The sequence below is a fragment of the Roseofilum capinflatum BLCC-M114 genome (assembly GCF_030068505.1).
Classification (GTDB): domain Bacteria; phylum Cyanobacteriota; class Cyanobacteriia; order Cyanobacteriales; family Desertifilaceae; genus Roseofilum; species Roseofilum capinflatum.
This window is the reverse complement of record NZ_JAQOSO010000003.1, coordinates 1-86634: the sequence shown is the minus strand read 5'-3', so window position 1 is coordinate 86634 and position 86634 is coordinate 1. Positions and strand designations below refer to the sequence as shown.

Below are 86634 nucleotides of genomic sequence, written 5' to 3'. Positions count from 1 at the left end.
ATCCCTCTCCCACGGGAGAGGGACTTTTTCTCCCCTTCTCCCGTGGGAGAAGGGGCTGGGGGATGAGGGCACAAGTTTCTGGGTTTCCCTCTCCCTATATCCCTCTCCCACGGGAGAGGGACTTTTTCTCCCCTTCTCCCGTGGGAGAAGGGGTTGGGGGATGAGGGCGACAGATTTCTGGGGTTTCCCCATTCCCCCATTCCCCTAGTTTTCTTGGTCTTTTTTGCCGAGGCGGTTGAGGTTTTCTAGGTATTTTTCATAGGCTCTTTTGACGACTTCTTCTGGGTCGTCTTCTGCTTCTTCGGCATCATCGAGGCCCATTTGGCTGAGGTCGTTTTCGATGTTTTCTTCGACGTTGGGATGGGTTTTGCACCAGGCTTTGATTTTGGTGGCTAGGGTTTCGATGCTGTCCGTGGGTTGGAGGTCTAAGCCTTGAATTTGGTTTAAAAATTCGGGTTCGTAGTAGTCGAATAGGTCGGTGAAGGCTTTGACAATGGCTTCGGGGGTGGCGTGTTCGGGGATGGACATGGTGCGTAAGGCCTCTTCTATCTGTTGGGTGGTTAGGGTGAGGGGGTGGGTTTCGCCGATGAGGGTGAACCCTGACCAGGATTCCGGTTTGGGAAACCGGATTTTGGTGTTGAGCATAGCATGACGGAGGGCGGCGGCGCGGTTTTTGCCGTTGGCTAGGTTTTGGTAAAATTCCGTCATTAGGACTTTGGCGGCGGGTGCGCCGATGTTCCAGAGGGAGACGACGAGACTGGGAACTCCGGCGAGAATGAAACAGCGCGATAGGCCGATAATGCCATCGCCGGTAATTTTACCTTTGCCGGTGCTACAGGCACTGAGGACAACAATCTCGGCGTTGAGTTTGTGGTCGAGAATTTCGGCGGCATTGAGAGCGCCATCACTGTCGGCATCGGGAGCTAGGACAATGGTTCCGGGAATGTCGCCGAGGTTGGTGTCTTCGGGTTGGTATTCGTCGAGGAGTCCGTGGGCGAAGATATGGACGATGCGGGTTTGCAGCATTTGGTTAATGACTGCGACTTTGGTGGCGCTGTCGCCCATGATGGGCAGGGTGTCGAGAATCGTGGCAATGGTTTGGGCGGCTTCCTGCATATACTCGTAGGAGCGCAGTTTGTAGGGGTCTTGTTGGAATTTGGGGTGCAGGGTGGGTTCGGCGACGACGAGGGCTTTTTTCTGGGTTCGGTGCAGGCGCTGCTGTTGGGCGTGGGTGGTCTCTAGGACTTGGATAGAGGGAGCGGTGAGGGGGGTATGGTCTTCGATCAGATAGCGCCCTTGGGGGTTCTGTAAGGCCGCGAAGGGAACCAAATAGAGGGCATAGTGGGGAATGAAGATGATGCGGTCTTCGGGGTCGGTGGGCAGGCGATCGGTAATGGGGGCGATGAGGATATTGTAGAGGTATTGCAGCCAGGGAAAGTGACCGTTGCGGGGTTTTTCTTCCGGGTTGAGTTTGAGGAGTTGGTTGTCGTTGTCTTTTTCGGTGATGCCGATGGAGACTCGCGCCCGGAGAATTAGGGTTTCTAGGTTTTTGAGGTCGGATTCAGCGATGGGGGAGCGGCGAAACTCGATGTTGCCGGTGGGTTGGATCACCCAGATATAGAGTTCTTCAAAAACAATGGAGTATTCGACGAGGGTGGCGTTTTGGGTTTGGGCAACTTGGCGAATTTGAGGGGCGCTGATGTAAGGGTTGCTCTCTTCGGGGAAGCGCTGTCTGAGCAGGTTGATAAAGGCACGGGTGCGCCCCCGTTCGGAGATTTCTAGTGCTTCTATGGGTTTATCTTGGGCAATGAGGACTTGTTGCAGAAGTCGATAAGAGTTTCGTTGGGTTTCAAAGATGGAGATTTGATGACTGTCTTGTAAATCAGATCGCAAAGTCTCACAAACTTCTACTGCTTTTCGTAGAGTTTTTTCTGCCAAATCTACGAGCTGTGGAATTTGCCGGAGACTATCACCAAGATTATTTAGAGATTTCCATTCTCCCTGGCGATCGCCGATTTCCCTGGCTATCGTTAAATGCTGCTGGTGGAAGTCGATCGCTCTTTGGTATTGCCCTAATAAATAGTAGGCATTGCCCAGACTTCCCAGGGAATTAGCCTCTCCCTGGCGATTTCCTATTTCCCTGGCTATCTTTAAAAGCTGCTCGTAGAAGGTGATCGCTCTTTGGTATTGTCCTAATGAATCGTAGGCATTGCCCAGACTTCCCAGGGAATTAGCCTCTCCCTGGCGATTTCCTATTTCCCTTTCTATGGTTAAAGACTTCTCTTGGAAGTCGATCGCTTTTTGGTATTGCCCTAATGATTGGTAGGCAAGGCCCAGATTTCCCAGGGAAGCTGCCTCTCCCTGGCGATATCCTATTTCCCTAGCTATGGTTAAAGACTTCTCTTGGAAGGCGATCGCTCTTTGGTATTGCCCTAATGATTGGTAGGCAAGGCCCAGATTTCCCAGGGAATTAGCCTCTCCCTGGCGATTTCCTATTTCCCTTTCTATGGTTAAAGACTTCTCTTGGAAGTCGATCGCTTTTTGGTATTGCCCTAATGATTGGTAGGCAAGGCCCAGATTTCCCAGGGAAGCTGCCTCTCCCTGGCGATATCCTATTTCCCTAGCTATGGTTAAAGACTTCTCTTGGAAGGCGATCGCTCTTTGGTATTGCCCTAATGATTGGTAGGCAAGGCCCAGATTTCCCAGGGAATTTGCCTCTCCCCGGCGATTTCCCATTTCCCGATAGAGAGCCAGCGCCTGTTCCCAGGAGGCAGTAGCTCCGCGAAACTGGCTTTTGTAGTATTGTTCTATCCCTTGTTTGAGTAGATCGTCTGCATCCATAGGTCAATTAACAATGAACAATTAACAATTTTCATGTCGGCAATAGCCGAAACAATGGTTCTGGGTGGGTGGCGGCTAAGGATTAAAAGGGTTATACAGTGCCAAACCCATAATTCTGTGGAAATCTGCTATGTTACGAGTGACCAGCGTGTAGCCTTGTACAAAAGCACAAGCGGCGATCGCAGCATCGGGTAGTTTCAAGCGGTAACTTTGCCGAATCTGAGCAGCGCTGTCTAAAATCGTCTCCGTCAGAGTTACTGAGGAAAGCCTTCTCAAAAATGCTCTGATCTGATTGGCTTCCCTTGGGGTTAAAGCTGGATAACAGAGTAATTCAATCCAACTTAAAGGGCAATAGTAACCTTCATGATTACCCGCTAAAATATTGGCAAACAAGGGCTGAACCACTGCATCTCCATTGAAATAATAGATAAAAATATTCGTATCGAGTAAATATCTAGTCATCCCACTCTTGCCTGAGTTGCTTTTGGAAGACTAGAGGATCAACCCGTTGCGGGAGAAACCCAAACCCATCTAACGATAACTCATGATTCTCACCCTTTGAGTCGCTTAAGGCTTGAGCCAAAAGAGCAGCAGCCTCAGAGGAGTTACGCAACCTTTGAAGTGATAATTCACTCTCAGCCGTTACAGATGCTCCATTCGTCTCGCCATGAGAACTGGTGGTTTCTGCTTGAATGGAATTGAGGAGTGCTTGGACTAGATGCCAGCGATCGCTTATCGGTAATGCTAGGATGCGATCGCGTAGTTCTGGTAATGTCATCTCTGGCGTGCCACATCAACTATTTTTAGGATAGCGCGATCGAGTAATTCTGGTGATGTCATATCAATTAACAATTAAAAATTTTCAGTAAAGGCGATAGCCGAAACAATGGTTCTGGGTGGGTGGCGTGGGTCATCTTTTTGTACAATAGGGGTCAACGTGACAATCCCTAAAGTTCTATGGTAGCAGTTTCTCTCCAATCCCCCTCGATTAAGGGAATAATGCGATGACTCTTAAAGAACAACTTCTCCAAACCCTGGAAACATTACCGGATGAATTGCTTGAAAAAACCCTGAAATTCGTCCAAACCCTTCAGTATCCCATTCACAAAACGCCAGGAATTTGTGGCGGTGCGGCGAGAATTCGCGATACTCGAATTCCCGTCTGGACGATCGTTGCCTACCAACAGCAAGGTACACCAGATTCAGAGTTAATGTACAACTACCCAGGACTAACACTTGAAGATATCCAAGCTGCACTCAACTATTACGAACTCAACCGAGAAGAAATTGATCGTGCTATTGCTGATTGTGAGTAAATGCTAAAGTTCTATTCTAATGAAAATTTCCCACTGGCAATGGTCGATCTGATGCGAGGGATGAGTTATGATGTGTTGACCTCTTACGAAGCTGGACAAGCCAATCGAAAAATTCCAGACAATGTGGTATTGGAGTATGCGACCTGTGCCGGTCGAATCGTTATTACTGAAAATCGTCAAGACTTTCTCAACCTCCACTCTACAACCTCAAACCATGCAGGGATCATTATTTGCAAAGCCGATCGAGACTATACGGGAAAAGTGCAAGCGCTCCATGATTTTTTCGCTCAAGATACACACCCAATGGCCAATCGTCTTCTTCGGGTGATGAAACAGAATAGGAAAGGGAATCAACAGACATTTATTGTTCGGGAATATTCAAAACTCCAGAATTGATTTTGTCTGGCAAGTAAGCGATCGCGTATTCCCACCGGATCGAAACGCTGCTCAACCTCCTGCCGGATCGCATCGGCTTGTCGTTGACGTTCTGCCAGATAGGTATCAACCTCATCCTGATGTCTAAGGTAGTAACCGATCACCAGATAGATATCCGGAAGTTGTAATGATGGATACTGTTCTCTGATTTCCTCTGGCGTACATCCCTCCAGAAAAGCCGTCACAACCGTATCGAGAGTTACACGGGTTTGGGCAACTCGGATAACGCCTTGGCGATCGGTAACTAATGGGACGTTTTCAACGGTTATTGTCATTTCTTGCGTGAAACATCAACTATTTTTAGGGTAGCGCGATCGCCCGATTTTTTACTCTGTATTCTGGCGATCATCTGTTTCTGCAACCATCCCCAAAATCTGACGATACAATGCTGGAGAGATTCTAAACTGCGATCGGGCAATCAAATCATCCATTAAAGGCTTTACCGAACTGAGCAAATTTTTCTGCTTGGCTTCTACTAACATACCCAGTAATCCCGTAATTCTCAGCCCTAACCGATGGGCTTCTGCTCTACCAGAGCGCTCATCAATCAAGAGCAAATCTGCTTTCAATTCTAACGCAAGCGCGATTGCCTCAGATTCCCCCGGATCTAACCTTACCTCTTCCTGAAGGCGGACAACTTCCTCATTATTGGTAACTTGCCTCACCTCTAACCAGGGAACTGTTTTCACTTCAACCGCTCCAGGAACGGGTGGCTCGATCGCGACCAGTTCGCGATATACTGCTTCGGGAATGATGAGGCGATCGTAGAGTTCCGGTAAAAGGTGCAGATGAGAAATTGCTGCCAAGCTCGTAATGACGGATGTATCACTGATGATAATCACAATCGCCCTAATTCTCGCAAGTTCTGGATATCCAACTCAAAATCCTCCACATCATAAGAGTAAAGGGGAATACTGCGCTCCTGCAAAAGTTGGCGAAACTGCTGTGGAGACATCCGCGCTAACTGACTGGCATACCCTAAAGTTAAATTTCCGGCTTGGAAGAAATGTACAGCAATCTCGCGACAAAATTCATCTGGGGTAAGGTGTGAGGCTTGGAGGATGTCATCTGAAATCAGAAGGCTCATAGATTTAGCGCGATATAATTAACAATTAACAATTAACAATTTTCATGTCGGCGATAGCCGAAACAATAATCATTGATTCGCTAAAAGAGAGGCAATGGTTTGACTATCTTCTTCTAGATCTTCAGTTGTATAAGGTAGATAAGCTTTTTCTCGTTTCAGAAATTCATAAGCTTGCCAACGAGAACCCAAATTAAGGATTGAACGGACTTGAGCAGCTCCGATACGACCCTGGCGATACTCATCAGCTACAATGAGTTCTAACATTCGGCGGGAAGCATCCACGGGTTGGAATTGATTCGCAATATCACTAGGGAGTTCAATGGTAATCTGCATGATTTTAAAACGGCTGTTTGCCCCTACAATGTAATAATGAACAATTAATAATGAACAATGGGTTTGGATTAGCGATCGCGCCCGATCTCTTAGTCTGTATTATAGCGATCGCATGGCTGAGGGGAAAGAAACCGGGTTTCTACAGGGATATGGAATAGCCAAGCAGAGTTGCCAGAAACCCGGTTTCTGGGAGCTGCACACTTCACTCTGGTTTCCCTAATTTTAGCCAACTAAACACTTCTTCTGCGGTCAGTTGCCAATCCATATCCGCGAGCATTGGCAGTTGGCGCTCTCCCCGACAAACCACTATCCCTTGTCCGGGAGTTAACACCAAAATAGAGCGATCTTGCGGATCGACTAACCAACCCAATTGGCTGCCATGCTGAAGACAATGGAGTAGATTATCGATAACCCGATTGCTACTTTGGTCAGGAGAAAGGATTTCAATCGACCAATCTGGCGCTTGCATAACGTTATCTTCCGGTTCTCCCTCTGCATTCAGCGCCACCTTATCCCAAGCAAGAACCACAACATCGGGGACAATGGAACGCCCGCCAAAAGTACAACGCAGTTCTGGCAGAGTCAGGTACTTGTCCGTGGCTCTATCAATCGCTGCTAACAGTCGCTTTTGCAGCAGAGAATGGCGAAATTTAGGCATAGGTTTCTGGATAGCCCCACCGTCGATATATTCCCAAGCGGGTGAACCTTCGAGATTGGGTTGTTCGAGGAATTGTTCTAGGGTTAGTTGTCGAGTGAGGACATCCGTCATTTTAATTAACAATTGATCTGGGTGCTGGCTTGGGTTTCGGGTGGGTGGGGGCGGTTAACGTTCAAAATGATAATAGGGGGACGCTATACAACTTAAAGTTCTCATCTTTGCTTAACACTGTTAACCCTTCGACAAGTGCCTGTGCAATGAGTAAGCGATCGAATGGGTCTTTGTGATGTAAGGGTAAGCTATACAATCCACACTAACAACTTGCTCTGTATCCGGTTGTGAAAGCAACGCCCTAATATCGGCTGGCAACTTTTCGGGTTGGCTATCCCACCAAATCAACGCATGGGTATGCCGTATTTTACTGGTCAATGGCACAATAATGGTATGGGGACTGGCTTTATTGGCTCGATCCATTTGCACCACGACAGCAGGTCGAACTCCTGCTTGTTCCGTACCCACAACTGGATTAAGATCGCACACCACCACATCTCCTCGCAGAATATTCACCACTGAATTTCCCCACGAGCTAAACGCTCTTCATAATCTTGTAAATTAGACAAATAATCGGAAAACCCTGATTCTGCTAAAACAGACTCTTCATCGCGATCGCCATTAGCACCCGTGGTTTCTGCTTGAATGGAATTGAGGAGTGCTTGGACTAGATACCAGCGATCGCCTATCGGTAATGCTAGGATGCGATCGCGTAATTCGGGTAATGTCATCTCTGGCGTGCCACATCAACTATTTTTAGGATAGCGCGATCGGTGAGGGGGAAGAAACCGGATTTCTAGTTACCGGTGGGGGCGGGTTTCTGGCGATCTCGCCTATCTACAACCCCAATATTGTAGATAAAGCTACGTCTAAGTCTGCTAAGTAGCGATCGCCATTGAATTTCCCCACGCGCTCAACGCTCTTCATAGTCTTGTAAATTAGACAAGTAATCCGAAAACCCTGATTCTGCTAAAACAGACTCTTCATTCTCTTATAAAAAGGCTGTAGTTTTACAGCCTTTTGTGTTCATTTATTCAGGATTTTGGTGTAATCGGCGTTGGTTTGATGACATCAAAGCTCGATTAATCGGAAAACCAGGAACAGGCATCACTTGATATTTTCGTTCCTCTTCCAATTGTTTGAGTTCCGTGTAATCAACCCAGTGGATACAGTCTACGGGACAGGTATCGATCGCCTCTTGAATCAGCTCTTCGGGATCTCCGTCTTGCCGAATCACCCGCGATCGCCCATACTCGTCTTCAATATAAAACGTATTCCGGGCCACATGGGCGCAATGTTTGCACCCAATACAAGTTACCTCATCCACATAAACCCCTTTCTGGCGCAGAACTCCCCCCAATTCGGGTTCAAATCCTGTCCATTCCGGTTCATCCCGCCATGCACCGCCTAATTCAGGCTCTAATCCATTGCGTTCTAAATCCTGATCTTCGGTTGAAAGGGGATAAAAATCATCCATTATGCACTCCAACGTTGCAGCACTAAGCGAATCGAACCATCTTCATTTTTTTGCTGTTCTGCCACTTGAAACCCTTGTTTGGCTGTCTCTTGCACCACCGTATGATAGGCGTAGCGCTGAGTAATTTTATTAATAAACCCTTGTACGGACAGATTCTGTTGCCAGAATTGCATATCCGAGACTAATTCATAGTGTTGGCCATTCCAGCTAAAGCCAATATCGTACCCATTCTCTTGTTCAATCACCACCTCAGCATCGTGGGTTTGGCCTTGATATCCACGAACAGGGCTAGGGCCGGGTTTCCAATCCATCTCTAACTCGCTTAAAGCGGTTTTTAGAGCCTCTAAATTGCGAATTTGAGTTTTAATTTGACTAAAGTGTGACATGGCAGGTTGTTTGGTGTAAAAATACAAAATACAGTGGGCAAAATCGTTACCATTGGCTAAATGTAGCCTGATTAGTAGTAACGTTCTCTTCCTGTTGCACTTGGGCAAAATACTCAGCAGTTGGTTCAACTTTCAGGACATGACCGAGTTGAGCTTCAATGGCTGCGGTCACTTCCGCACAAGACGATCCAACAATGCCAGTAACTTTTTCCATTACCCGACCATCCGGGTAAATCACGAACTCTAGGGTTTCCATGTGAGTCTGTCCCTGATAAACAAAGCCTATGATTCTTCCTTAAAGGTATGAACTGGGCTTTTAGTTGCATCATAACGACGCAAATCGTAACAAAAATTATGACACACCTGAAGTGTGTTCTCAATTATTTGTCAGTGTGACGCAAGTTTCTCAAATCGTCAAGAATCCTGAGCTATAAGGATCTTAGGGTTTACTGATGGAGATATAAATCGTTATCATTTGTAATTATTTCTCATGAGGGCGATGAGGGAAGGAATCACGCGCAATGGTTGATAATGGAGGATTAGTCGGGTTAGAACAATTAGTGTAACGATGATGAACAAGCAAAATATTGGGGTGATGCCTGTTGGTGTTTTGGGCTTTGGCGGTTTGGGACAAGCAGCCGCTAAGGTTTTGGCTCCCAAAGGGGAAATGCGATTAACGGCAGTGGCTGACCATAAGGGCTATGCGTACAACCCAGAAGGGTTAGATGGGGAGGCTTGCGCTCAGGTGTATCGAGAGTCCCATACGGTGGGATATGTCGAGCCATGGGGAACCCTGAGCGAGAATAGCATTGCTGACCTCATCCAACAGGCTTCTGGTGTAGAGGGCTATTTTCTGGCGCTTCCCAATCTCCCCAATACGTTTATGGCGGATGTGGCTCGCCAGTTTATTGCCTCCGGTTGGCAAGGGGTGCTGGTGGATGCGCTCAAACGCACCAGTGCTGTGGAACAACTGCTAGAGCTGCAAGATGAGCTGCAAAAGGCTGGAATTACCTATATGACGGGATGCGGGGCAACTCCTGGCTTGCTGACGGCGGCTGCGGCTTTGGCTGCCCAAAGTTATGCTGAAGTTCACTCGTGTAAAATTACGTTTGGGGTGGGTATTGCCAATTGGGAGGCTTATCGGGCCACTATTCGCGAAGATATTGCCCATATGCCTGGCTATGATGTGGAGAAAGCCAGAGCGATGACGGATGCGGAGGTGGAGGCACTCCTAGATAAGACGAACGGCATTCTGGCCCTAGAAAACATGGAACATGCTGATGATATTATGCTGGAATTAGCGGGAATCTGCGATCGCTCCTGCGTCTCTGTTGGCGGTGTTGTCGATACCCGCAACCCCAAAAAACCCCTCAGCACCAATGTGCAACTCACCGGACGCACCTTTGAAGGCAAACTCTCCACCCATACCTTCACTCTAGGGGATGAAACCAGCATGGCTGCCAACGTTTGCGGGCCCGCCTTTGGTTATCTCAAAGCCGGAATTTCCTTGCACCGTCGCGGTATCCACGGACTCTTTACTGCGGCTGAAGTGATGCCCCAATTTGTCCGCTAGAGGAGGATTTGTCTTCATATCAAGTCCGGGTAATCATCAAAGTACCGGGTAAGGTGGGCAGGGTCTGTTTGTCGAATTTGAATGATGTCGCTCCCTCCTCCTGCCCACCCTACGATGATTTGTCATTGCGTTTCCGCTTCGCGGACATGAAAGCGAAGCTTGCGTGAAACGTGAAGCGCGAATGCTTCCCTGCGGTCGCAATGACAACTGTTTAATCGGACTTGATATTAATTCCCAATGGGAGGAGCTAGGGGTTGGCGGGGTGTTCCTCCTCCTCCCAGGGTTTCAGGGGTATTATTCTCCACGATGGATAAAGCTCGAAAGAGTTGATTGATATCCTCATAAAAGGGCCCAGAATTTTTACCAAAGGAATAACCATAAACAGACTTAAATTCGGTTTCGGCTCTGTTTTCGATGGCGATCGCATAATTATCCCAAGCCGTATCATCAACGATATACCCGCCATAGTCCTGTAGGGCGTGAAATAGCTTTTTTCCCGGCAGGGTTTGCAGCCCTAAATCCTCTTCATTCATCTCTGGAGGAATGGCTAAGAGAGCGCCCATCACTAACTTGGGATTGGAGCCACCATATCTAATAGAAGAATCATCATTGTAGGCATAAGCATCAGAACGAACAGCCGGCCATCGATATCCCGGAGGTTCACGATAGAGATATTGATGGGCATAGACCAATAATTTTAGAACATGGGGAATGGGAGGCGCAGAAGGCAACAACTCCCCTGAGCGAATCGCCCCCCCAATACTCGATAATCCAGAACCCCCTTGACCTCCCGTAATTCCCATGCCATAGATACTTTCTTCTCTGGGGGTGGGATAGCCAAAAACGGGCCCACCTGGTTCGCAGCGAGTTAAAGGATTGAGTTGAATTAAGGTTTCTCCATCGGGAGCGAGGAAAGCAGCCGCATTATTGGGCGTTTCGTTTTCTGTGGCATCGGGAACAATTAAGTCTGCTGGCACATGAATCGTACCCAGTTGTCTGCCCCCCAACTCACATCGCCCCACCCCCCAATGTTGAGGAAAATACCACGGCACTTGAGGATCGCTCTGTTGGGTAACAATGTAATAGTTAATTTCAGGAGAAACCCATTGAGCTTGGCCCAAACCTGCTGGAGTGTATTGGGCATCGGAACCAATGGGCATGTTCCAGATACTCTCGCTCGAAAACGGTTGATGATGCTTATCGCGGAGTTGGGGAACAGAGGAGGAAGAGGTGTTGCAAGCGATGATTAGGGTAAAAATGAGGATCGATATCCAGAGCGATCGCGTTCTGTACATTGTTCTAGGGGGTCGAACTCGATTTGATCGTCAATTTATTCTACCCTCTCCTTTGTGACCAAATACTTGATTGATATAATCAAAACAAAAATTAATATAGTAATAAATAAAACTAACAATTCCTAGAAACTTAAATCCATCTTCAATTATGATTTTCGTACCATCTTTTACCCAAGCCTCTGGAAAATAAGATGTTGCTTGGTCGCATACAACGGATAATAAAAAACACGAAATAGCGATAATCAACAATAAAAAACGAGTCTTAAGAATTATTTTTCTGTTTTTCCAAGCATACCATAGCCCGAACATTAGATAAATTGCCACAACTCTCTTTTCGCTTGTATATAAATAGTTATATAAATAGCCAGGGAAGACCTCTTCATGAAGTAAGAAAAAATCATCGAAGAGGAGTAAGCAGTTGATGGCTCCAGAACCCAAGAGAAAAGACGACATCATCGCAGTCGAATGCTTGCGAGTAATCGCAAAAGTAAAGAAGCAAATTGAAGTTGAAGCACACCACATCAAGATCCCTATATTGGAAATTATCCCGATATAAAATGGAGCTTCTAAGATTGCTGACGGGTCTCGGGTTAGATAACCCGGATGAATCCAATTTTGCCACTTAAGAATTAATAGAGTTAACAGAACCATGACAAAGACAAAAATTATTGTTTTTCTCTTGGCAATGTTAGAGATAAAGCTATGGAGCTTGGGATCTGACTCTTTCTGTGAATACATTAGGGCACCTCTATTTATTCAAATTCCTGAAGGCGATCAGAACCTATCCTCGCCGTTTAAACGGCAATGAATAGAGATGCCCATTATTAGAATCATCATTTTTTAATCTTCTCTTAATGTATCATTAAACTTGGTTGCTCAGAAAAATCTTTATTTTTTGTTACATACAGCGCTTTGCGCTGTATCTGCGATCGCCCCTGGTACTGGTAATTTTTAGCGATTTAAATAAACTTTTTTTATTTCCGTAATTCCCAATTGAACAAAGTAATAAAACCAGCTCACAATACCCAATATTTTAAACCCATCCTCTAGCAATAAATTGTTCCCATTATCCAACCAGTAATCGGGGATAGGTAGAACTTCCTTATCAAAAAGAATAGATAGACCAAAGAAGATCAAGGCAAAAATAAATGAAATAGGGTCTGTAGATAAAATAACTTGGCGAAATACAGATAAATATCCTAGGATGATCAATAAATAGATAAATACAATACTTTCTTCTGGAATTTTCAGATATTGGGGAAACCCAATAGAATGAAGAACAAATAAATCATCAAATAAGAGTAAAGCAGTCAGTGCGCCTGAAGCCAGAAAAAACAACTGCAACCTCTTTTTTTCTTTCAGTTCGATCAGAAGAGCAAAACAGAACCAGCAGACAGTAGTTGCAGCGCACCAGAAGAGAATACCAATATTAGATAATGCTCCTGTATAAAATGGGTTATTTCCTACAGCAATTGGATCGAGGGTCAGATAATAAATTGGCACTCTATCTTGAATTTTAATCAAAATCAGAATTGCCAAAATGGGAAGGTATAAAAAAACTAAGACTCCTAGAGTTTTCTTGAGGTTAGAAAAAATCATAATTGGGGTTAAATACGGTAGTTATCTTAAGCTTGAGGGAAATGTTTGAATATCCAGCGTTTCATAAATCCTAGAGAAAGACGTTGAAAATACTCTGTGCCTAGACTGGGAGGGTATAAGAATAAAGATTGCAATAATTTATTTAGGGCAGGTTGGATGTCCTGGCGATTATGACTACATTGAATATAGCGTTGAGCGCAGTATTGAAAAAAAAGTGCAAGACTTTGTTTTTTCCGATGTTGGTACTGAAAAGGCGCTGCATTATAGGCTTTTTCTATGGTATAAATACCAGCTTTTTCCATTTTAGGGATATTGGATGAACTAGAGGTAGTGGACTGACGGTAAAAAATTTGGTGCTTAGGTACGACTATAAAGGGGAATTGAGCGGCTAACCGAATATAATAGTCCCAATCTTCTGAAGGGGTGCAGTTGGGATCGAATTCTCCGACTGAATCAATTGCCTGACGGGTGACTAAAGGATTAGAACCATGAAGGAGAAAATTAGAGGTTAAGAGTTGAGGATAAACATTTCCTGAAAAGTAAACCGGTTTACCCGGTAATTGTCGATCTTCTTGAGTGTCTATAAAATCAATTGTCCAACTATAAGCTACTCCGGCTTCTGGGTGTTCTTGCAATGCTTGAAGCTGGAGTTCTAGCTTGTCAGTCGTCCAGCGATCGTCTGCATCAATAAAGGCAATATACTCTCCTGTAGCGTTGGATATTCCTCGGTTCCGGGCCATAGCAACTCCAGCATTATCGTAGGATAGTACCCGAATCCTTGGATCTTGACAAGTCTCAATGGCTTGAAGGGTGTTATCGGTGGAGCCGTCATTGATAATAATGATTTCAATATCAGAAAAGGTTTGATTTAAGACCGATTTCAGGGTGGAAGCGATCGTTCTCTCTGCATTATAGGTTGGAATAATAATTGAAATTTTAGGCATAAGCCAATAGAGCTAAGATTGCTATTATATTTGTTAATTTCCTGTAAAGTCATCTACTTTTGTAAATATTTGGTTCAGCTTGAGTGTATCTGAACTTGGTAATGGAGGACTTAATAATGACGTGATGTTAGCGGATAAATGCTCGACGTTTCCTGTTCCAAATAGCACTAAGTCAATTCCAGGTTGATGGCGGGAAAAGCGATACGCTGCATCAGTAATGTTTTTAGCACCTTGTTCATGAAAAAGAAAACCTAGAGGGTTGTCTCGATCTAGATCTTCTAGCTCAGAATATCCCATGTTTTTTAATCGGAGTATGGCTTGTTTAAGATTTTCTTGATTGCTTAAGGCACGACGAACTGCAAACATTGCCAGTACCCCAATTTTTTTGTCAATCGCTTGAGGTAAAACTTGGTGTCGTGCAGATTGATTGAGGATATTGAATCCTAACATAATGGTATCCCAACAATTGTCTTGAACCGCACGCTGTAACATTTGATGACTAGGATCGTCAATAAAGGCTTCGGTAATGCCAATAAACCGGATTTTACCCGCATCACGCATCTTGAATAAAACGGGTACAAGCTCGGTCAAGATATAGTTATATTGATCGGGTTTTACACCATGAAGATTATAAATATCAATATAGTCAGAACGAAGATTATACAGACTACGATCAATACCTTTCACCAGCTCTTTGCTCGTGATTAGGCGACCTTTATCGATGAGAGTTTTTTTGGTTGATAGGATGACTTGTTCGCGCTCGATGGGTTGAATGGCTTTACCAATGATATGCTCTGTGTTGTAGGCTTCAGCAGTGTCGAAGAAATTAATGCCAAAATCGAGTGCTGTACGCACTAATTCTACGGATTCTTTTTTAGTTTTACCGGTTTTTTGACCCATTTGGCTATATCCACCACTGCCTAAACCCATAACGCTGACTTTCAGTCCAGTTCGACCCAAGGTGGTATATTCCATGGTGGTTTGGTCGATCTGGGTCAGGAGTTCTGGACTGCGCTGGGGGGGTTGACTGGTGTCAGTGAAGTCGGCGATCGCCTCTAGATATCGCTTAATGTATCTTTTTATCATTACACTCTATTTCTCTTTCTCACAGCCTGACTCAATTTCTGCTTTTTTACCTAAGAGTCTGAGTTCGCTATTTGTATAGGATTACTCTTAATGCCATCTGTTTTAATGGTCTGTAAATCTTGCAGCATTTTAGCTCTGGCGCTTTGTGTTGCTGCTTTCAATTGCGATCGCTCCACCTTCAATACCCGCACTCGGCGATCGGGGTGACGCTGTAGGTAATAATATAAATTATTTTCCAACTCAAATATTGCTCGATCAATTTGTTCTTCAACAATGGATTCAGCCATCAATAGATGCTCCTTGCATTTATCTTGACACTCCATCAGTTGAAGATGAAAATGCCCTTTTCCTGAAAGAAAACAATCAAATCGAAGAGCCTCATACTCAAAAGTACAAAATATAACAGCTACACTAACTCCCGCTTTGAGACTTTTCCAATAGACTTGTAATCCACTATTTTCCGTGATAGAGAAGTGAACAATATCTCGTCTTGTTTCTTCTCTATCCAACTGGTGGTATTGATACTGCTTTCTCAGACTGCGAGCCTGAAAATAGGATGCAATATGGGTTACTAGATGACGAATTAGAGGCATATTAAACTTCTAGTTTTTGATTGAAACTCAAGGAGTTGACTTGAAGAGCTATTGAATTCCAAGTCACTCCTTTCTCTCGATCCCGTAGCAAGCTTAAGTTGAATAGAGGTTTTGCCCTGGGTTTCTAGGGAGCTGTAACGCCCTCCAATCCATGATAGGCTTCAATAAGCCTAACAGCATAACTCTCTTCAAGCCATAGAGGAAGTAACCCGCTAACTTCTTGGGTCTGGGAATAACCAAAAAGCGATGATCTCGCACAAATTTCTCAGTATGTTTGGGAAAAACTGCATCATCTGCAAGATTCCATTTTTCACGACAATGCTCCACACTAATCTTGCACCAGCTATCGCTCCAGCGAATAAAGAAAAAGGGTAAATCAGACCATGCAAATTCAGAAGGAGAGGGAGCAACGTATGAAACCACAGCACTCGGTTCCAAATAAATCAGATGACCCGCATTGGCAACTTCCATACAGAGGTCATCCTCTTCACACATATTCATGAATTGTTCATCTAAGGGGCCAAAACTATCGAAAACTTCACGGCGAGTTAACATGCAATGAAATTCCAGGAGTTCCGTTGCCCCTGGTTTAATCTGAGACTCAAATTCTGCCAGTGGGCGAGTCATGAAAGGACGCTTTTGGATCATCGAGCGTTTACCATTTTTTTCCCTTAGTTCAATGGTTCCACCGGCTATATGAATGGTCTTAAAATCATCTCCGATCAAGGTGAGGGGGCCAACCAGCCAAGCACCCGTATTTTCAGCCGTATTAACTAAGTTTTCTAACCAGCCTGGCTTAACTAAGACATCATTATCAATAAAGACGAGATACTTGGTTTTAACTTCAGCCAATCCCAAGTTACGCGCTTGATTAGGAGCTAAAAAATGGTCAGTCCTGATCAGCTTAAATTGCTTCTCTCGTGCTTGCTGTTCAAGATAGGTTTTGTAGGGAGAAGGTGAGTTGCCATCTACATAAACCAAATTAAAGGGGAAATGAGTATTTTGATAAATGCTTTCCAGAGATTTTTGAGTGTAACTAAAACGCTCTCTAGGAACAACAACAATAGTAACTTGGGGGTTAGACATCGCTTTTCCTCAATATATTAGACAGTTCACACTCATTTATTAATCCTAAAGATAGCATATTTTTTTGCTATTTCTACAATCTTTACAAAATCTTTGCAAAGACCAGGCGTATTGAAATCCAATTGACAAAAGATGACATGAGTATATGCAGAATAAGAACGCTGACTGCGACCGACAGAATTCCATAGGGAGTTACTGTCCAAAGCACTACAGCAAATACTAGGGTGTAAAGTAGGTCGAGTTGCAACGAAATATGAGTTTTATCCACAGTATTCATTAAAGACGCAGAGGCCCATTTATAGGCTCTAGGAATAACTGAAAGACAAATAATCATTAAAATAGGAATAGCTTCCGACCACTTAGAGCCAAAGATAATGGGAACATAGAAAGGAGCAAGTATGGTTTGTAGCAATACTAACGGAATTAGAATTTTGGCCACTTTCTTCAGGCTATCAAAATATTCTTGTTTCAGGAGTTGGAGTTGATCTCGAACGGCACACAAATGAGGAAATAAAGCTGACATTAGGGCATTCACTACATTCATGGTAATTCCTGATCCAGCATTAAAAGCGAAGAAATAAATCCCTAGAGCATCTAATCCTAAAATTTTCCCCACAATTAAGTAATCCAAATTATTTTTGACTCTGATCAAGAGATCAATTCCGAGCATATTACGCCCATAGTTAATTACAGTTTTCCATTTGGCAAATGTAATAGATTTTCGAGGTCTCCAAGGGTGATTTTTCCAAGTGATTAGAATCCAGATGGGAGTGGATAAGACCAGGGATAAAACGATCGCCCACACGCCAAAGCCGAATAAGGCAAGGGTAATGGTCACTATATTACTAATTAGCGATTGTCCTGCGTAACAAAAAGCACGAATTTTTAATCGATTTTCGCGATCGATCAACGCCCCTTGAACCATGAAGAAAGGAAATAATAAATACATGGAAGATAGGGCACAAAGGGGTAAGACCAACTCTGGACTGCCGTAGAGATGGGCAATTGGAAAAGCCAGACCACATTGTAAGAGGGTTATTGAAATACAGAGTATCCAGTTAATCCAGTATGAAGTATTACAGATATCTTCAAGATCTGCTTCGTCAGCTTGAATAATTTTTGCCCCTAATCCATTTCGGAGGGTCAGTACATTAGCAAACTCAAAAACGGTATAAACGATCGCCATTAACCCATAGTCTTCTTGACTAAACATTCGTGCCAAAGTCACGGTTGTCCCTAAGCGGAAAATACGGTTAGCCAGTTCTGCCAGTCCCAACCATCCAGCATTGCGTAGAAACCGATTGGAGAGCAACTTTTTCCAGCGATCGAGGTTTAAGAGTTTTCCTACCATTCGTTTGTATAATTGAATTGACTCAGTTAATTATTTCAGAACAAAGATCTGCCGACGTAAGCTATAAACCCATTGTAAAAACGTTTGATATCGATCGGGGCCAAGGGATCGCATCAAAACGATCGCCAAACTCAAACGCCAATATTCCTTAGTCCAGATTAACTGGGGATAGTAAGTTATGGCAATTTCACGAAACTTAGCTGCTGTCTGATAATCTTTTTCTGCACTTTGTAAAGGCTTCCAAGCCAAGCACAAGTAAGCGCGACCATAACTCTTATTCTTCATATCTTGCACTTCCAGAGGAGCTGAATCAAACGCTTTTTCAATGACAATTTTATAACTCTCTTCCATGGCACTCCAATTCCGAGAAGCACTATTGGCATGTTGCCGATAGTAAACTAAAGGTTCAGGAACAACCGAAAATTGGTAGTGAGAGGCAATACGAAGCCACATATCCCAATCTTCCACAAATGACTTTAAATTTCTATCAAACAGGCCACAAGTTTCAAAACATTCTCGGCGCACCATCGCCACACTCCCGCACCCAACAATATTCTCTTCAATTAAAGTTTGCCAAACCTTCCCTTGTGCCTCACTTTTAAACACTCGCCCTGTTTTTTTTCCTTGAGCATCAATCAGCAGCACCCAAGTATAAACCAGTCCAACGTTAGGATTTTGTTCTAAACTCTGGAGCTGTTTTTCTAATTTAGTTTTTTCCCAGAGATCGTCAGCATCTAGAAAGGCAATGTATTCCCCCTGAGCGTGGGCAATTCCTGTATTTCTTGCTCCAGCTAAACCTTGATTTTCTTGGGAAACTAACTTAACCCTAGGATCTCTGACTTCAGCGACCCATTGAGGGGTATCATCGGAACTGCCATCATTGACGACAATGACTTCAAAATCTTGCCAAGTTTGTTGCAGAAGGTTTTCCAGGGTTTCGGGAAGATAAGCCATGGCATTATAAGCGGGAATAACTACCGAAATTTTAGGCATAATTTTCCTCCTGAGTTTGCGTGCCCCAATCCCAACCCGCTACAGCTAAGACGGTAAACCAGTAGAAGAAATAGGTGGTATGAGTCCAGATATTTTCAGTAATCATTCCTACGGATAAGCCAGCGAGGAGGGCGAGTAGAGTGAATGCTAAATCTTGTTGTTCGCTTTTGGGAGGTGCTGTGCGGATGAGCTGAAGTAAGCGGATAGCTTGAGCGCCAATAAAGGCGATAAAACTGGTAAATCCAATGATTCCGCCTTCGACTAGGGCGCGAACATAGTCATTGTGGGGTTCTAAGCCGTTGGTGCTGACATATTTTCCCATGCCGAGTCCAAAACCGAGCCAGGGATGATTTTGCCATTGGGTGAGTAAATAATGCCATTGAGAGAGTCGCCAGTTGAAGCTGTTACCATCGCCTTGGGAGAGGAGGATGGCTTTCCAAATGTCCATATTGGGGTTTAAGAGCGGGGTTTCGGCAATGGAACTTAAGCGTTCTTGGCCAAATTCGGTGCTGGCGAATAGTCCGAGAACTAGGGTTAGGAGTGCGATCGCCCCCAACACATTGACAGCATTCATCCGTGGCACGAGAATGCAGAATAGAAAAACTGTCAGCATCATCAAACCAAATAGCGCTTTAGTGGCCACAAAGAACATCACCACAGCCCCCAGTACCCACAACCAACGAGTCCGAAACTGAGCATGGCGTTGTTTCCAGTAGGATAAACCAATAAACAGATAGAGAAAGCTGGTAAAGGTATTCGGATGCCCCAGACTGCCGTTAATTCGCGTTCCCGTTTCAAAGGCTCCCCCCCCTTGATAGAGAAACCGCTCTGGGAGGGCGGAAGGGATCGCCAGTTGCAGGGAGGCTAAAGCCAAGGGAATAACAAGTCCCCAAAAGAGCAGCGTCATGATCTGCTGAGGAGGTACTCGTCCTTTGAGTTGCATGACTAACAGATAAACCATCAGCCAGGCAAACAGGCGTATCCATTCCCGTAAGGCGGAGGATAGATAAGAGCCATCTAAGCCTAATCCTCCAAGGGGCAGCAAGATGACCCAGAGGGCTTGGAAGCCTAACCAGAGGGCGAGAAACCACCATAACCCATCCGTTTTAACCGGTTGATGGGTGAGCAGTTGCACCAGGACATAGAGGAGGGTAAGGAGAATGATTCCCAGACCAAAGGCAGCCGGGAGACTGAAGTCGGAAAAGATATCTAGAGAAGTTCGGATAATGAGTAAGCCAATGACGGTGGTTTCAAAGTAGGTGAAGAAACAGAGGACACTCATGCCGGCAATGAAAGCCATGGCTAAGAGTTTTGGCTTGAGTCCAACCAGCAAACCGGCGATTAAACCCATAAACAGGGTCGCGAGAGATAGGAGTCCCAGGGAAGTAATTTTACTTACTTTCAAATCAGCCACGATCGCCTCCTTGACCTTTCTTGGCCGGTTGTACTTGCCCTGAGCGCAGCCGAAGGGAGGATTTCACTGCGGGCAATTTTCCCTGCACGGGATACCGATAATAGGCTCTTGTATAAGCCGTCATGCCATTGACAGCGACTCCCATCACCTTTACGCCGTTACTTTTCAAGTCGGATACGGCTCGGATAAGGATATCTTTGGGGGTGACATTGGGGCGAGTAATGAGCAACAAACCATTGCTATCGCGACTGAGGGTATGGGCATCGCCAGAACTGCTGATGGGGGGCGTATCGATAATGACCAAATCGTAGGTTTGGGCGGCTTCTGCGAGTAAAGTGTGTAGCCTGGCAGACTCTAGGAGCTTGGAGGGGTGAGGGGTGAGTTCTCCACAAGGTAATAGGTGTAGATTGTCGATTTCTGTGGCTTGTACGGATTGGGATAAGGGGCGATCGCCATTTAAGCATTCTGTCAGACCCGGTTGTGCCTCCCGTTGCCAGATCCGGTGTTGTCGAGGACACCGCAGATCAGCATCGATAATCAGAGTACGGCGACCTAGGAGAGCGGAGACGGCGGCTAAATGGGCGGCGATCGTTGATTTGCCTTCCGAGGCGATCGCGCTGCTAATCACCACCCTTTTCAGGGGGTCTGCACTACGAAACTCCAAAGTTTTCAACAATAAACGATAGGGTTCCACAAACCGGCCATTATCCAGAAAAGCTTCAGGAGGCGTTAACTTCAGCACCGGAGCCGTCAAGTTCGGCAATACACCCAGCAGGGGCAACTTCAGCAACTCTTCAATTTCCCCATCATCATGGAGCGTATTATCAATAATTTCCAACAGCACCACTAAACCTACCGCCAGCATCAGTCCAAATGCTGTGGCTAAAACCAAAATTACCTTGGCGCTCGGTGTTTCGTCTCCACTGCCCTCTTCTGCCAGTTCAATAATCCGAATATTGCCTAACAGTTGGTTTTCTGCTAACCTGGCTTCTTCGAGCTTCCCTTGCAGAAATCTCAATGTTTCCTCTGCCTCTTCTCGTTGGCGCACTAAAGCCATTAGAGGTTGTTGTTTTAGGGGCAACTCATCCAGACGAGCTAATAAATTTTGCCGTTCTCCACGCAAGGCTCTAATTCGGTCTGCCAGTGCCACACTTTGGGACTGAGCGGTAATCAAGTCAGCAATTAAATTCTCACTCAGTTCATCAGAAGTAATCGCTTCACGGGGCAAAGTTTCACCCGGAGGAACCACTTCAGCAAGTTTCTGTTGATAGAGTTCAACCAGAGCCTGGCGCTGGGCAGCTAAAGACTGGACAATCGGATTTTCATCGGTAAAGCGCGATCGCGCAGCAGCTAATTCCCCCTCCACTCCTGCTAATTGGTTTCTAATCTCTTCTATCTCTTGGTCTCCACCCACCCGACTGCCAATATAAGCATTTTTCGGATTATCAATTCCCGTCAGTTGGCGCAGTTGTTCCACTTGAGTAATTCTCTCTTGATACTCAGCAACCAGCGTCCTCTCCTGCGCTTCCAAATCCCCTAAACTTCCTACTAACTGAGCCGTTTGTTCTTCCACATTGACCAAGCCACTCACCCTACGGTAGTCATTTTCGGCTCTTTCAGCCGCTTCTGTAATTTGCCTTTGTCTGGGCACTTCCTGCTCCAGAAATTCTCGTACAGCCTTAGCTTCTAGGCGAATTTCCCTGGCACTTTCATCTACCATGGTTTGGGCAATAGAATTTAGCACTTCTACCGCTAAGGCTTCCGATTCATTCTGATAACTCAGCTCTAGAATATTCGTTGCTGGAATAATCGCTACATTTAAGTATTTACGCACTTGTTTTAATGTCGGAGGGACTCCCAGAGGATCGAGGGTATCCAAGTTCACGCGAGCGATCGCTTGTTGAATCACTCGTTGGGACTTGATTAACTCTGATTGCGTAGCTAACGGACTTGATTCCCCCGCTCGATAGCTCGATACTTCACTCAAACCTCGACTTAACTCCGATATCCCAAGCTGTCGGTCATTGAGAATTAATTGGGCCTTGACTTCATATTTGGGAGCTGTCAGCAGTAGATAAACCACTCCCCCCGCAATGGTCGAAGCCAAGGCCAGGATTGCGACCCAACCTCGCCGATGCCAAACTGAATGTAGAGAGGGTAAAGTGCGTTCCATATCTGTTATTTGGGGTCAATTCTGCGAGGAATTTTCAAGGGATTCCGTTGCCATAACCTTTGTTGAAAGCTCTCAACCATTGGCCGACTAGTGACCACTCTGTTATAGAGCTTCAGTTTTTCATAAGTAATATTTTGCCAATTGTAATGGGTTTTGATGTACGTTTGGGCAATTTTAGCAACGTTCTGGATCTGTTCGGGATGGGATATGGCGTATTCTAATTTCTGGGCACACTCCTGAATGTCTCCTACTGGAAACAAGAGTCCCCGCTCCTCGTTTCCACCCACAAGCTGTTCATGAGCTTCAATATCACTGGCCAGAACAGGAATCCCTTCTTGCATCGCTTCGAGCATCACCAGAGGTAACCCTTCTAGATCCGAGGGCAGCACAAATAAACTCGCCCCCCTTACCAAATCCGCTAATTGTTGTCCCCTCACTTCACCCGTAAACACAATATTGGGATTATGACCCGCCAGTTTCTCTAGATGCTGAGTATATTCTGCGGTATGACACCCTCCGCCTGCAATCACTAATCTCCAGGGGGGATGTTGGAGAGATAAGTATGCTTTAATTAGCAGATCGGGGCGCTTTTCTGGAACCAACCGCCCTAGAAACAGAATATATCTATGGGTATCTAATTTCAGGGAGGTTAGATAGGTACTGTGAGGATCGGATGCTAAATAGGTGGCTGGGGCATTGGGAATATAGGGAGTAATAATCCCATAGGTAGCTTTGAAATAGTCTTGCAGAGCTTGAGAAACCACGGTGATTTCATCAGCGTAGCATACAGCCATCTTTTCTCCGAGATGAATTAATCGGCTAGAGAAGGCTCCCCATTTCGATCGCTGCCAATCTAAACCATGACAAGTGACGATGACTGTAGTTGACCCCATCAGTTTTGGTAACCAACAGAACAAAGCCGGCCCCAGGGCATGGATATGAACTAAATCGTAGGGACGTAAGAACGTGGCGATCGCCCCCAATGCCGAATTAAAGACCGCATCGACTCCCCGAAGAGCGATCGAGGGCAAAGAAATCACATTTACCCCCTTCACTTTCGTCGATGAAAACCAAGGAGCCTCTGTATAGCTTGACCGAGCAAATAAATCTACGCGATGCCCTTCTGACACCATTCTTGGGTAGAGTTCTTGGCAATAATGCTCTATGCCCCCCTGTTTTGCGGGTAGTCCCTTTGCACCGATGACTGCAATCCTCATTATTTAGTCCCTAAACAAACATGATTATGTGCATAAATACTGATTTTTCCTATAGATACATTAACGATCAAATGATAGGTTCGCTTGATTAAGTTGAGTCCAGATTTATCTGAATCATTTCGACAATAAAACATTTTTTCTCAAAAATCAATCGTTTTGTCACACTTTCTTACTTGTTATCCATCGTTGTTTCATTTCTTCATAAACACGATTAACAACAATTTCCGCATCATAGAGTTGTACTGCTTGCACGCACTTTAAGGGAGAATACTGATCTGGATCTTTGAGAATCATTCTTAATGCTTCAGCGATCGCCTCCGGCGATCGAGTAGCAGAAACTTCACCACTTCCAGGAATTAAAATTCTCGGCGTTTCTCCACAAGCCGTACTAACCACAGGAATTCCACAAGAAAGCGCCTCTAAAACCACAATTGGTAATCCTTCATAGACACTGGTTAAAATACATGCAGAACTTAATTGATGGTATTTAACCAACTGTTCTTGAGGTACAGCCCCTAAAAGGGTAATTTTTGTGGACAGATCTAACCGTTTAATTTCAGACTCTAGTTCGGGTCTTAATTCTCCTTCCCCAGCAACCAATAGGTGGATATTAGCTTCTTTAAGTATTCCTACAGTTTGAACAAGTAACAAAGGATCTTTTTGAGGATGAAGACGACCCGCAAACAAGATAAAACGGGTATCTGGCGAAAGATTCATCTTCTCTGCCAGATCTTTTCTCTTTTCCTTTTTTTCTGCAACTTCCAGAGGATAAAAACGCTCCAGATCCACTGGATTTCTTATCCCCTGCACCCTAGACGATAAATCAGGATAGCGTTCTTGGTAAAAATTCGTAGATTCCGTATTACAAGAATAAAGCCGATCCAACCCTTGCATCAACCGATTTTCCAGTACAAAATAGGCCCCAGGGAAATATTGCCACAATAAAGCCTTCTTCCCAGTTGTAGACTTCATTTGTTGTTGAATATCATTATGAATAAATAAAGCTTTCTCCCCCTGCCATTTCCCCGCAACTAACGTTGGCTCAATCCGATGGAAGTGCATAAAATCAGAACTAAAATCCTTTCCCATCAGCGCTTGCGTATATTTTAAGGTCGTGGGAATCCAGCGCCTGACATTATCCTCTTCCAGGGGAATAACCGGCATAAACTGCAACGCTCGTCCAGCAAATTCTCTATCCTGCCATTTCCCCAACGCACCGGCATCTTCTCCTGTCCCCACCAACCGCACTTCAAACTCTGGAGGCGCATATTTAATAAAATTACAGATCACACTTTGAATTCCACCAATACTACTTTTCCAGGGATTAAATTGATAAAAAATAGTTACCGTTAGTTTGTTGTTCATATTCTGATACTCATAGTCCTTCCAAATCATAATAATCCCAATTCGTAGGGTGGGCAATGCCCACCTTACCCACCGATCTTTCCCTGCATCAAAACCTCATCATAAATGTCCGCCATTGTCAAGGTTAAATCAACTGAATTCAACTCTAAACTATCATCTATCTCCAACATTTCCAGCGACCAATTTCCGTCCGTCTTCCGTCGATACACTTCCACCTTCATTTCGGTTTGAGACACCAGAACATATTCCTGCAAACTGGGCAAACTTTGATAATTTAACCGTTTTTCTCGCCGATCTAAACTTTCAGTCGAAGAGGAAAGCACCTCCACAATTAAACAAGGAGAAGTTTTATAATATTTTTCCCGATCTTCAGGCTCGCAAGTCACCATAACATCGGGATAATAAAACAGATCCGCCGTATCGCGAGCAATGGGCATATTCACTTTCATATCAGACATGAAAGTTTTACAACCACTCCCTCGTAAATGAATCAGTAAACGAGTATAGATATTACCAGCAATACGATTATGTTCTTCGCTCCCCCCAGACATGGCGAATATTTGCCCGCCAATATATTCATGACGAATGGGGCTGATTTTTTCCCCTTCAAGATAGTCGAGTACAGAAATAAATGCTGTAGAAAGTTTCATGAGGATACCCTATTTTGCTAGACCTTTTATCATTCTATTGGTAAGGTGGCATTGCCCCCCTACTCGTCCATATCTCACTCGGTCAAAACCTCATCATAAATGTCCGCCATTGTCAAGGTTAAATCAACTGAATTCAACTCTAAACTATCATCTATCTCCAACATTTCCAGCGACCAATTTCCGTCCGTCTTCCGTCGATACACTTCCACCTTCATTTCGGTTTGAGACACCAGAACATATTCCTGCAAACTGGGCAAACTTTGATAATTTAACCGTTTTTCTCGCCGATCTAAACTTTCAGTCGAAGAGGAAAGCACCTCCACAATTAAACAAGGAGAAGTTTTATAATATTTTTCCCGATCTTCAGGCTCGCAAGTCACCATAACATCGGGATAATAAAACAGATCCGCCGTATCGCGAGCAATGGGCATATTCACTTTCATATCAGACATGAAAGTTTTACAACCACTCCCTCGTAAATGAATCAGTAAACGAGTATAGATATTACCAGCAATACGATTATGTTCTTCGCTCCCCCCAGACATGGCGAATATTTGCCCGCCAATATATTCATGACGAATGGGGCTGATTTTTTCCCCTTCAAGATAGTCGAGTACAGAAATAAATGCTGTAGAAAGTTTCATGAGGATACCCTATTTTGCCAAACCTTTTATCATTCTATTGGTAAGGTGGGCAATGCCCACCCTACCTTTTAGGTTAGCATATCGGGATCTAATCCCTATCCAGGATTTGAGTTTACATTACCTTTTGACGCTCTAAATAAAGGGTTTTAATTTCTGTAATTCCCAATTGAAAAAAGTAGTAAAACCAGCTTACAATTCCGAGTATTTTAAATCCATCTTCCAGTAACAAGTTGTTGCCATTATCCAACCAATGATCGGGGACAGGAATAACTTGCCGATCGAACAGAATAGATAAGACAAAAAAGATGAACGCAAAAACAAATGATTTTTTTTCTGTCGATGCAATTAGTCTATAAAAGCTGGTTAAGTACGCGATCAGGATACATGAGTAAATCAAAAAAACTATTTTTTGTGGAATCCCTAGATGGAAGGGGAATCCCAGGGTGTGGAGAATAAATAAGTCATCCAATAACAGCACAGCAGTTACTGCACCTGAAGCTAGAAAAAAAACTTGCAATTTCTGTTTTGCTCTCAATTCAAGTAAAACTGCAAAAGAGAACCAGCAGACCGTGGTTGCAGCGCACCAGAACAGAACTCCAATATTGGATAAAGTTCCTGCATAAAAATACAAGTTTTCATTATATAACTTGAATTGTTCATGACACACAGCAAGGGGATCAAGAGTGAGATAATAGATGGGGACTTGATCTTGAACTTTAATGAACACCAGAATTGCCAAGATGGGCAGATAGAGGACGATAAAGACTCCTAGGGTTTTCTTGAGGTGGGAAATATTCATTGTTTTACCCTTTATGGTTATTTTGAATAGCGATGAAACAGAATAGTAGTGAGGGACTCCGAAATCTTAAAAACCTATGTATAAATCGGCTTAAACTACTCCTACAAATTCTAATTAATTATGAATCAAAATTCTCGTTGGGCCAAAATAATGGTTGCTAAGGCTAACAATGCCATGGTGTAGACTATTCCATATCCTGCATTAATCGTCAGCGTCAACGCATCGGGTAAAGAGTTCATCCCATACACCGCTAAGTTTTTCACATCTAAGCGCGATAGATCGGGGACAATGATAAATAAAACTTGGCTGAGGCGGGAAAACATGGGATTTTCGACTAAGGCATTGAGCTTCACCATATCGGCGCTTAAGTTGCCCATGAAATAAATACCAAAGGTGAGGAACAGAGCCACTAAGGAACGGGTAAAGACTCCTAATAAAATTGCTGCGGCTGTAATTAAGGAGAGCTTCAGAATCAGGAACAGAGCGGAAATTATCAGGGCAGTTAAAGACGGATAGGTGGTTTGATTCAGGCTTAAAATACCTAGGTAAATGCCCATCATTCCCACGACTAAGACGGTTAAAACTGCCGTAACTCCTAAGAATTTACCCACAATCAGTTCAGAGGTATTCAGGGGTTTTGCAATCAGTAAATAGATGGTGCGCTGATCAATTTCTTTATTGATTAATCCCGTGCTGATAAAAACGGTTATGGCTACTCCTAGAATTTCCATTAAGCCTAATCCTACATCCAGGAGGATTTTATCTTCGACTGTAGAGGCAACTTCACGAATCAAGGGAATCATGAAGACTACAACGATCGCGAACAATCCGAGGACATAGAGAATGCGATCGCGGATGGTTTCGGCAAATACATTATTGGCAATTACCCTGAGTCGATCCAAATTCATGAGTTTATCTAAAGGAATTAAGAATCAGCGTCAATCCGATAGTAATCGGAGATTATCTAGACTAAATTTTATCACGAATAGGCTCTCTTCCATGTTCTGGTCTACTAATTCAGAATTTTCAATCACCCATTCATCAATCATAAAGTATGAGTAAATCCAGCAACTGATGAGTAAACCACAAAGTAAAATAATAATATTTTTTTGTAATTGCAATCTGTTTTTCTGTAAGGGGTTGCTCAATAAGTCAGGTACAATCTGTGTTATAGCAACGACTTCAGGATAACTCACCCACAATACTTTTTGTGAAAATCGATTCAGTTTGATACTGACGATTACACAAAAGACAAACCAAACAATGATAGGTTTTAAGTCAATCCAGAAATAGCGCAAGGAATATTGGTTCAGAATCGTCCATAGGGCATAGATTAAACAAAGAAATCCGCATAGGGCTAAGAGTTCTTGTTGTTGATCATTGGGGTTTATAGCCGCGATCGCCCAAAACCCAAAACTGGTCATAAACAGGATTTGCCAGAGGGTAGGAGGTCGGGAAAAGAGAGTGGTAAAGAGTTGGATTAAACCTTTCATAGACCGATCAAGGAAAATTGATCTGAAATTTAATAAATTGAATTAAAATAATGACTAAAATTGCGCTATTACTGATTAAGTGGGCATTAAATATGGTTCGAGAAATGGCTTTTTCGATGAAGGCTTCACTGGCGGCTGTGTTAAACCCTCCTTCTCCATGTTTTTTTTCTACCCAAATTTTGCGAATGGTTCGTAAAATAGCGATTCCTTGTCGTTTGACAAACCAGCCAATCAGAAAGGCACTAATAATGGCGAGTAGCGTCCAGGATAAGCTGGATTGATCCCAGTGGCTAAAGAGGAGTAAATGAATTAAACTTTTGCTAATTCCATGGGGGAGTAGGATTTCTAGATTAAAGAATAAGAACCAACCAATCAGATTAGCAAGTAAATTGAGTGTCGCGGCGTAAAAAATACTAAAACGGCGCTGGAGTTGAAGTTGAGTGTGAAGCAGATAGGATTCAATGGCGATCGCCACCCATAAGAATAACATCTGTAGGGCGATCGCCCGTAGGGGAAGGATAACCACCATCGCCTCCATCACATCATCAAACTTGAACCGGGGGCAATTAACCGAATTAATTGCCCATCACGATCGTCTACCTGCCGTTATTCTAGCTCTTATCGAGTTCCCGGCGGAGTTGTTCGAGTTCATCATCGACGGGTGGAGTCGAGCTACTGGAACTACTCCCTTCAGGAAGAGCGCCTTGATTCGGGGATGCACCGCTTAACTGGGCTTTCATGGCAGCGAGTTCATCATCCACATCGCTTCCTTCTAAAGCCGCAAACTGTTCTTCAACCCCGGTTCCGCCAATTTCATAGGCTGCCTGGCTTCTGGCTTCCATTTGCAGCACTTTTTCTTCCATTCGGTCAAACGCAGCTAGGGAACTGCTGGTTCCCATATTCGAGACCGTATTTTGCAAGTTTTCTTGGGCTTTGGCGGCACTCAGCCGTGCTTTGAGCATATCTTTCTTGGTTTTCGCCTCAGAAATCTTGCTCTCTAGCTGCATTAAGTTTTTCTTCAGGGTATCCACCTGGGCGGTTTGTTGATCTAAAGAAACTTTAATGGTATTGGCATTATCAGCCTGGGCTTTTTTGCGCTGCAAAGCTTCCCGTGCCAGATTCTCGTCGCCCTTCTGTAGAGCCAGTTGGGCCCGTTGTTGCCATTTGTTGGCTTCATTTTGGGCAGTGTTAAATTGTTGCTGGCTTTTCTTTTGGCTGGCGATCGCACTGGCTACCGCTTGCCGGAGTTGTACTAGATCTTCCTGCATATCAATAATAGACTGCTCTAGTATCTTCTCCGGGTCTTCTGCTTTGCTAACGAGATCGTTTACATTAGCTCTCAGAACTCGGCTGATCCGGTCGAATAATCCCATAGTTCTAATTCTGCTTTCCTATCAGGGTCTATATACAAATTATAGTTGAGTGTCAAAGGCAATAGGAAGTGGGGAGTGGGGAATGGGGAGATAGGGGGATGGCCATCTCTACTCCCTACTCATGACTCATTACTCATGACTCACAGTTCATTCAGTCGCGATCGCAGTTCCTCTAACTCCTGGTCGTACTCCGATTGACTTCTGGGGCCTTGGCTTTCCAGTTGAGTTTTAATCGCACTCAGTTCCTCCTCGACTGAACTCTCTTGGGCCGATTCTAAAGCCTGGAACTGATGTTCCACACGATCGCTTCCCCATTGAGCCAGTTCCGCTTGGGCTTCGAGTTGTTGCACCTTATTCTCCATGCGCTCTAAAGCTGCTCCTGTGCCCTTGGGATTCAATTGATGCATGACTTGGTGCAACTGTTCGGAGGTTTTGGCCGCACGGGCGCGGGCAATATAGAGGTCTTTTTTGGCTTTAGCTTCCGCTATTTTGCCCTCTAGGGCGTGTAAATCCTGCTTCAGACGATCCACCACAGCCCCTTGCTGTTGCAAGTGTTCCTGGAACAGTCGAGCCGTTTCTAGGTAAGGTTTGCGGCAGGTGAGAGCTTCTCTGGCTAGAGTTTCATCCCCTTTTTCTAGGGCAAGTTGGGCCCGTTTGTGCCAATCTTCGGCGCTCACTTGGGCTTGATGATATTGTCGCTCTGTACGTTTTTGCACGGCGATCGCCTGAGCCACTGATTGTCGCAGACGCACCAGCTCATCTTGCAACTCTAAGATAGCCGTCTCTAGGAGTTTTTCCGGGTCTTGCCGTTGGGCGATCCAGTCATTAACATGGGCACGGACGGCACGAATTAGGCGATCGACAACACTCATAATCCCATCTCGATTTACTCATAATCATAAATTTTGGCAGAAATTCCCTCAATCTTCAGTTCCTCTACCAACGCTTCGGCCATACCCAAATACTCAAATACGGCCAACTGCACATAAATTCCATCCTCAAAATTGCGTAAATAGGCATCGGGAATCAAGGATTGAATTTTCGCCATCGTCTGACCGTCCTCATAGTTAGCCACCACATAATAAGAGTTCGGATTTCCCGATTCTGGCACAGTGGCTACCGGTTCTGGCATCCATTCCTGCTCTGGAGGCATATCAACAGGAATCGGAATCGACCCCGCAAAGCCCTGGATATAGCTTTGAGGCGGTACAGGTTCAGAAAAAGAAGGAGCCTCTGGGGGCACAATGGGAGCGGCTCCTTGTAACTGGGGCAGTTCCGGAGGGTTAAGGGGGACAGTTTCCGTAGGAACTGTTTTAGGAGTTGGAGGAGGGGGTAAAGGAGCGGCAGCTTCTTCTACTGGGGCACTCTCAGGTGCGGACGGTTGGGGTTGAGTAGAAAAGACCGGTAAGCTCAACACTCGCATATTCAGCCCTGATGGGCGCTCTTCTTCCGCAGGGGTCGGGGGGAGGGGGGTGCGGTCTACCACAGGGGAAGCCATGGGGGAAGGTTGGACGGGTTGCTTCGGTTCCAGAATACTGAGACGCTCTAGAGTTAAGCGATCGAATTCTGAGGTGGGACGGTGGGGAGATTGGGAAACCTCGGAAGGATTCCCTGGAGTTGGGGAGGGTTCGGCAGGGGTGGGAATCGGTTGTTGTGAGGGACTGTTGGGAAGCAAATGGCGAATGAGAGAAGGATTGAGGAAGATGACCCCAAAGGTAATGCACAGGAGAATTAATAGCAGGGTCAAGCCGATACCCAGGGGAGAGAGCCAGGGGTTAAAGGCTGGCTGTGTGAGGGGGGTTTCCTCTTCCTCTTCTTCCTCTGCCAAACTTCTGAGCAGTTCTTCGGAGGATTCTAGGTAATCGTCTGGGGGGCTATCGGGTTCAAATCCGGTGTCGGGTTCGGCTAGATTTTGGTCAGCGAAAGAGGTCGAAAGGGCAGTCTCTAGCTCTGGATCGACGGATTTGGGGCTGGGAGCTGCTGGCGTGGCTGGCGGTGAAGTCGGTTGGGGACGCTCTGGAGGGACAGAAACTAAGTCTAAGGGTTTACCTTGATTTCCCGAAGTGCTTGGCCTTAGAGCATAGCTTTTCAGGGTTGGAGCATATCCCTGTCGATGTCGCCGATAACGGGTTAATTCTTCCTCTAGGCTGACATTGAGACTGGTTAGAGCCGCTTGCAGGGGTAAGGAGATGGCATAGGTCTGATGGGGTTGGGTGGTTGGTTTTGCCGGAAAACGGTTACTCATCGCCAAAGTCTCGCCTCTAGCTATTGGGTGAATCTGCTTATTTGAGGGTTGATTGTATCTTATTTTGATGCGTAATGATAGGGAGACTATTTTATTTTATTCACAAAGATTTAAATTACAGCCCTCTTTATCTTCATTTCTTGTAGCCCTGACTACTTTTTGGCGATCGCTTGTATGAAGAGGTTAAGGGTGTGTTATTCAGTAGTTTTCTCAGGCAGAGGATACAGGTAGCGATCGAGATTAATCAGGGGGCAAACTTGGCCGGTCTCCTTGATCCCCAAGGGGTTTATCCCGGAAATCCTCCCTTATCTGTGAACAGGATGATAGTGAAAACGGGGAATTCATGTCCAAATTTAAAGGAAACATAAAAAAAGTATGAAGCTCTTTTCATTTTCTAGAAAAGATAACTGAAAATAGAAGTGAAGCCTATGCCTGCCTCTGATTGAGGATTCCCCATGAACAACTCGAATTGTCAAACGTCCGCCTGTCGGTATTGCCGCCACTTTACTCCCGAAGGTCGGCGAGGGGGCAACTGCCAACAGCTTGGCGTTCCTGTACGCGGTGGATGGAAAGCTTGTCCCTTAGCTATGCCTGCCTTTGCTCCTTCTTGGGAAGGTTCAGAATTGTGGCAGTATCAACCCTTAACTATGATTGAAGCTGATTCTAAGTCCTTAGAACCGGTTGCCCTCAAAGAGTCACGACCTAACTTGAGTGTGGTCGAAGATGATTTAGATCAAGGCCTAGCCTTAGCTTAGGCATAAAGAAACAACCGATAAGATTAACTCGTTTTTAAGATAAAAAGTTTAAGAAAAACCGAAAACCTTTTTTACACCCCCTAGATCACTCTAGGGGGTGATTTCCCTAGGGGACAGCGCTGTATTGCCCCAATCGGATAAAATAGATTAGATCGATCGCACTATCTTCTGGATCGCGTATCATGTCTCGACCTATTGCCTATCTTGCCCAAGGTAAACTTTATCTTCAAGAGGCTGAGAATCAATTTCGGGAAATAAAGAGTGAATTTGGCCAATCGATTCAACGCCAGCGCTTGCAAGTTCAGCGCCGGAATGCGTGGAAAGATCGGGGAATTCGTTCGATGATGATGTCTCCCCAAGCCATGGCTCAGTTGGAACAACAGGCGGAAGCGGTGATTCCGATTGCCATTAGTAGTCTGTGTAATTCGGGAGAGGGAAAGTTATTTTATGCCCTAGAAGCGGGGGAGATGGGGGCTTTATTTCGGTTCGATCCCAAGGGCGATCGCGAAGATCGGCTCTTTCACAATGCGGATTTCCAGATTAGCCATTTAGATTATACTGCCGACCAGGATTTAATTGCCTGCACCAAAACTTATCCCACCGGGATTACCAATATTGCTACCCTTTCGCCCAACAGTGTGCGCCCCAATGATATTACCGAAGGGGATTCTATTGATTTAGCACCGCGCTGGATACCGAATCAAAAGGCTTTGGTTTATCAATCGGCTGGAGTTAGTCGCAATAGTGAAGGGTTTGTGATCGATCGCGCTCCCTTTTCCATCGAAAAGTTGGATTTTAATCAACAGGAGCTAAGTACCCTCGCAGAAGATCCCAAGTCTGATTTTTTGGGCCCTCAAATCGGTTCTGATGGTCTACTGTATTATATTCGCCGTCCCTATCGTTCGTTTCACCGTTCGTTTAATATCTGGCAGTTTTTGAAGGATATTCTTTTAATTCCTGTGCGTTTGGCCTATGCCATTTTCCAGTTTTTTAACTTCTTTAGCCAGAGTTTTACAGGCAAGCCTTTGATCGCTGCGGGAACGCAACAAAAGGTCGAACCGAAACGGATGCGGATTTGGGGAGATTGGTTAACGTTGGATAACCTCCCCAATGAACATGCCGAAGATGGGGATGCACCGCCTTTGGTTCCCTCCAGTTGGGAGTTGGTGCGCCAAGGAACCCAGGGAGTGCCGGAGGTGCTGGCGACGAGTGTTTTGGCTTATGATTTGGCGGCTGATGGTACAGTGGCTTATAGCAATGGCAGTGGGATTTATCTGTTGTCTCCTGAAGGGGAACGGCAACGGGTGGAGATCGCCCGTCAAATTGAGGATGTGAGGTTTCTGGAGCAACGGGAGCAGCAGGAATGATGAATTTTTGGCATAAGTATGAAGGGGCGATTGCCAAAACGGAGAGTTTGCTCTACGGGAATCTCGATCCGGATTTAGAGGGGTTGGAAACTGAGGATTTAGAACGGGATTTACAGCAGAAAATTGTCCACACCCAGGATCTTGTGTGTGCCTATACTTTGAATCTAGGCGCTTATCAAATTTTAGGCGCTGCGGGGATAACGTTGCTGCAATCCATCCGGCGATCGATTCCGGCTTCAATTCCGATTATTCTCGATGCCCAATATAGCGATTTAGAGACGAGTACCGGGTTCGCTCGGTTGGTGTTTGAAACCTGGCAAATGGATGGCTGTACGGTACTGCCCTATGCAGGTTTAGACCAAGTGGCTCCGTTTTTGATGTATAGCGATCGCCTAGTCTTTGTTCTTTGTTATACCGGCAATCCCTCCGGCTCCGTTCTCCAAGATTATCCCCATAGCAATACTCCTCTCTATCTCCATCTCGTCGAAGCCGCCCAAAGTTGGGGCACACCCGATCAAGTCGCCCTATCCCTAGGGGAAGTGATGCCGGATGTGTTGGCACAAGTTCGTTTAGCGGCTCCAGAACGGTTGATTTTATTGACCGATTATGATAGTATATTCCCGGAAGTTACAGAAATTTTAGATGCGGGTTTGAATGGGAGTGGGGATGGCTTATTGCTGCCGATTCCTCCAGAAAGTTTTGCAGAAGACAACCCCAGAAGGGCGATCGCCGATTTACGCGATCGTATCAATCAAGAACGACAACAAAAACTCGAAGGGAGTCCCACCTGCGAGCTATGGGTTCCTGATGTCTGTTTCTTGGACTCAACCCCCTATCGAGATTTAATCCTGCAACTCTATGATATTGGCTGCATTACCTTTGGCGATCATGTGCAAGCCTCCGGTCAAGTGTTTCCCTACTACATTGACCTGAGAAAAATCATTTCCTTACCGCAAATTTTCCATCAAATTGTCAGCGCTTATGGGGATATTTTGAACACCTTAGAGTTTGACCGCATTGCCGGAATTCCCTACGGAGCCTTACCTACTGCTACCGGATTAGCCTTGCGCCTAGAACATCCGATGATTTATCCCCGTAAAGAAGTAAAAAATTATGGGGCAAAACGGTTAGTCGAAGGTCACTTTGAACCCGGTGAAAAAGTGGTGGTGATTGAGGATATCCTAATTACCGGACGCAGTGCCATGGAAGGAGCGGCGAAACTCCAATCAGTGGGTTTAGAAGTCGAAGATATTGTGGTGTTTATCGATCATGAGCGGGGAGTGAAAGAGAAACTGAAAGAACAGGGTTATTGTGGCCATTCCGTCTTAACCTTATCGGAAATTGCCCAAACCCTGAAAGAAGGGGGACGAATTACAGGGGATCAGTATGAATCCTTGATAAGGGAATAGGGAATAGGGAATGGGGAATGGGGAATGGGGAATTTGGGTTAAAACTCAGAAATAGTAATACACTAGAAAGAAATACCCTCGTAGAAAACCATGCGCGATCCAGAACTTGATGGTTTACTCTCCGATCTCCAGAGCGACTCCGAACCAGTGCGCGAACAAGCGATTCAGGAACTATGGCGGCGCTGGTTTAACCAGAAGGGAATGATGGGGTTCAAGCGACTGCAACAAGCTCAGAGAGTCTTGGAGACGGGTCAATTTGAGAGAGCAGAAGAGATGTTAACGGAAGTCATTCACGCTTGGCCCGATTTTGCGGAGGCTTGGAACCGTCGAGCCGTATTATATTATATGCGCCGAGAGTATTACAAGGCGATCGCCGATTGTGAGGAGGTGATGCGCTTAAATCCGAATCACTTTGGCGCACTCCATGGGTTAGGATTATGTCATGCGGCCCTGGCTCAGTATCGGCAGGCGATCGCGGCGTTTCGTCAAGCTTCGGCTATTGTTCCCCATGCGATCGAGAATCAGCGCCTCATCCTCGAATGTACCGCCCGGTTAAATTAACGTAAAAATGATTACTCTTAATCTCGATCCCATCATTCAACTCACCCCTGAGCAATTTTATCAACTCTGCCAAGAAAACCCAGAAGTTAAACTCGAACGCAGTGCAACGGGAGAACTCCATATCATGCCCCCGACTGGTGGCGAAACGGGCCGTGTAAATACTAAATTGATTGTGCAACTGGCTGTGTGGAATGAACAAACCCAACTCGGTGAAGTGTTCGACTCTTCCACTGGGTTTCATTTACCCAATGGCAGCGATCGCTCCCCAGATGCAGCTTGGATCGCCCAAGAGCGTTGGCACAATCTTACCCCAGAACAACGGGAGAAGTTCCTCCCCCTGTGTCCCGACTTTGCGGTGGAAATTCTCTCTCCGAGCGATCGTTTGGCTAAAACTCAAGCTAAAATGCAGGAATACCTCGATAATGGTTGTCGTCTCGGTTGGTTGATTAATCGCAAACAGCGCCAAGTGGAAATTTACCGTCCCGGAAAACCCCCAGAGGTGTTAGACGCTCCCACCCGTGTATCCGGCGGAGAGGTTTTGCCAGGTTTTTCTCTAGATTTGACTGCCATTTGGTAGGGGGCGATCGCCGATTGTGATATCAAATCTGAATAATGTCAGTTATGATATGTCATTGCGAATGGAGCGAAGCGGAATGAAGCAATCTCAAACATCTCGGTAGGTAAGAATGTAGGTTGGGTTGAGGAACGTTTCGCTTCGCGACATGAACATGTCGGCTTTGCCGAAAACCCAACACCCGTCTGACGAAAGTTGGGTTGAACGAAGTGAAACCCAACCTACAGTTTTAAGCTTGCCAAGCTACTATAACTACTACAATATTTTTTGCAAAGCGACGGTAAAACCCGGAATCACATCTTCTCCTTCTAGGATTGCATTCTCTGGATATTGCGTAATCGAACCATCAGCACGATAAACAAAAGCACGACGGTTGATGCGATCGATTAACCATCCTAATTTCACCCCATTGTCGATATATTCTGCCATCTTTGCTTTTAACTTAGTTAAGCTATCCGTCTTAGAACGAATTTCAATGACAAAATCAGGGACTATATCACAAAATTCGTCTTCTCCAGTATCCCATCCCTCTGGTAAACGTTCTTGGGCAATAAAAGCAGCATCAGGAGAGCATAACGCACCGTTAGCAAGTATAAAACCTGTACTCGAACTAAAAACTTCTCCTAACTCATGAGAGTCTACAAAGGCGAATAAATAAGCACCTGCTTTTAGTTCTCGATTACCCGAAATTTTTCCAGTTGGTGGCATTGTGATTAAAGTTCCATCGGCATTGCGTTCAAATCTCAGTCCGGGATTTTGGGAACTGAGTTGCATTAATTCTGCATCGGTAATGGGTTTAATGGCTAGGGTCATGATAGCGCGATCGCATGGGTTTACTCGTTTCCTCTCATATTAACCGACTCTCTTGATAAGTGGTTGTTGAGTACCTCTGTTACAGGGTGGGGGGATGGGGGGATAGGGAGATAGGGGGTTTCAGGAACAATAATGTAGCAAACATTTAAGAATTTGATTTATGATGACTCTTAACCTCGATCGCATCTTCGACTGGCTTTCATTTACCCAATGGCAGCGATCGCTCCCCAGATGCGGCTTGGCTCACTAAAGAGCGTTGGCATAATCTTACCCCAGAACAACGGGAGAAGTTCCTCCCCCTATGTCCTGACTTTGCGGTGGAAATCCTCTCTCCGAGCGATCGTTTGGCTAAAACCCAAGCTAAAATGCAGGAATACCTCGATAATGGTTGCCGTCTCGGTTGGTTAATTAACCGCAAACAGCGCCAAGTCGAAATTTACCGTCCCGGACAACTTCCAGAGGTGTTAGACGCTCTCCCCCATGTATCCGGCGGAGAGGTTCTGTTGGGTTTCTCCCTAGATTTGACTGCCATTTGGTAAAAGCAATCAGAATTGATAAAGGGGATAGAAATGATCGGTACAGATAAACATCGATGGGATCAGACCTTGGCCGCAGGCAGTTTAGTCGTTCTCTGTGCAGTCGCGATCGCCACTTTGCAACTGCCCAAACTCAATCAGCTCAAGTCAGCTCAAGTACAACGCACAGAAGCCCAATTGCAGGGTGAAGTCGCTCAAGAGGCGATCGAACTCAAATTACTCAACATTCTACCCAACTTTGGCTTTGATAACTTAATTGCGGATTGGGCCTATGTTAAATTTTTAGTCTATTTTGGTGACGATCTCGCTCGCGAACAAACTGGATATGAACTGACTCCAGAATATTTTGAAATTGCCCTCAATGAAGACCCCCGGTTTATTCCTGCTTATTTTGGACTCTCTGCAAGTGTATCATTGTACTTGGGTAAACCAGAAGTCTCCACTGCAATGATGGAAAAAGGATTACATTTACTTTCTCCTCAAGATCCTCCCCGCTCCTATTATATCTGGCGCTACTTGGGAATTGACCAACTCCTCTTTTTAGACAATGCTCAAGCAGCACGAGAATCCTTTACTAAAGCGGCTGAATGGGCCAGTAAATATTCTGATTCAGAGAGTGAGAATGTAGCTACCCTTTCTCGCTCAACCGCAGAGTTTTTAGCTCAAAATCCTGATAGTAAACAAGCTCAGTTTGCCGCTTGGATGTTAGTGTATCAGAATGCTGCTGATGAGCAAACCCGCGATCGGGCGATCGAGGGAATCAGATCCGTAGGTGGGATCGTTCAAATAGCAGAAAATGGTGACATGATTATTGAACCTCCCCCTAATGACTGAACCCTGTCTTAAAATTGCGTTTCTAGAAATTCTTCCAGAGAATAAGCACTAACAGAAGATAAGAGCTTAGGAATAGAAGACTCGCATTCTAAAGACAAACGCCCTTGCAGTTGAGGATATAAAGCCTGTAACTGTAAGGGTCCTAAAGATCCAGTTAAGCAAATTTCTAGGCCTTCAGCTTGATCAATATTGTCTTCAATCAGTAAACCCATAATCACAGTAGAAATAGCAGCATCCGCATCTTCATCACTAACATTGTTCGTTTCCACTAGCAACGTCATGTCATCCTTTTGCCCATGGCTTATCACTGTCTTCAATGCCATAGCTAAATCCGATAATAGAATATCCTCTGGTTGACTCCAGTCCGGAAAAATAATTAAATTTATCTGTCCTAACCTTAAGTTTTGTTTGATTTCAGAGAGTTGATACTTCTCGAATACCTCCACTAATCTAGATTCAATTTCAGAGGAGTATGACCAACTATCTAAAAAGTGAGGCATCCCTTGCATGGCTTGCTGTATCTGATGACCATATTGTTCGCGCAATTGGAAATCTGTACCTAGAGCAACTGCTTTTTCAAAATAAGAAGTTTCATCTTGAGCGATCCATGAACTCATTTCCATTGCTTCTAACAGGGCAGCACCTAATCGAGTATGAGAGTGTTTACCTTCCATCACCACCACAGGTAAATTAGTCAGTAAAGGCTCCACGAGAGAGATTAAATCCGTATAAGGATAAGGAGATAGATAGATATCTGTTTGCTTCAAAAGAGCTTGTAGATCGGTATGACTATTAACATCAGAAACCCAAATCACTCTCTCCTCACTCACATCCTGCTGTTTTAAAGTCATCCGTAAACGCTGTTTCCAAGCTGCTAAAAGCATTTTTGGCACCGGTCTAGTAACAGTTGAATAGAGCAATAAAATAGAGTCAGGGACTTCCTTAAGAATTTTGACCCAAGTCTTTTCGACTTCCGGAGTAATTGCTTGACTCTCTCCTCCATAAATATAGACTACTGAAGAGCCAGTAATACCTAAAGTTTCTCGGTCAAAACTTCGGCTAGGAATGCCCCATGTTTCACAACCAAAATCTATTGCTTGACCAATTTGTGACAAATTAATCGTTGAATCATTTATTTCTTCGGACTCTAGGAGATCTCCTGACAGATAATAATCAATATTTCTTATTTGTGGATTTAAGCCTGAATAGCTCCCTAGAATTTGAATCCGAGCCAACCGGAAATTTGCCAATACACTCAGATAATTCACTTCCTCTGTTGTTGTACCCGCAATCCATAAAATATCTAGGTCTTCTTCACGAATTTTTTGGATTGTATTGGGTAAATCTTCTGGAAGCTGTACGCCTACATCAGCATGACCCGAACAATACCGTTCTAAGCGATCGCCTGTTGCCTGAATCGAATACAAAGCAATTTCAAATCGATCCCGATTCAGATGTTTATAAGCCGGTAGACTTAAAAAAGTATCAGGTTTTAATCCAAAATTGCCTGACAAAATTCCTAAACGGATTTTACTTCTTTCGGGGAGTCTAGGCGCAAATGTGTAGTCTACAGAGTGCCCAGGTAGCATACACCAATATTCCATCAGTTTAGCTCTTTTAATATAAAGATCGTTCAAGTTTGTATCGGTTTGATACAAACAACGAAAATTGCTGAGTTTTTGGAAATAGTAAACAATTTGTTGACTAATCTTTGAAGAGGGGTTACTTTCAATAATCGAAGAGATGTAATTCATCCAACACTCTAGATAGTTTCGATATTGGTTGGCTTCTCCAACCTCTTGATATAATCCCGGAGGCATGAATGAAAACTTGAGATAATCAGGTAGTAACCATTGAGGAATTCGAGACCAATCATACTGAATTGGTAATTGATGAGGGTAAGCATACAGCATACCTACCAATAAGGATTGGATTTCTTTAGATTGGTTTTCAGTATTTGTGGTCATCATAATATTAATTTCCTCTCTTTTTTTATTATCCATAAAAGTTGAGAACAGTATCTTAATTTTCCATGAATTTCTTAATCCTTTAATAATTGTTTTATGGCTTTCTTCTATTTCCGATTCTGAGAAATTCGAGAATGTCTTCATTAGTTCAGGAATTAAAATTGAAAAATCTAATTCAAAAACTATTTTTTGAGTTAAATAATCTACCCAATTATTGCACTCCAGTTGAGCTGGATGTTTGAGAGGAAACATCATAGATTGATAGGGTATTCCATCGAGTAATCCATTGCTCAATTGGGTATTTGTTCCTTCTTGATTAAATCCGAGGTTAGAAACCAAGTTTTTTTCAGGAACAATGGTTAATCCGTTTCTTCGCCAACAGGCAAATTTCCATCGATAAGCCCAAGAATTAATATACCCTTGATAAGTAGCTTCAAAAATCTTTGTCCATTGGGCAACAACTTGAGGTTCTGGAAATAATTCTTGTAACCAATTTTTTTCTCGCAGTCTTGGCCATTCTTCCATTTCAAAATCAAAATGCTGCCAAGCTCTCCTCCAAGTTGCCCAGCCCCAACAATCAATATATCTGGAAAAGTAATAACTTTCTGGAGTGGGTTGATATCCAAAGAAAAAATTAGTCCCCGTAATAACCATGACTTCTTCAGTATTTCGGTAGTGACTTAAAAGTTCTTCGCAAAATCTGAAGAAGGTTATATCAGGAAGACAATCATCTTCAAGAATAATGGCTTCCTCAACGGTTTCAAAAACCCAATCTAAGCCACTAGCCACTCGATGTTTAAGACCAAGATTTTGATCGGCATAGTTTTTGAGAATTTCACAATCCCAGTCTACTGTATCAATAATTTTTCGGGTTTCTTCACATTTTTGAGCTTCTCCTGGCTGATCTAGACGAGGGCCATCAGCAATAACCAATAACTTAGGAGGTTGAACCTGACGAACTACATCAAACAGTCTTTGCGTTAATTTGGCTCGCCTAAATATAATTAAACAGACTGGAGTTGTAGTTTTGTATTCTAACATAGAAGACTGAAATCCATTAACACTTAAACTCACTTTTTTTATAGGGATGAAAGAGCGGGAATAGCCGCACCTCTTAAAGAACGATGTATGGAAAGACCAGGTAAGACATCACCCATCATATGAGTGATGTCTTTCAAAGTTTTTATGTAAGGGCTATAGATAAACTCAAATATTCTTCTTTCTTGCAGGTTAGCTAATTTGAACTGTGGATTCAAAGAGGATATTTCAAACCCTTTTTTGTAGCTTTTAAATCCATGAAAATGAAAAAATATTAGAGGGAGTTCATCAACAAATATGTTATTTCCACTCTTATGAATTTGATAATTATTGGTATTCCAGTGAGAAACATTAGCACCTTTATGGTGTATGACTACCACTCCCGAAAATCGCTCTAACCAATCATCAAGATATTTTTGATCTGCAAATCTTGTAGGTTCTGGTCGGTCATAACACCATTCTATACACCGCTCTCGCCACCATTGCAAACAATTCAGAGCATTTTGATCGGCGCGAAATGATAACCATCCTACATTGTAGATGCCAAATTGCTTGAGTTCTAGGCAATCGGGTGAAAATCGATGTTCTATAATCGCAATGGAGCGATCGCCAATTTCTTGATAAATAGGCTGTAAGTCAGAGTAAAAAAACAAATCTGAATCTAAGTAGGTCAGTAAATCTATTTGCGGATTGTTTCTTAAAACGTATAAGGGTAAACAAGGAGTACAGGTAAAGTAGTATTCAACAATCGTTCGATTTTGTTTAGCTCTGAGTAAATCCGGATCGCTACGTTCTAGTTTATCTAGGGGGATTAAATGCACATTAGGATAGTTGAGTTTTTGAAGGGCATCATAACAAATGCGACTCAGACAAAGTACCCACAATTCAAAGTCACCACAAAATTTTTGTAAGGACTGATAGAGGGCTAATCCTTTGGGTAAATAGTTATGATCGAAGTAGGTGCAAAAATAACGCATAATCAATTAAAAATTAAAACTCATTTGAAAGATTTAACTCCAGCAATCACAGCCTGACTGACCGTGGTAGCTTCTTCATCGGTGAGCTGGCCATACATTGGTAAACTCAGAATTTCACGACTGATCTTTTCGGTCACACTTAGTCCTTTTGGAGAAATGGCTAATTGTTGGTATGCAGGCTGCTGATGAACCGGGACGGGATAATGAATGGCTGTGCCAATTCCCTCTGCTTTCAAAAATTGTTGCAGAGTGTCTCTGGAGTCAGAACGAATAACATACTGATGATAAACTGGATCGACATCTCCTTGAGTTTGGGGAAGAGTCAGAGGTAAATCACTTAAATTTCGATCGTACACTTTAGCCACAAGTTTTCGTTGTTTATTATCCTGGTCAAGGGCAGATAATTTGACTCGCAAAATAGCTGCCTGTATCGGATCTAAACGACTATTCATGCCGGAAGCATCACTAATAAAGCGTTGTTTCCAGCCATATTGTCGTAAGATCAAGAGCTGGTTAGCCAGTTCAGCATCGTCGGTAATGACCGCTCCACCATCCCCTAAAGCCCCTAAATTCTTAGTTGGATAAAAGCTGAAGGCTCCTACTTTTCCCCAAGTTCCTGTTTTCTTATGGTTGAAGATTGCGCCGTGAGATTGGGCGCAATCTTCGATGACTTCTAGTTCGTAGCGACGGGCAATTTCTAAGATGGAGGTCATGTCGGCCGGGTGACCGTATAGATGAACAGGGATAATAGCTTTGACTTGAAGGTGAGGGTGTTTATTGAGTTCAACAAGGGTATCTTCAAGGGAGTTGGGATCGAGGGTAAATGTAACTGGATCGATATCGACTAAAATTGGGGTTGCTCCGGCAAGTTCAATCGCAGTAACGGTAGCAACGGCTGTATGAGAGACAGTAATCACAGCGTCGCCTAATCCAATTCCACAAGCCTTTAATGCCAGGACTAAGGCATCTGTACCACTAGCGACACCAACCGCATAACTGGCTCCCATGTATTGGGCGAATTCTTTTTCAAAAGCGGTTACTTCTTCACCTAAAATGTACCATCCACTTTCTAACACTCGATGAATGGCTTGATCAATGTCTGTTTTTTGAGCCAGATAACCGGCTTTAGGATTGGTTTGAAGGAGCATGAGGTTGGTGGAGATGGTGTGATGGATTAAGCTAGAGATATTGAGATAAGCGATCGCGGTAAAACGCTAGGGTTTGAGTTAAGCCTTCTTCCAAAGAGGTTTTCGGAGTCCATCCTAGACTGGATTTAATCTTACTGTAATCGGTATAGTAGTCACCGATATCAATCCGTTTTCGTTCTGCTGGAAATTCGCGAATTTGAAATTCTCCCCCATTATTGACTTTAATCAAGAGTTCAGCCGTTTCCCGCAGGCTAATAATGCGATCGCCCCCTAGATTAAAAATTTGTCCTTCTGCTGCGGGTTGAACGGCTGCCATTAACATGGCATCAACAGCATCTTCGACATAAGTGAAATCCCGAAGTTGCTCTCCACCCCACACTTCAAAGGGTTTCTTTTCAACCACCAAACGAACCCAAATACCTAGAAAGGTTTGTCGTGCATCCTTAACCCGCATTCGGGGGCCATAGGTATTGGTTAAACGTAAAGCACAAGAACGAATCCCATAGACATTATTATAGAGGATATGATACCACTCTCCTGCCATTTTGTTAATCCCATTGACATCTACAGGACGGAGCAAATGGTTTTCATCTACGGGTAAGTAATCTGGTTTGCCGTAGAGTTGACGGGTACTGGCAAAAACGAGTTTGATATCTGGGTTATAATTGCGACAAGCTTCTAAGATGGAAAGTTGCGATCGACAATTAATCTCTAAGTCCGTATAAGGATCGTGCATAGAGTCCAAATGGCTCGTTTGTCCAGCCAAATTAAATAAGTAATCTTGGCCCTGAACCAAATAACGCATACTATACTGATCTCTGACATCAGAAATGTTGATTTTGACTTGGTTTTCAATACCATTAATATTAAATAAGTTTCCTCCGTATTCAGGAATTAAACTGTCCACTAACAGTACCTTAGCACCTAGTTTGAGCAGTCGTCGAGCCAGGTTACTACCAATAAAACCCAATCCTCCAGTAATTAAGACTTTTTTATCGGCAAATGTACTATCTTTCATAATTTTCAACCTACTTGGATATAGACTTTCATCAATACCTATTCAGAGTTTCGAGCAAAGAGTAATCCTCGACCTTCTCCCACTTCTGGAGCGCCAGGAACAGGGAAACGCTCCGCAATTAAAAAGTCTCTAACTTTTTTCATATTTAAGTTTTCTACATAGTTCACTAATTCATGAAGATTTAAAAACCAGCTTAAATATTCTGTATTATAACCATAACTATAAGCCCTCTGTAAAACCACAAAAGAGGAATGATTCTGAACAATTGGCAGTCGGGTTATATATAAATATAACCGGGTACTTTTAACCATATTTTCTATCAACGTTTGCCAATCTTGTGCATATTGGAGTGCCGAACTGCAAAATACTAAATCATATTCATGGGCAAAACAGTCCCGATCTTCTTCATAGAATGTAACATCAGTGTGAAGCGATCGACCCGCTTCACACAATACAGGAACTTCTGCACAGGAATAATTGATTTTTACATTAGGAAGTAAGGCTTTAGCTATCAAATAATACTCTCCTAATCCTCCACCCCAATCTAAGATAGAAATTTCCTCTTTTTTCTGAGCAGTTAAAGACAAAACATAAGACCAAAGAATGTAATTATTCTGTTGTGAATAGTCATGAGATAGCAAAGCATTTTTTTTCAGTTGCTCAACCAAACCTTTCCACTGATCTATCCGAACATCCAAAATATCCTGAATATTCCATCCTTTGATTTTTTCATTTCTCCGTAACCACCCTTCTGGGACATACTCCCATTGAGGTTGGTAGCTAGTTGAGTCTAAATATTTTAAAGCAAAATTGAGCAATTCATTTTCTTTTTCAGTCCTAGGACAGTCTTTTATTAAGCTATCTAGCACTTGTTGATGGAGCTTCTGAGTCACGGGTAATTGTTCCAGTGGAGTAGTCAATAAAGTCTCACAAAGTTGTTGACGAACTTGTTTACATGAGTGGATACAATCCAGGTTTTCTGGTGACTCTTGACAACCATATCGATTTTGTTTTAGTTGTGTTTGTAAGTCTTCAATTTTAATCGTCAATCTAGCTCTAGCATCAGAAGATAACCGTTGTGGCAATTGATAGTTAACTAGATTATGCTGAATGGGTTTTTCTGACTTAGTTAAGGTAGCATAGACCGTCATTATTTCTTGAGGATGGTGTTTTTTGTATAATCCGGGAATTTCTTGAATAACTTCAATTCCTTCATCAGCTCGAATCAACAATCGCCAATCACATTCTAACACTTTAAAACCGGCTTGTTGACTCAAGTTTTTGAGGCATTCTGCTGAGTAACGCCAATAATCCCTAGGGGAAGGATGATAAGGAAAAGAAAATACGGTTTCAATAATCAGCAACCCTTCTGGTTTCATTATTTTATAAAAAGCATCAAAAACTTCAAAGGGATTTTCTACATGCTCAATGACATTTAAGCAAACTGCTGTGCCGAAAAAATTCGAGTATAGAGAAGGGAGTGCTTCAATTTCAGGCGAGTCATTTTCAGGATTAAGAACTAAATATTCCGGATCAATGTGATCAAAAGGCCTTTGATTTAAGTGGATATATCTAGAATACTGATCTTGAGTTTGAATGGTTATATTATAATCTGCTATAGTGGGCTTCTCCAATCCACCTAAATCAACAAAAGGCTTTCTTAATCCATATTTTTGAACTTGTTCAGTAACGAGTTTAATATCATCCCAAAACATTAATTTTCTCCATTTTCTAAAGTCTATAAAATTAACTTAAATTTATTTAAATTCAGATTTTAAAGCTTTTGAACTATGGCATAGTTTAAGTGATATAAGTTTTCTTTCGATTCCATCACATCGGTTTTTATATCAAAACCTTGAGAGTTTTCATGGATAAAAACTTGCCAGCTTTCTGGACTCCAAAAATTAATATGTCCAGCGAAAGAATCGACTCTACCATTCGGAACTGTTAAAATCAAAGTTCCCTTGATTTTAATCATCTTTAAGAGATTAATCAGAGCTTTTTGAGGGTAGAGTAGATGCTCTAGAACTTCAGTACAAAATACGACATCAAAAGTTTGATTAACTCCTTCATATATATCATTTTGCTCAAATTCACAATCAGGATAAGAATGTATTGTTTGAGCGGTTTTTACTGCTGATGAAGAAAAGTCAAACCCTTTAATCAACAAAGGTTGATAATTTTCTCTAATCATTAGCAAGAGTTGGCCAAATCCACATCCTACATCAGCAATTGTTTTGTGATGGTAATCAACTCCATGAGAAACAGCTAAGTCAATTACATCTCGATAAAAAGCAAATTGTTCTTTACAAGAATGGAATTCCATTATTTTAGGATTAGCATACCATTCATCCATAACTTCTTGGGAATTATAATCAATTGCTGATTTAATATTAATAGCTTTTAGGTAGTGGGCATAAGACCAATTAGGGGCTAGAGATATAGCTTGATCGTAACATCCATCGGCTCGATCTAAATGCCCTTGATATTGCAAAACTAGACCCAACTGCAAGTGAAATACAGGATAATTAGGGTAGAGCGTAATAGCTTGATGATAATGTTCAAAGGCTTCTGCTAATCTACCCTCTTGCATTAAAAACTGCCCTCTATCGACATACGACTGCCTGGTTTGTATTGGATCGGATTCACGATCAATTAAACTATTAATGTTTTCATAGGATGTAAGAGATGTTTTTTTATCTTGAGCAGACCTATGAACTTGTTGAAAAGCATCTTGAATAATTTGGTTTCTAGACTCTGGTATATGGGCAAGTAATTGTTGGATGAAATAGTATAACTCAGTAAAGTTTCGGTCAATGCTTAATAGCTGACTCACTATTTTTTCTATAAGCTGATTTTCATTAATCCATCGATCCTGACTGATGAGATCATAAAGATGGTTCTCGTCGATGAAATGAGTAATAAATTCTACAGAAATATTGTCTAAGTAACAAGAAATATCAATCAATTTTAGGTAATTAATCCCATTTTCTGGACAAAGCTGACCCAAATGCTGCCGAATTAGCCAGGCTAAACCATATTGACCCGAATTATACTTTATTTGAGCCTCATGTTCTAAAATAAGGCTTAACTCTTCAGTCCATTTTTCAACTTCTTCTTCATTGCCATCAAGCATAGCAGATAGCCAACAAGTTTGAGCTTCTGATTCTTGACCTTGTAGGAGTAATAATAGGCCAAGATACCAATAATAAATCTTTTCATCGGGTTGATCGGATACGGCCTGTTCGTATAAACTAGCGGCTTTTTCGTAGTTCCCTGCTTCCCAGTAAGCTTTGGCTTGATTTTGCCAATCCCCATTTTGGATATCTAAGGTCATCTATTTTCCTCCTGAGTTTTGTCCTCTGATTTGTTCAGATCATCTGGATTGGTATTGATATTAGTTTGATCTTTATTTTGAGTAGAATTAGTTCGTTTTTGTAATTCATTTTCTAACTGAGCCATTAATTCTTGATAAGTATTGTCATCCGGGTATAAATCAACTAATTTTTGCAAGGGTATTCTGGCATTTTGAAGATCATTCATTTGTAATCGTACAACAAGCAAGCCTTCAAGGGCAATCCGATTTTCGGGTTCCCTTTGTAAAACGACTTCGTATCCCCTAGCTTGTTGAATCAGTGTTTGTTCAGGAGTCAATTCTGGACTTTCAGATTGAGAAGCAGGATTACTTTCTTCAGTATTAATGACACTGCTAAATACTCTTAGCATCCCCAAAGAAGTTCCTCCTAAGAAGGAAATGATTGACACAAAAATCAGGATTTTTTTAAATGTTTTCATTGATTTAGAATACCAATTTTTGGGTTGGAATAGTCATTGATTGTAATTTTGCTTGCCCGATAACACTCTTCTATAAAAATACCACTAATACTCTTCAAATACTCGACTCTACATATTGTGTCCACATTTGTTCATAGGCTTTTTCCATTTCACGGGCAAATTGCTTCCCATTCCATAAGGGTGCAGTTTTACGAGACTCTTTTAGCTTCCAAGATACTCTTTTGCGAAGTTCAGAATCTTTTCCTAAACGAATCCCCCATTCGACATACTCTTCATCTGTCCAAGCAATCCCTTCTGTAATACCTGCATTAATCATCATGGTATAGCTATTACGGGCAGCGAACTGTTGTCCCACTCGTGTTACCATAGGAATACCCATCCATAGAGTTTCTAAAGTTGTGGTAGCACCATTGTAAGGATAAGTATCTAATACAACGTCACAAATACTCATATTGGCACGATGCATAGACTCTGAGGGGGTAGGCATGACAAACTTGAGTCGCTCTTCAGAAAGTCCTTCTTCTTCAGCTAGTTCGACAAATAACCTCTGAATAGCGATTTGATCGCCGAATCCTTTAATTAAAAAATAGCTATGGGGTACTTCTTTGATGATTTTTAACTGTAACCTAGCCGTTTCTGGATGACGTTTATAGCCTCTTTGAGAACTGAAAAATAGAACCGCATCACTCGGAATATCTAGCATTTCACGTCGTAAAGTAGGGACACCTACTTCAAAGCCATCCACAGCAATATAGGTTTGTGGCAGTCGCCAAATTTTTTCACTGTAGTAGTCATCTGCATTGTCCGGTACTACATAGGGGTCGGCAATCATATAATCTACAGTGGGAATTCCTGGTGCATCCCATCCTAACCAACTCACTTGAATTGGGGCTGGTTTCATTGCCATGACTGCACAACTAAGATCCAAAGTCAAGCTATCCATATCGACAAGAATATCTACCTTATCCTTGCTAATTTGCTCAACCACATCAGCGTAGTGAATCCCCAATTTCCGAGTTTCTGTAAAATTTTGGATGTACCACTCTTGCAGTCTATCTTTACTCATCGCCCGGTAGTTCACAACATAGCCATAGATATCATAGTCTTCTCGATTATGGTGTCGAAATAACCACCGGGCAAGCCAGCCTACTGAATGGCTGGAGAAACAGTGAGACAAGTAACCTATTTTTAATCGCTTATTCTTATCCTGGGGATAGCTCCAGTTTTGTCGATACTGCTGAATTTGCTCATGAGCGTGTAGTTCAATTCCTGCTTGACAGAATTGGGCAACATGGTTGTGAATGCGTCGATTTCTTTCAGCATTATCCTCAAAATAGGGTACGAAATAGGTGCTACTGTACATCCGGATATGAACCGGTAATGGGTAATCAGATGCATTCTTTGGGTCAAGAGAGAGCAAAAGTTTAGCTTGCTGACTAAAGGCATTTACTGCTTCTTGCCAATATCCACCCGCACCCATGAATCCTGTGATTTGTAGAAAAAGCCCTCTGATTTTCTCAAGGTTATTTTTGGCTAACTGGCACATCTTTTTAGCAGATGCAACACATTCGTGATGGTCTGGTACCTTAGTGTAGAAACCAGCTAAATGTTCCCATACTTGTATATTTTCTGGATCAACCTGTAGTGCAATTTTACTGAGTTTAACGGCTAAATTGGGTTGGCGTAAGTTATAATTAATCTTTAAGCAAGATTCCATCACGATATTAATGAAGGCTTGTGGATCGTGAGATACGGCACAGGATATGCTAACTTCTGCTAGAGTGCATGTAAAAGGGTTGAGAGGCTGCTGATCTAGACAGAGTTGTAAAATCTGCAATAGAGCATAGAAGTCTGGCTTGGCTATCTGTGAAGTAGCTTCAAGAATTGGGATTATCCCTATCCGGTCAACTTCTTCTTGAGTTAATTGATCTAATTTTAGGTCTAATCCGATGAGTATTAGGAGATTCTTAAGGTTAGTAGGAGCAATTTCACGAATATGGTGACGAATCATCCAAGCCGTTGTCTGTTCGTTATTTTTTTCTTGTATGTCTGCTTCAGTTTGTAGAACACTCACTAAGTCAGCTATATATTGCTGGGTTTCTTCTTCAGCCCCTTCTCCAATTGCCAACATCCAAGCAACCTGGGCTTCGATTTCTTGTCCTTGTAGAAGTAGAGCTAATCCTAAGTACCAATGGGCTTGCTTCGATGTTGAATCGATTTCTATCTGATGCTGATAGAGTTCTAAAGCCTCGCTGTAGTGCTTTGACCTTAACAACTCTAGCCCTTGTTGTTGCCAATTTGGGGTTAATGGGGTCATGATCTTTTCATGGGATCTCTAAGTCTTGAAGTCTTAGAATGAGCAGGTTGTAGTAAAAGAGATAGGGTGAGATCAATTGATTACTCACCCTTGAAAACTATGCTGCTGGCTTCCTTTCGTAGTAGTTTGAGAACAGGAATACTTTACTAATAAACCGTGGATTAACCTTACAGCTCTGACCAATTATTGGGACATGCAGGAGCTGCTGTTGTCCCAAAGGTTAGGGGAATTGGCTGACTACCAGCATCGTTTGCTTCACACAGACTGGCTAGAGTGGTGGATTCACTCGTGTCTATCAGGTTTACTGCTGCAACTCCTCCAATATAAGATTTTAAGGTTGTTGGTTTGGCAGCCCCATAGTTAGTTACAGTGCTATTTTCGGTGATATTTGCTTGTGTAGTTGTGGTTGTACTGATTCCATAGATGTAGTTCTCGGTCTCTTCTTCAATACCCAAGCCCAGAGTTCCCAGGTCGAAGCTAAATCCACCTTTTTCCAGGTAGTAAGCTTGCTGCTGGCGGTTCATGGAACCCACATACTGCTTGGATTCGGATTGTTTGGCTTTGTTGGCTTGGTTGAGGAAGGAAGGCAGGGCGATCGCCGACAGGATACCGATAATGATGATAACAACCAGCAGCTCAATCAGGGTAAACCCTTCGTCTTCTTTCTTCGCGATCAGGTGTTGCAGGAACTTGGTTCTAAATTCAGTCTTCATGATGATCTACTTCTCCTTGGGGGTCGATAAACTAAGGCTTCTAACTCCATTGACTATAGCTTACCCACCTCATTCTGGTTTCATATCACCCCGATCAAAATTTTTTTTTGATTTGTCCGGATCAGCCCTAGGACTCTAGCAATACATAGCCCATCTCGTATAGGGGGATGAGTAGGTCTTTGACCTTTTCAGTCGCTTGGGAGGGGCCGATCGCCTCGCCAGTGACTGGATCGACGGGACAGAGCTTTTGCGATCGCTCCACCAGATCTCTAAAGGCACAAGGAGCGTCAATCAGAGGAAGTAAGATACTGATTACCCCACTATCGATCGCAGGGGTCGTCTTTGGGTCTATGGAAAGGTAGTGGTGTAAGGGTAGGGCGCTCATTTGGGTGATAGAGGCGATCGCCCCCTGCTTAAACTCCTCTGTCCTCAGTTGGGGGTGCAAGTGAACCCTTGCCTGATGCCACTGTTCCTCTGTCCAATCTTCAACCCTGAGCATCTGGTTATCCTCTTGAGGATGACCACACCAGAAATCCAATAGCCGTTGTTGGGAGTCAAACAACTCGTGAATATGGAGTTGTTCCTCCATAGATAACTCGGACAATTTGACCATTAACTCAATGGGGAGTTCGTCCCAATTCTTAAACAAACCGAGGAGATCCCACTGAGAGCCATTCACCATACCCACAAACTCCAATCCTGACTGTCTGATAAACTCAAATAAATCAGGAATTTCAAAACCTTTATCGCCCACAAAGAGGTGGTTCATCGCCAGGTACTCATTAGAATTTTCCTTGTCAGTTTTCCAAGCTAATTCTTTAAGAAACACTCCTGGCTTGATATTTTTCATTGTTTCTCGAACCAGATTATATTCAGTCTCTTGGGGCGCTGAATCCATTAATCCCAGCTTTTTCCATATTCGTTGCGCTCTAAAATAATGGCTCCGTTGAAGTTTGCTATGCAAATTAGCTCGAAGAATTCCGTCATGCTTCAAGACCGATTTCAATAGGCTTAGAGTTTTTTTAATATCTGAAAACAAATATAAAACTTCATCACAATTTATATAGTCAAACCAATAGTCTAGCGTTCCAACTTCTTCAATCGGCATAGCATAAAAATCGGTATCTGTAAACCCATGAAATTTTAGTCGTTCGCGAGCAATGCTTACGGATTTATCGGATATATCAACCCCCACAATTTTTGCCCCAGGATTAGCAGCAGCTAAAATCAAAGATTTATAGCCAGTTCCACATCCAGCATCTAAAATGACTTTACCGGCTGTATCAATCACCTTTTGGTCTCGCCGATAAAAGGCCGTCACCATATTATGAATATAGAGGGAAGAGGGATCGGCTTTGGGTGTTGCTTCTAAAGGGGCATTATAATAAGGTAGATCGTTAAATTGATCGCGAATTTTATCCAGTTCTTCCATTTGCTTATCCACCATTGCTTTAGTCTTTCCGTTTAATTTTAGCCTGTTTATTCCCCTCAACTCACATTTTTACACCTTTCATGCGCTATACTAAGCGTAGTCGTTATGAGTTTAGGTAAATATGAGCAACCCCACAGTCGAAAATCTAGTGATTATCGGTTCCGGGCCGGCCGGGTTTACGGCCGCCATTTATGCGGGTCGGGCGAACCTCAAACCCGTGGTGTTTGAAGGGTATCAGATGGGGGGAATTCCTGGGGGACAACTGATGACCACTACAGAAGTGGAGAATTTTCCCGGTTTTCCCGATGGTATCACCGGGCCGCAACTGATGGATAGGATGAAAGCGCAAGCCGTCAGATGGGGAGCAGAACTGTACACGGAAGATGTGGTTTCTGTTGACTTGAGTGAGCGGCCGTTTACGGTGAAATCTGACGAACGGGAGTTCAAAACCCATACTATTGTGATTGCCACCGGTGCGACGGCCAAACGGCTGAATCTTCCCCACGAACAGGACTTTTGGAGTAGTGGTATTTCTGCGTGCGCCATTTGCGATGGAGCAACACCCATTTTTAAGGGGGTGGAACTGGTGGTCATTGGGGGTGGAGATACGGCAGCAGAAGAAGCTGTGTATTTGACCAAATATGGCTCCCATGTCCATCTCCTGGTGCGACGGGGGGAAATGCGGGCTTCTAAAGCGATGCAAGACCGGGTACTGGCGCATCCAAAAATTACGGTTCATTGGCATACGGAAGCGGTGGATGTCTATGGAGAAGGGGCAAAATTTGGGGGTGTGAAGGTCAAGAATAACCAGACGGGAGAGGAGAACGATTTACCTGCGGGGGGGTTATTCTATGCCATTGGTCATACGCCCAATACCCAACTGTTCAAAGGGCAACTAGAGTTAGATGAGGTGGGCTATGTGGTCACCCAACATGGGGTACAAACCAGTGTAGAAGGGGTTTATGCGGTTGGTGATGTGCAAGACCATGAATTCCGCCAAGCGGTGACGGCGGCTGGAACGGGATGTATGGGAGCCATGTTAGCTGAACGGTGGTTATCGGCGAAAGGATTGGGTCAAGAATTTAAGCAGGAAGAAGGGGAAAAACCACCAGAAGCGGCTGCGAGTGCGACGACTCAAGCGGATACAGAAGAGACGTTTAAGCTGGAGGAAACCCGCCATAAGGGAGGGTATGCCCTACGGAAATTATTCCATGAAAGCGATCGCCCCATCCTGGTCATTTACACCTCTCCCACCTGCGGCCCCTGCCACACCCTCAAACCCATTCTCAGCAAGGTTGTTGATGAGTTTGACTCCAAAATCCACTATGTGCAAATTGACATTGAAGCCGATCCAGACATCGCTGAAAATGCCGGTATTAGCGGCACTCCCACCGTACACCTGTTCAAAGATAAGGAGTTACTGCAAGAACTCAAAGGGGTGAAACAAAAAAGCCAGTATCGCCAGGTGATTGAAACTCAGATCCCATCCACTTGAATACCCTAATTAAAAACCTAGGGAGCAAGATGCTCCCACTCCAGTCATATCAAACGATTGAGGGAGTGCGGGCAAGAGGCCCGCTAGTTATACCCATTGACCGGACTTGATATTTAATTTTTAATTTTTAATTCAATGTCCGTTTTGGTACTACAATGCAGCCAACCTTTAAACATTTATGGTTTCCTCACCTAGAACCATAAATTAGGATCTACACTCAATCACGTAAACTCAACATTCAAGTAAGGGTCACATCATGGGAGATAATGGGCGAACAACTGTGGGCATTGTTGGCGCTTCCGGTTATGGAGGCGTGCAACTGGTGCGGATGTTGTGCGAACATCCAAACGTCGATTTGGTTTATTTAGGAGGCGACAGCAGTGCGGGGAAGTCCTACGGCGATATTTACCCCCATCTAGCCCATCAGGTTAATCTGACTGTAGAAGCGGTTGATATCGATACGATCGCCTCTCGCTGTGAGGTTGTATTTTTAGGATTACCCAATGGGTTAGCCTGCAAGATGGCTCCCCAACTGCTTGAGAGAGGCTGTTTAGTTCTCGATCTTTCCGCCGACTATCGGCTAACGGATATGGAGGTCTATAAAGCTTGGTATGGCAGTGAAGACCGGGCTGACCATGAGGTATTATCGAAAGCGGTGTATGGATTACCGGAAATTTACCGCGATCGCATCCCCCATACTAAGCTGATTGCCTGTCCGGGATGTTATACCACTAGCAGTTTGCTGGCCATCAGCCCCCTGCTTAAACAAGGATTAATCGAACCCGATACCCTGATTGTAGATGCCAAGTCAGGCACATCCGGAGGGGGAAGACAAGGTAAAATTAATCTACTCTTAGCCGAAGCCGATAGTTCCTTCTCAGCCTATGGGGTGACTCGTCACCGACATACCCCCGAACTCGAACAAGTCTGTAGCGATTTAGCCGGCCATGAAGTTAAAGTTCAATTTACCCCCCATCTGATTCCCATGGTACGAGGGATTTTAGCCACCGTTTACGCGACTTTGCGCGACCCCGGCTTAGTTCGGGAAGACCTACGCACCATTTACAGTGTATTTTATCAAAATTCTCCTTGGGTGCGGGTTCTGCCGAATGGCACTTATCCGCAAACCAAGTGGGCTTGTGGTACAAACCTCTGTTATCTGGGTGTAGAAGTGGATGCGCGGACTAATCGGGTGATTGTGATGTCAGCGATCGATAACCTGATTAAGGGACAAGCAGGACAAGCTATTCAATGCCTAAACTTGCTCAAGGGTTGGGAAGAAACCTTGGGTTTGCCCAAACTGGCCTTTTATCCCTAACCAATTTGGAGTATGGGGGCCGGGGAACGGCCACCCCTGCCCCGTTAGCCTTAATCAATTTCAATTGATTGTGGCCCAGAAGAGCCATTTGTATCGCTTTCTGGGGTAGTGGTTTGTTGATCCAGCCAGGTTTTAATCGGATCTTCAGATAGGTTGAGTCGTAACACCCCAGAGCAGAATCCGCCAAAAAAGGCGACGGGTTGTTGGGTCAGTTCTTGAAAAATCGGCGCAAATTGATCAAACATGGTTCAAGAGCAATAGGCTGTATGGTGCTATTGGGATTGTAGCGTGTTGTTTACCAAAATTTACAAATACCTAACTCAAGCCATGACCCATTATCCACGCTAGGGGATGGCGCTATCCGTCATTTTTCTGATATGCTTTCCAAGGAATTAACCAAATCTATGATATAATTTCGGTCGAGAACAAATTCCTGCGATCGCTGAGTTTTGGATCTTCGGCGACTATTTTGCCATGCAGAAGAACTGCCGGATCGGGAATTGGAGTGATTTGAGGTTGTGCGAGCCATAATATTGTCCTGAAGTGTTTTGTTATAGGGGAATTTTAAACGAATTAGACTCTTTCGTTGAAAGACTCCCTACTTATTAGTTTGGCTTATTTTGGCAGTCAATGACCAAACTTGTAAAATAGATTTACGCAATGGACTCCAGGGATTCAGGGGAAAACCAGAGCAATGGTCATCTTTTGGTCATAATCTTGTTCTAGGGTACACTCTAGTTCAGCAAAAACCGATTGATAACTGTCTTATGTCTAACCTGAAATCTTCCAATTTTCTCCTCGCTTGTCTGTTGAGTGGTAAGGCCAGCTTGTTGTTAATGGCTCCAGTGCAAGCAGCTTCTACTGTTTCTTCTCCAGAAACAGCCCTGAATACTCCCGTCGCAGTAGAAGTGGTGAACCTGAAAGTCAACTCCACCGAGAAAACTGGTGAGGTCATTTTGATCGCCGATGCAGACTACGATCAAAATGTGGATCAAAATCAGGATGTAGACAACAATCGCAATTGGCGAGCATAGGTAGTCACGGAGGGGGGGACAGGATGAAGCAGAAATCTCCTGTTCCCCATTCCCCATCCCCCATTCCCCTTATGACTGTTTTATCCTCTCTACTCTATCCCTATTCCCTAGAGCAATTCTGGGCAGAAAACTGGACAAAGCAAGCGGTACTGATTCCCGGAAAGACTGGGGATAAATTCGACCCTTTATTCAGTTGGCAGGATCTCAACCATTTATTAAATTATCACCAGATTCCCTATCCCCATCTGCGCTTTGCCCAAGATGGTTCATCTTTACCCGCAGCTAAAGCGGAGAAATGGTTAGAGTTGCTTCAACAAGGTGCAACTTTGATTATCGATAGCGTCCATAGTCGGATGCCAGAATTAGAGCAATTGACGGCCCAAATTCGGCAAGAAACGGGGCATCGCAGCCAAATCAATCTCTACTGTTCGCCGCGCTCCGAACAGGGGTTTAATTGCCATTATGATAGCCATGAGGTGCTAATTTTACAAATTGCTGGGGAGAAAGAATGGTTTGTGTTTCCAGAAACGATCGCCGCTCCCGTCTCTAGTATGCGATCGGCCGATCGCCTCCCTCCGGATGTTCCCCCCTATCTGCAATGCACCCTGAAACCGGGAGATTTGTTATACATTCCTAGGGGTCATTGGCATTATGCCATCGCCTGCGGGAGTCCCTCTGAAGAGGACTTTTCCCCCTCCCTCCATTTAACGTTAGGGATTAGCTGTCAAACCGGATTAGATTGGATCGCTTGGCTACAAGAGGAACTACAGGAGTCTCCCCAATGGCGCGAAAACTTACCGATAATCCCTCCAGAGGACAAAAGCGCTGTTGAAACCCATTTACAGCAATTGCGCGATCGCCTAATCACCTGGTTACAAACTCCCGAAGCGATCGAGAAGTATCTTCATTATCTCGGATATTGCGATCGGCCCCCACTCCCCCTCTCCCTTCCCCATCAACTCGGTAGTCAAATTTTCCATCAAGGACTCGAAACCCGCTTCATCTCCTCCCCCTTACATCCAGTGCAAATTACCACCACCCCCGACCACCACACTCAAATCCTTATCGGCACAAAACAAGCCACAGTTAAAGGATTACCCACAGAGTTAGTCGCAAAACTCTTCCGTCCAGAAGGCTTTACCCTCCTGGATTTAGCCGAATGGTCGCCCGATCTCGATGTAGAAACCGCCGTCATTCCCCTACTCACTCAACTCGTCACCCAAGGACTCTTACAAGTAGATCCTTCCAGTGAAATAGAAGCCTAAAATTGTGCATTTAAGCCCAGTTAATCGGTTAAGAAGCGGTCATATCAAGTTCGCTTATTCATGTCCGCGAAGCGGAAATACCCTAATTAAAAATCCAGGGAGCAAGATGCTCCCACTCCAGTCATATCAAAGAATTCGAGGAGTGCGGGCATCTTGCCCGCTTCTTAACAAATTTTCATGTCCGCTTGCGGAAACCGGACTTGATATCAAGATCTATCTCCCCATCCCCCCATCACAGCCTAAAGCGCTGTTTCACCTGCTCCACTAACCACCGACCCAACCCCCGCAAAAATACGATTAACCCCGGCCGATGGGCTGAAGGAAAAAGGGCTAATTGTAACGCCTTATGCATCGCCCTCTGTTGCTCCGGAAAATAGAGGGCAAACCGTTGATAACAGTAATATAAATCGGGGGTATAACTTTGGTCTTGCTCCATCACTAACTCATATCCGGTTCTCACCATTCGCCGCATGATCCAACGGCATTGTTTTTTCACCTGAGCGGAAAATCGAGCATCCTGGGGGGACAATTGGGCTAAAATATTCAGGGTTTGGCCTAAATCTTTTTCCCAAGTATAAGCATAGTTGATGAGGGAAGATCCTGGCTCAAATTGGGGCAAGGTGAGGGGCAAATCTTCGCCCGCAATCTTGAGGCTTTGAATTTGGATAATGCTTGGCCAAATTGAGTAGTGCTGCTCAATATCTGCCTGAGTCAAGAGAATGAGTTCTACTTTTAGGCAAAATAGATATCGCTTTTGCAGTTGGCTGCAAATCTGACGCGCAAGGGAGCGGTCTGTATCCAAAATTTCCCCGGATAAAATGGCAAAACTATCGAGATCGGAGACTTGGGGAAGGGCTAAACCGCGAGGAACAGACCCGCGTAAATACAGAGCTTGTAAGCGAGTTGACCAAGGGGGTTGAACTCTCTGCCGCAGTTCTTCTACTAAGAGAGTCCAGGGGGGTAAAATTTTATCAATATGGCAATCGTTGATTAGATATCCAGCAGGGTCTTGAGCTAATAGTTTACCCCAAGGTCTGATTTGGGTCATTGTTCCTCCTGGATCAATGGGATAAAGGTAAGACGATTTGAAAGGTTGAACCTTGATTGAGGGTACTGAATACGGTGATGGTTCCGCCATGTAACTGTACAATTTGCTGGGTAATGGCTAATCCTAAACCAAAGCCTTTAACGGAGGGGCGATCGCCGGGTGCAGGGACGCGATAGAACCGTTCAAAGATATGGGGAATTTCGGCCTGTGGAATTCCCATTCCCGTATCTTTTACGGTCATGATGGCGCGATCATTTTGAGTTAATAAAGCCATTTCTATTGTACCACCAGGGGGGGTATACTGGCAAGCATTATGGAAGAGATTGGCGATCGCTTGCCCCAGTAAACCGCTCTCACCCTTCACCCTCACTTCTTTCTCAATCTGACGCTTTAAGTGTAAGGATTGGCACTCTGCCTCTGGAGCCAAATCAGCCCAGAGATTTTCCATTACTTCACTTAAATCAATCGGCTGTAAAGATTGCGCCCCTAAACCCCCTTCGTGGCGAGCTAAAAACAGCATTTGGGTGATTAAATTGCTCATGCTTTTAGCTAATTGAACTATTTTTTCAAATCTCAGCCGCAGACTCTCTACGACTTCCTCTAAGTCTTCTGATTCTTCGACATCTTCTAAAGTCATTAATCCCACTTGAGCCTGACTCAAAACGGCGGCTAAAGGAGTCCGCAATTCATGAGAAGCATTCGCTGTAAAGCGTTGCAATTGTTGATTGCTTTTGTGTAAATTTTTCTCTCGACTGGCGGATTCTTGTTCGAGTTGGTAAAACAAATGGATGGAAGCCAAAAATCCCATCCCTCCTAATCCCGCAGAAATGAGCAAAATTGTCCAAGTAATTTGTCGATATAAATTCTGATGTTGTTGCCGTTTTTTCAGCAATATCTCTTCCGCTTCTGCGAATTGATTAATTAACTCTCGCCCTCGATCCATGGTAGCTTTACCTTCGTCCAACCAATCATAAACAGAAGCAATAGAAACCCATTGATCGGCGGTTAAGTTCATCCGTTGCAGTTCACTTTTGAGGGTGACTTTTTCATAAAAAATGGCAAGATTTTGAGCTGTAATCTCTTCAATCTCTTGCAACCGTTGAGTTTGTTCCGGATTGTCAGAGACGAGGGACTCTAGTTTCTGTAGAGAATCTGGGATGATTTTGAGGGCATTTTCATAAGGTTCTAAGAACTCCGGTCTTAAGGTTAAGCCATAGCCCCGTACTCCGGTTTCAGCGTCAATTAAGGCATTGAGCAATTGTTTGGTTTCTAGGCGCACATTTTGGGTATGTTGTACCCATTTTTCATCTTCAACTAAACTGGCATTTAACCAAGCAAAGGCAGAGATGGCTGTAAATAGACAAGACACCGGAATCGCAATAATCAGAGTGCCTCGAATGCGAGTGGGCAGTTGATGCCAGGAAGGGAAAAATCGCCTAGGGTTGCTCATAACTCGATTGAATCTTGGCGGTTTGCGAGACGATAACCCATACCATAAACGGTTTCTATCCAGGGGTCTACCTGAAGTTTTTGTAATTGCTTTCGCAGCCGTTTAATGCGGGCAGCAACGGCATTACTTTCCGGTTCTGCGCCCCATTCCCAAAGGGCTTGTTCGAGCCGATCGCGGGTGAGGACTTGTCCGGGATTTCGCATAAAGATTTCTAACAGTTGAAAGTCCCGACTCGACAGTTTTAGGCTCTGTTCGCCTCGCGTTAAGTGTAGGGTATCGAGATTTAGGGACAAATCGCCCACGTTTAGGATATCACCCACCCAAAGGGGCGATCGCCGTCGCAGGGCGCGTACTCTGGCTAACAATTCGTCGAGATCGACAGGTTTGACCAAATAATCATCCGCTCCCGCATCTAAAGCTTCTACTTTATTGGCAGTGGTGTCTTTAGCCGTGAGCATTAAAATGGGGGCGCTTTTCCCAGACTGGCGATAAAAGTGGCAAAGAGCCACCCCGTCTTTTCCCGGTAACATCCAATCTAATATCAGTAAATCATACTCTTTTTCGCCGATTAACCACTCAGCATCCACCCCATCGTTCACCCCATCGACAATATGCCCGGCACGAGTTAAGGCAAAATGTAAGGGTTCGAGTTGTTCGGGATCGTCTTCAACTAACAGAATTCGCATCAGTTCAATGATGGCTACTTAGGCTTATAGCGCTTCGCGCTAGGGAATAGGGAATAGGGAATAGGGAATAGGCAATAGGCAATAGGGAATAGGCAATAGGCAATAGGCAATAGGCAATAGGCAATAGGGAATTAGGGAATTAGGGAATAGGGAATAGGGAATTAGGGAATAGGGAATAGGGAATTAGGGAATAGGGAATAGGGAATAGGGAATAGGGAATAGGGAGTTAGGGAATTAGGGAATAGGTAATAGGGAATAGGGAATAGGGAATAGGGAATAGGGAATAGGGAATTAGGGAATTAGGGAATTAGGGAATTAGGGAATTAGGGAATTGGGAATAGGGAATTAGGGAATTAGGGAATTAGGGAATAGGGAATTAGGGAATTAGGGAATTGGGAATTGGGAATTAGGGAATTAGGGAATAGGGTTGTGGTACATGGCTTTGAGCCTTTAAGACTGTACACCATCACAGCGCGAAGCGCTGTATCCGGTTCATCACGCCCCAAAGCACCATTGTGTGCCTACATGAGCTTCTACACAGCGATCGCCTAAATCATGCCATAAAACACTCATGGCCTTCATTCCTGTACAATGGTTTGCGCCAATGCGTTGCACCTGATAGCGCTTGAGAGTCTCTACGGTAGCGTGCAAGCGGCGATCGTCAGCCCGTAACAAATGCATTCCTCCCATCACTGCATAGATGCGATCGCTCTCGGTAATCTGGGCAATATAATTCAGGGTATTGATCGCCCCCGCATGGGCACAACCGAACAACACCACTAACCCCTCCGGACTATACAAATATAAGGCTTGATCGTCCCATAGGGGATCGACGCGACGATGTTGGGCATCTTGCCAAAACGATCCCCCCGTATCCTCTAGGGGATGGGTGCGGGGAATGGTTCCGGTTGCATAGACTCCCGGACAAATTTCTGTAGGGTTTTGAGTCCAGACGATGCGATCGCCATAATCGGCTAACAGTTTCTCAGAGTCAAGCAAGCCGATATGTCCTCTAGGGCTATATTTAGGGGCGATCGCCTGGGGATGGAGAAACAACACCGGGCCATCCTCTGGAGAAGCCTCTAAACTGGGCAACCCCCCCGTATGATCGTAATGGCCATGGCTGAGAACAATGGCATCGAGAGCCGATAAAGAAATCCCCAAGTTTTCGGCATTGTGCTGTAACACCAGTCCCTGTCCCGTATCAAACAGAATCTTATAGCCATCTGCTTCAATGAAAAACGAAATGCCATGCTCTCCGAGTAACCCTCGACCTCCGGCACGATTTTCCACCAAGACGGTTATTTTGAGTTGGTTGAGATTCATAAGTAATTAATAATTAGTCCTTCAAGGACAAGGGGCTAGGGGCCCCTTGTTCAGTCGCATGTTAATAGGGAAATGAGATAACCTAAACCCACCAAGGCATTTTCCCAGTCCGAGGATCGGTTTCTGTCCAAGGAGAAATCCGAATATAATCCCCCTCTATTTTCACATGGGTCAGACGCAAAGGTAGGGGAGCTGGCCCCCGTAACACTCGACCTTCAGCATCATAGAGAGAGCCATGACAGGGACACTGGAATTGATTCGCATTACCATTCCAAGGGAACGTACAACCTAAGTGGGTACAGTTATCAACAATGCCCCAAGGATGTAATTCACCCCGTTCTGTAACCGTCAGATACGTTGGCTCTCCACTCAAGCCAGCCACCAAAGCACGACTCTGGGGAGGAGCCGCTAAAATTTGGCTGGCAGGGATTAACTTTCCATGAATATCCTTGGCCAAAATTCCACCCTGCTCATCGGTTTCTGGACGGGGAAGGAAAAATTGACCCGCAGGATAAAGACCAGCAACTACCGTCGTCGCTACTGTCGCCCCTGTCAGAAAGTTGAGAAACTGTCTGCGGGACATTGAGGGATAAGCCTCTTCCATCTGATTTACCTCCTTAGATCGCAATCAAGACATTTTAATCGTAACATAGCTTTATAGTGATATCAAGATGAAATTGTTTATCTTGATACAGCGCCTGGTGCTGTTATGAGGGGCGTTACCTGTCTATTTACCGACAGGAAAGATAGCTAACTCTAGCTACCCTTGCCTATTTCTTATTTATATTGTATGACTATATAGTGATGCTTGTGTTCTGAAAAAACCCAGTTTTCAACAACTGGGCCAAGAATACTCCCTAAAAGCAGCCTGGAATGGGTTCTTCCTTGCCCTGTCTGCTTTTAAGGGAGCTTTCTTATACAGATAGCTTAACTATAGCGGTCTAAAAGAGCTTGCAGCCCACCACCATAGCCAGCACCTACCGCATTCATCCGCCATTCTCCATCTTTCCGATACAACTCGGTGATAATCATTGCCGTTTCAATGGAATAATCCTCATCTAAGTCATAGCGAATAGCTTCTTCCTTGGTCTTCACATTCACCAGACGCACATAAGCATTACTCACCTGGCCAAAATTTTGTTTGCGTTGTTCCGCCTCATAAATGGTCACAGTAAACACCATTTTCATCACCTCTGGGGCAATTTTCCGCAAGTCAAGGATAACGACTTCATCATCGCCTTCCCCCGCACCGGTGCGGTTATCCCCCATGTACTCGACTGCCCCATCTGGACTTTTTTTGTTATTGTAAAAGATCAGATGTTTTTCAGAAACTAATTTTTCATTTTCCCCTAAGAGAAAAACCGAGGCATCCAGGTCAAAATCAACCCCCGTATCTGTGGCTTTAATGTCCCATCCTAAACCCATAAAAGCCGCTTCAATTCCTGGAGATGCTTTTTCCAGAGAAACTTTTTGTCCTTTCGCTAGAGAAATGGCCATAATCATTTAAGTCAATTGACGACTTTATTCAGCATATCTTACGGATTTAGCTGTGGACAAAATTTGTTGATAAGATTTAACCTTCTGGTCAATTCCGGTAATATCTGTACCGACGACCACAGCCATTGCCCCTAAATCTAAGGCGTTCTGGGCCATCTCTGGGGAAGCAATGCCCCCTTCGCACACGATGGGGCAACTAAACTGTTGCACGAGTTGCTCTAGGAGGTCATACCCTGGGGGGGTGAGGTCTTGGGTTTGGGGGGTATATCCGTACAAGGTGGTGGCGAGTAAATCTGCTCCGGCCTGAAATGCAACGTTTGCCGACTCTAGGGTATCGACATCGGCAAACACGGGTTTATTAAGCTGCTGATGAATTTGTGTAATCAGGGTTTCTAGGGTTTCGCCTCCTGGCCGGGGGCGGTTGGTGGCATCGATCGCAATCCAATCTGCGCCCGCTTGGGCCAGTTCTAGGGCTTGGTCAAACTGGGGGGTAATGTAGATCTCAGAATCGGGGAATTGGCGCTTCCAGAGGCCAATAATGGGCGCATCGGTCTGTTGCCGGACGGCTTGGATATGGGTAGGGGTATCAATGCGAACGGCTGTTGCTCCTTGATTGAGGGCGGCTTTGGCCATGGCTGCAATGACCGAGGGGTGATGGAGAGGGGAGTCGGGAGGCGCTTGGCAAGAGACAATTAATCCTTGTAGCGATCGTCTATCGAGTGAGTTGATCATCATTGATTCTGTAACGGTTACTCATTTTTGGTTTTTAATCGATCTTACTTGGGCGAGAGGATGCGGCTCAGGGTTTGTAGGAGTTCTTCGAGTTGTAAGGGTTTACTCAGATAGACATCCGGTTGGGTGAGGGGATCTTGGGATAGCTCTTGTTGTTCAGAGCGATCGGCGATCGCCAACACTTTGATTGTATAAGTCGTGGTTGAATTTCGCAAAATAGTAATTAATTCTTGAACACTCATATCCGGCAACTGAGTTTCTGTAATAATCGCTAAAGGTCGCAACACTTCGATTTGCTGAGTGACTGTTGAGCCATTTAATAACCAAATGGCTTGATATCCGGCTGCGGTGAGCAAATCACAAATTTCCCACGCCATCTGTTCATCTTCTTGAATCAAAACTAAGCGTCCTAAAGGAATGGTTCCCGCCCAGGGATTTAGTGAACTCTGTCCCGAAGATTTCAAGGACACTTTACCTTGGGGTTGAGACGGTAAACTCACCGTAAATACCGATCCCACTCCCAAGGTTGAATCCACTTCAATTAAGCCTCCATGAAGCTCTACCAATTGACGAGTAAGGGCTAATCCTAACCCTAGACCGGGATATTCACGTTCATAAGTTGTTTCCAATTGCTGAAATTTCTCAAATAAGAAAGAAAATGAGTTTTGGTTAATACCAATACCTGTATCTTCAACCTTAAAAATCGTCCTCTCTTCTTCACGCCAAACCGTTACAATTACTTCCCCTCCTTCTCCTGTGAACTTGATCGCATTGTTAATTAAATTGAGCAAAATTTGTTGTACTCTGTATTGATCTCCAGAAAAAACATCTTCTTCTTCAGACAAAGAAACATTCACAATCAAATTAATTCCTTGATCTTGAGCTGTTTTTTGAAAAGAATTTTGACAATTACGAACCAATCCACTCAAAGAAAACTTACGAATATTGAGGATTGTTTTTCCCGCTTCTAACTGAGCAAGATCTAGTAAATTATTAATCAAATCTAGTAAATGACGGCCGCTATCTTGTATCTTCTGTAAATATTTTCTTTGTTTATCTACACTTAGCTTATGGGCAGGATCTTCAGGAGAAAAAGCTAACCTTAGTAGGGTTGCAGACATACCAATAATATAAGTTAAGGGGGTGCGTAACTCATGACTAATTGCAGCCAAAAATTCACTTTTTATACGATTCTGAATCTGACTTCTTAAAAGAGAAGATTGCAGATTATATTCCCCTGCTTCCACATCTTCATGCACAGATTTAGACTCTAAAGAACTCAAGTTAAGATCTGGTTCGTTCTGCGATCGATCGATGGCGATCGCCAAATAATCGGCTAATCGTTTAAGCGCATGTTTTTCCCATTCCAACCAACGTCGAGGATAGTGACATTGATGGGCAATCATCAATCCCCAAATTTGTTTGCGTACCAAAATCGGAACCACTAACTTAGCCCGAACATGATAATGACGCAATAGATCTAATAAACAGGGAGCATCCTGATAGCTAACTTCCACATCCGAAATGGTGGCTACCCAGCCTTGTTGATATTTTTCCCGGCCTTTACATCCATAGGCAAAACAAGACTTTTCCTCCGTTAAATGAAGTACGGGCGGAATCGAATTTCCTCCCTTAGCTTCATAGGTAATATAGCCCCAGCTTTTGGGTGAATTGATTGGGTTATAGTCTTGACCTTTAAATACATCAAATTGATAAATCAATAGGCGATCGACCTGCAAGAAACTTCGCCATTCTTCCACAGCCGTTGACAAAATTGTGGGTAAATCTACCCCTTGCTGCATTTGGGCAATAATTTGATAATATAACCTCTCTTGTCTGGCTGGATTCATAAAAGAACCCGTAAAACACTCTTGCGATCCTGTTTCCGACTGTTCAATTCGAGTTAAAATTTGCAGGATCAACTCCCCTTGTAAATAAGCCGAATTCACTTGAGGGGTACGAATTACTTTTTTTAAAGCTTGATGCACTAGGGCGGGATCGGATAATTCCTGTAGGAGTTGTTTAAGAAAAACTGTAATCGGTTGGACATCAAAGGTAAACTCGACCTGAAGATAGGGAACTTCATGAATAGAGGCGTGACCGAGAGGCGTACCAATTAACAACACCCTCAAGGCTGGAGACACTAAAACCAAAAACTGCGATCGCCCATAATTCCAAGAGGAATCGGTCTGATGTAAAATCCTCTCAGTGATACAGATCGCAGCCTCTCCCAAAGTATCGGCCTTACCCTGTAACAAGACATAAAGCTGCTTAAAGGTCTTGTAATCTAAAATTCGATGAGGTAGCATTACTATTGCTTAGTCAGAAGATCGCAGGATAGATGAAGATACGGCAGATCAAGGAGGAGAGCGGACACCACAGTTGATAAATCCTGCTTCCTGTCCCTTAGTCAGAGGGCTTGCCATTCTCCGATTTACATATCCTATGCTCTTTTTGATCTCCACCCCCCTGAAACGTTGGGAAAGTTTTAGGTTTTGACCGTTTATCTTAATATAGGTTTATACTCACAATGCATCGAATCGCCGCAACTCCGGGAGGATGGAACCCTCAAGATGAAGGGGTGGTTATCCTCGAACAAACTCCAGCCCCTATCGTTATTCTCACCGCAGCCGATACAGATATTCAAACCTTAGCGGCAACTCTCCCCCATCTTCCGCCCCAGTTTCCCGATATTCGGGTGGCGAATCTGTTGCACTTGGTGCAGCAACTGTCGATTGATGATTATGCCGAGCGGGTATTGCAGCACGCGCAGGTGATTGTGGTGCGTTTGTTGGGAGGACGGGCTTATTGGTCTTATGGCTTGGAAGTGGTAAAGGAGTTGGCTGAAAATCAGGGCATTGCTTTGGTGGTGATGCCTGGTGAAGATGCTCCAGATATGGAGTTGATGAGCCATTCGACGGTTTCTTTGCAGCAGGTTAACCGATTATGGCGCTATTGGAGCGAGGGGGGCGTGGAAAATATTCGCAATGGGTTGTTGTTTTTAGCGGGTTCTGTAAGGGTGGGTTCCGCTACGGGGCATCAAACACAAACTATTTCCCCTTCTCACCAAGATACAGCACTTTCCACTATTATGAGCCAGAAAGATCCCCCTAAATCCCCCTTAAAAAGGGGGACTGTTCCTGCCCCCCTTTTTAAGGGGGGTTGGGGGGATCAAAAGGCCGGGCATAGCAGCGAAAACTGCTCTATTGGTGAACCCGCCCCTACCATTGGGTGGGAAGGCGAAAATATTGCTGAACCGAAACCCATCCCAAAAGTGGGCGTATTACCGCAAAACCAAGCTTTAGGGCAAAATTGGCCAAAAGTGGGAATTCTCTTCTATCGTGCCCATTATTGCGCCGGAAATACGGCTCCAATTGAGTCCCTGTGTCAGGCTTTAGTGCAGCGCCAGTTAACACCGGTTCCTGTTTTTGTGTCGTCTTTGCGCGATAATGCTCCGCATCGCTTGGGCGATCGCCACTGCCAAGAAGAAATTCTACACCTGTTCCAACCTCCAGACAACCCACCCATCCAAGTTCTGCTCAATACCACCAGTTTCGCCATCCAATCCCTACAAAATACGGGTAGGGGCGAAAAATTTTTCGCCCCTACATTTTTCTCGACATTAGATGTCCCCACCCTACAAGTCATCCTCAGCAGCTCCACCGTCGAGCAATGGCAACAAGGCAACCGGGGACTCCTACCCAGAGATGTAGCCATGAATATCGCCCTACCGGAAGTAGACGGCAGAATTATCACTCGCGCCATTTCCTTCAAAGCCACCCAAACCTATAACGAGCAACTGCAAACCGATGTAGTGCAATATCAACCGGTTGCTGACCGAGTGAACTTTGTAGCTGACTTAGCCAAAAACTGGGTGAAACTGCGGCAAAAACCCGCAAAAGAGCGCAAAATTGCCCTGATTTTGGCCAATTATCCCACCCGTGACGGACGACTGGCGAATGGGGTGGGGTTGGATACTCCCGCCAGTTGCGTGCAGATTTTGGCGGCTTTGCAACAGGCAGGATATGAGTTAGAGGATATTCCGGAAACGGGGGATGATTTAATTACTCGCTTAACCGCAGGGGTGACGAATGACTGGGAAGGGAATGAGATACGGTTGAATCGTGGGGGAATGGGGGAATGGGGGAATGGGGAGATGGGGTTATCTCTGTCTCAAGATGATTATGAACAGGCGTTTGGGCAATTGCCGGTTGAGGTGCAACAGGGTATTAATAACCGATGGGGTGGTATTGGGGATGGTGGTGTAGGGGCGGGTTCATCAATATCTGGATGGCAAGACGATATGACTCGTGAACCCGCCCTCCCGGAACGTTGGGTTACACAACCCATGACTTCTTCTTCGTACCCAGATGTAAGGGCGGGTTCACAAACATCTGGGTGGGAAGACCAAAAATTGGGTGAACCCGCCCCTACGGGGTTTGCTATTGCCGGGTTAAATTTGGGGAATGTGTTTGTGGGTATCCAACCGTCGCGGGGATACGATCTAGACCCAAGCTTAAATTACCATGCGCCAGATTTAGAGCCTACGCCCCATTATCTGGCTTTTTATCAGTGGATTAAAGACATCTTTCAAGCGGATGCGGTGATTCATGTGGGCAAACATGGGAATTTGGAATGGTTACCCGGCAAGAGTTTAGCCCTGTCTGAGTGCTGTTATCCGGAGGTGGCGTTAGGGACAATGCCGCACTTGTACCCGTTTATTGTGAATGATCCGGGGGAAGGTTCGCAAGCGAAACGGCGATCGCAAGCCGTTATCCTCGATCATCTTACCCCACCCCTGACTCGCGCCGAACTCTACGGCCCCCTGCAACAACTCGAAACCCTCGTCGATGAATATTATGAAGCCGATAGTTTAGACCCTTCCAGACTACCCGCTATCCAATCTCGAATTACCGCGCTCATCCGTCAAGAACATCTCGACCAAGATTTAGGTTTAACTCCAGAAGACTTAACTGGGGTTACCTCGCAACTTTCCACCCGCATTGATGGCTATCTGTGCGAACTCAAAGAAGCCCAAATTCGCGATGGTCTACATATTTTCGGTCAATGTCCCCAAGGGCGACAACTGCGAGATCTAATCGTTGCCATCTCCCGCTCCCGTCCCCAGGGAATTACCCGTGCTTTAGCGGAGGATTTAGGTTTAGACTTTGACCCCCTCACCACTGACCCCACGACGCGGTTGGAGCCTCCGGTGGTGATTGAAAACAAAACCTATCACCAAGTGGGGGATGTCGTCGAGCAACTAGAAACATTAGCGGCAAATTATGTAGACCAATTATTGGTAGGGGCGGGTTTCGCTTCGCGACATGAAACACCAACCATCTTGTCTTCCCACCCAGATATGGGTGAACCCGCCCCTACAACGGAAAAGGAACTCACCTGGATTGCCGAAACCCTGTATCCTCAACTACAAGCCACCCGGCAAGAAATTACCAACCTCTTGCGCGGACTAGACGGGCGCTACATTGCCAGTGGGCCATCGGGCGCTCCCACGCGGGGACGGGCGGAAGTTCTGCCAACCGGTCGTAATTTTTACTCGGTTGATATTCGGGCAATTCCCACGGAAACGGCTTGGGGAATGGCGCGGAAGGCGGCGGAAGCGTTGATTGAGCGCTATACCCAGGAAAATGGGGAGTATCCGAAAACACTGGGGTTGTCGATGTGGGGGACTTCGGCTATGCGGACAGGAGGGGAAGATTTGGCAGAGGCTTTATGGTTGTTGGGAGTGCAACCGGTTTGGGATGGGCCGTCTCGTCGGGTGGTGGATTTTGAGGTGGTTCCGGTGTCAGTTTTGGGACGGCCGAGGGTGGATGTGACGTTGCGAATTTCGGGATTTTTCCGGGATGGGTTCCCGAATTTGATCGATTTGTTTAATCAGGTGGTGGAGAAGGTTGCAGCATTGGATGAACCGGAAGAGGAGAACCCATTAGCGGGGACGGTGCGCCGGGAAACCGAGAAATGGCGAGAGTTGGGGTTAAGTGAGGAGCAAGCAAGGGAGCGATCGCATTATCGCATGTTTGGATCGAAACCGGGCGCGTATGGGGCCGGGTTACAGGGCCTAATTGAGTCGCAAAATTGGCGCTCCGATGAGGATTTAGCCCGCGCTTATCTGAATTGGAGCAGTTACGCTTACACGGGGCAAGGGGACGGTCAAAGTGCGCCGGAAGTTTTTGCCCAACGGTTACAAGATTTACAGGTGGTTTTGCACAATCAAGATAACCGCGAACACGATCTATTAGATTCGGATGATTACTATCAGTTTCAAGGGGGATTAACGGCAGCAGTGCGGTCATTAAAGGGAGAAAATCCTACGGTTTATTTTGGCGATCATGCGGTGATGAATCATCCGAGAATTCGCACGCTACAAGAGGAAATTAACCGGGTATATCGATCGCGAGTCATCAACCCCAAATGGATCGCCGGTGTGATGCGACACGGGTATAAAGGAGCCTTTGAAATGGCGGCTACGGTAGATTATCTGTTTGCCTATGATGCCACCACTCATTGTGTGGCGGATCATATTTATGATGGCGTAAGCGAGGCGTATTTACTCGATCCGAAGGTACAGGAGTTTGTGGAAAAGCACAATCCTTGGGCGCTGCGAGATATGGCAGAACGCTTATTAGAGGCGCATCAGCGCGGTTTGTGGACAAGTGCGAGTGCGGAAAGGGTGGATGAGTTGAGGGCGATCGTCCATCAAGCGGAGGCGAATATTGAGTAGAAGGTGAGTAGAAGGGGCGATCGCTACTGGTTTAATCCCAATATCCCCACATTAAAGCCCCATATTGAAGAGTGGACAGGAACCAATTGAAACCATTTTTTTCAACCGGTGCAAACCGTCGTGGTTTCAAGTCCACTTCATGCTTCACTCCCACCAACCGATTCCCTTTTCCATATCGCTTAAATCGGCGAACAAACGCGGATAAACCTTGACCAAAATCATGATAAACCACTGAGGGTAAAGCATAGGATAATTGACCCACTTCAGAAAGTCGAAACCCCAAATCAATGTCCTCACCGGCGGCAATTTGAATCTGTCCATCAAATCCTCCAATTTCTGCTAGAGCAGGTTTCCAGATGAGAGTATTGGCAGTAATCAGATAATGGGGACGCAGATCCCCCAATTGATCCTGGACTGAAGGGGGAATCAGAATTTCTTGAGAGTTATAATAAGCAGAGAGTCGATCGTGGTGCAAGGGTTTAACATTACCGGCATAACCCACTGCACCATTGAGCATCGTTTGGTAACCAGTTAAAAAGCTGGCGGTGGGAATACAATCACTATCTGTGAATAAAATCCATTCTCCTTGAGCCTGTTGAATGCCTAAATTTCTGGCACTGGCTGGGCCGATCGCTGGACATTGAAAAAGTTTAATCGGTAAGCTAAAGTGACGAAACTCTTCTTTAATGACAAGGGGAATGGAAGAATTGTTATCAATAATCAGAATTTCACAAGGATAATTTTCTGGGGAATGGGAATCGAAAAAATAGAACAGAAAGCGATCGATTCCGGGTTGATTATCTTTGACGGGAATGACTACGGAAACGCGATCGCAGGCTAAAGTTAAGGGAGACTGAAGGTTAAGTTGGCGCTCAGGAATAAAGTGACTATAGATCAGTGAGGTCATGCTGTATGATTGGAGAATTAAATACCGATGATTAGCTGGTATTGCACCCGGTATACTGCCACGCAGCAAGATTTAGGAATAGACTTTGATTAAGGCATATTCCTAGAGATGATCTCTAAATTAAGTGGAGTGAATTCTAGATTGGTTTAGGTTAGCAAGGAATGAGACTGTAGGAGTCGTCTAAAAGTTTCTTCATCGATTTTGGGGGCATCTATGAAGGGCGATGAACCTGGTTCAACACTGCGGCTAATTCTTGATGATCGTTATCGGTCATACTGATTATTTTTATACCTATTTACTTTTCAGGGTGGGTAACTGGTAGATTTGGTAAGGGTTACAGCCTACGCGATCGCGTTAGCACTGTTAGGCGTAATGAGTTCGAGTCTCTCTCCAAGGATTATATCAAATCTTGCATTTTTACTAATATAGCTATATAGTGATATTAGAAATCAAAAATTTATTAGCTCGCCTCTGGTTAGGGCGAGATCAGTACACAAGCAAGCTTTGGAGAAAAAACGATGACAGACGTTGTGGTAATTGGTGCAGGTTTAGGTGGACTGCCAGCAGTACATGAATTACGCAGCTTACTACCCAAGAGCGATCGCGTCACCCTCATTAGCGATCACTCCCACTTTACCTTTATCCCTGGATTAATCCGAGTCGCCCTAGATATGGCTTCTCTGGAGTCCATTCAAATCGATCTCGAACCCCATCTCAAACGTTTAGGCATTGAATGGATTAACCACAAAGTCATCGATCTCAACCCCCATACCCAAACCATTACCGTAGAAGGCGGGCAAACCATTAATTATGATTATGTAGCGATCGCCACCGGAGCCTCCTTCGCCTTTGACGCAATCTCTGGCCTCGGCCCCCACGGAGGCTACACCCAATCCGTTTGTACCCCCGATCACGCCATCCATGCACGAGAAGCCTGGTTAAAATATTTAGAAAACCCCGGGCCCATGGTTGTCGGAGCCATGCCCGGAGCGGGCTGTTTTGGCCCCGCCTACGAATTCCTCCTCATGGCAGATTGGGAATTACGCCGTCGAGGATTACGCGATCAAGTCACCCTCACCTATGTCACCCCAGAACCCTACATCGGTCACCTCGGCGTAAATGATGTCAAAAACGCCCAAGAATACACCAGCGAATTGCTCGAAGAACGGGGCATCCAAACCATTACCAATGCCGAAATTACCCACATTAGCCCAGACACCGTTACCCTGAGAACCGGTGAACAACTCCCCTTCAGCTACTCCATGATATTACCCGCCTTCCGGGGAGCCACATTCCTGCAACAACTCCCAGACATTGCCAACGCCAAAGGCTTTATTCCCGTAACCCCCACCTATCGCCATCGGGACTTTCCCTCCGTCTATGCCCTAGGAGTAGCCGTTGCTCTCGACCAACCCGATCAAACCCCCATTCCCATCGGTTTACCCAAAAGTGGAGCCATGACCGAAGCCATGGCCGTAGCTGTAGCCCATAATATTGGTGTAGCCAGTGGAGCCATTTCCGCTCCCTTCCAGCGCCCTACCCTAGAATCCGTTTGTTTAGCCGAATATGGAGATACAGGCATTGTCTATGTCGCCATTCCAGTATTGCCCGATCCGAGTTTAGGAGAGCGCCAAAACTCCTATGCTCTTAAAGGCCATTGGGTCGTTTGGGCCAAGGAACTCCTGGAATATTACTTTATAGTGAAAATGAAATGGGGTTTAGGAGTGCCCTGGTTTGAACGCTTGGGACTGCGGATATTATTCCAAGTCAATATTGCCAAACCCTACATCGAACCCCAATTCATGACTAATGGGTAGAGTTATATCTAATCCTTAAAGGTTTGCTACCAATGAGCTGAATTTAATGGCTCATTGGTAACATTTTGTTTAGATTGGGCATCAGAGCGGGCATCCTTATATGCAATTCTTAGACAATTGTTCATTCAACTTGGCCTAGGTTAAAGTAGACATAAGGGAATTGTTTTGTAAGTAGCCTGGATATAACCATGACTTCACCCCTGATCAAAAAATATAAACTTGCCTTTGAAAAATATTGGTTAGCGATTCCCATTGGCCTGATGGTAGGGGCGCTTGGGGGTGGAGGATTTGCAGTGCTTCAACCCCCCCAAGGTCTTCCCAGTTATAAATTTCAATCGGTCTTGCAAATCACTACACCTCCAGTAACGATCTCCGAAACGGGAACCGCTATCCAGGCCCAAAGCCAAAAGCTCGAAGAGAACGCCGAAGAATTGCTCTTAACCGGTGAAGTCTTAGAAACGGTTGCCAATCATCCCAAAATTCAGATTAGCCCTAGGGAATTGCAGAAAGCGGCTTCAATTCGGGACAATAGCCGAACCCCTTCCCTACTCTATGTGTCGGTAACTTGGGATAATCGATCCCATGGCAGACAAATTACGGATGTGTTGGTGCAAGAGGTGATTCAACAAAGCCGTCGCCTCAATACGAGTCGCTTGCGCTCTATTATTCAAACTCTCAATGAGCGCTTACCCAAGGTGGTTGAAGAGCTGCGTAAAGCGGAAAATGAGCTAGAAATATTTATTCGGCAAACGGAATTTGCTGAAATTAAACGGACTCAGTTGCCAGGCGCAATTACGCAAAATGAACAGCAGCAGCGACAGTTGGAATTGCAAATTGAAACGGTGGGGACTCAGATGGGGAGTTTGCAACGACAGTTGGGCTTGAATCCGGATCAAGCTTATGCCTCAGCCGCCTTAAGTGCCGATCCAATTATTCAACGGTTGCGGGGTCAGTTATATGAGTTAGAGTCTCAGGAGTTGTTGCTCAGTCAAACCCTGCGGCCGGATAATCCGCAAATGGTGGAGTTAAGGCGACAATTGTCCTCAGCAGAGAATTTGTTAACGGCGCGAGCGGCTGAGGTGATCGGGGGCGATGGATTAGCGGCTCCTTTGAGAAGTGGCGAGCAAATTCGTAAGGATAGTAGCCTCGATCCGGCTCGGCAGGCGATCGCCCAAGAATTGGTAGGACTGAAAACCCAGAAAGAAACCTTAGAGAAAGAATTGGCAGTCGCCAAAACCATTGCCGCAGAATTGAAACAAGAATATGCTGGGTTGCCCAATACTCAAGCAGAACGGGCGAGATTAGAACAACAGGTGGTCTTGACCAAACAGTTTTATGACACCATTCAAGCTAAACTGATTGACGCTCAAACCGCCGAAGCGGAAACCGTAGGGAATTTAAACATTGCCCAACCTCCCCGACTGGCGGAAACGATTACTCCTCCAGCACCTTTACCGATTCTGCTGCTCCTACCGGCTGGAGCAGTTGGGGGCACAATTTTAGGCGCAGCAGCTATCTTTGGCTTGGGTATGGTCTTCGCTACCACTATGCAAACCGTGGAAGATATTCAAGCCTTTGTTACGGAGCGGGAAGTCGAAATTTTGGGAATTTTACCCTTTGTGGAAGAGTGGGATACTTCCGGAGCAGAAGTGCCGCTTATGCTCTCTCGCCATTCCCCCTATTTGGATAGTTATGAACGGTTCCGCTCTACATTGCGGCAAGTGGAAGAAAAACCGAAAGTGGTCTTGGTTACCAGTGGCGATCGCCAGGAAGGAAAAAGTGTCACCGCCTATAATTTGGCGATCGCCTCCGCCAGAGCCGGAAAACGTACCCTCCTCGTCGAAGCAGACCTACGCAACTCCTCCAACGCCCACAACCTCAACGTTGTCCCCGATCCCGATACTCACTTAGAACCCCTGCGCTACTACAGCCAAATTAGCGACTGCATTCGCCTGGTTCCCAACATTGAAAACCTCTACATTGTCCCCAGTTTCGGCCCCTATCAATATGCAGCCGCCGTCGTCGAATCCGCAGAAATGCGCCTTCTGCTCGAAGATGCCCGTAAACGGTTTGATTTTGTCGTAGTTGACGCTTCTGCCCTCAATGTCTGTAACGATCCTCTGATTTTAGAGCGCTATACCGATGGCGTAATCCTCGTTACCCGTGCCGGCTATACCATCAGCGACCATCTAGCCGATAAAATTGACCTTCTAGAAGAATCCGAGGACTACAGCTTATTGGGCATTGTTATTAATGCAGAGGAAATGAACATCCAGCCCCTACCTCCACCAGCGATCGAAACCCCCGATCTCAATGGAGACCTTGAGTCTGAAGCTATCCTGAATGAGGGGAATGGCAGTCATGCCTTCCCAGGTAATGGTCATAATGGTCATAATGGTCATAATGGTCATAATGGCCATAATGGTAATGGCAAAGCTCCAACACCACGACCTGGAGAAAAAAGCACAAAACGATAACATCACCGAGCCGGATGAAGCGATTCTCTGGAGAAAGAATCAACAAGGGTTTAATATTTTATGAAGAGTTTTCAGATACAATAACTGGGCAAACCCTTACGCCTATGCGATCCCAGGAGCGCTCTTCACCTATCCCAAGCGTTGAACCCAATGACTCAGTTCAAAACTGCCTTTACCATCTTTTTAAGCCTCATTGTTGAAGCTTTTCCCTTTCTGTTGCTGGGAGTCTTGCTTTCTAGCGCCCTTCTCTTTTTGGTTGATGAGCGCAAACTCCTCAACTTGATTCCCAAACACCCCTTACTCGGAGCGTTGGCAGGAAGCGCCATTGGCTTTCTATTTCCGGTGTGTGAATGTGGCAATGTCCCCGTTGCTCGCCGGTTCTTGCTTCAGGGATTTCCCCCTTCTGTGGCAGTGGGCTTTTTGCTGGCTGCACCAACGATTAATCCGGTGGTGATTTGGTCAACTTGGACTGCATTTCGAGACCAACCGGAATTGGTTGTCTTTCGGGTTATCTTTTCCCTACTGATTGCCACAGGAATTGCTTGGATTTTTAGTTCACAAGCGGATTTGCGCCCCATGTTGCAACCAGGAATGGTGCGTTTAATGCCTGCTGCTGATTCTAGCGGTTCTAATTTTAATTCTGACTTTGATGAAGAGAAAGATGAATCCTTGTCCCTCTTGCAATCGGGAACCTATATTCTTGGCGAACAGGGGAAACGGGTACGCCTGGATGAGTCAAGTTGGGACGCAACCCAATTATCTCAGGATTTGGTTAAACAGCCTTGGTCTTATCGCGGACGCTTGTTTATGGACAATACGCTGCAAGAGTTACGGGAGTTGGGGGGAGTGTTAGTGATTGGCAGTGCGATCGCCGCTATCATTCAAGTAGGAATGCCCCGCGATCTCATCTTAGCGGTCGGTACAGGCCCTGTCAGCTCAATTGTTGCCATGATGATTTTAGGCGCAGTGGTCTCCATTTGTTCCACCGTTGATGCCTTTTTTGCCCTCTCCTTTGCTTCCACATTTACCAGCGCCTCATTACTGGCTTTCCTGGTCTTTGGGCCCATGATTGATATCAAAAGTGTGGGGCTGATGTTGTCCATGTTTAAACCCAGGCCTATCATCTATTTATTGGTTTTAGCCGCCCAGTTAACCTTTGTGTTGACGTTCTTATATCACATGGTGGATTAATTATCAAGGATGATGAATAAATTAAGTTTGCCTCAACGTTGGCTGCCCACATTAGATGTGGTTACCACGGGATTATGGGGATTTTTATTAATCAAATTATGGATCAGTGGAGAACTGAATTTACTGATTCATCCAGCCTACCATTGGCTGATCGTTATCGCTGGAATCTGTTTACTTGGACTCAGTGCAGTCAAGGGAGGGCAACTGTGGAAACATTACCAAAAACGTTTGGTTGACCGTCCTCGAAATTCGGGTGGTTTGAAGGAGCATGTTACCCTATTACCCCAGGGTTTCAGTTGCTATCTGTTGTTGTTTACAGCAATTGTTGGTCTAACGGTTAGACCCCAAGCGTTTACTTCTGAAACGGCTTTGAAACGAGGAGTGAATGATTTTATCCCAACTACGGAAATTACACCCCAGTCATTTACAACTGTGACAAGACCAGAGGATAAATCTTTGGTGGAATGGGTGAGGACTTTGAATGTGTATCCCGAACCGGATGCCTATACGGGGCAAAAGGTACAGGTAAGCGGGTTTGTCATTCATCCTCCAGATTTTCCCCCCGAATATAGTTTGGTTGCTCGGTTTATTATTACCTGTTGCGCGGCAGATGCTTATCCGATTGGTTTACCGCTTAAGTTTCCGGAATCTGGCGAAACCTATGCCCAAGATAGTTGGATTGAAGTAAAAGGGGAAATGGCGACAGAAGTTTTAAATGAGGAGCGCAGGTTAGTGATTGTTGCCCAAGAAGTTCAGCCGATTCCTGAACCTAGAAATCCTTATAACTATTAACGATTATCCATGAGGAAAAGAATGAATATTCCCAATTATTTAATCAATTTTTACACCGCAAAGATCGAACCCAAGGTGAAAGATTGGCAACCCCTAGATCGCGTAGTAATTGGGATAATCATTATACTGTTTTTCATCATGTTGATCTTGGTGATGACTGGCAGAAATGCTGCACCTAGGGTCAGGGCATTTACTTGGCAAGATCAAACGATTACGGCTCAAGATAAGGCGTTTATTCTGCAATTTAGTCATCCCATGGATCGGGCAAGTGTAGAAAATAATCTCAAAATAGAACCGTCGTTATCGGGTAAAACCAGTTGGGCAGGGCGGCGCATGGCCTATACCTTAAATAAGCCTGCACCCTATGGAACACAATTTAAGTTACAAATTGAAGGGGCTAAAGATCAATATTCTGATGCTCAAAAGGGTACGACGATTAAACCCTTTGTCGGCGAGTTTAGAACCCGCGATCGCGTGTTTGTCTATATTGGCAATGAAGGAGAAGAGACTGGGCGCTTAATTCTGTATAACATGACCCAAAATCATTTAGAGATGCTCAGTCCTGCGAATCTGGTGGTCATGGACTTTGAGCCATATCCCGATCGCGATCTTATCCTCTTTTCCGCCAGAGACACCCTAGAAGAGAACGACGAAATCATCGAGCAAAAACTCTATACCGTCACCACCGGCTTAAAACCTGGGCAAAATCCCAGTATTGTGGATGCAGTTTTAGACAACGAAACCTATCAAAACCTGGCCTTCGATCTGTCTCCGGATGGCAAAACCATCGTCGTACAACGGGTCAATCGTGAAGATCCAAGCGACTTCGGACTCTGGCTGATTCCGGAAAAAGGAGACCCCTATCCCATGGAAAACCAACCCGGAGGAGAGTTTTTAATTACTCCTGATTCCCAGGCTTTAGCCCTCTTACAAGGAGAAGGGGTAGCCTTGCTTCCCCTCTATCCGGATGACTCCGAACCGACGAACCAACCCCTAGACTTTCTGCCCAAATTTGGGCAAGTTCTCAGTTTTGCCCCCGATGGTTCAGCCGCCACGATGATCAAATTTAACACGGATTTCACGCGATCGCTCTATCTCGTCACCAACCAAGGAACCGAAAAAGAACTACTCAAAACCAACGGATCGATTCGAGAGTGCGAATTTGACCCCACCCAAACCACCCTCTACTGTCTCCTCTCCAAACTCTTACCCGGAGAACTCTACCAAGAACTACCCTATATTACCGCCATTAACCTCGAAACCACAGAGCAAATCCCCTTAGTCGGTTTGCCCAATCAACGGGAAATCCACATGAATTTATCCCCAGATGGGGTTGCCCTTCTGTTCGATCATAATCAAGTCGATGCTCCCGAAGAACCCTCCAATCCCCCCGCAGACGAACCACAGAGCAAAAACAGTAATCTTTGGATACTACCGATTATCGATGCCCAAAAACTGATGGAAGACCCCCAAATTAAGCCTGAAGTTCTGCCCTTAAAAGGATTCCATCCCCAATGGTTGCCTTAAGAGTCTGCTCTAATTGTGTTCTAGCTTCCTCCTTTGATAAACCCGTTGACAGTACACTAGGGGAGATTGGAGTAAAAGCTCCGGTCAAGGAAAACCCGATTTTACTCCAGTTCAGGGAACCCATCACCAGTTTTCATGGAAACACAAGAGCTACTCAATCGCTATCGACAAGGAGAACGGGATTTTGCCCATGTAGACCTCAGTGGCGCTCACCTCAGTGGCGCAAATTTACGTCAAATTGATTTGACTGGGGCTGATTTAACCGGAGCCAATTTAACGTGGGTATCCCTTAATGAAGCCAATCTTACAGGAGCCTGTTTTCGACATGCAGATTTAAGTAATGGGGTTCTAACCAGTAGTCAATTAAAGGGTTGTAATTTCAGTGGAGCAAATTTAACGAAGGCAGATTTACGCTTATCTCGAATCCAGGAAGCAGAACTTAATTGGGCAACCCTCACAGAAGCGGATTTGACCAGTGCCGATTTACAAAATTCGACGTTAGATCAAATTAATTTGGAACGGGCAAAGCTAACGAGTGTCAATTTAAGCCAAACCGAGTTAATGGAAGCGAATCTGCGCCAGGCGAATTTAACGGGGGCGAATTTAACGGGAGCGAATTTACGGGAGAGTCATTTAGAGGAGGCCAATTTACGCAATGCGATTTTGGTCGAGGTGAATTTAACCGAGGCCAATTTACTTAACTGTTGTTTGCGATCGGCCAATTTAAGTCGAGCTGATTTACATCGAGTGATTCTTACAGGGGCAGATTTAAGTGATGCCATGTTAGATTATGCTGATTTGAGTCGGGCGGATTTGGCCGGAGCATATTTACTGAAAACAAGTTTTAAGAATTCTCATTTATTGCGGACGAATTTAGAAGATGTTTATCTGTTGCAAGGAAATTTAAGTCATGCCAATTTACGGGGGTCGAATCTCAGACGGGCAGATTTAAGTGGATCGTATTTGAGTGATGCCAATTTGGGAGAAACGGATCTGACCGATGCTCTGTTATTGGAAACTCGCCTGATTCGGACAATTTTAGATGGTTGTAATTTAACGGGTGCGTGTATCCAAAATTGGAAAATTGAGGGAGTTGATTTATCTAAGGTAATCTGTCGCTATTTGTGGAGACAATATAATTTTACGACGAAAAGTCCTACCAGTCGCTATCCAGTAAATCGAGATTTTGAGGCGGGAGAACTGGGGCAAGAGTATCAAGAAAGTAGTACGACGATTGAGGTTTTGTTTAATGAGCCGCCCAATTGGGAAGTTTTGATTTTGACCTTGGCAGAATTGCAACAGGAAAATTTAGAGCTGCATTTAACGATTGAATCCTATGTGCCGATGGATCATCAGTATTTGTTAAGGTTATTAGCGAATCATGTGGTGAATGCCAAAATACTTTCTGAACAGATTTTAAATTTGTATCCGGAAGTTAAGGAACGGTTTACACTGTGTCGCCAGCAATTATTGAGTCTTTTGAAACATCCCACTTTACCGGAATCTCGACCAGTGGTGAATCCGAGTCCCCCACCTCCTCCCCCTCCAAAGCCGATGCTCGATCGCCAACAACAACTCTATCAGGAGACCTCGAAGCAGATTAAGTCGATTCTGTTTTCCCAACTGCCGGAGCAGTTTGTAGCCAATATTGAACGGTTGTTAAATTATTTGAAAGAGGAAGGTATTGCTCTAGAGCAGCTCCAGAAAAAGGTGATTGTATCTGCCATTGTCCAGAGAGCGCAACAGGATGAGGCGTTTCGCAATAGCTTGATTCAGTGGGAAAAGAAGGCTTCCCCAGAAATGCGGGTTTCCATGATGGGGAAGTCGGTGCGGGTGGCGATCGCCATTTTATGGAAAAAGCAGAAGCAGGAAAACTCATCCGAGTAACCAGAAATTCAGGAAACCCTTGATAATTAATAATCAATCACTGATAATTATCTTAATGGGCCAAAGCGCCTAAGCAAGGGACGCAAACTTAGCCAACTCAAGGGGGGATTTAGCCATGGCAGCCAGTGAGGACTTCAAAATCGCACTCAAAGCAGGCAGAATCAAAGATGCTCTACAAATCGCTCTGAGTGAAGCGGTTGAACTCGATATTAAAACCTGGGTTGCCGACGGCGTTCGCTATGAACGTGCTGCTAATCCGGAACCTCAAGCCCCAAACCCTTCATCTGAGGCTATTTCTGGTTATCGGATGCGAACTCGTATCAACATCATTGAAGGGAAAATTGATACTGAAGTAGGGAGTAACTTTGTGGGGAATGGCCCCTATACTGAGCTAAAAGACTTTCATCTGAGTCAAATTGACGAAAGCCGCGATATCCTGGAACAGAACTTAGATAACCTAGAGCAGCTCTTTGCTATCTTGGCCGCAAGCATGAAGAAAATTTCTTCGGCACAAGCGGCTCAACTCTCTAGCTCTAAACCCTCCAACCTACTCAAGGGTAAATAGATGGGTTTTTGAGAACTGTATCAAACTTGTGCAAATTCAGATAGCATAGACAGGTGTTTAGGTTTGCTCAAATGGGGTCGAGTATCGGCTTCCGGCATCGATTAACGAGGAACTATCATCATGGCAGCCACTGACGACTTTCGGGAAGCGATCAAAGCAGGAGAACTCCTCGACGCTTTGAAAACCGCCTTAAGTGAATCAATAGAACTGGAAATCACGACTTGGATCTCCTTAGCCGATCCCTATAACGTCAACCCAGATGAGCAACCGGAAGCCCAACCTGGTTATCGGATGCATAGCCGGATTAATATCGTTGATGGCGAAATCGATACCGAAGTGGGGAGTCACTTTGTTGGGAATGGGCCCTTTACTGAACTGCGAGAGTTCCACATTAATCAGATTCGCTCGAGTCGCCAAATCATTAAACGCAATCTTAATAGTATTCAAAAACTGTTTGGATTATGGGCAGAGATGCAGCAAACCGAGTTTGAGACGGTGGTGACTCATCTCGAAACAGTCGCGGGTCAAAAGAATGAGAATGAGCCTTCTTCAGAGGAAGACTCAGAAACAGTGGATTGGGAGGTGGAAGTGCCTCCCGTGCCGGATACGGGCGAGGAAATGGGCGATCGCCCCCCAGAAGCCTCCCAACCCTCCTCAGAAGACTCCGAAGATGACTTTTTTGACTCTTTTGATACTCAACCGGTTGACACTGAACCTCAACCCCCCTCAGATCCCCTCGATGACATTTTTGGGGAAACTGAACCCCAATCCCCCTCAGAGAGCCAAAAACAAACGGATCTCAGCCTAGAAACCATTGCAGCAGCAGCCGGATTTACCGCCGCCGCCGTTGCGGTGACCTCAGCCGCAGAAGCGTCTGAACCCGAAGAACAACTAGACGATCGCTCGGAAGATAAGCTGAGTACAGAACCCTCCAATGAAGAAACCCAAGATCTAGAGATTGAATCAGAAGAACCTCTAGATGATGAAGAAGAAGAGATCATGAGTGCCTTTGATGCGACTTACTCAGATGCTGCTCTATCGGATCTAGAGGGAAGTTCAGAGGCGATCGCTGTTGAGGCGATCGAAGACCCCCCCTTAATCCCCATTGAAGACTCTCCAGAAATCCCCGAACTCAACACAGACCTAGAATCTTCAAACCTAGAAACTGAAACCGATTCCCCCTTACCCAGTGTCGATTCCAGCTTAGATCCAGAAGATGATGAGATCATGGCTGCATTTGATACTGGTGATTCCGAAGTTGGCTCGGAACAATTAAGTGTAGAACCTGACCTAACCCCTTCAGAATTAGGAACCTTACCCGTCATCGATGCAGTCCCATCAGAAACCGAAAGCACTGATTCATCTTTATCTGAAATAACTGACACTAACGATCAAGATTTCTTAGAAAGCTTCGATACAGAAGAAGAAACAACTGATTCCTCCATAGATTCCCTACCCACCGATACCCAAGAGTCATCGGCTGAAACTTCTCAAAAATCTGAAGAAAGCTTACCCGATCTAGAGTCTTCAGACGAAGATGATATTATGGCAGAGTTTGATGCTCAATATGGCTCTACCACCCCAGAAACAGCCACAGAATCTTCTGCTGATACCCTGTCTCAAGAATCTTTAGAAGAACCCTCGATAGAGACAGAAGGAACTTCAGAAACACCAGAATTCAACGAAGCTTTGCAAGAAGAATTCTTTACAAGCGAAGAAGATATATTTTCTGAACCTCAATCCACTTCAGAAACTTCCGTATTTGAAGAATCGGTAGAAGAGGAATTGGTAGTAACGGAAGAAGATCCGTTTGCAGGTGAAGAAACTTCAGAAGAAAAATTAATCGTCACAGAAGAAGATCCGTTTGCAGGTGAAGAAACGTCAGAAACGGAAGGATTGTGGGAGGAAGAAGAATCAGCAGAAACGCCGGTGTTTGAAGAATCCTTAGATGAGGAGTTAGTGGCAACGGAAGAAGATCCGTTTGCGGATGAAGAAACGTCAGAAACGGAAGAATTGTGGGAAGAGGAAGAATCAGCAGAAATGCCGGTATTTGAAGAATCGGTAGAAGAGGAATTAGTAGTAACGGAAGAAGATCCGTTTGCAGGTGAAGAAACTTCAGAAGAGGAATTAATCGTCACGGAAGAAGATCCTTTTGCAGGTGAGGAATCTTTAGAAGAAGAATTAATCGTCACGGAAGAAGATCCTTTTGCAGGTGAAGAATCGGCAGAAACGGAAGGATTATGGGAAGAGGAAGAATCAACAGAAATGCCGATATTTGAAGAATCGGTAGAAGAAGAATTAATTGTAACGGAAGAAGAACCATTTGCAGGTGAAGAATCGGCAGAAACGGAAGAATTGTGGGAAGAGGAAGAATCAGCAGAAATGCCGGTATTTGAAGAAACTTCAGAAGAAGAATTAATCGTCACGGAAAAAGATCCTTTTGCCAGTGAAGAAACTTCAGAAGAAGAATTAATTGTAACGGAAGAAGAACCATTTGCAGGTGAAGAAACTTCAGAAACGGAAGGATTATGGGAAGAGGAAGAATCAGCAGAAATGCCGGTATTTGAAGAAACGGTAGAAGAAGAATTAATTGTAACGGAAGAAGATCCATTTGCAGGTGAAGAATCGGCAGAAACGGAAGGATTGTGGGAAGAGGAAGAATCAGCAGAAATGCCGGTATTTGAAGAAACGGTAGAAGAAGAATTAATTGTAACGGAAGAAGATCCATTTGCAGGTGAAGAATCGGCAGAAACGGAAGGATTGTGGGAAGAGGAAGAATCAGCAGAAATGCCGGTATTTGAAGAATCGGTAGAAGAGGAATTAGTGGTAATGGAAGAAGACCCGTTTGCAAGTGAAGAAACTTCAGAAGAGGAATTAGTGGCAACGGAAGAAGACCCATTTGCGAGTGAAGAAACTTCAGAAATGGAAGGATTGTGGGAGGAAGAAGAATCAGCAGAAACACCGGTGTTTGAAGAATCCTTAGATGAGGAGTTGGTGGAAACCGAAGAAGATCCGTTTGCGGGTGAAGAAACGTCAGAAATGGAAGGATTGTGGGAGGAAGAAGAATCAGCAGAAACACCGGTGTTTGAAGAATCCTTAGATGAGGAGTTGGTGGAAACCGAAGAAGATCCGTTTGCGGGTGAAGAA

79 protein-coding genes and 1 pseudogene are annotated in these 86634 nt (G+C 44.7%); 23 read left to right on the top strand and 57 right to left on the bottom strand.

What is annotated here, in order from left to right:
- Positions 1-204 precede the first annotated feature (204 nt).
- The 3 genes from PMG25_RS01230 to PMG25_RS01220 all read right to left on the bottom strand — a co-directional run bounded on the left by PMG25_RS01230 (position 205) and on the right by PMG25_RS01220 (position 3619).
- On the bottom strand, positions 205-2841 hold the full coding sequence (locus PMG25_RS01230) for a CHAT domain-containing protein (protein ID WP_283765095.1): 2637 nt from the start codon (positions 2839-2841) through the stop codon (positions 205-207).
- Between the two features lie 75 nt (positions 2842-2916).
- Positions 2917-3303, bottom strand: coding sequence for a type II toxin-antitoxin system VapC family toxin (locus PMG25_RS01225; protein ID WP_283765094.1), 387 nt, complete (start codon positions 3301-3303; stop codon positions 2917-2919).
- A complete protein-coding gene (locus PMG25_RS01220) occupies positions 3296-3619 on the bottom strand; it encodes a hypothetical protein (RefSeq protein WP_283765093.1) in 324 nt (107 codons plus the stop codon). The genes PMG25_RS01225 and PMG25_RS01220 overlap by 8 nt, the downstream gene beginning before the upstream one ends.
- A gap of 226 nt (positions 3620-3845) precedes the next feature.
- Between PMG25_RS01220 and PMG25_RS01215 the strand changes: the two genes are divergently transcribed.
- Positions 3846-4157 (top strand): DUF433 domain-containing protein, encoded by a 312-nt coding sequence (locus PMG25_RS01215; protein ID WP_283765092.1) that lies wholly within the window; start codon positions 3846-3848, stop codon positions 4155-4157.
- Positions 4158-4553 carry a DUF5615 family PIN-like protein gene (locus PMG25_RS01210; protein ID WP_283765091.1) on the top strand — a complete coding sequence of 132 codons (396 nt, stop codon included), beginning with the start codon at positions 4158-4160 and terminating at the stop codon, positions 4551-4553. It abuts the gene before it with no gap.
- On the opposite strand, the gene PMG25_RS01205 is transcribed toward PMG25_RS01210, so the two are convergent.
- The 11 genes from PMG25_RS01205 to PMG25_RS01160 all read right to left on the bottom strand — a co-directional run bounded on the left by PMG25_RS01205 (position 4508) and on the right by PMG25_RS01160 (position 8840).
- Complete coding sequence (locus PMG25_RS01205; RefSeq protein ID WP_283765090.1) at positions 4508-4867, bottom strand: DUF433 domain-containing protein; 360 nt, start codon at positions 4865-4867, stop codon at positions 4508-4510. The genes PMG25_RS01210 and PMG25_RS01205 overlap by 46 nt on opposite strands.
- Before the next feature lie 51 nt (positions 4868-4918).
- Complete coding sequence (locus tag PMG25_RS01200; protein WP_283765089.1) at positions 4919-5434, bottom strand: PIN domain-containing protein; 516 nt, start codon at positions 5432-5434, stop codon at positions 4919-4921.
- On the bottom strand, positions 5431-5679 hold the full coding sequence (locus PMG25_RS01195) for a UPF0175 family protein (protein WP_283765088.1): 249 nt from the start codon (positions 5677-5679) through the stop codon (positions 5431-5433). Before PMG25_RS01195 ends, PMG25_RS01200 begins: the two co-directional genes overlap by 4 nt.
- A 69-nt stretch (positions 5680-5748) precedes the next feature.
- Entirely contained in the window at positions 5749-6012 is a 264-nt protein-coding gene (locus PMG25_RS01190) for a UPF0175 family protein (protein WP_283765087.1), read from the bottom strand.
- Positions 6013-6214: 202 nt separating this feature from the next.
- Positions 6215-6781, bottom strand: coding sequence for a Uma2 family endonuclease (locus PMG25_RS01185; RefSeq protein ID WP_283765086.1), 567 nt, complete (start codon positions 6779-6781; stop codon positions 6215-6217).
- Positions 6782-6842: 61 nt separating this feature from the next.
- Positions 6843-6929, bottom strand: coding sequence for a hypothetical protein (locus PMG25_RS24360; protein ID WP_347178709.1), 87 nt, complete (start codon positions 6927-6929; stop codon positions 6843-6845).
- On the bottom strand, positions 6902-7240 hold the full coding sequence (locus tag PMG25_RS01180; protein ID WP_347178707.1) for a type II toxin-antitoxin system PemK/MazF family toxin: 339 nt from the start codon (positions 7238-7240) through the stop codon (positions 6902-6904). Before PMG25_RS01180 ends, PMG25_RS24360 begins: the two co-directional genes overlap by 28 nt.
- Positions 7234-7452 carry a hypothetical protein gene (locus PMG25_RS01175; protein ID WP_283765084.1) on the bottom strand — a complete coding sequence of 73 codons (219 nt, stop codon included), beginning with the start codon at positions 7450-7452 and terminating at the stop codon, positions 7234-7236. The genes PMG25_RS01180 and PMG25_RS01175 overlap by 7 nt, the downstream gene beginning before the upstream one ends.
- A 299-nt stretch (positions 7453-7751) precedes the next feature.
- Positions 7752-8198, bottom strand: a complete 447-nt coding sequence (locus tag PMG25_RS01170) for a ferredoxin (protein ID WP_283765083.1) — start codon at positions 8196-8198, stop codon at positions 7752-7754.
- Positions 8198-8584 carry a DUF1257 domain-containing protein gene (locus tag PMG25_RS01165; protein WP_283765082.1) on the bottom strand — a complete coding sequence of 129 codons (387 nt, stop codon included), beginning with the start codon at positions 8582-8584 and terminating at the stop codon, positions 8198-8200. Before PMG25_RS01165 ends, PMG25_RS01170 begins: the two co-directional genes overlap by 1 nt.
- A 46-nt stretch (positions 8585-8630) precedes the next feature.
- Positions 8631-8840: a DUF2997 domain-containing protein gene (locus PMG25_RS01160; RefSeq protein WP_283765081.1), complete on the bottom strand. Its 210-nt coding sequence runs from the start codon at positions 8838-8840 to the stop codon at positions 8631-8633.
- 312 nt (positions 8841-9152) lie between these two features.
- Between PMG25_RS01160 and bioU the strand changes: the two genes are divergently transcribed.
- Positions 9153-10157 (top strand): (S)-8-amino-7-oxononanoate synthase BioU, encoded by a 1005-nt coding sequence (gene bioU / locus PMG25_RS01155; protein ID WP_283765080.1) that lies wholly within the window; start codon positions 9153-9155, stop codon positions 10155-10157.
- A 227-nt stretch (positions 10158-10384) separates the two neighbouring features.
- Here bioU and PMG25_RS01150 read toward each other — a convergent pair whose 3' ends face one another.
- From PMG25_RS01150 to PMG25_RS01045, 22 genes are all read right to left on the bottom strand, one after another.
- Positions 10385-11452, bottom strand: a complete 1068-nt coding sequence (locus PMG25_RS01150) for a hypothetical protein (protein ID WP_283765079.1) — start codon at positions 11450-11452, stop codon at positions 10385-10387.
- A gap of 30 nt (positions 11453-11482) precedes the next feature.
- On the bottom strand, positions 11483-12190 hold the full coding sequence (locus PMG25_RS01145) for a hypothetical protein (protein ID WP_283765078.1): 708 nt from the start codon (positions 12188-12190) through the stop codon (positions 11483-11485).
- 213 nt (positions 12191-12403) lie between these two features.
- Entirely contained in the window at positions 12404-12991 is a 588-nt protein-coding gene (locus PMG25_RS01140; RefSeq protein ID WP_283765077.1) for a hypothetical protein, read from the bottom strand.
- Positions 12992-13077: 86 nt separating this feature from the next.
- A complete protein-coding gene (locus PMG25_RS01135) occupies positions 13078-13995 on the bottom strand; it encodes a glycosyltransferase family 2 protein (protein ID WP_283765076.1) in 918 nt (305 codons plus the stop codon).
- Positions 13996-14028: 33 nt separating this feature from the next.
- Positions 14029-15081 carry an aldo/keto reductase gene (locus PMG25_RS01130; protein ID WP_283765075.1) on the bottom strand — a complete coding sequence of 351 codons (1053 nt, stop codon included), beginning with the start codon at positions 15079-15081 and terminating at the stop codon, positions 14029-14031.
- 50 nt (positions 15082-15131) lie between these two features.
- Positions 15132-15674 (bottom strand): hypothetical protein, encoded by a 543-nt coding sequence (locus PMG25_RS01125; protein ID WP_283765074.1) that lies wholly within the window; start codon positions 15672-15674, stop codon positions 15132-15134.
- 93 nt (positions 15675-15767) lie between these two features.
- The gene (locus PMG25_RS01120) at positions 15768-16760 is read right to left on the bottom strand and encodes a glycosyltransferase family 2 protein (protein ID WP_283765073.1); all 993 of its coding nucleotides are present in this window, start codon (positions 16758-16760) and stop codon (positions 15768-15770) included.
- 82 nt (positions 16761-16842) lie between these two features.
- The gene (locus PMG25_RS01115; protein ID WP_283765072.1) at positions 16843-18111 is read right to left on the bottom strand and encodes a lipopolysaccharide biosynthesis protein; all 1269 of its coding nucleotides are present in this window, start codon (positions 18109-18111) and stop codon (positions 16843-16845) included.
- Positions 18112-18141: 30 nt separating this feature from the next.
- Positions 18142-19104 (bottom strand): glycosyltransferase family 2 protein, encoded by a 963-nt coding sequence (locus tag PMG25_RS01110; RefSeq protein ID WP_283765071.1) that lies wholly within the window; start codon positions 19102-19104, stop codon positions 18142-18144.
- A complete protein-coding gene (locus PMG25_RS01105; RefSeq protein ID WP_283765070.1) occupies positions 19097-20518 on the bottom strand; it encodes an O-antigen ligase family protein in 1422 nt (473 codons plus the stop codon). Before PMG25_RS01105 ends, PMG25_RS01110 begins: the two co-directional genes overlap by 8 nt.
- Entirely contained in the window at positions 20511-22691 is a 2181-nt protein-coding gene (locus PMG25_RS01100; RefSeq protein WP_283765069.1) for a GumC family protein, read from the bottom strand. Before PMG25_RS01100 ends, PMG25_RS01105 begins: the two co-directional genes overlap by 8 nt.
- A 5-nt stretch (positions 22692-22696) precedes the next feature.
- Positions 22697-23908 (bottom strand): glycosyltransferase family 4 protein, encoded by a 1212-nt coding sequence (locus tag PMG25_RS01095; protein WP_283765068.1) that lies wholly within the window; start codon positions 23906-23908, stop codon positions 22697-22699.
- Between the two features lie 159 nt (positions 23909-24067).
- Positions 24068-25273, bottom strand: a complete 1206-nt coding sequence (locus tag PMG25_RS01090) for a glycosyltransferase family 4 protein (protein WP_283765067.1) — start codon at positions 25271-25273, stop codon at positions 24068-24070.
- A gap of 65 nt (positions 25274-25338) precedes the next feature.
- The gene (locus PMG25_RS01085; RefSeq protein ID WP_283765066.1) at positions 25339-25923 is read right to left on the bottom strand and encodes a Uma2 family endonuclease; all 585 of its coding nucleotides are present in this window, start codon (positions 25921-25923) and stop codon (positions 25339-25341) included.
- A gap of 74 nt (positions 25924-25997) precedes the next feature.
- Positions 25998-26567: a Uma2 family endonuclease gene (locus PMG25_RS01080; protein WP_283765065.1), complete on the bottom strand. Its 570-nt coding sequence runs from the start codon at positions 26565-26567 to the stop codon at positions 25998-26000.
- Positions 26568-26679: 112 nt separating this feature from the next.
- On the bottom strand, positions 26680-27366 hold the full coding sequence (locus tag PMG25_RS01075) for a hypothetical protein (protein WP_283765064.1): 687 nt from the start codon (positions 27364-27366) through the stop codon (positions 26680-26682).
- A gap of 125 nt (positions 27367-27491) precedes the next feature.
- Positions 27492-28274, bottom strand: coding sequence for an ABC transporter permease (locus PMG25_RS01070; RefSeq protein ID WP_283765063.1), 783 nt, complete (start codon positions 28272-28274; stop codon positions 27492-27494).
- 30 nt (positions 28275-28304) lie between these two features.
- Complete coding sequence (locus tag PMG25_RS01065; RefSeq protein WP_283765062.1) at positions 28305-28859, bottom strand: DUF5357 family protein; 555 nt, start codon at positions 28857-28859, stop codon at positions 28305-28307.
- Between the two features lie 7 nt (positions 28860-28866).
- Positions 28867-29388, bottom strand: a complete 522-nt coding sequence (gene fraC / locus PMG25_RS01060; protein ID WP_283765061.1) for a filament integrity protein FraC — start codon at positions 29386-29388, stop codon at positions 28867-28869.
- 82 nt (positions 29389-29470) lie between these two features.
- On the bottom strand, positions 29471-30232 hold the full coding sequence (locus PMG25_RS01055; protein ID WP_283765060.1) for a PspA/IM30 family protein: 762 nt from the start codon (positions 30230-30232) through the stop codon (positions 29471-29473).
- A gap of 140 nt (positions 30233-30372) precedes the next feature.
- Positions 30373-31104 (bottom strand): PspA/IM30 family protein, encoded by a 732-nt coding sequence (locus PMG25_RS01050; RefSeq protein ID WP_283765059.1) that lies wholly within the window; start codon positions 31102-31104, stop codon positions 30373-30375.
- A 14-nt stretch (positions 31105-31118) separates the two neighbouring features.
- On the bottom strand, positions 31119-32477 hold the full coding sequence (locus PMG25_RS01045; protein WP_283765058.1) for a hypothetical protein: 1359 nt from the start codon (positions 32475-32477) through the stop codon (positions 31119-31121).
- 455 nt (positions 32478-32932) lie between these two features.
- On the opposite strand from PMG25_RS01045, the gene PMG25_RS01040 reads away from it, so the two are divergent.
- From PMG25_RS01040 to PMG25_RS01020, 5 genes are all read left to right on the top strand, one after another.
- Positions 32933-33232, top strand: a complete 300-nt coding sequence (locus PMG25_RS01040; protein WP_283765057.1) for a hypothetical protein — start codon at positions 32933-32935, stop codon at positions 33230-33232.
- 182 nt (positions 33233-33414) lie between these two features.
- A complete protein-coding gene (locus PMG25_RS01035; protein WP_283765056.1) occupies positions 33415-34599 on the top strand; it encodes a hypothetical protein in 1185 nt (394 codons plus the stop codon).
- Positions 34599-36008, top strand: coding sequence for a bifunctional orotidine-5'-phosphate decarboxylase/orotate phosphoribosyltransferase (locus PMG25_RS01030; protein WP_347178708.1), 1410 nt, complete (start codon positions 34599-34601; stop codon positions 36006-36008). The genes PMG25_RS01035 and PMG25_RS01030 overlap by 1 nt, the downstream gene beginning before the upstream one ends.
- 90 nt (positions 36009-36098) lie before the next feature.
- The gene (locus tag PMG25_RS01025; RefSeq protein ID WP_283765054.1) at positions 36099-36569 is read left to right on the top strand and encodes a tetratricopeptide repeat protein; all 471 of its coding nucleotides are present in this window, start codon (positions 36099-36101) and stop codon (positions 36567-36569) included.
- 7 nt (positions 36570-36576) lie between these two features.
- Entirely contained in the window at positions 36577-37146 is a 570-nt protein-coding gene (locus tag PMG25_RS01020) for a Uma2 family endonuclease (RefSeq protein WP_283765053.1), read from the top strand.
- 252 nt (positions 37147-37398) lie between these two features.
- Here PMG25_RS01020 and PMG25_RS01015 read toward each other — a convergent pair whose 3' ends face one another.
- A complete protein-coding gene (locus PMG25_RS01015) occupies positions 37399-37956 on the bottom strand; it encodes a Uma2 family endonuclease (protein ID WP_283765052.1) in 558 nt (185 codons plus the stop codon).
- Between the two features lie 185 nt (positions 37957-38141).
- Here PMG25_RS01015 and PMG25_RS01010 point away from each other — a divergent pair.
- Both PMG25_RS01010 and PMG25_RS01005 read left to right on the top strand, forming a co-directional pair.
- A pseudogene (locus tag PMG25_RS01010) lies at positions 38142-38495 on the top strand (Uma2 family endonuclease); the annotation flags it as partial.
- A 30-nt stretch (positions 38496-38525) separates the two neighbouring features.
- On the top strand, positions 38526-39326 hold the full coding sequence (locus PMG25_RS01005) for a hypothetical protein (protein ID WP_283765051.1): 801 nt from the start codon (positions 38526-38528) through the stop codon (positions 39324-39326).
- Between the two features lie 8 nt (positions 39327-39334).
- On the opposite strand, the gene PMG25_RS01000 is transcribed toward PMG25_RS01005, so the two are convergent.
- The 10 genes from PMG25_RS01000 to PMG25_RS00955 all read right to left on the bottom strand — a co-directional run bounded on the left by PMG25_RS01000 (position 39335) and on the right by PMG25_RS00955 (position 53791).
- Positions 39335-42334: an O-linked N-acetylglucosamine transferase family protein gene (locus PMG25_RS01000; protein ID WP_283765050.1), complete on the bottom strand. Its 3000-nt coding sequence runs from the start codon at positions 42332-42334 to the stop codon at positions 39335-39337.
- Between the two features lie 38 nt (positions 42335-42372).
- Positions 42373-43308: a hypothetical protein gene (locus PMG25_RS00995; RefSeq protein WP_283765049.1), complete on the bottom strand. Its 936-nt coding sequence runs from the start codon at positions 43306-43308 to the stop codon at positions 42373-42375.
- A 20-nt stretch (positions 43309-43328) separates the two neighbouring features.
- Complete coding sequence (locus PMG25_RS00990) at positions 43329-44456, bottom strand: DegT/DnrJ/EryC1/StrS family aminotransferase (RefSeq protein WP_283765048.1); 1128 nt, start codon at positions 44454-44456, stop codon at positions 43329-43331.
- Positions 44457-44487: 31 nt separating this feature from the next.
- Positions 44488-45474: an NAD-dependent epimerase/dehydratase family protein gene (locus tag PMG25_RS00985; RefSeq protein WP_283765047.1), complete on the bottom strand. Its 987-nt coding sequence runs from the start codon at positions 45472-45474 to the stop codon at positions 44488-44490.
- A 38-nt stretch (positions 45475-45512) separates the two neighbouring features.
- Positions 45513-47189 (bottom strand): methyltransferase, TIGR04325 family, encoded by a 1677-nt coding sequence (locus tag PMG25_RS00980; protein ID WP_283765046.1) that lies wholly within the window; start codon positions 47187-47189, stop codon positions 45513-45515.
- Positions 47190-47248: 59 nt separating this feature from the next.
- The gene (locus PMG25_RS00975; RefSeq protein ID WP_283765045.1) at positions 47249-48811 is read right to left on the bottom strand and encodes a tetratricopeptide repeat protein; all 1563 of its coding nucleotides are present in this window, start codon (positions 48809-48811) and stop codon (positions 47249-47251) included.
- On the bottom strand, positions 48808-49269 hold the full coding sequence (locus tag PMG25_RS00970) for a tetratricopeptide repeat protein (protein WP_283765044.1): 462 nt from the start codon (positions 49267-49269) through the stop codon (positions 48808-48810). The genes PMG25_RS00975 and PMG25_RS00970 overlap by 4 nt, the downstream gene beginning before the upstream one ends.
- A gap of 94 nt (positions 49270-49363) precedes the next feature.
- Entirely contained in the window at positions 49364-51586 is a 2223-nt protein-coding gene (locus tag PMG25_RS00965) for an O-linked N-acetylglucosamine transferase, SPINDLY family protein (RefSeq protein WP_283765043.1), read from the bottom strand.
- 167 nt (positions 51587-51753) lie between these two features.
- The gene (locus PMG25_RS00960) at positions 51754-52299 is read right to left on the bottom strand and encodes a type IV pilin-like G/H family protein (RefSeq protein WP_283765042.1); all 546 of its coding nucleotides are present in this window, start codon (positions 52297-52299) and stop codon (positions 51754-51756) included.
- Between the two features lie 127 nt (positions 52300-52426).
- The gene (locus PMG25_RS00955; protein ID WP_283765041.1) at positions 52427-53791 is read right to left on the bottom strand and encodes a methyltransferase domain-containing protein; all 1365 of its coding nucleotides are present in this window, start codon (positions 53789-53791) and stop codon (positions 52427-52429) included.
- A 61-nt stretch (positions 53792-53852) separates the two neighbouring features.
- On the opposite strand from PMG25_RS00955, the gene trxB reads away from it, so the two are divergent.
- Entirely contained in the window at positions 53853-55226 is a 1374-nt protein-coding gene (gene trxB, locus PMG25_RS00950) for a thioredoxin-disulfide reductase (protein ID WP_283765040.1), read from the top strand.
- 256 nt (positions 55227-55482) lie between these two features.
- Complete coding sequence (argC, locus tag PMG25_RS00945; RefSeq protein WP_283765039.1) at positions 55483-56544, top strand: N-acetyl-gamma-glutamyl-phosphate reductase; 1062 nt, start codon at positions 55483-55485, stop codon at positions 56542-56544.
- 50 nt (positions 56545-56594) lie between these two features.
- Here argC and PMG25_RS00940 read toward each other — a convergent pair whose 3' ends face one another.
- Positions 56595-56789 carry a ssl0294 family protein gene (locus PMG25_RS00940; protein WP_283765038.1) on the bottom strand — a complete coding sequence of 65 codons (195 nt, stop codon included), beginning with the start codon at positions 56787-56789 and terminating at the stop codon, positions 56595-56597.
- A 522-nt stretch (positions 56790-57311) separates the two neighbouring features.
- Here PMG25_RS00940 and PMG25_RS00935 point away from each other — a divergent pair.
- Entirely contained in the window at positions 57312-57578 is a 267-nt protein-coding gene (locus PMG25_RS00935; RefSeq protein WP_283765037.1) for a hypothetical protein, read from the top strand.
- Positions 57579-57649: 71 nt separating this feature from the next.
- Positions 57650-58843, top strand: a complete 1194-nt coding sequence (locus PMG25_RS00930; RefSeq protein WP_283765036.1) for a cupin domain-containing protein — start codon at positions 57650-57652, stop codon at positions 58841-58843.
- A 232-nt stretch (positions 58844-59075) separates the two neighbouring features.
- On the opposite strand, the gene PMG25_RS00925 is transcribed toward PMG25_RS00930, so the two are convergent.
- The 8 genes from PMG25_RS00925 to PMG25_RS00890 all read right to left on the bottom strand — a co-directional run bounded on the left by PMG25_RS00925 (position 59076) and on the right by PMG25_RS00890 (position 67891).
- Positions 59076-59891, bottom strand: a complete 816-nt coding sequence (locus PMG25_RS00925; protein ID WP_283765035.1) for a hypothetical protein — start codon at positions 59889-59891, stop codon at positions 59076-59078.
- A 13-nt stretch (positions 59892-59904) separates the two neighbouring features.
- Complete coding sequence (locus PMG25_RS00920; protein ID WP_283765034.1) at positions 59905-61341, bottom strand: sensor histidine kinase; 1437 nt, start codon at positions 61339-61341, stop codon at positions 59905-59907.
- Entirely contained in the window at positions 61338-62027 is a 690-nt protein-coding gene (locus tag PMG25_RS00915; protein ID WP_283765033.1) for a response regulator transcription factor, read from the bottom strand. The genes PMG25_RS00920 and PMG25_RS00915 overlap by 4 nt, the downstream gene beginning before the upstream one ends.
- Positions 62028-62522: 495 nt before the next feature.
- Complete coding sequence (locus PMG25_RS00910) at positions 62523-63353, bottom strand: MBL fold metallo-hydrolase (protein WP_283765032.1); 831 nt, start codon at positions 63351-63353, stop codon at positions 62523-62525.
- An 82-nt stretch (positions 63354-63435) separates the two neighbouring features.
- Positions 63436-63957, bottom strand: a complete 522-nt coding sequence (petC, locus tag PMG25_RS00905) for a cytochrome b6-f complex iron-sulfur subunit (RefSeq protein WP_283765031.1) — start codon at positions 63955-63957, stop codon at positions 63436-63438.
- A gap of 323 nt (positions 63958-64280) precedes the next feature.
- A complete protein-coding gene (locus PMG25_RS00900) occupies positions 64281-64850 on the bottom strand; it encodes a TerD family protein (RefSeq protein WP_283765030.1) in 570 nt (189 codons plus the stop codon).
- A 24-nt stretch (positions 64851-64874) separates the two neighbouring features.
- Positions 64875-65585, bottom strand: coding sequence for an N-acetylmannosamine-6-phosphate 2-epimerase (locus tag PMG25_RS00895; protein WP_283765029.1), 711 nt, complete (start codon positions 65583-65585; stop codon positions 64875-64877).
- Positions 65586-65626: 41 nt separating this feature from the next.
- Complete coding sequence (locus tag PMG25_RS00890; protein WP_283765028.1) at positions 65627-67891, bottom strand: hybrid sensor histidine kinase/response regulator; 2265 nt, start codon at positions 67889-67891, stop codon at positions 65627-65629.
- A gap of 221 nt (positions 67892-68112) precedes the next feature.
- Here PMG25_RS00890 and cobN point away from each other — a divergent pair, with 221 nt between their 5' ends.
- On the top strand, positions 68113-72324 hold the full coding sequence (cobN, locus tag PMG25_RS00885) for a cobaltochelatase subunit CobN (protein WP_283765027.1): 4212 nt from the start codon (positions 68113-68115) through the stop codon (positions 72322-72324).
- 31 nt (positions 72325-72355) lie between these two features.
- On the opposite strand, the gene PMG25_RS00880 is transcribed toward cobN, so the two are convergent.
- Complete coding sequence (locus PMG25_RS00880; RefSeq protein WP_283765026.1) at positions 72356-73231, bottom strand: glycosyltransferase; 876 nt, start codon at positions 73229-73231, stop codon at positions 72356-72358.
- A gap of 518 nt (positions 73232-73749) precedes the next feature.
- Here PMG25_RS00880 and PMG25_RS00875 point away from each other — a divergent pair.
- From PMG25_RS00875 to PMG25_RS00840, 8 genes are all read left to right on the top strand, one after another.
- A complete protein-coding gene (locus tag PMG25_RS00875; RefSeq protein ID WP_283765025.1) occupies positions 73750-75048 on the top strand; it encodes an NAD(P)/FAD-dependent oxidoreductase in 1299 nt (432 codons plus the stop codon).
- Positions 75049-75236: 188 nt separating this feature from the next.
- Positions 75237-77525: a GumC family protein gene (locus PMG25_RS00870; RefSeq protein WP_283765024.1), complete on the top strand. Its 2289-nt coding sequence runs from the start codon at positions 75237-75239 to the stop codon at positions 77523-77525.
- Between the two features lie 150 nt (positions 77526-77675).
- A complete protein-coding gene (locus PMG25_RS00865; RefSeq protein ID WP_283765023.1) occupies positions 77676-78716 on the top strand; it encodes a permease in 1041 nt (346 codons plus the stop codon).
- A 9-nt stretch (positions 78717-78725) separates the two neighbouring features.
- Positions 78726-79508 carry a TIGR03943 family putative permease subunit gene (locus PMG25_RS00860; protein ID WP_283765022.1) on the top strand — a complete coding sequence of 261 codons (783 nt, stop codon included), beginning with the start codon at positions 78726-78728 and terminating at the stop codon, positions 79506-79508.
- Between the two features lie 21 nt (positions 79509-79529).
- Positions 79530-81035 (top strand): hypothetical protein, encoded by a 1506-nt coding sequence (locus tag PMG25_RS00855; RefSeq protein WP_283765021.1) that lies wholly within the window; start codon positions 79530-79532, stop codon positions 81033-81035.
- 135 nt (positions 81036-81170) lie between these two features.
- Positions 81171-82922: a pentapeptide repeat-containing protein gene (locus PMG25_RS00850; RefSeq protein ID WP_283765020.1), complete on the top strand. Its 1752-nt coding sequence runs from the start codon at positions 81171-81173 to the stop codon at positions 82920-82922.
- Between the two features lie 115 nt (positions 82923-83037).
- Positions 83038-83487, top strand: coding sequence for a hypothetical protein (locus PMG25_RS00845; RefSeq protein WP_283765019.1), 450 nt, complete (start codon positions 83038-83040; stop codon positions 83485-83487).
- Positions 83488-83607: 120 nt separating this feature from the next.
- Positions 83608-86634 (top strand): hypothetical protein (locus PMG25_RS00840; protein ID WP_283765018.1); only part of this gene is annotated, 3027 nt, incomplete at its 3' end.

Bases quoted from the DNA above. Each gene is read 5' to 3' on its own strand.
- PMG25_RS00965 (WP_283765043.1), bottom strand. From the start codon at position 51,586: ATGACCCCATTAACCCCAAATTGGCAACAACAAGGGCTAGAGTTGTTA.
- PMG25_RS01065 (WP_283765062.1), bottom strand. From the start codon at position 28,859: ATGAAAGGTTTAATCCAACTCTTTACCACTCTCTTTTCCCGACCTCCT.
- PMG25_RS01040 (WP_283765057.1), top strand. From the start codon at position 32,933: ATGAACAACTCGAATTGTCAAACGTCCGCCTGTCGGTATTGCCGCCAC.
- PMG25_RS01070 (WP_283765063.1), bottom strand. From the start codon at position 28,274: ATGAATTTGGATCGACTCAGGGTAATTGCCAATAATGTATTTGCCGAA.
- PMG25_RS00930 (WP_283765036.1), top strand. From the start codon at position 57,650: ATGACTGTTTTATCCTCTCTACTCTATCCCTATTCCCTAGAGCAATTC.
- PMG25_RS01150 (WP_283765079.1), bottom strand. From the start codon at position 11,452: ATGTACAGAACGCGATCGCTCTGGATATCGATCCTCATTTTTACCCTA.
- PMG25_RS01025 (WP_283765054.1), top strand. From the start codon at position 36,099: ATGCGCGATCCAGAACTTGATGGTTTACTCTCCGATCTCCAGAGCGAC.
- argC (WP_283765039.1), top strand. From the start codon at position 55,483: ATGGGAGATAATGGGCGAACAACTGTGGGCATTGTTGGCGCTTCCGGT.
- PMG25_RS00975 (WP_283765045.1), bottom strand. From the start codon at position 48,811: ATGACCTTAGATATCCAAAATGGGGATTGGCAAAATCAAGCCAAAGCT.
- PMG25_RS01185 (WP_283765086.1), bottom strand. From the start codon at position 6,781: ATGACGGATGTCCTCACTCGACAACTAACCCTAGAACAATTCCTCGAA.
- PMG25_RS00850 (WP_283765020.1), top strand. From the start codon at position 81,171: ATGGAAACACAAGAGCTACTCAATCGCTATCGACAAGGAGAACGGGAT.
- PMG25_RS00985 (WP_283765047.1), bottom strand. From the start codon at position 45,474: ATGAAAGATAGTACATTTGCCGATAAAAAAGTCTTAATTACTGGAGGA.
- PMG25_RS01000 (WP_283765050.1), bottom strand. From the start codon at position 42,334: ATGTTAGAATACAAAACTACAACTCCAGTCTGTTTAATTATATTTAGG.
- PMG25_RS01035 (WP_283765056.1), top strand. From the start codon at position 33,415: ATGTCTCGACCTATTGCCTATCTTGCCCAAGGTAAACTTTATCTTCAA.
- PMG25_RS01230 (WP_283765095.1), bottom strand. From the start codon at position 2,841: ATGGATGCAGACGATCTACTCAAACAAGGGATAGAACAATACTACAAA.
- PMG25_RS01160 (WP_283765081.1), bottom strand. From the start codon at position 8,840: ATGGAAACCCTAGAGTTCGTGATTTACCCGGATGGTCGGGTAATGGAA.
- PMG25_RS01005 (WP_283765051.1), top strand. From the start codon at position 38,526: ATGATCGGTACAGATAAACATCGATGGGATCAGACCTTGGCCGCAGGC.
- PMG25_RS01050 (WP_283765059.1), bottom strand. From the start codon at position 31,104: ATGAGTGTTGTCGATCGCCTAATTCGTGCCGTCCGTGCCCATGTTAAT.
- PMG25_RS01075 (WP_283765064.1), bottom strand. From the start codon at position 27,366: ATGAATATTTCCCACCTCAAGAAAACCCTAGGAGTCTTTATCGTCCTC.
- PMG25_RS01225 (WP_283765094.1), bottom strand. From the start codon at position 3,303: ATGACTAGATATTTACTCGATACGAATATTTTTATCTATTATTTCAAT.
- PMG25_RS00875 (WP_283765025.1), top strand. From the start codon at position 73,750: ATGACAGACGTTGTGGTAATTGGTGCAGGTTTAGGTGGACTGCCAGCA.
- PMG25_RS01170 (WP_283765083.1), bottom strand. From the start codon at position 8,198: ATGGATGATTTTTATCCCCTTTCAACCGAAGATCAGGATTTAGAACGC.
- PMG25_RS00925 (WP_283765035.1), bottom strand. From the start codon at position 59,891: ATGACCCAAATCAGACCTTGGGGTAAACTATTAGCTCAAGACCCTGCT.
- PMG25_RS01120 (WP_283765073.1), bottom strand. From the start codon at position 16,760: ATGTCTAACCCCCAAGTTACTATTGTTGTTGTTCCTAGAGAGCGTTTT.
- PMG25_RS01015 (WP_283765052.1), bottom strand. From the start codon at position 37,956: ATGACCCTAGCCATTAAACCCATTACCGATGCAGAATTAATGCAACTC.
- PMG25_RS01045 (WP_283765058.1), bottom strand. From the start codon at position 32,477: ATGAGTAACCGTTTTCCGGCAAAACCAACCACCCAACCCCATCAGACC.
- PMG25_RS00935 (WP_283765037.1), top strand. From the start codon at position 57,312: ATGTCTAACCTGAAATCTTCCAATTTTCTCCTCGCTTGTCTGTTGAGT.
- PMG25_RS00890 (WP_283765028.1), bottom strand. From the start codon at position 67,891: ATGCTACCTCATCGAATTTTAGATTACAAGACCTTTAAGCAGCTTTAT.
- PMG25_RS01110 (WP_283765071.1), bottom strand. From the start codon at position 19,104: ATGCCTAAAATTTCGGTAGTTATTCCCGCTTATAATGCCATGGCTTAT.
- PMG25_RS00865 (WP_283765023.1), top strand. From the start codon at position 77,676: ATGACTCAGTTCAAAACTGCCTTTACCATCTTTTTAAGCCTCATTGTT.
- PMG25_RS01100 (WP_283765069.1), bottom strand. From the start codon at position 22,691: ATGGAACGCACTTTACCCTCTCTACATTCAGTTTGGCATCGGCGAGGT.
- PMG25_RS00915 (WP_283765033.1), bottom strand. From the start codon at position 62,027: ATGCGAATTCTGTTAGTTGAAGACGATCCCGAACAACTCGAACCCTTA.
- PMG25_RS01135 (WP_283765076.1), bottom strand. From the start codon at position 13,995: ATGCCTAAAATTTCAATTATTATTCCAACCTATAATGCAGAGAGAACG.
- PMG25_RS01085 (WP_283765066.1), bottom strand. From the start codon at position 25,923: ATGAAACTTTCTACAGCATTTATTTCTGTACTCGACTATCTTGAAGGG.
- cobN (WP_283765027.1), top strand. From the start codon at position 68,113: ATGCATCGAATCGCCGCAACTCCGGGAGGATGGAACCCTCAAGATGAA.
- PMG25_RS00960 (WP_283765042.1), bottom strand. From the start codon at position 52,299: ATGAAGACTGAATTTAGAACCAAGTTCCTGCAACACCTGATCGCGAAG.
- PMG25_RS01205 (WP_283765090.1), bottom strand. From the start codon at position 4,867: ATGACAATAACCGTTGAAAACGTCCCATTAGTTACCGATCGCCAAGGC.
- PMG25_RS01165 (WP_283765082.1), bottom strand. From the start codon at position 8,584: ATGTCACACTTTAGTCAAATTAAAACTCAAATTCGCAATTTAGAGGCT.
- PMG25_RS00895 (WP_283765029.1), bottom strand. From the start codon at position 65,585: ATGATGATCAACTCACTCGATAGACGATCGCTACAAGGATTAATTGTC.
- PMG25_RS01220 (WP_283765093.1), bottom strand. From the start codon at position 3,619: ATGACATTACCAGAACTACGCGATCGCATCCTAGCATTACCGATAAGC.
- PMG25_RS00980 (WP_283765046.1), bottom strand. From the start codon at position 47,189: ATGTTTTGGGATGATATTAAACTCGTTACTGAACAAGTTCAAAAATAT.
- PMG25_RS00920 (WP_283765034.1), bottom strand. From the start codon at position 61,341: ATGAGCAACCCTAGGCGATTTTTCCCTTCCTGGCATCAACTGCCCACT.
- PMG25_RS00880 (WP_283765026.1), bottom strand. From the start codon at position 73,231: ATGACCTCACTGATCTATAGTCACTTTATTCCTGAGCGCCAACTTAAC.
- bioU (WP_283765080.1), top strand. From the start codon at position 9,153: ATGATGAACAAGCAAAATATTGGGGTGATGCCTGTTGGTGTTTTGGGC.
- PMG25_RS00970 (WP_283765044.1), bottom strand. From the start codon at position 49,269: ATGAAAACATTTAAAAAAATCCTGATTTTTGTGTCAATCATTTCCTTC.
- PMG25_RS01090 (WP_283765067.1), bottom strand. From the start codon at position 25,273: ATGAACAACAAACTAACGGTAACTATTTTTTATCAATTTAATCCCTGG.
- PMG25_RS01130 (WP_283765075.1), bottom strand. From the start codon at position 15,081: ATGATAAAAAGATACATTAAGCGATATCTAGAGGCGATCGCCGACTTC.
- trxB (WP_283765040.1), top strand. From the start codon at position 53,853: ATGAGCAACCCCACAGTCGAAAATCTAGTGATTATCGGTTCCGGGCCG.
- PMG25_RS01175 (WP_283765084.1), bottom strand. From the start codon at position 7,452: ATGACATTACCCGAATTACGCGATCGCATCCTAGCATTACCGATAGGC.
- PMG25_RS00990 (WP_283765048.1), bottom strand. From the start codon at position 44,456: ATGCTCCTTCAAACCAATCCTAAAGCCGGTTATCTGGCTCAAAAAACA.
- petC (WP_283765031.1), bottom strand. From the start codon at position 63,957: ATGGAAGAGGCTTATCCCTCAATGTCCCGCAGACAGTTTCTCAACTTT.
- PMG25_RS00940 (WP_283765038.1), bottom strand. From the start codon at position 56,789: ATGTTTGATCAATTTGCGCCGATTTTTCAAGAACTGACCCAACAACCC.
- PMG25_RS01020 (WP_283765053.1), top strand. From the start codon at position 36,577: ATGATTACTCTTAATCTCGATCCCATCATTCAACTCACCCCTGAGCAA.
- PMG25_RS00995 (WP_283765049.1), bottom strand. From the start codon at position 43,308: ATGCGTTATTTTTGCACCTACTTCGATCATAACTATTTACCCAAAGGA.
- PMG25_RS00845 (WP_283765019.1), top strand. From the start codon at position 83,038: ATGGCAGCCAGTGAGGACTTCAAAATCGCACTCAAAGCAGGCAGAATC.
- PMG25_RS01190 (WP_283765087.1), bottom strand. From the start codon at position 6,012: ATGCAGATTACCATTGAACTCCCTAGTGATATTGCGAATCAATTCCAA.
- PMG25_RS01115 (WP_283765072.1), bottom strand. From the start codon at position 18,111: ATGGTAGGAAAACTCTTAAACCTCGATCGCTGGAAAAAGTTGCTCTCC.
- PMG25_RS00870 (WP_283765024.1), top strand. From the start codon at position 75,237: ATGACTTCACCCCTGATCAAAAAATATAAACTTGCCTTTGAAAAATAT.
- PMG25_RS00860 (WP_283765022.1), top strand. From the start codon at position 78,726: ATGATGAATAAATTAAGTTTGCCTCAACGTTGGCTGCCCACATTAGAT.
- PMG25_RS01210 (WP_283765091.1), top strand. From the start codon at position 4,158: ATGCTAAAGTTCTATTCTAATGAAAATTTCCCACTGGCAATGGTCGAT.
- fraC (WP_283765061.1), bottom strand. From the start codon at position 29,388: ATGGTGGTTATCCTTCCCCTACGGGCGATCGCCCTACAGATGTTATTC.
- PMG25_RS01215 (WP_283765092.1), top strand. From the start codon at position 3,846: ATGACTCTTAAAGAACAACTTCTCCAAACCCTGGAAACATTACCGGAT.
- PMG25_RS01055 (WP_283765060.1), bottom strand. From the start codon at position 30,232: ATGGGATTATTCGACCGGATCAGCCGAGTTCTGAGAGCTAATGTAAAC.
- PMG25_RS01030 (WP_347178708.1), top strand. From the start codon at position 34,599: ATGAATTTTTGGCATAAGTATGAAGGGGCGATTGCCAAAACGGAGAGT.
- PMG25_RS00910 (WP_283765032.1), bottom strand. From the start codon at position 63,353: ATGAATCTCAACCAACTCAAAATAACCGTCTTGGTGGAAAATCGTGCC.
- PMG25_RS01080 (WP_283765065.1), bottom strand. From the start codon at position 26,567: ATGAAACTTTCTACAGCATTTATTTCTGTACTCGACTATCTTGAAGGG.
- PMG25_RS01195 (WP_283765088.1), bottom strand. From the start codon at position 5,679: ATGAGCCTTCTGATTTCAGATGACATCCTCCAAGCCTCACACCTTACC.
- PMG25_RS01125 (WP_283765074.1), bottom strand. From the start codon at position 15,674: ATGCCTCTAATTCGTCATCTAGTAACCCATATTGCATCCTATTTTCAG.
- PMG25_RS01095 (WP_283765068.1), bottom strand. From the start codon at position 23,908: ATGAGGATTGCAGTCATCGGTGCAAAGGGACTACCCGCAAAACAGGGG.
- PMG25_RS00900 (WP_283765030.1), bottom strand. From the start codon at position 64,850: ATGGCCATTTCTCTAGCGAAAGGACAAAAAGTTTCTCTGGAAAAAGCA.
- PMG25_RS01145 (WP_283765078.1), bottom strand. From the start codon at position 12,190: ATGTATTCACAGAAAGAGTCAGATCCCAAGCTCCATAGCTTTATCTCT.
- PMG25_RS00855 (WP_283765021.1), top strand. From the start codon at position 79,530: ATGAATATTCCCAATTATTTAATCAATTTTTACACCGCAAAGATCGAA.